Annotated in this window: 81 protein-coding genes (1 of these 81 running past the window's edge); 43 read left to right on the top strand and 38 right to left on the bottom strand. The window is 71.9% G+C overall.

The annotated features are described in order from the left end of the window. The 3 genes in view from zwf to gndA are tightly spaced (at most 20 nt apart) and all read left to right on the top strand, a layout consistent with a single transcriptional unit that may run on beyond the window. On the top strand, window positions 1–40 hold the final stretch of the coding sequence (zwf, locus tag FOF48_RS32000) for a glucose-6-phosphate dehydrogenase (protein ID WP_143907986.1). The gene continues 1502 nt to the left of window position 1, outside the view; only the last 40 of its 1542 coding nucleotides appear in the window; its start codon lies beyond the left edge, outside the window; its stop codon occupies window positions 38–40. Further along, complete coding sequence (gene pgl, locus FOF48_RS31995; protein WP_143907984.1) at window positions 37–702, top strand: 6-phosphogluconolactonase; 666 nt, start codon at window positions 37–39, stop codon at window positions 700–702. Before zwf ends, pgl begins: the two co-directional genes overlap by 4 nt. 20 nt (window positions 703–722) lie before the next feature. Then, window positions 723–2150, top strand: coding sequence for an NADP-dependent phosphogluconate dehydrogenase (gene gndA, locus FOF48_RS31990; RefSeq protein WP_143907982.1), 1428 nt, complete (start codon window positions 723–725; stop codon window positions 2148–2150). Window positions 2151–2168: 18 nt separating this feature from the next. Here gndA and FOF48_RS31985 read toward each other — a convergent pair whose 3' ends face one another. The 4 genes from FOF48_RS31985 to FOF48_RS36655 all read right to left on the bottom strand — a co-directional run bounded on the left by FOF48_RS31985 (window position 2169) and on the right by FOF48_RS36655 (window position 5616). Next, the gene (locus FOF48_RS31985) at window positions 2169–3806 is read right to left on the bottom strand and encodes an acyl-CoA synthetase (protein WP_143907980.1); all 1638 of its coding nucleotides are present in this window, start codon (window positions 3804–3806) and stop codon (window positions 2169–2171) included. A gap of 137 nt (window positions 3807–3943) precedes the next feature. Continuing rightward, window positions 3944–4777, bottom strand: coding sequence for a zf-HC2 domain-containing protein (locus FOF48_RS31980; RefSeq protein WP_143907978.1), 834 nt, complete (start codon window positions 4775–4777; stop codon window positions 3944–3946). Continuing rightward, window positions 4774–5331 (bottom strand): RNA polymerase sigma factor, encoded by a 558-nt coding sequence (locus tag FOF48_RS31975; protein WP_143907976.1) that lies wholly within the window; start codon window positions 5329–5331, stop codon window positions 4774–4776. Before FOF48_RS31975 ends, FOF48_RS31980 begins: the two co-directional genes overlap by 4 nt. A 111-nt stretch (window positions 5332–5442) precedes the next feature. Continuing rightward, complete coding sequence (locus FOF48_RS36655; RefSeq protein ID WP_186002155.1) at window positions 5443–5616, bottom strand: hypothetical protein; 174 nt, start codon at window positions 5614–5616, stop codon at window positions 5443–5445. A 146-nt stretch (window positions 5617–5762) separates the two neighbouring features. On the opposite strand from FOF48_RS36655, the gene FOF48_RS31970 reads away from it, so the two are divergent. Beyond that, complete coding sequence (locus FOF48_RS31970; protein ID WP_143907975.1) at window positions 5763–6770, top strand: cupin-like domain-containing protein; 1008 nt, start codon at window positions 5763–5765, stop codon at window positions 6768–6770. Between the two features lie 13 nt (window positions 6771–6783). On the opposite strand, the gene FOF48_RS31965 is transcribed toward FOF48_RS31970, so the two are convergent. Then, entirely contained in the window at window positions 6784–9534 is a 2751-nt protein-coding gene (locus FOF48_RS31965) for a CHAT domain-containing protein (protein ID WP_143907972.1), read from the bottom strand. 514 nt (window positions 9535–10048) lie between these two features. Between FOF48_RS31965 and FOF48_RS31960 the strand changes: the two genes are divergently transcribed. Both FOF48_RS31960 and FOF48_RS31955 read left to right on the top strand, forming a co-directional pair. Further along, the gene (locus FOF48_RS31960; protein WP_143907970.1) at window positions 10049–11110 is read left to right on the top strand and encodes a polysaccharide lyase; all 1062 of its coding nucleotides are present in this window, start codon (window positions 10049–10051) and stop codon (window positions 11108–11110) included. Between the two features lie 193 nt (window positions 11111–11303). Next, window positions 11304–12836, top strand: a complete 1533-nt coding sequence (locus tag FOF48_RS31955; RefSeq protein WP_143907968.1) for a ricin-type beta-trefoil lectin domain protein — start codon at window positions 11304–11306, stop codon at window positions 12834–12836. An 89-nt stretch (window positions 12837–12925) separates the two neighbouring features. Here the strand turns inward: FOF48_RS31955 and FOF48_RS31950 are convergent, their stop codons facing one another. The 3 genes from FOF48_RS31950 to FOF48_RS31940 are packed head-to-tail and all read right to left on the bottom strand — an operon-like array spanning window position 12926 to window position 16319. Next, a complete protein-coding gene (locus FOF48_RS31950) occupies window positions 12926–14476 on the bottom strand; it encodes a DHA2 family efflux MFS transporter permease subunit (protein ID WP_255442900.1) in 1551 nt (516 codons plus the stop codon). Between the two features lie 6 nt (window positions 14477–14482). Next, the gene (locus FOF48_RS31945; protein WP_143907966.1) at window positions 14483–15766 is read right to left on the bottom strand and encodes an HlyD family secretion protein; all 1284 of its coding nucleotides are present in this window, start codon (window positions 15764–15766) and stop codon (window positions 14483–14485) included. A gap of 46 nt (window positions 15767–15812) precedes the next feature. Continuing rightward, a complete protein-coding gene (locus FOF48_RS31940) occupies window positions 15813–16319 on the bottom strand; it encodes a MarR family winged helix-turn-helix transcriptional regulator (protein ID WP_143907964.1) in 507 nt (168 codons plus the stop codon). Between the two features lie 280 nt (window positions 16320–16599). Here FOF48_RS31940 and FOF48_RS31935 point away from each other — a divergent pair, with 280 nt between their 5' ends. Next, window positions 16600–16953, top strand: coding sequence for a calmodulin (locus tag FOF48_RS31935; RefSeq protein WP_143907962.1), 354 nt, complete (start codon window positions 16600–16602; stop codon window positions 16951–16953). Window positions 16954–16990: 37 nt separating this feature from the next. On the opposite strand, the gene FOF48_RS36650 is transcribed toward FOF48_RS31935, so the two are convergent. Then, the gene (locus FOF48_RS36650; RefSeq protein WP_186002154.1) at window positions 16991–18157 is read right to left on the bottom strand and encodes a glycerophosphodiester phosphodiesterase family protein; all 1167 of its coding nucleotides are present in this window, start codon (window positions 18155–18157) and stop codon (window positions 16991–16993) included. A gap of 59 nt (window positions 18158–18216) precedes the next feature. Here FOF48_RS36650 and FOF48_RS31925 point away from each other — a divergent pair, with 59 nt between their 5' ends. After that, a complete protein-coding gene (locus FOF48_RS31925) occupies window positions 18217–18450 on the top strand; it encodes a hypothetical protein (RefSeq protein WP_143907960.1) in 234 nt (77 codons plus the stop codon). Here FOF48_RS31925 and FOF48_RS31920 read toward each other — a convergent pair whose 3' ends face one another. Together FOF48_RS31920 and FOF48_RS31915 are read right to left on the bottom strand one after the other, a co-directional pair. Then, the gene (locus FOF48_RS31920; RefSeq protein WP_186002153.1) at window positions 18451–18900 is read right to left on the bottom strand and encodes a nuclear transport factor 2 family protein; all 450 of its coding nucleotides are present in this window, start codon (window positions 18898–18900) and stop codon (window positions 18451–18453) included. Then, a complete protein-coding gene (locus tag FOF48_RS31915) occupies window positions 18881–27553 on the bottom strand; it encodes a non-ribosomal peptide synthetase/type I polyketide synthase (protein WP_143907956.1) in 8673 nt (2890 codons plus the stop codon). Before FOF48_RS31915 ends, FOF48_RS31920 begins: the two co-directional genes overlap by 20 nt. Before the next feature lie 85 nt (window positions 27554–27638). Here FOF48_RS31915 and FOF48_RS31910 point away from each other — a divergent pair, with 85 nt between their 5' ends. Next, window positions 27639–28181: a metal-dependent hydrolase gene (locus tag FOF48_RS31910; RefSeq protein WP_143907954.1), complete on the top strand. Its 543-nt coding sequence runs from the start codon at window positions 27639–27641 to the stop codon at window positions 28179–28181. Window positions 28182–28247: 66 nt separating this feature from the next. Beyond that, window positions 28248–29993 (top strand): carboxypeptidase regulatory-like domain-containing protein, encoded by a 1746-nt coding sequence (locus tag FOF48_RS31905; RefSeq protein WP_143907952.1) that lies wholly within the window; start codon window positions 28248–28250, stop codon window positions 29991–29993. Here FOF48_RS31905 and FOF48_RS31900 read toward each other — a convergent pair. Further along, window positions 29981–30808: a glutaminyl-peptide cyclotransferase gene (locus FOF48_RS31900; RefSeq protein WP_143907950.1), complete on the bottom strand. Its 828-nt coding sequence runs from the start codon at window positions 30806–30808 to the stop codon at window positions 29981–29983. The two genes, FOF48_RS31905 and FOF48_RS31900, sit on opposite strands and share 13 nt — an antisense overlap. Window positions 30809–30882: 74 nt before the next feature. Next, entirely contained in the window at window positions 30883–31344 is a 462-nt protein-coding gene (locus tag FOF48_RS31895; protein WP_143907948.1) for a response regulator, read from the bottom strand. 500 nt (window positions 31345–31844) lie between these two features. On the opposite strand from FOF48_RS31895, the gene FOF48_RS31890 reads away from it, so the two are divergent. Both FOF48_RS31890 and FOF48_RS31885 read left to right on the top strand, forming a co-directional pair. Continuing rightward, the gene (locus tag FOF48_RS31890) at window positions 31845–33359 is read left to right on the top strand and encodes a Do family serine endopeptidase (protein WP_143907946.1); all 1515 of its coding nucleotides are present in this window, start codon (window positions 31845–31847) and stop codon (window positions 33357–33359) included. Between the two features lie 549 nt (window positions 33360–33908). Further along, on the top strand, window positions 33909–37826 hold the full coding sequence (locus tag FOF48_RS31885) for a serine/threonine-protein kinase PknK (protein WP_186002152.1): 3918 nt from the start codon (window positions 33909–33911) through the stop codon (window positions 37824–37826). Window positions 37827–37965: 139 nt separating this feature from the next. Here the strand turns inward: FOF48_RS31885 and FOF48_RS31880 are convergent, their stop codons facing one another. Both FOF48_RS31880 and FOF48_RS31875 read right to left on the bottom strand, forming a co-directional pair. After that, window positions 37966–39780, bottom strand: a complete 1815-nt coding sequence (locus FOF48_RS31880; protein ID WP_143907942.1) for an OPT/YSL family transporter — start codon at window positions 39778–39780, stop codon at window positions 37966–37968. Next, window positions 39777–42041, bottom strand: coding sequence for a PAS domain S-box protein (locus FOF48_RS31875; RefSeq protein WP_143908078.1), 2265 nt, complete (start codon window positions 42039–42041; stop codon window positions 39777–39779). Before FOF48_RS31875 ends, FOF48_RS31880 begins: the two co-directional genes overlap by 4 nt. Window positions 42042–42303: 262 nt before the next feature. On the opposite strand from FOF48_RS31875, the gene FOF48_RS31870 reads away from it, so the two are divergent. The 3 genes from FOF48_RS31870 to FOF48_RS31860 all read left to right on the top strand — a co-directional run bounded on the left by FOF48_RS31870 (window position 42304) and on the right by FOF48_RS31860 (window position 46219). After that, complete coding sequence (locus FOF48_RS31870) at window positions 42304–43692, top strand: serine/threonine-protein kinase (protein WP_143907940.1); 1389 nt, start codon at window positions 42304–42306, stop codon at window positions 43690–43692. A 356-nt stretch (window positions 43693–44048) separates the two neighbouring features. Beyond that, window positions 44049–44927 (top strand): hypothetical protein, encoded by an 879-nt coding sequence (locus FOF48_RS31865; protein WP_143907938.1) that lies wholly within the window; start codon window positions 44049–44051, stop codon window positions 44925–44927. A 314-nt stretch (window positions 44928–45241) separates the two neighbouring features. Beyond that, window positions 45242–46219 carry a sensor histidine kinase gene (locus FOF48_RS31860; RefSeq protein WP_143907936.1) on the top strand — a complete coding sequence of 326 codons (978 nt, stop codon included), beginning with the start codon at window positions 45242–45244 and terminating at the stop codon, window positions 46217–46219. Window positions 46220–46230: 11 nt separating this feature from the next. Here the strand turns inward: FOF48_RS31860 and FOF48_RS31855 are convergent, their stop codons facing one another. Continuing rightward, the gene (locus tag FOF48_RS31855) at window positions 46231–46938 is read right to left on the bottom strand and encodes a TetR/AcrR family transcriptional regulator (RefSeq protein WP_143907934.1); all 708 of its coding nucleotides are present in this window, start codon (window positions 46936–46938) and stop codon (window positions 46231–46233) included. A gap of 154 nt (window positions 46939–47092) precedes the next feature. Here FOF48_RS31855 and FOF48_RS31850 point away from each other — a divergent pair, with 154 nt between their 5' ends. The 5 genes from FOF48_RS31850 to FOF48_RS31830 all read left to right on the top strand — a co-directional run bounded on the left by FOF48_RS31850 (window position 47093) and on the right by FOF48_RS31830 (window position 54908). Further along, window positions 47093–47923, top strand: coding sequence for a sterol desaturase family protein (locus FOF48_RS31850; protein ID WP_143907932.1), 831 nt, complete (start codon window positions 47093–47095; stop codon window positions 47921–47923). A gap of 127 nt (window positions 47924–48050) precedes the next feature. Next, complete coding sequence (locus tag FOF48_RS31845; protein ID WP_143907930.1) at window positions 48051–49574, top strand: FAD/NAD(P)-binding protein; 1524 nt, start codon at window positions 48051–48053, stop codon at window positions 49572–49574. Between the two features lie 161 nt (window positions 49575–49735). Continuing rightward, window positions 49736–51022: a hypothetical protein gene (locus FOF48_RS31840; RefSeq protein ID WP_143907928.1), complete on the top strand. Its 1287-nt coding sequence runs from the start codon at window positions 49736–49738 to the stop codon at window positions 51020–51022. A gap of 348 nt (window positions 51023–51370) precedes the next feature. Further along, window positions 51371–53602 carry a hypothetical protein gene (locus FOF48_RS31835; RefSeq protein WP_143907926.1) on the top strand — a complete coding sequence of 744 codons (2232 nt, stop codon included), beginning with the start codon at window positions 51371–51373 and terminating at the stop codon, window positions 53600–53602. Between the two features lie 163 nt (window positions 53603–53765). Next, window positions 53766–54908 (top strand): bestrophin family protein, encoded by a 1143-nt coding sequence (locus tag FOF48_RS31830; protein WP_143907924.1) that lies wholly within the window; start codon window positions 53766–53768, stop codon window positions 54906–54908. A 9-nt stretch (window positions 54909–54917) separates the two neighbouring features. Here FOF48_RS31830 and FOF48_RS31825 read toward each other — a convergent pair whose 3' ends face one another. Beyond that, window positions 54918–55706: a 2-keto-4-pentenoate hydratase gene (locus FOF48_RS31825; protein ID WP_143907922.1), complete on the bottom strand. Its 789-nt coding sequence runs from the start codon at window positions 55704–55706 to the stop codon at window positions 54918–54920. 187 nt (window positions 55707–55893) lie between these two features. Here FOF48_RS31825 and FOF48_RS31820 point away from each other — a divergent pair, with 187 nt between their 5' ends. From FOF48_RS31820 to FOF48_RS31780, 9 genes are read left to right on the top strand one after another with little or no spacing between them, the layout of a single operon-like run. Further along, window positions 55894–57336: an aldehyde dehydrogenase gene (locus tag FOF48_RS31820; RefSeq protein ID WP_143907920.1), complete on the top strand. Its 1443-nt coding sequence runs from the start codon at window positions 55894–55896 to the stop codon at window positions 57334–57336. A gap of 16 nt (window positions 57337–57352) precedes the next feature. Beyond that, window positions 57353–57781 carry a RidA family protein gene (locus FOF48_RS31815; RefSeq protein WP_143907918.1) on the top strand — a complete coding sequence of 143 codons (429 nt, stop codon included), beginning with the start codon at window positions 57353–57355 and terminating at the stop codon, window positions 57779–57781. 1 nt (window position 57782) lies between these two features. Continuing rightward, window positions 57783–58307, top strand: coding sequence for a 3-hydroxyanthranilate 3,4-dioxygenase (nbaC, locus tag FOF48_RS31810; RefSeq protein WP_143907916.1), 525 nt, complete (start codon window positions 57783–57785; stop codon window positions 58305–58307). Further along, window positions 58304–59320, top strand: coding sequence for an amidohydrolase family protein (locus tag FOF48_RS31805; protein WP_143907914.1), 1017 nt, complete (start codon window positions 58304–58306; stop codon window positions 59318–59320). The genes nbaC and FOF48_RS31805 overlap by 4 nt, the downstream gene beginning before the upstream one ends. Further along, window positions 59317–60594, top strand: a complete 1278-nt coding sequence (gene kynU / locus FOF48_RS31800; protein WP_143907912.1) for a kynureninase — start codon at window positions 59317–59319, stop codon at window positions 60592–60594. Before FOF48_RS31805 ends, kynU begins: the two co-directional genes overlap by 4 nt. After that, the gene (locus FOF48_RS31795; RefSeq protein WP_143907910.1) at window positions 60581–61972 is read left to right on the top strand and encodes an NAD(P)/FAD-dependent oxidoreductase; all 1392 of its coding nucleotides are present in this window, start codon (window positions 60581–60583) and stop codon (window positions 61970–61972) included. The genes kynU and FOF48_RS31795 overlap by 14 nt, the downstream gene beginning before the upstream one ends. Further along, window positions 61962–62687 (top strand): SDR family oxidoreductase, encoded by a 726-nt coding sequence (locus FOF48_RS31790; protein WP_235685269.1) that lies wholly within the window; start codon window positions 61962–61964, stop codon window positions 62685–62687. Before FOF48_RS31795 ends, FOF48_RS31790 begins: the two co-directional genes overlap by 11 nt. Window positions 62688–62719: 32 nt before the next feature. Continuing rightward, window positions 62720–63199 carry a hypothetical protein gene (locus tag FOF48_RS31785; protein ID WP_143907906.1) on the top strand — a complete coding sequence of 160 codons (480 nt, stop codon included), beginning with the start codon at window positions 62720–62722 and terminating at the stop codon, window positions 63197–63199. Then, on the top strand, window positions 63196–63777 hold the full coding sequence (locus FOF48_RS31780) for a hypothetical protein (RefSeq protein ID WP_143907904.1): 582 nt from the start codon (window positions 63196–63198) through the stop codon (window positions 63775–63777). Before FOF48_RS31785 ends, FOF48_RS31780 begins: the two co-directional genes overlap by 4 nt. Before the next feature lie 94 nt (window positions 63778–63871). Here the strand turns inward: FOF48_RS31780 and FOF48_RS36645 are convergent, their stop codons facing one another. Then, window positions 63872–64390, bottom strand: a complete 519-nt coding sequence (locus tag FOF48_RS36645; protein ID WP_161663552.1) for a hypothetical protein — start codon at window positions 64388–64390, stop codon at window positions 63872–63874. Window positions 64391–64664: 274 nt separating this feature from the next. Here FOF48_RS36645 and FOF48_RS31765 point away from each other — a divergent pair, with 274 nt between their 5' ends. Then, a complete protein-coding gene (locus tag FOF48_RS31765; RefSeq protein WP_201755794.1) occupies window positions 64665–67829 on the top strand; it encodes a TonB-dependent receptor domain-containing protein in 3165 nt (1054 codons plus the stop codon). A gap of 40 nt (window positions 67830–67869) precedes the next feature. Next, window positions 67870–68622, top strand: a complete 753-nt coding sequence (locus FOF48_RS31760; RefSeq protein ID WP_235685268.1) for a hypothetical protein — start codon at window positions 67870–67872, stop codon at window positions 68620–68622. Here the strand turns inward: FOF48_RS31760 and FOF48_RS31755 are convergent. Beyond that, window positions 68594–69307 carry an HAD family phosphatase gene (locus FOF48_RS31755; protein ID WP_143907894.1) on the bottom strand — a complete coding sequence of 238 codons (714 nt, stop codon included), beginning with the start codon at window positions 69305–69307 and terminating at the stop codon, window positions 68594–68596. The genes FOF48_RS31760 and FOF48_RS31755 overlap by 29 nt on opposite strands. Window positions 69308–69542: 235 nt before the next feature. On the opposite strand from FOF48_RS31755, the gene FOF48_RS31750 reads away from it, so the two are divergent. The 3 genes from FOF48_RS31750 to FOF48_RS31740 all read left to right on the top strand — a co-directional run bounded on the left by FOF48_RS31750 (window position 69543) and on the right by FOF48_RS31740 (window position 72194). Beyond that, the gene (locus FOF48_RS31750) at window positions 69543–71186 is read left to right on the top strand and encodes a sigma 54-interacting transcriptional regulator (RefSeq protein WP_143907892.1); all 1644 of its coding nucleotides are present in this window, start codon (window positions 69543–69545) and stop codon (window positions 71184–71186) included. Between the two features lie 148 nt (window positions 71187–71334). Further along, the gene (locus FOF48_RS31745; protein ID WP_235685267.1) at window positions 71335–71694 is read left to right on the top strand and encodes a hypothetical protein; all 360 of its coding nucleotides are present in this window, start codon (window positions 71335–71337) and stop codon (window positions 71692–71694) included. Between the two features lie 140 nt (window positions 71695–71834). Then, window positions 71835–72194: a hypothetical protein gene (locus FOF48_RS31740; RefSeq protein ID WP_255442898.1), complete on the top strand. Its 360-nt coding sequence runs from the start codon at window positions 71835–71837 to the stop codon at window positions 72192–72194. Between the two features lie 7 nt (window positions 72195–72201). Here the strand turns inward: FOF48_RS31740 and FOF48_RS31735 are convergent, their stop codons facing one another. From FOF48_RS31735 to rnk, 4 genes are all read right to left on the bottom strand, one after another. Then, window positions 72202–75678, bottom strand: a complete 3477-nt coding sequence (locus FOF48_RS31735) for a serine/threonine-protein kinase (RefSeq protein ID WP_255442897.1) — start codon at window positions 75676–75678, stop codon at window positions 72202–72204. 190 nt (window positions 75679–75868) lie between these two features. Continuing rightward, window positions 75869–79738 carry a DUF4215 domain-containing protein gene (locus tag FOF48_RS31730; protein WP_143907883.1) on the bottom strand — a complete coding sequence of 1290 codons (3870 nt, stop codon included), beginning with the start codon at window positions 79736–79738 and terminating at the stop codon, window positions 75869–75871. Between the two features lie 12 nt (window positions 79739–79750). Further along, entirely contained in the window at window positions 79751–81520 is a 1770-nt protein-coding gene (locus FOF48_RS31725) for an OmpA family protein (protein ID WP_143907881.1), read from the bottom strand. 216 nt (window positions 81521–81736) lie between these two features. Further along, on the bottom strand, window positions 81737–82153 hold the full coding sequence (gene rnk, locus FOF48_RS31720) for a nucleoside diphosphate kinase regulator (RefSeq protein ID WP_143908077.1): 417 nt from the start codon (window positions 82151–82153) through the stop codon (window positions 81737–81739). A gap of 455 nt (window positions 82154–82608) precedes the next feature. Here rnk and opgC point away from each other — a divergent pair, with 455 nt between their 5' ends. Beyond that, window positions 82609–83718, top strand: a complete 1110-nt coding sequence (opgC, locus tag FOF48_RS31715; protein ID WP_143907879.1) for an OpgC domain-containing protein — start codon at window positions 82609–82611, stop codon at window positions 83716–83718. Window positions 83719–83728: 10 nt separating this feature from the next. Here the strand turns inward: opgC and FOF48_RS31710 are convergent, their stop codons facing one another. From FOF48_RS31710 to FOF48_RS31695, 4 genes are all read right to left on the bottom strand, one after another. Then, a complete protein-coding gene (locus FOF48_RS31710) occupies window positions 83729–84805 on the bottom strand; it encodes a nitronate monooxygenase family protein (protein WP_143907877.1) in 1077 nt (358 codons plus the stop codon). Window positions 84806–84992: 187 nt separating this feature from the next. Continuing rightward, window positions 84993–85937: a serine hydrolase gene (locus tag FOF48_RS31705; RefSeq protein WP_143907875.1), complete on the bottom strand. Its 945-nt coding sequence runs from the start codon at window positions 85935–85937 to the stop codon at window positions 84993–84995. A 19-nt stretch (window positions 85938–85956) separates the two neighbouring features. After that, window positions 85957–87159 (bottom strand): DUF819 domain-containing protein, encoded by a 1203-nt coding sequence (locus FOF48_RS31700; RefSeq protein ID WP_255442896.1) that lies wholly within the window; start codon window positions 87157–87159, stop codon window positions 85957–85959. Continuing rightward, entirely contained in the window at window positions 87156–88175 is a 1020-nt protein-coding gene (locus FOF48_RS31695; RefSeq protein ID WP_143907873.1) for a dipeptide epimerase, read from the bottom strand. Before FOF48_RS31695 ends, FOF48_RS31700 begins: the two co-directional genes overlap by 4 nt. A gap of 96 nt (window positions 88176–88271) precedes the next feature. On the opposite strand from FOF48_RS31695, the gene FOF48_RS31690 reads away from it, so the two are divergent. After that, the gene (locus FOF48_RS31690; protein WP_143907871.1) at window positions 88272–89666 is read left to right on the top strand and encodes a M20/M25/M40 family metallo-hydrolase; all 1395 of its coding nucleotides are present in this window, start codon (window positions 88272–88274) and stop codon (window positions 89664–89666) included. A gap of 59 nt (window positions 89667–89725) precedes the next feature. Here the strand turns inward: FOF48_RS31690 and FOF48_RS31685 are convergent, their stop codons facing one another. The 6 genes from FOF48_RS31685 to FOF48_RS31660 all read right to left on the bottom strand — a co-directional run bounded on the left by FOF48_RS31685 (window position 89726) and on the right by FOF48_RS31660 (window position 99118). Continuing rightward, the gene (locus FOF48_RS31685; RefSeq protein WP_143907869.1) at window positions 89726–90703 is read right to left on the bottom strand and encodes a serine protease; all 978 of its coding nucleotides are present in this window, start codon (window positions 90701–90703) and stop codon (window positions 89726–89728) included. Between the two features lie 62 nt (window positions 90704–90765). Continuing rightward, window positions 90766–91527, bottom strand: coding sequence for a class I SAM-dependent methyltransferase (locus tag FOF48_RS31680; protein WP_255442895.1), 762 nt, complete (start codon window positions 91525–91527; stop codon window positions 90766–90768). A 122-nt stretch (window positions 91528–91649) separates the two neighbouring features. Beyond that, a complete protein-coding gene (locus FOF48_RS37640; protein WP_143907867.1) occupies window positions 91650–94526 on the bottom strand; it encodes a HEAT repeat domain-containing protein in 2877 nt (958 codons plus the stop codon). Further along, window positions 94519–95733 carry a VWA domain-containing protein gene (locus FOF48_RS31670; RefSeq protein ID WP_143907865.1) on the bottom strand — a complete coding sequence of 405 codons (1215 nt, stop codon included), beginning with the start codon at window positions 95731–95733 and terminating at the stop codon, window positions 94519–94521. The genes FOF48_RS37640 and FOF48_RS31670 overlap by 8 nt, the downstream gene beginning before the upstream one ends. Then, the gene (locus tag FOF48_RS31665; protein ID WP_143907863.1) at window positions 95730–98033 is read right to left on the bottom strand and encodes a DUF5682 family protein; all 2304 of its coding nucleotides are present in this window, start codon (window positions 98031–98033) and stop codon (window positions 95730–95732) included. Before FOF48_RS31665 ends, FOF48_RS31670 begins: the two co-directional genes overlap by 4 nt. After that, window positions 98033–99118, bottom strand: coding sequence for an AAA family ATPase (locus FOF48_RS31660; RefSeq protein WP_143907861.1), 1086 nt, complete (start codon window positions 99116–99118; stop codon window positions 98033–98035). Before FOF48_RS31660 ends, FOF48_RS31665 begins: the two co-directional genes overlap by 1 nt. A 272-nt stretch (window positions 99119–99390) precedes the next feature. Between FOF48_RS31660 and FOF48_RS31655 the strand changes: the two genes are divergently transcribed. The 3 genes from FOF48_RS31655 to FOF48_RS31645 all read left to right on the top strand — a co-directional run bounded on the left by FOF48_RS31655 (window position 99391) and on the right by FOF48_RS31645 (window position 103746). Beyond that, window positions 99391–100704, top strand: coding sequence for a ferritin-like domain-containing protein (locus tag FOF48_RS31655; RefSeq protein WP_143907859.1), 1314 nt, complete (start codon window positions 99391–99393; stop codon window positions 100702–100704). A gap of 105 nt (window positions 100705–100809) precedes the next feature. Continuing rightward, entirely contained in the window at window positions 100810–102069 is a 1260-nt protein-coding gene (locus FOF48_RS31650) for a C39 family peptidase (protein WP_143907857.1), read from the top strand. A gap of 237 nt (window positions 102070–102306) precedes the next feature. Next, window positions 102307–103746: a glutamine synthetase family protein gene (locus tag FOF48_RS31645; protein WP_143907855.1), complete on the top strand. Its 1440-nt coding sequence runs from the start codon at window positions 102307–102309 to the stop codon at window positions 103744–103746. Window positions 103747–103774: 28 nt separating this feature from the next. On the opposite strand, the gene FOF48_RS31640 is transcribed toward FOF48_RS31645, so the two are convergent. Then, window positions 103775–104581: a S9 family peptidase gene (locus FOF48_RS31640; RefSeq protein ID WP_143907853.1), complete on the bottom strand. Its 807-nt coding sequence runs from the start codon at window positions 104579–104581 to the stop codon at window positions 103775–103777. Between the two features lie 131 nt (window positions 104582–104712). On the opposite strand from FOF48_RS31640, the gene FOF48_RS31635 reads away from it, so the two are divergent. Next, the gene (locus tag FOF48_RS31635) at window positions 104713–108357 is read left to right on the top strand and encodes a protein kinase (RefSeq protein ID WP_255442894.1); all 3645 of its coding nucleotides are present in this window, start codon (window positions 104713–104715) and stop codon (window positions 108355–108357) included. Here FOF48_RS31635 and FOF48_RS31630 read toward each other — a convergent pair. Both FOF48_RS31630 and FOF48_RS31625 read right to left on the bottom strand, forming a co-directional pair. Next, on the bottom strand, window positions 108354–108845 hold the full coding sequence (locus FOF48_RS31630; protein WP_143907851.1) for a hypothetical protein: 492 nt from the start codon (window positions 108843–108845) through the stop codon (window positions 108354–108356). The two genes, FOF48_RS31635 and FOF48_RS31630, sit on opposite strands and share 4 nt — an antisense overlap. A gap of 68 nt (window positions 108846–108913) precedes the next feature. Then, window positions 108914–110581, bottom strand: coding sequence for a sigma 54-interacting transcriptional regulator (locus tag FOF48_RS31625; protein WP_143907850.1), 1668 nt, complete (start codon window positions 110579–110581; stop codon window positions 108914–108916). Between the two features lie 203 nt (window positions 110582–110784). On the opposite strand from FOF48_RS31625, the gene FOF48_RS31620 reads away from it, so the two are divergent. Continuing rightward, window positions 110785–111396: a DUF2378 family protein gene (locus tag FOF48_RS31620; RefSeq protein ID WP_143907848.1), complete on the top strand. Its 612-nt coding sequence runs from the start codon at window positions 110785–110787 to the stop codon at window positions 111394–111396. Window positions 111397–111416: 20 nt separating this feature from the next. Next, window positions 111417–111824, top strand: a complete 408-nt coding sequence (locus FOF48_RS31615) for a TonB family protein (protein ID WP_143907846.1) — start codon at window positions 111417–111419, stop codon at window positions 111822–111824. Here the strand turns inward: FOF48_RS31615 and FOF48_RS31610 are convergent. Continuing rightward, window positions 111808–112821: an NAD(P)-dependent alcohol dehydrogenase gene (locus tag FOF48_RS31610; RefSeq protein WP_143907844.1), complete on the bottom strand. Its 1014-nt coding sequence runs from the start codon at window positions 112819–112821 to the stop codon at window positions 111808–111810. The two genes, FOF48_RS31615 and FOF48_RS31610, sit on opposite strands and share 17 nt — an antisense overlap. A gap of 172 nt (window positions 112822–112993) precedes the next feature. Between FOF48_RS31610 and FOF48_RS31605 the strand changes: the two genes are divergently transcribed. Beyond that, on the top strand, window positions 112994–114496 hold the full coding sequence (locus FOF48_RS31605; protein ID WP_161663524.1) for a S28 family serine protease: 1503 nt from the start codon (window positions 112994–112996) through the stop codon (window positions 114494–114496). 45 nt (window positions 114497–114541) lie between these two features. On the opposite strand, the gene FOF48_RS31600 is transcribed toward FOF48_RS31605, so the two are convergent. Further along, window positions 114542–115003, bottom strand: a complete 462-nt coding sequence (locus FOF48_RS31600; protein WP_143907840.1) for a DoxX family protein — start codon at window positions 115001–115003, stop codon at window positions 114542–114544. Window positions 115004–115343: the final 340 nt, after the last annotated feature.

Raw genomic sequence — 115343 nt, 5'->3', positions numbered from 1 at the left:
GCTGCCCGCGAAGAATGGCCGGCGGTGGTCCCCGCTATGAACCCGCCCGTCATCGTCCCTCCGGAGAAGCTGCCCCGGGAGGCCGCGGACTGGCTCGCGCGCGAGCTCACCCAGGCGCTCGCGAGGAAGTCCCGGGTGAGCCTGGCGCTGTCCGGCGGCAACACGCCGAAGGCCGCGTACCGCGCGCTCGCGGAGCACCCGCTCCCGTGGGAGCGGGTGGACGTGTACTTCGTGGACGAGCGCTTCGTGCCGCCCGACCACCCGGACAGCAACTACCAGCTGGTGAAGCAGACGCTGCTCGACCCCCTGAAGCTGCCGGACGCGCAGGTGTTCCGCATGCAGGGCGAGCGCGAGGACCACGACGCCGCCGCGCGCGACTATGAGAAGGCGCTGCCCGCGCGGCTGGACGTGGTGCTCATCGGCCTGGGCGAGGACGGCCACACCGCGAGCCTCTTCCCCGGCCACCCGGCGCTGAAGGAGCACACCCGGCGGGTGCTGGCCGTGGAGCAGGGCTCCAAGCCGCCGCCGTGGCGGATGACGTTGACCTTCCCCGTGCTCCAAGGCGCGGGGGCGGTGCTGGGACTGGTGACGGGCGAGGGCAAGCGGGACGCCATGCGGCGGGTGCTCGCGGGCGATATGTCCCTGCCCGCGTCGCACGTGACGAACACGCAGTGGATGCTGGACCCCGCCGCCGGAGGGTAGGCGGGTCCCCGGAGGGAATGATGAGCACACAGACGAAGCTGGCGCAGTTCGGCGTGGCGGGCATGGGCGTCATGGGAGCGAGCCTCGCCCTCAACATCGCGGACCACGGCTTCCGCGTCGCGGTGTGGGACCGCCACCCGGAGAGCATCCAGAAGGTCCTGGAGGACAACCCGAAGCAGGCCCTGGCGGGCTTCCCGGAGCTGGAGAAGTTCGTCGCCGGCCTGGAGCGCCCGCGCCGCATCCTCTTGATGATCACCGCGGGCGCCCCCGTGGACGAGATGATGGCGCGGCTGTTCCCGCTGCTGTCGCCCGGCGACGTCATCATGGACGCGGGCAACTCCTGGTACCTGGACACGCGGCGCCGCGAAGCCCTCTGCAAGGAGAAGGGCTTCCACTTCCTGGGCATCGGCGTGTCCGGCGGCGAGGAGGGCGCGCGCCACGGCCCGTCCATCATGCCCGGCGGTCCCAAGGACGCGTACGCGCTGGTGCAGCCGGTGCTGGAGGCCATCGCCGCGCGCAGCGAGGAGGGCCTGTGCGTCACCCACGTGGGCCCGGAGGGCGCGGGCCACTTCGTGAAGATGGTGCACAACGGCATCGAGTACGCGGACATGCAGCTGCTCGCGGAGACGTATGACGTGCTGCGCCGAGGCCTGGGCCTGGACACCGCGGTGCTGGCCGACCTGTTCTCCAAGTGGAACGAGGGCATCGCGGAGTCGTTCCTGCTGGAGACCACCATCAAGGTGCTGCGCAAGCGCGACCCGGAGACGGGCAAGCCCCTGGTGGACCTGGTGCTGGACAAGGCCGGCCAGAAGGGCACGGGCAAGTGGACGGTGCAGGTGGCGCTGGACATGGGCGTGCCGGTGCCCTCCATCGCGTCCGCGCTGGACGCGCGCAACCTGTCCGCGCACAAGGAGGAGCGCGTGGCGGCCAGCAAGAAGCTCCACGGCCCCGCAATCTCCCTGTCATCGGAGGAGCAGAAGGACCTGGCCCAGTGGGCGCACGACGCGCTCTACGCGGCGCGCGTGGTGACGTACGCGCAGGGCATGCGGCTCATCCAGGCGGCGTCGGACCAGGACAAGTGGGGCGTGTCGCTGGCGGAGATGGCGCGCATCTGGCGGGGCGGCTGCATCATCCGCGCGAAGCTCCTCACCCCGCTGCGCGAGGCCTTCCAGCGGCAGCCCACGCTGCCCAACCTGATGGTGTCGGAGGCGTTCGCGCCGGTGCTGGAGAAGATGGCCCCGTCGTGGCGCAAGCTGGTGGGCACCGCGACGAAGGTCGGCATCCCCGTGCCGGTGTTCAGCAGCAGCCTGGCGTACATGGACAGCTACCGCAGCCCGGAGCTGCCGCAGAACCTCACCCAGGCCCAGCGCGACGCGTTCGGCGCGCACACGTACCAGCGCCGGGACAAGCCCGACGCCGGCTTCGTGCACTCGGACTGGCTGAAGTAGCCCGCCCCTGCGCGCCGCCTACTTCTTCTGGGTGGCGCGCAGCTCGGCGCGGCGGATCTTCCCGCTCACCGTCTTGGGCAGCTCCGTGACGAACTCGATCTCCCGCGGGTACTTGTAGGGCGCCGTGGTCTTCTTCACGAAGTCCTGCAGCTCCTGCGCGAGCGCGGGCGACGGGGCGTGGCCCGGCGTGAGCAGCACGTACGCCTTGATGCGCTGGCCCAGCTTGTCGTCCGGCACGCCGATGACGGCGGACTCGGCCACCGCGGGGTGCTCAATCAGCGCGGACTCCACCTCGAAGGGGCCCACGCGGTAGCCGGACGTCTTGATGACGTCGTCGGAGCGCCCCACGAACCACAGGTAGCCGTCCGCGTCGCGCACCGCGCGGTCGCCGGTGACGTACCAGTCCCCCCGGCTGCTGGCCGCGTTGGCCGCGTCGTCGTTGAGGTAGCCCTGGAACAGGCCCACCGGCCGCTCCGGCTTCACGCGCACGGCGATGTCGCCCTCCTGCCCGTCCGCGACCTCCTGGCCGTGCTCGTCGATGACGCCCACGGTGAAGCCCGGGGACGGCTTGCCCATGGAGCCCACGCGCGGCGGAAGCGACGGGAACATGCCCACGATGACCACCGTCTCCGTCTGGCCGTAGCCCTCGCGGATGTGCAGCCCGGTGGCCTCCTTCCACGTCTCGATGACCTCCGGGTTGAGCGGCTCGCCCGCGCTCAGCGCGTGGCGCAGCGAGGACAGGTCCACCGCCTTCAGGTCCTGGAGCACCAGCGCCCGCCACGCGGTGGGCGGCGCGCAGAAGGTGGTGACCTTCTCGCGCTCCAACACCTTCAAGAAGGCCGCCGCGTCGAACCGGCCACGGAAGTCATGGACGACGTTGCACGCCCCTTGGCTCCACGGCCCGAAGAGCTTGCCCCACGCGCACTTCGCCCAGCCGGTGTCGCTGAGCGTCAGGTGCCGGTCCTCCGGCTTCAGGTCCAACCAGTAGCGGCCGGTAATCTGGTGCCCCTGGCCGTAGCTGGCCTGCGTGTGCAGCACCATCTTCGGCATGCCGGTGGTGCCGGACGTGAAGTAGATGAGCAGCGGATCCTCCGCGCGCGTCGGAGGGAACGCCGGAGCCTGGGCCTCCGCCAGGGCCTCCGACGCGTAGCGCGCCCAGGGCGAGGGAGGCTCGCCGGTGGACACCCACGTCGTCACGCCGGGGGAGGCGCCCACCACGCCCTCGAAGCGGTCCAGGCAGCTGAAGTCCGTGAGCACCGCCTTCGCGCCGGACGCCTCCAGCCGGTAGCGGATGTCCTTGGCGGTGAGCATGGGCGTGCCGGGCATGAAGACGATGCCGGCGCGGATGCAGCCCAGCACCAGGAACCACCACTCCGGCACGCGCGGCATCAGGATGAAGGCCCGGTCGCCGCGCTTCAGGCCCAGCCCGGTGAGGAAGCGCGCCGCGTGCAGCGAGCGCTCCTTCAGCTCCTGGAAGGTGAAGCACCGCGAGCGCCCGGACTCGTCGGACCACTGGAGCGCGGGGGCCTGGGGCCGCTCGGCCGCGTGCCGGTCGATGACGTCCGTGGCGAAGTTGAAGTGCTCCGGACGCTCCCACCGGAAGTCACGGCGGGCGGACGCGTAGTCGGAGGAAGCGGAGGGAAGCGACTCGGGCATGGGCAGGCTCCTGGAGTGTTCCGTCAACCCCAGCAGCCTGACACGTCATCCCAGCCCCGGAGACGAAAAGCCCGCGCGGGGCGCCCGGTGGTGGACGCTCGCGCGGGCAGGGAAGCTCCGGGGCTGCTCCGGCGCCGTCAGTGGGCGGCGGCGGCGCGCAGCTCGTCGGCCAGCTTGCGGGCCTCGTCGCTCCAGCCCGGCTCACCCAGCGCGGCCACCTGGTCGAAGTCGCGGGCGGCCCGCGCGTCCTGGTGCAGGGAGCGCAGCGCGAGGCCGCGGTTCCACAGGGCCTGCGCGTTGCGCGGATCCGCGCGCACCACGGAGTCCAGCAGCGCCAGCGCGTCCTGGTGACGGCCGTCCTGCAGCGCCACCACCGCCAGGTCGTTGTCGCGCGCCAGCGACGCGGGCTCGCGCGCCAGCACCGCCTGCGCCTGCTGCCACTGACCGTGCAGCACGTAGGCCGCGACGATGCCGCGGAAGTCCTTGCGCTCCTCCATCTCCGCCAGCGGGCGCAGCGGCAGCGGCGCCTGCACCGCCTCCGTGCCCTCCGCGCCGCCCCTCATGGGGCTGTAGCGGCGCCACTGATCCGCGCGAGGATCCGACAAGCGGGCCTCCAGCTCGCGGGTGGACTGGTTCTCCAGGAAGACGACCGCCGGGACCTGCGCGACCGGCATCATCCGCGGCACGACGATGGCGCAGAGGCTGGCGGCCAGGGCCAGCGGCGCCACCACGCGGGCGTTGCGGCGCACCCACGCGCCCAGCGCCACCACGTTGCCCCCGGGGTTGGAGGCGGGCTGCTCCGCCGCGCCCACGCCCAGCGCCCGCGCCGCCAGCAGCTCCAGCTGGAGCAGGTCCCGCAGGCCCCCTTCGCAGGCGGCGCAGCGTGGCAGGTGGTTCCGGAAGCCTTCGGCGTCGGACTCGGACAGCTCGCCGTCCATGAAGAGATGCAACCGGGTGCAATGCGCGTTCATGACTGGACCCCCCGCTCCCGAGCCACCGCGACGCTCGGAAGGAGCAATTCCCTCAGGTCCCTGCGCGCCAGCGTCAGCCAGCTGCCCACGGTTCCCACGGGAACGTTGAAATGTTCGGCGATGGCCTGGTAGCGGCGGCCTTCCGCGTGCAGCTTGTAGGCGTCCCGCAGGTGCGGCTTGAGCTGCTCGATGGCGGCCTGGAAGGCATCGTTGCCCACCAGCTCCCAGTTCTCCCGGTCGCCATCCCCCGTCACCGGCGCGTCCTGCACCAGCGCCAGGTGCGGCAGCCCCCGCGTCTCCGTGCGCTGCCGACGGCAGTGGTCCAGGAACCGGTTGGTCATCGTCGTGCACAGCCACGCCGCGCACGCCGCCTCCGTCCGGTCCTTCAGGTGGCCAAACTCAGGCAACGCCCGCTCGAAGGCCTCTTGGACCAGGTCCTCCGGGTCCAGGATGCCGCGGGCGCACAACCGGCGCGCCACGGCCAGCAAGCTCGGCCGGTGGCGTCGGATGAAGGCCTCGAAGTGGCGCCGTTCCCGGTTGAAGAGGTTGGCCATGACGCTAGGACCCGAAGTGACTGGTGGGCTTCCTGACTAAAGACGCCGAGCGGTTCGTTTCTTGAGAGAAAAATGCCCGGAAGGGCAGACAAGCCCGCCGGGCAGGGGGCCTCAGCGAGCGCCTTCCGCGCCCTCCAGCAAGGGGGGCACCGAGGGCGGCGGCAGCGGGCGGCGGCGACGCGGCGCCTGCTCGCTGCACGTGGGGTACGAGTTCTTCACATGGGGCGCGCTGGTGTCCGGCTCAAAGGCACCGGGGGAAACCGACGACACGTTTCCGGAGGTCATGGGGTCGTTTTCTCCTGCTACGAGGGGAGTCCTGCGTAAACCGAGGCTGGGTGGAATGGGACTGATGCGCCGTCCATAACATGGACTGACGCACTGGCAGCAGGGGCCCCCCCGCCCATGTCTCCAAGGATTTCAAGGAGTTCCGAATGAGCGAAGACAAGTCCCCCCTGCGGCCGGAGTGGCGGCAGTGGCTGGCGGAGAACCTGGCCCTGGGGGTCGCGGAGGAAGACGTACAGCGGGTCCTCGTGTCGTCCGGTGTGGACCCGGCGCTGGCGCAGGCGGAGATGCGGGCGGTGGGTGAGCACCCGTACTTCCGGGCCTGCCGTCAGGTGGCCCGGCACTTCGGCTGGATGGAGTCGCTGATGGACGTCTACAGCGCGCTGCGGGCCCAGGACGGGGGCCGCGCGCTGGAGGTGCGCCAGGGGGTGACGCCCGAGGAGTTCTTCCACCGCTACTACTTCGGCCACCGGCCGGTGGTGCTGCGCGGGATGATGGCGGACTGGCCCGCGATGCGGCGCTGGTCGCTGTCCTACTTCCGCGAGCGGTTGGGCGGCGTGGAGGTGGAGGTGATGGTGGGCCGCGACGCCGATCCGGATCACGCGGCCTTCCAGGACCGCCACCGCGCGCGGATGCCCTTCTCCGACTTCCTCACCTTGCTGGAGAAGGGGGCGGAGACGAACGACTACTACATGGTGCCGCGCAACGAGAACTGGCGGCAGGGCGGCTTGTCGCCGCTGCGCGAGGACCTGCGGGCCCCGGCGGGAATCATCGAACCGGACCTGAGGGAGGACATGCTCACGCTGCTGCTGGGGCCCGCGGGCACCGTCACCCCGCTGCACCACGACAACATGAACATCCTGTTGGGGCAGGTGATGGGCCGCAAGCACGTGCGGCTGGTGCCCTCCTTCGAGCGGCACCGCGTGTACCCGCACCGGGGCACCTTCAGCCACGTGGACGCGGACGCGCCGGACCTGGACGCGCACCCCCTCTTCGCGGAGGCCACGGTGCTGGAGGCGGTGCTGGAGCCCGGGGACATGGTGTTCCTGCCCGTGGGCTGGTGGCACTGGGTGAAGGCGCTGGACGTGAGCGCCAGCGTCACCTTCCACCACTTCCGTGTTCCCGGCGGCAACACGCACCTGGAGCCCCCTGTCTGACCCTTCCGTCACCTCAATCCGCGTTCTCCACCAGCAGCACGAAGCGGGTCCACCCGGCGCGGGTATCGCGGGCCAGCCACGCCTGCCGCTCGTCGCGCAGCGCGACGGCGGCGGGCGTCCCGGCGTGAATGCGCCGGCGCACGCCGTCGAAGAAGCGGCCCGCCGCGTCCGGGATGTCCACGGTGGAGGCCAGCACCGCGCGAGCCCCTGAGTCGATGAAGGCCGCCGGCAGGCTGAAGGGCTCCGTGCTCTGCAGGGCCGTGGTGCGGCCCGCGCTGCACGCGGCCAGGAACACCGTGGGCGCTCCGGTGAGCCGGTGCTCGCGCACGACGTCCGCGGTGAGCGCGTAGCGGCCGTTGACCTCCGGCGACAGCACCACCAGCGAGGCGCCGGAGAGCGTGGGGTCGGTGATGCCGTGCGCGTGGATTTCAATCTCCGTCGCGTCCGCCATGCGCGCCAGCACCCGCGAGGGCGTGGCGTCCGAGCCGGACAGCACGTCCGGCGGCGCGCTTCCCGGCTCCGCGTCCGGCGTCCACGTGGGCAGCCGGGGCAGCTGCAGCAGCGACGGCGTCTCCACGCCGGCCACCACCAGGCGGCGCGTGGCCGCGGGAGGCGGGCGGGGCCCGGTGACGCGGCCCAGTCGGAAGCTCCACGCCAGCTCCGGGGGAAGCAGGTCCGTCCGTCCGAAGACGGGGGCCCACGCGAGCACGTCCACGCGCTCGCAGCTCGCGAGCGTCTGGCGCAGCGCCTCCGGCACCAGCCGGGACGAGTCCGCGTGGAAGAAGGCCTCCTTGCGCGAAGCATCGTAGTGGCCCTTCACCTCGCCCTGGGGGCCCAGCGCCACCAGCACGGTGCGCTCCGCGTGGACGCTGGCGGCCAGCGCGCACCGGGTGGGCACGGGCGTGCCCAGCTGCGCGGCCATCAGCGCCACCACCTTGGAGAACTCTCCGGCGCGGCCCGCGTCCGTCGCCAGCGACGAATAGCCGAGGGCCCAGGCCTCGCGCGCCAGCGCGTCGCCGCGCGGCAGGGCATCCGCCTGCGCGAGGGTGTCGCGCAGCAGCGCCTCGCCCTGGGCCCGGTCCTTCTCCAGGAGGAAGCGGCCCTCCAGGTAGCGGCTGTAGACGTGGTCGCTGCGCCCCAGGGTGGCGCCGGTGCTCATGTTGGAGGAGACGGCCTTCATCCACGCCGCGTCCCGGGGGCCGGAGTTCGTACGCTCCAGCTCCGCGAGCGTCGCGCCGAACATGGGGTCCATCGGGTTGTCGGAGCAGGCGTCGGCGAGGTCCAGCTCTCGCCGGGCCGCGTCGGGCCGCAGGTCCAGGTAGAGCAGGTGCGCCAGCTGCACATGGGGCCAGGAGCAGCTGATGGACGCCCCGCGCGCCATCCACTCCTCCAGGTACGCGCGGGCGCTGCCCAGGTCGTTGCGGGAGCGCGAGGTATGGCTGAGGATCTCCAGCGCGTTGAGCTCCAGGTCCCACTCGCGCAGCTGGCGGGCGCCCGCCCACAGCACGCGCGCATGCTGCTCCGCCTCGGAGACCCGCTGCATGTCGCCGTAGAACATGGCCAGCCGCCGCTCCAGCTCCAGGCAGCGCACGGACAACGTCGTCTCCCGGCAGCGCTGGAGGGCGCCGAAGTAGCGCTGCTCGGCCTTCCACCACGTGCCGTCGTTGATTTCCCTGCGGGCCTGGTCGCGCTCCGCGACGTCCGTGAACCACGGGTCGTTGGCGCGCTGGATGCTGGTGAGCGTGTCCTGGAGGGTGCGCAGGGGGCCGTTGCGGGTGCGCATCAGCGCGCCCAGGTAGATGTCCTCGTCCCCGGTCATGCGCGCCTTGTCCAGGAGCACCTCCGGGACCCCCTGGCCCTCTCGCAGCGACTCCGCGTACTGGCGCGCCAGCGCGCCGCGGCGGGAGAAGTCGCGCTTCACCACGCGCTGCACGTAGTCCGTGAGCACGCTGCCGCCATGGACCCGGTCCAGCTCCTTCGCCAGCGGCAGCAGCGCCACCGCGCGCTCCTTCGACTCCGCGGCGCGGACCACCTCATAGAAGACGCCGCGCACGGTGCCGGGCATCTGGCGGGCCGCGTCCATGGGCAGCGGCGCCTGGGAGTCCCGCACCAGGGCCAGCGTCGCCTCGCGAGCGGCCGTCCACTGACGCTGGCGCTCCAGCGTGGCCTCGCGCAGGGCCAGCGCCTGGGCGTGGGCTTCGCGGCCCCAGCCCTGCTCGCCCAGCTTCGCCACCTGCTCGAAGAGCTCCGAGGCCCGCAGCGTCAGGCCCATCTCCCGGAACACCAGCGCGCGGTTCCACAGGGCCTGCGGCAGGGCCGGCTTCACCGCGAGCACGCCATCCAGCAGGCGCAGCGCCCGCTCGAAGTCGCCCTTGGCCAGCGCCACCGCCGCCAGGTCGCTGTCGCGCTCCGGCGAGGCCGGCGTGCGCTCCAGGAAGGAGGCCGCCTGGTTCCACTCCCCTTCCAGCCCGTACGCCGCCGCGATGCCGCCCCAGTCCTCACGGGCCTCCATGCGGGCGAGCGGGCCCAGGGGCATCGGCTCGGCGGGCACGGGGCAGCCACCCGCGGGCGCGCGGGAGCGGTAGCGATCCGCCTCCGCGTGCGTGAGGCGGGCCTCGATGCGGGCCGCGGCGCGACGCTCCACCCAGAAGGTGTCCGCGACGGCGGGGGCCTGCGCCCGGGGCTTCAGGGCCGCGACACCGGCCGCCATCACGGGGATGGCCAGCGCCAGCGCCCAGAGCTTCTTCTTCGCCGGCTTCACCATGCGGTCCCCTCGGGCGCCTCCCCCCTGCCGCCCCTGCTTCTCGTTCTACACCAACACCCGACGAACGCCGACCCGGCCTCGCCCCCACCCTCCAGGCGTCCCATGACGCGCTGGGCAGCAGGGTGGTGAGAAAACAGGCGCATCGGATGTTTTTGGCTCCACACGCACCAATAGACGGCCATACCCGCCGTTCTTGAAAAAAGGCCCCACTTCCCAGGTCTGGCGCGAGGCAGAGACGGGACGCCGGGCCGTCAGGCTGTTGAGGGGATGACGCTCGGGGGCTCGCCTGCACGTCTGCCTTCACCCGATGGTTTGAGCGCCCGCATCCCTCCGGAATCACGCACTTCGGCATGCCTGGGGAAGTGACGGGCGGCAGGGCCCTGTCCCCCTCTTGCCCCGACGAGCGTCCCGTCGAGCGTGCGAGCGACAGGGGGTTGGCAGGCAGGAGCGCACGGGAAGGCTTTTTCCGCGTCAGGTGTCCCCTGGGCCCAACCCGGACCGAAAGGACCCCTGTTTGAAGCGACTCCTTCAGCTCGTTGCCGCGGCCTCCATGATGCCGGCCATTGCCTCCGCCAGCATCCTCTGGAAGGGCGACTTCGAGACCGGCAACACGTCCCAGTGGACGCGGCAGCAGAGTGTCGCCAACAGCCGCCTGCAGATCGTGACGGACGTGGTGCGCGACGGCCGCTATGCGCTCAAGGCCACGGTGCGGCAGGGCGATGATCCCATTGGCGCCAGCGGCAACCGCAACGAACTGCTGTACGTGACCCATGAGACGCAGGGGAAGGAGTACTACTACAAGTGGAGCACGCTCTTCCCTTCCAGCTACCCCGTCCATGACTCGTGGCAGGTCATCACCCAGTGGCACCAGGAGAGCTGCTGTGGCTCACCGCCCCTGGAGTTCTTCGTGCGAGGAGATCAGATCCACCTGCGCGTGGGCGGCGACACCGCCCCGGTGCTCTGGCAGACCTCCATCGACAAGGGCAACTGGCACGACTTCGTGCTGCATGTGAAGTGGTCGTCCGACAAGAAGGCCGGCTTCGTGGAGCTGTGGCACAACGGCAAGCACGTGCTGCCGAAGACCTACGGGGCCAACCAGTTCGGCAAGGAGCTGAACTACCTGAAGATGGGCCTGTACCGCGACGACGCCATCAAGCCCGAAGCGAGCATCTTCCACGACGGCTTCATCATGGCGACGTCGCTCGAGGACGTGATGCCCCCGGCCCCCAAGCCCGTGGAGGAGCCCACGACCCCGCCAGCCGAAACGCCGACGACGGGCGGCTCGACGGGCGACACCACCCCCTCCCCCCCGGTGGTGGAGACCCCGGCGACGACCACGCCCGACCTCCCCAGCATCCCGCTGCCCACCCCGAGCGGCCAGACGCCCACCGGCACCACCACGCCCATCTCCAACAACCCCAACGGCCTGCCGGAAGCCTCCGACGGCGCGTCCGGCGGATGCAGCGCGTCCGGGGCGTCCGGCACCCTGCCCTTCGCCGCCGCCGCGCTGCTGCTGGGCGCCGTGGCGCTGCGCCGCCGCCGGGCCCCCGCCCCGGTCCCGCTCGTGAAGCGCTGACTTCCGTCCGTCACCGAAACAAGTCTCGTGGCCCGGTGCGCCCTTGTGACGCACCGGGCCTTCTTGTTTCCCGGGACTTTCTTCGACCACACAAATATGTCGGAGATTTTAAGCATTTCTTGAATTGATTGACCTTCCGGGCTCTGTCGGGCTTCGCTCCGGGCTTCCCCCGCAGCAAGAAAGGCAGGACCCGATGAAGCGGAGCTTCGGTCTGTTCTCCACCGCGACGGCGCTGTTCGCTGGTGCCTCGCTGGGCGTCGTTCCTTCCGTGGCGCTCGCGGCCCCCTCCCAGGCGGAGGCGGCGCTCGCGCACGACGTCTCGCCGGACATCCTCTTCGCGATGCAGCGGGACCTGGGCCTGACCGCGGACGGCGCGAAGCGGCGGCTGGCGGCGGAGGCGGCGGCGGTGCGGGTGGAGGGCGCGCTGCGCGCGGAGCTGGGCGAGCGCATGGGCGGCGCGTGGATGAACGCGGACGGCAGCGCGCTGGTGGTGGGCGTCACCACGGACGCGGACGCGGACGCGGTGCGCCGCGCGGGGGCGGTGCCCCAGAAGGTGAAGTACACGCAGGCGGCGCTGGACGCGGTGAAGGCGCGGCTGGACCTGCATGGCGAGTCCGCGGGCCGCACCGTGCACGCCTGGTACGTGGACGTGATGACCAACAGCGTGGTGGTGCTGGCGCAGGACTCCGCGCTGACGGGCGGCACGGACTTCCTGGCGAAGGCGGGCGTGAAGCACGACGCGGTGCGGGTGGTGCCGTCGCGCGAGGAGTTCAAGCCGCTGTACGACCTGCGCGGCGGTGACGCGTACTACCCGGGCAACGCGCGCTGCTCCATCGGCTTCCCGGTGGCGGGCGGCTTCGTGACGGCGGGCCACTGCGGTGGCGCGGGCACGGGCACCAGCGGCAGCGGCGTGGCGCAGGGCACGGTGGTGGCGTCCACCTTCCCCGGCAACGACTTCGCGTGGGTGCGCACCAACGGCTCCTGGGTGTCGCAGCCGTGGGTGAACAACTACGCGGGCGGCAACGTGCTGGTGTACGGCTCACAGGAGGCGGGCATCAACGCGTCCATCTGTCGCTCGGGCTCCACCACCGGCTGGCGCTGTGGCGTCATCCAGCAGAAGAACGTCACGGTGAGCTACTCGGCGGGGCTGGTGTACGGCCTCACGCAGACGAACGCGTGCGCGGAGGGCGGTGACTCCGGCGGCTCGTGGATGTCCGGCAACCAGGCGCAGGGCGTGACGTCCGGCGGCTCCGGCAACTGCTCCACCGGCGGCAACACCTTCTTCCAGCCGCTCAACCCCATCCTGGGCGCCTACGGCCTGTCGCTCACCACGTCCGGCAGCGGCGGCACGGGCGGCCCCATCATCGGCCTGGCCAACAAGTGCATCGACGTGCCGAACTCCAACAGCACCGACGGCACCCGCCTGCAGCTCTGGGACTGCAACGGCACCAACGCGCAGAACTGGACCTTCATGTCGGACGGCACCGTGCGCGCCTTCGGCAAGTGCATGGACGTGGCCTGGGGCTCGCGCGACAACGGCGCGGCCATCCAGCTCGTCACCTGCTCCGGCAACCCGGCGCAGCAGTTCATCCTCTCCGGCGCCGGGGACCTGGTGAACCCCCAGGCCAACAAGTGCGTGGACGTGCAGAACGGCAACCCCGCCAGCGGCACGGTCCTGCAGCTCTGGGAGTGCAACGGCACCAGCGCGCAGAAGTGGCGCCGGTAGCCGTCCCCCTCCCCTCCTGAAGTGAAGAAGCGCGGGCCCCCACGCCGGGGACCCGCGCTTCGTCATCTCCAGCGGCGGCGGGGCGCCTGCTAGTGCGCGCCCTCCACCTTCACGGTCGGATCCGCCCGCTGGAGCATGGCCACCAGCACCAGGGCGCAGACGAAGATCGCGGCGAGGATGAGGAAGTTCGTGTTGAAGGCCCGCACCAGGGCCTGCGCGTTGATGCGCTGACCCAGCAGGCCGTAGGCGGCGCCCGTCGGATCCAACACGCCCCGCGCGGCCATGGCGGCCTTCAGCTGGGCGAACTGCTCCTGCGCCACCTGCCCGTAGACGTCCACGTGCGAGGTGAGGGCGGTGGCGTTGGCCTGGGTGGAGCGGCTGAGCGCGCTGCTCATCCACGCGGTGCCAATGGAGCCGCCCAGCTCGCGGGTGAGGTTGAAGAGGCCCGCCGCGTTGCCTCGCTGCTCCGGGCGCAGGTTGCTGAGCGCCATCACCGACAGCGGCACGAAGATGAAGCCCAGCGAGCAGGCGCGGATGAACACCGGGGTGATGAGCGTGATTTCATCCACCCGGGTGGCCAGGTGCCCGTTGGTCCACAGCGACAGGCTCATCCCCAGCACGCCGAAGCCGATGAGGTAGCGGCCGTCCACCTTGCCGCCGAACTTCCCGATGAGCGGCATCAGGAGGATCTGGATGGCGCTGCCCTTCAGGAAGATGAGCCCGATGTCCAACGCCTCGTAGCGCATCACGGAGCCGCAGAAGAGGCTGAAGAGGAACGAGCCGGAGAACAGCGCCGTGCCCACGAGGAAGTTCACCCCCGTGGCCGCGGAGTAGGAGCGGTTGGCGAACACCCGCAGGTCCACCACGGGACTGGGTGTCTCCAGCTCATGGACGACGAAGGTGATGAGCGCGATGGCCGCCACCACCGCCAGCAAGGTGATGAGCCGGCTGTCGAACCAGTCCTCGCGGTTGCCCTCCTCCAGCACGTACTGGAGGCACGCCATGCCCACGGCCAGGAGCGCGATGCCGTTGCGGTCCACCTTCTCCGTGGAGGGCTCGAAGTGGGGCTGCTCGATGTAGCGCCACGCCATGTACGCGGCGAAGAGACCCACCGGCACGTTGATGAGGAAGATCCAGTGCCAGCTCGCCGCCTCGATGAGGAGCCCGCCCACGGTGGGCCCCAGCAGCGGCCCGGTGACGGCGCCCAGACCGAAGAGGGCGCCCGCCATGCCGTGCTCCTCGCGCGGGTAGCGGGCGAAGAGGATGGCCTGGGAGGTGGGGATGATGGCGCCGCCGCCCATGCCCTGGAGGATGCGGAAGGCCACCAGCGAGGGCAGGTTCCACGACAGGCCGCACAGCACGCTGGCCAGCGTGAAGAGCAGCACGGAGAAGGTGAAGTACTTCCGGTAGCCAAAGCGGCGCTGGAGCCAGCCCGTCATCGGGATGACCACCACGTTGGCCATCATGTAGCCCGTGGACACCCAGGCGATTTGATCCAACGGCGTGCCGAAGCTCGCGCGGATGTCGCTCAGGGCCACGTTGACGATGGAGATGTCCAGCACGGACATCAGCGCCGCGGCCATGGCCGCGATGGTGATGCCCGTCTTGGAACCTTGGATGACGTCGCGGCGTGCGTCCACGGGGGGCTACTCCGCCTTCCGGACGTCCACCGCGGCGGTCTTCTGCGGCGCGGCCTTCGCGCCGGTGTCCACGGTGACGTAGACGCTCATGCCCGGCTTGATGGGCAGCTCCTTCAGGTCCCCGTCGAAGCGGATGAGGACCGGGATGCGCTGCACCACCTTCACGAAGTTGCCGGACGCGTTGTCGGGGGGCAGCAGGGCGAAGCGCGCGCCGCTGGCGCCCGCGAGGCTGTCCACGTGGCCGCGGAAGGTGTGGCCGCCGAAGGCGTCCACCTTCACGTCCACCGGCTGGCCCGCGCGCATCTCACCGACCTGGTCCTCCTTGAAGTTGGCCACCACCCAGATGTCGTCCTGCGGAACGACGGCCATCAGCGGGCGCTCCGGGCCCACCATCTGCCCCACCTCCACCGTGCGGCGGCTCACCACGCCGGACACCGGGGCGCGCACCTGGGCGTAGGACACACTCAGCTCCGCGAGCGTCAGCGCGGCGCGCGTCTGCTTGAGGCGGGCCTCCGCCAGCTTCAGCGCGGCCTGCGCGGACTGCACCTGCACGGGGCCCGTCTCCGCGGCGGAGAGCTTGCCCTGCGCGGCCTCCAGGCCACCGGACGAGCTCTGGATGCCCGCCTCGGTGGAGGTCAGCCGGGCGCGGGACTGGTCCAGCGCGGCCTTGGCCTGGTCATACGCGGCCTGCCGGCTGTCCAGGTCCGCCTGCGACAGCGCGCCCTGCTCGCGAAGCTGCTTCACGCGGCCCAGGTCCGTCTCCGCCAGCTTGAAGCGCGCCTCGGAGGCGGCCACGTCCGCGCGGGACTGGTCCAGGGCGGCCTTGGAGGAGCTGATGCCGCTGGAGGCCTGGGTGACGCCCGCGCGGGCCTGCCGCAGGTTGGCGCCCGCGTTGGCCTCCGTGAGGGTGAGCTGGGCCTGGGCGTTGGACAGCTGGGCCTCCGCGCTCATCACGTCGGCGCGGGCCACCTCCAGCCGGGCGTCCAGGTCCGAGTGGTCCAGCTCCACCACCACGTCACCGGCCTTCACCGCCTGGTTGTCGTGCACCAGCACGCGGGCCACCTGCCCCGCCACGCGCGGCGACACGTTGGCGATGCGGCCTTCGACCTGGGCGTCGTCGGTGGACTCGTGGCCGTGGGTGAGGAAGAAGCGCACGCCCGCGCCCAACACCGCCACGCCCACCAGGACGGGGAGCACCTGCTTGGCGCGGGAGCGCTTCGCGGGCTTCGCGGCGGCGGGGGTATCGGTCGAGGGAGCGGCTTCCAGGGAGGGGGCTGTGCGGGTCGTCATGGTTGTTGCTCGCAACGGTGATGGAAGAAGGGAAGTGGGATGCGGATCAGGGGTCCCGCAGGGCGGGGATGCCGGAGGACACCTTGGCCAACAGGGCACGCAGGGTGTCGCGTTCGGCATGGCTCAAGGGCGCCATGAGCGAGGCGATGCGGCGGTAATGGTCGGGCAGGATGCCCTGGATGATTTCGCGGCCCCGCGCGGTGAGGTGCACGGAGTACATGCGCCGGTCCTCGGGGTGGTCCACGCGGGACACGAGGCCGTCCTTCTCCAGCGTGTCCAGGAGGCCCGTCACGGTGGCGCGGGTGCACCGGGACAGCTCGGCGAGCTCCCCGGGCCGCAGGGTCTCTCCCGCGTCCTCCGCCATGAGCAGCTGGACGAGCACCACGAAGCGCCCGTGCGACAGCCCGTGCCGCGCGAAGTGGGCTTCGTAGGCGCCGGTCAGCTCGTTGGACAGGTGCAGCATCGTGATGCACGTCTCGATGGCGCTCGGGTCCAGCTCCGGGAAGCGCAGGGACAGCTGCTGCAGCCGCTCGTACCGGGGCACGAGCTTCACCAACGTGGCGTTTCTGGCGCGCGGAGGAACCAAGGCGGGCGTCTAGTAAGGCCCCTAACGATTTTGCGCAAGTCGATTCGTCGACCGACTAAAACCTCGGAATCTGGAGGGTTGCCCGGCTCCTCGCCTGGGCTTCGAAGGACCACGCGGTCCGCCGGACCGTCCGGGGGGCGGAGGCAGCGGTTGTCGGGTCCGCCACACCCAACCCAGACGTCGATTCAATTGTGGGTAGAAGCCAATCAACTAGACAGGCGCCTCCACCCAGGAAGGAGCCTTACCCATGGCAAACCCTGTCCGCTTCGCCTTCACGCAGCCCAGCTCACGTGGAGCCGAGTTCATCATCGAGCTGACCGACGAGGCGAAGATCGCCCACGCGCGCCGCATTCTCTCCGGCGAGGAGAAGAACGAGATCCACATCCATGGGCGCATCATCAAGAGGACCGTCCCCTACAACCCGAAGTTCTCGTTCCACATCGACCCGGCGACCATCAACTTCTTCCAGATGGCCATCGAGGTGTGCGACGCCGACATGACCTATGTCGAGGAGAACCTGGACGAGGCGGGCGGCGCCTTCCTCCCGGGCAACCATTGGTGCCCGTGGTCTTCGACGCTGACGCGCGAGGTGAAGGCGTAGCGCGAGGAAAGCAGGCTTGAGGCCCAAGCGGATGGGCTCACGGTCCTCCACCACCTGAGCCCCTTCCACCTTCCTCCTGGGCGGGCCCACGCCCCGACTCCAGGAGGAAGACGGTCCGCAGGTCCGGATGCCTGTCCTGGACCGAGCGCAGGGCCCGCGAGTCGAAGGACTGCACGTCCACGCGGTCGACGAGCCCGGCCTCGCGAATGACCGCGGCGACCGCATCTCCATGGGCCGGTTCGATGTCTGTCCTGGCGGACACCCGCTTGAGTTCGACATTGAAGCGGACGCGCCGGGCATTCCGGGCGCGGAGCGGGTCGCGGGCCTGATGTTCGGCGTCCGCCTGACTTCGCGCGAAGGCAAACACCTGGCGCAACGTGGGGAGGGTGTAGGGGTCCGGGAGGCCCTCGCGGGCAGCGAACGCGACGGCTTCCGGCGAGCGGGCGCGCTCCCTCGTCTGTTCCGGACGGTCCGCGAGGAGCTGGTCGCAGACGAAGGTGGCCTGGAGCCGGGCGGCGGTGAGGGACGCGAGGGGGATGGGCTCCGGGAGAGGGCTTCCATCCAAGTGGCGGCACTTCGCGGGTGAGAGGTCCGGGTCGTGGGAGAGCACCGGGACACCGTCGGCGGTGAGCACGGTGTCCAGCTCCAGGGTGGTCATCTGGAAGTCCAGCGCGGCCTCGAACGCGGGCAGCGTGTTCTCCGGACGCAGGCCCCGCGCGCCCCGGTGGCCCTGCGCATCGAAGCGCTTGAGGTTGATGAGCCCATCCGCGTCCAGCAGGTCTCCGGGGATGCCGTCCGCGTCGGCGTCGAAGTCACGCACCGCTCGCGCGAGGAGGTCCGGCCGGTCGCTGATGATGCCGTCCACGCCTCGCCGGAGCAGGGCCTGCATCGTGGGCAGGTCGTTCACGGTCCAGACGACCACCGGGTGGCCCGCGGCGTGAAGCCGCTCCAGGTCGACGCCACCTCCTGGCCGAAGCAACGCGACATCCGGAGAGCAGACGGGGGCCTGGGTGGATCCGCGGGAGATGGCGTGCGCTCGCGCGGCGTCCATCAGGCGCACCGTGGGGTCGGTTGCTCGCGCGCGGGTGGCGGGCCCCGCGCACGCGCAGCCAAGGACCGCCAGCAGCCACACGCGGGCCCTCCAGGCGGCGGCCCCGGCTTGCGTGCTGGATGCGAACGGGCGGGTCGGGGACTCGGGGCGCACGAGGCTTCCTTGCTGGAGCTGGGCGGCGTGGGAGGGGCCGGGTTAGGAAGTCAGAAGCGATGGACGTGAAGGATGCCACCGTGCAGGCGGCGCTGCTCCAGGCTTGCGATGAAGCGGGACTGCCCCAGTCCCTGCGGGGCTGCGTGTATCCGCTCCTGCGCGACCCGGAAGGGGACTGGCCTCCGTGCTGCGGCGGAGGCTGCATGCCCTGCACGTCCACGCTGGCGGACGTGGCGATGCGCACGCTGGAGCTGCTGGGCACGCCTCGGCGCTCGCCGTTGCCTCCGGGGTGATCACCGGTACTTGTGGTCGACCAGCACCTCCGTGCGCGGGAGCGACCAGTGCAGTTGGACCATCCGCCACTCGGCGCCCCGGCGCTCGAACGCGCACGTCACGCGAATCCCCTCGAAGGTGACGGGCCTTCCGCCCGCGACCAGGGCGATGTCCATCGCGGGCACCGTGAGGCACGCCATCGTGGAGGGCGGGGCTCCGCCGTGCCAGAGCTGTTCGGAGCGCAGCGTCACGCGGATGTCGCGCAGGCTGCCGAACTGGGTGCGGAAGGAGTGCTCCACCTGCTCCCAACCCCTGAAGTGCAGGTTGGAGTGGGTGCCCACGACCACGATGTCGTCGTCGTGCCAGAACAGCTCGCTCATGGCCTCCAGGCTCCCGCGCTCATAGGCCTCCACGAACGCGGTGAAGCGGCGTGACAGCGCGGCCTTCCACTCATCCTGCGTCGGCGTCATCGTCCCCGGCACCCTTCTCCCCGGACAGACAGTCCCGGAGGATCCGCGCCACCTCCGCCACGAAGGGCTCCTCCATGACGGTGAAGTGATTGCCCCGCACCTCATGGGCGCGGAACGAAGCGGTCGTCAACGCCTTCCACCATGCCTCCGCGTGGCCGTCCAGGACCGCGTCCCGCTCCGTGGCCCGCAGGTACACGAGGGGGACCGCGTGACGACCGGGCGAGTACGCGGCGATGGCTTCGTTGGTGGCGAGCACCACGTCCCGCAGCCGTGTGTCGACCTCCATCGCGGCCCGCAGTCCCTCCGCCGCGCGCGGGGAGATCTCCCGGAACGCGTCGATGAGCTGGAGCACGTCCCCCACGCTCCGGATCCCCAGCCTGCGCGAGTCATCCACCGTCACCGTGTCGATCTGGATGACGCCCGCCACGGCATGGCCGCGCTCCAGCAGGATGCCCGCCATCTCATATGCGATGACGCCTCCGGAGGAATGGCCTCCCAGCCAGAAGGGCCCCTGGGGTTGGAACTCCAGCAACTCGTCCACGTACTGGCGCGCCATCTCGGGCACGTCCCGGTAGAGCCTCTCACCGGGCTCCAGCCCCGATGCGCGGAACGCATGCACGGGCCTGTCGGCCCCCAACCGCCGGGTCAGCGGCAGGTACGTGTAGACCGTGCCACCAATGGGCTGCACCAGGAACAGCGGCGTCCGCTCCGGCCGTCCCTCCTGGAGCCGGATCCGCAGCGAAGGTGCCTTGCGGAGCGGCCTCCCCGCCCGCTCCAACGCCTCCTGGACCGCTTGCACCCATGCGCCCAGCGTCGGGTGCTCCAGCACCGCGTGCAGCGACAGGCTGATCGACAGGCGCGACTTGAGCTCGTGGTTGAGCTGCACGACCAGGAGCGAGGTTCCCCCCAGCTCGAAGAAGTGGCTGTCGGGGGTCAGCGACTCCACGCCGAGCAGTTCCTTCCAGAGGGCCTCCATGGCCGCCCACACCTCGTCGCGGTCCAGGGCCCGGTGCGAAGGGGGTGGCGTCGGAGAGGGCCGAGGCTCCGGGCGCCCCAACGCGTACGGCTTCCGCTCGAAGGGATACGTTGGCAGCGCGCCGCGCGCGCGCGGCGCGGCTCCTCGCGGCCCGCTCCAGTCCACGGGGACGCCCGCGGACCAGAGCTGCCCCACGGCGTCGAGCAGGGCCTTCTCATCGCTCTCCCGAGGCTGACGTCTCCCGGCGGGCACTCCGAGCGTAGGCACCACCAGCCGCTCCCGGCCCGCGCCCGGGTGCAGCGACGCCAGCGTGGAGAGCGTTCGTCCCGGCCCCACCTCCACGAGGATCCGCTCCCGGTCCTCCAGCAGCAGCTCCAGTCCATCGGCGAAACGCACCGTGCGCCGAAGATGCCGGGCCCAGTAGGAGGCATCGCGCGCGTCGTCCTCGGTCAGCCAGCGTCCCGAGACGTTGGAGACCATGGGGATCGCCGGGGCGTTGGGAGTCATCGACCGGGCCAGGGCGGTCAGGGGCTCCATCACGGGTTCGACGAGGACGGAGTGGAACCCACTGGAGCGTGGCAGCCGCTTCGACCGCACGCCCTTCTCCTGCAATCGCGCCGCGAAGTCCTCCAGCGCCTCCAGCGCGCCCGACACCACGCACTGACCGGGCCCGTTGACCGCGGCCAGGGACAGTCCGACGGGAAGCGCCTGTGTCAGTTCATCCTCCGGCAGCGGCACGGCCAGCATGCCGGAGGGCGGCAGCGCATCGCAGAGCCGGCCTCGCAGCGACACCAGCGCCACGGCCTGCTCCAATGACAGGACTCCCGCGAGGCAGGCGGCGGCGTATTCGCCCAGGCTGTGCCCCATGAGGCTCGACGGGCGGACGCCCCAGACACCCAACAGCCGCGACAGCGCGTACTCCGTCGTGAAGATCGCGGCCATGCCCAGCGAGGGTGCGCGAAGCATCTCCTCCGCGCGGCCTCCGTGCTCGTCCGCGAGCAGTGCGCTCCGCAGCTCCCGCTCCACGTCGCGGCCGAAGGCGCTGACGCATGCATCGAAAGCTTCGCGATACGCGGGGGCACGCCGGTACCACGCCGCGCCCATGCCGGCCTCCTGCGTGCCCGTCCCGGGAAACAGGAAGGCCACCTCCGGAGGCTCGGGCGAGGCGCGCCGCGCGGGCCCCTCCCGCCGGAGCTTCGCGATGGCCTCCTCGGGAGTCTCGCAGGTGACCGCGCGCCGGTGCGCGAAGACGGTGCGGCCCTCCTGCAACGTGTACGCGGCCTCCGCCAGTGAGCGCGCGCGCGTACGCTCCAGGTGCTCCGCGAGCCGCAGGGATGCCGCGCCTAGCGCCTCCGCGCTCCGGGCGGAGAGCACCAGGACCGATGCCTCCTCGTTCATGGGGGAGAGGGCGGGAACAGGCGGGGCTTCTTCCAGGACCACGTGGGCATTGGTTCCGCCAATGCCAAACGCGCTCACCCCGGCCAGACGCGGCAGCGCACCAGGAGCATCCCACGGTCGCCCTTCCCGGCTCACCACGAAGGGCGAATGCTCCAGGCCCGACTCCGGATGGGGATGTTCGAAGTGGACGGTCCCGGGAAGGAAGTGGCGCTCCAGGGCCAGCGTCGCCTTGATCAACCCCGCCACACCGGCCGCCGAGTCCAGGTGCCCCACGTTGCTCTTGAGCGCCCCCAGCACACAGGGCGGGTCCGAAGGCGCTCGGTCACCAAAGGCCAGCCGCAGCGCCTGGACTTCGAGCGGATCCCCCAGCGGTGTCGCCGTGCCGTGGGCCTCGACGTAGGTGATGTGGCGCGGCGACACCCCCGCCGCGGCGTGTGCTCGCGCGATGACGTCGCGCTGGCCCTGCACGCTCGGGGCGGTGAAGCCAACCTTGTCGGCGCCGTCGTTGTTGATGGCCGAGCCCCGGATGACCGCGTGGATGGAGTCCCCATCCCGCAGCGCGTCCTCCAGGCGCTTGAGCACCACGAGCGCCACGCCGCTGGAGGGCACCGTGCCCTGCCCCTTCGCGTCGAAGGGGCGGCAGTGACCATCCGGCGACGTGATGCCCCCTTCCTCATGGAGGTAGCCGGAGGGACCCGACGCGAAGAGGGACACGCCCCCCGCCAGCGCCATGTCGCACTCCCCTGTCCGCAGGCTCTGGCAGGCCAGGTGCACGGCCACGAGCGACGTGGAGCACGCGGTCTGCACCGTGAGCGCGGGACCGCGCAGCCCCAGCTTGTACGCGGTCGTCGTGGCGAGGAACTGCCACGGATTGCCCAGGATGGAGCGATACATGTCGGAGGCCACGGACAAGGAGCGGAAGCGCGGCACGACGTGGTCCAGCCAGTAGCGCGGGACTCCCGAACCCGCGAACAGGCCCGCCCTTCCCGACAGCCGCTTCGGGTCGTAGCCGGCGGCCTCGAGCGCCTCCCAGGCACACTCCAGGAACACGCGCTGCTGGGGATCCATCAGCCGCGCGTCCTGTGGGCTGTAGCCGAAGAAGGCGGCGTCGAAGGCTTCGACGTCGTCCAAGAGGCCCGACACCCGGACATAGGCAGGGTCATCCAGGAGTCGCGGCTCCTCGCCCGCCGCCAGCAGCGTCTCCCGATCGAAGCGGGAGAGCCCTTCACGTCCTTCCACCAGCAGCCGCCACAGTGACTCGATGTCGGGTGCTCCCGGGAACCGGCCCGCCATGCCGATGATGGCGATGCGGTCCGAGCGCTCCGAACTCCGGACAGGCTTCGACGGCACCGGGACGGACGGAGCCTCGGTGGTTTCATCCAGGTGCCGCGCCAGCGACTCCAGGGTCGGAAACTGGAACAGCGTGGCCATGCTCAACGAGAGGCCCAGCTCCGAAGCCAGCGCGGACTGGACCCGCGCGAGCAGCAATGAGTTGCCTCCCGCGTCGAAGAAGCCCTCTCGCCGGCCCACGCGCTCCACGCCGAGGATCCGGCACCAGATGCGCTCCAGCGCCTTCTCGCGCTCCGTGGACGCGGGAGCTTCAGGAGGCAGGGCGCGGGACGGAGGCAGCGGAAGCGCGCTCCGGTCGAGCTTCCCGGTGGCGCCCAACGGGAACGCCTCCAGCACCACCAGCTCGCGCGGCACCATGTGCGGGGGAAGGGACTCACCCAGCCCGTCCCTGAATCCTGGCGTCAGGAGTCGCGTCGCCGCGTCCGCGTCCCGGGGAATGACATAGCCCACGAGGTGCGGCTCGCCCGCGAGCCATCGGGGTTCGACGACCGCCTCCCGGACCTCCGGGTGCTTCAGCAGCGCGGCTTCGATTTCGCCCAGCTCGATGCGGAAGCCCCGCAGCTTGAGCTGTCGATCCGACCGGCCGTGGAACACCAGGACGCCATCCGGGCGACGGCTGGCGATGTCGCCGCTCTTGTAGAGCCGCGCTCCCGGCTCCGCGCTGAACGGATGCGGAATGAACCGCTCCGCGTCGAGCTCGGGATGGTGCAGGTAGCCGTGCGCCAGCCCCACGCCGCCGATGTAGAGCGCGCCTCGCACGCCCACGGGGACGGGCGCCAGGGCGTCATCCAACAGGTGGACCTCGTAGCCCGGAAGCGGCGTCCCCAGGGTGGGGGTGCCCGCTCCCGCCACGCAGTCCGCGCTCGTCGCGAAGACCGTGGTCTCGGTGGGGCCATAGCCGTTGATGAGCCGCTGGCCAGGAGCCCAGCGGTCCACGAGCCGCGCGGGGAGCTCCTCGCCTCCGAGCACGACGGTCTTCAGGTCAGGAAGCGCCCGCCACGCCATGGAGCCCAGCGCCGAGGGCGTGAGCATCGCGGTGTGGATGCGCCGTGACTCCAGGAAGTCAGCCAGCTCCTCACCGGGCAGCACCTCCTCCTGGGCCAGCAGATACAGCGTGGCGCCTGAGGACAGCGTCGGGAAGATCTCCGCGACGGAGAAGTCGAAGCCGAAGCGGGAGAACTGCGACACGCGCTGGCCCGGCGCGAAGCCGAAGCGGGAGGCCACCGTCTCGCAGAGGTGTACCGCGCTCCGGTGGCCAATGCGCACGCCCTTGGGCTGGCCCGTCGAACCCGAGGTGTAGATGACATACGCGAGGTGACTTCCCGTGACGGACACCCGGGGGTTGGACTCGGAGCCGCCGCGCACCTGCTCCAACGGGACCTCCGGGATGCCCGCGCCGTCCACGAGCCCGCGCGTCGCGTCCTGCGTGAGGATCCACTTCAGTCCCGCATCTCGCGCCATGAACTCCAGCCGTGCCTTCGGGTAGGAGGGGTCCAACGGGACGTAGGCCGCGCCCGCCTTCAGCGTCGCCAGCACGGCGATGATCAGCTCGAAGGAGCGCTGGAGGCACAGGCCCACCAGGTCCCCGGGGCCGACTCCCAGCGACAGGAGGTGATGGGCCAGCCGGTTCGCCTCCGCGTTCAGCGTCTGGTAGCGCAGGGTCCGCCCCTGGAAGACCAGGGCCGGCGCATCCGGCGTGCGTTCGGCCTGCGCCTCGAACGGATGATGCAGACACTCCGCGAAGGTCCTGTCCTCCGCGGGTCCCTGGGCCCAGGTCAGCAGCCGCGTCTGCTCCGCTTCCGACAGCAGCGGCAGCGCCGCGACCGGCTGCTCCGGATCCCGCACGGCTTCGCGGAGCAGCGTCACGAAGTGTTCTCCCAGTTGGGAGATCATCCACGGCTCGAAGAGGTCCAGCGCGTACTCCCACCGCACGGACATGCCGTCCGGCCGCTCATCCATTTCGATGGAGAGGTCCAGCTTCGAGGTGCCCGTGTCGACGTCGTGGGGCTCCACACGCCAGCTCGACTCCGGCACCGCGATGCGCGGCTCCAGCGTGCACGACACCTGGAGGAGCGGATTGGCCCCGGGGATGCGCGCCGGGTTCACCGCCTCCACGATGCGTAGGAGCGGCGCGTCCTGGTGTTCCAGCGCCTCCAGGCAGACCCGGCGAACGTGCGCCAGCACCCTCCGGAAGCTCCATCCGGGGGAGAACCGCAGCCGCAGGGGCAGCAGGTTCACGAAGTGCCCGGAGATGGCGAGGGACTCCTCGCGGCTCCGCCCGGAGAAGGCGCCACCGATGACCAGGTCCTGCGCGCCGGAGTAGCGATGCAGCAGCGCGCCGAACGCCGAGATCAGCGTCATGAAGAGCGTGGCGTCCTCGGCGCGCCCCAGCGCCCTCACCGTGTCCAGGAGGTCCCGGGGGATTCGCACGACGTGCTTGGCCCCCCGGAAGCTCGGGACCGGAGGACGGGCATGCTGCATGGGCAGCTCCAGGTGCGGAGCCCCCGCGAGCGCCTGCTTCCACCAGTCGAGGTGTGGCGCAATGGCTTCCTGGTAACGAGGCCCCTCCTGCCAGGCGGAGGCATCGCCATACTGGAGCGGCAGCGGCGTGAGCGCGGGCGGCTCGCCCTGGAGGTCCGCCATGTAGAACCGGTTCACCTCCTGGAGGAACGCCGCCATCGTGAAGCCATCCACGATGAGGTGGTGCATCACCAGGGCGAGGCGGCTCTCCTCTTCGCTCAGCCGCATCCACGTCGCGCGCAACAGCGGCCCCCGCGCCAGGTCGAAGGGCTCGCGCGCCTCCTGCGTAGCCACCTGCAACGCCTTCGCGCTCCGGAGGCCCTGGGGCACAGGACGCAGGTCCACGCTTCGCAGGTGGAACGGCATCGCGGATTCCACCCGTTGGCGAGGCCCCTCCGGAGTGGAGACGAAGGTCGTCCGAAGCACTTCATGCCGGGCGATGAGCGACTGGAACGCCCGCTCCAGCGCTTCGGGCTGGAGGTCTCCCGGCAGGTACAGCGTGAAGGGCTCGTTGTAGACAGCACGGCCAGGGGCCACCTGCTCCAGCAGCCAGAGCTGCTGCTGGGCATCCGACAGCGGCAGGAGCCGGCTCCGATCCACGGGGACGATGGGAGGCAGGGCGGGGCTCCGGACCGCCCCCCTCGCGGCTTCCACGCGCCGCGCCAGCTCCTCGATGTTCGGACTGTCGAAGAGCGCCCCCACGGGCAGACGGACTGACAGCGCCTGCTCCAGCCGTTCGATGAAGCGGATCGCGAGCAGCGAGTCCCCGCCCGATTCCATGAACCGGTCCTGTGTCCCCGCCTGCTCCGTCCCCAGCACCTCCGACCAGACGCGCGCGACCGCCTGCTCCAGCGGCGTGCGTGGCGCATCCCCCTCTCCTGAACCCAGTCGCGGCGGCGGCAGCTTCTGGAGCTCCACCTTCCCGCTGGGATTGAGCGGCAGTTGGTCCAGCACCATCACGGCGTGAGGCACCATGAAGGCCGGCAGCTTCGAGCGCAGGTGCGCGCGCAGCATCGCGCCGTCCGGCGCCGCGCCGTCGCGACGCGAGACATAGGCGACCAGCCGCTTGTCCCCGGGAGACACCTCGTGCACCCGCACCACCGCGTCAGCGACCTGTCCGTGGGCGCGCAGGACGCTCTCAATCTCCGCCAGCTCGACCCGGGCGCCACGGATCTTCACCTGATGGTCCACCCGCCCCAGGAACTCCAGGTCGCCGTCCTCGAGCCGTCGCACCCGATCTCCCGTTCGATACATCCGGGCGCCGGGCGCGGCGCTGAAGGGATCCGGGACGAACCGCTCACCGGTCAGGCCGGGCCGGTTCAGGTAGCCGCGCGCGAGCCCCACGCCGCCCAGGTACAGCTCCCCCGCTTCGCCCGCGGGCGTTGGCGTCAGCGCGTCATCCAGCACATGCAGCTGGAGGTTCGCGAGCGCCCCGCCGATGGGAATGGACCGCTCCAGGGACGGGGGCGCGCGGATTTCATACGCCGTCGCGGAGGTGGTGCACTCCGTGGGCCCATAGCTGTTGAGCAGCCGCACTGGCTTCCCGTGCGCGATGACCTCCGACACCCACTTGGGGTCCAGCACGTCACCGCCCACCATCAGCACCCGGAGCCCTCCGAATGCGTCCGGGATGGCCGCGGCCAGTTGATGGAACAGCGACGTGCTCAGCACCGCGACGGACACCGCGTCGCGCCTCAGCTTCGCCGCGAGGAGCGGCGGCGACAGCAACGTCTCCCGCGAGGTGAGGCACAACGCCGCTCCGTTCAGGAGCGCGCCCCAGACCTCCAGCGTCGACGCATCGAACGCGAACGACGCGGCCTGGAGGACGCGGTCTTCGCGCCGGAAGCCCATGAAGCCTTCATCCAGCACCAGCCGGGCCACGCCCCGGTGCGGGATGCACACCCCCTTGGGTCTGCCGGTGGAGCCGGACGTGTAGAGCACATAGGCCAGGGAGTCAGGGCCCGCGCCGCCCTTCACGTTCACGGCGTCGCGCTCCTCCGGGGGTTCATCCGGCGCGGGAGGCTCCACGATGGAGCCCTGGAAGCGCAGGCCCTGGGCCGCGTCCCTCCGGCCCACCAGGACCTGTATCCCGGAGTCTTCGATCATCCCGGCGAGCCGCTCTGGAGGATGGCTCGGGTCCAATGGCAGATAGGCGCCGCCTGCCTTCAGGATGCCCAGCAGCCCCACCAGGGTCTCCGGAGTGCGGTCGACGTGGATGCCCACGGGTTGATCCAGCCCGACCCCCAGGGCCTGGAGCCGCCGTGCCAGCCGGTTCGCGCGGCGGTTGAGTGTGTCGTACGCCAGCACGCCACCCTCGAAATGCACCGCCACCGCATCCGGTGTTTCACGTGCATGCGCTTCAAACAGCGTGGCGATATCCGGGCCAGGGTGCGCGGAGAAGAAAGTCATGACGAATCATTGCCCCCATCTCCTCAACGCGCAGTGCCAGAAACCTTCGCACCCGCCCTGGCATGCCGTACGCTAGTGCACACCCATGAACCCCATTGTCCACGCCGAACTGTCCTGGCTCATCTCGCAGGGGCTGAGGGAGCGCAGGGACCGCGTCCTGGTGGTCTGCGCGGGGCTCGCGCCGGATCTGGATGGATTGTCATTGCTGGCGGGTGAAGAGTTCTATTCGCGTTATCACCATGTGATTTTTCACGGCTACGTGGGGGCGCTGGTCACGATGGCGGTCTGCGCCACGCTGGCACGGCGGCGCGTGGCCGTGGCGCTCCTGTCGGTGGCTGCGTTCCACGGTCATCTGCTGTGCGACCTCGCGGGCAGCGGACCGGACTGGCCCATCCACTACCTGTGGCCTCAGAGCCTGGAGGCGTGGTCCTGGTCCGGCCAGTGGAACCTGGGCTCATGGCAGAACACGCTCATCGGGCTGGCGGCGACGCTGGCGTGTCTGGCGTGCGCCCTGCCCTTCCGGCGGACCTTCGTGGAGGTGCTGTCGCCGCGCTGGGACGCGGAGGTGACCCGCACCGTGCGGCGGCGCTTTTCCAGGCAGCCCGAATCCCAATCGCCCTCAAACTGAAAGCATCTCCTGGCGGCCAGGAGCCCAGGGTGACAGCCCTGGCGAGGACCTGCGCAGAATGCAGACATGGTCTTGATGGGTCTGGGATTGTTCCTCGCGGGAACGCTGGCCGTGGCGATAGAGGTCCCGGACACCACGGTCACGCTCTACAAGGACAAGACGCTGGTCGTGCGGACGGCCACGGTGAAGGTCGCGGGCACGGAGCAGGTGCAGTGGCCACTCTTGACGGGGCAGGTGGACCCGGCATCCATCCAAGTGGAGGCCGAGGGCGCCGAGGTCCAGCGCGTCGAGGTGCGGCCCACCTATGTGCCTGCCTTCACCGCTGAAGAGGTCCATTCGGCACTGCAGCGCCTGGGCCCTCCCAGACCCCCAAGCGAATCCCTGTCGTACTCTCGCAGCCAGTCGGACGCCTTCACGGAGCTCTCCATCATGGCGGAGCGAGGCTCACCTCCTGCGGTGGATGTCATGGCCACCTTGAAGGGCGAAGGCCTCGCGAAGGTGGTGCTGCGCTACGTGCTGTCCGGCGCGCGCGGGCGCTACCGGGTCGAGCTTACCGTGCGGAGTCAGCCACCCCAGGTGGAGGCGACTTTCCTTGGGCACATCCTTCAGCGGACAGGCGTCGACTGGAAGGACGTCATTCTCCACTTCGATCTGTCTCGGAAGATGCCCCCCTTCGAGGCAACGGGTCCCCTCCCGGAGCGGATCAACCGGCCCGACATGCTGGAGGAAGAGACGGCCCTGCGCCGCCTGATCTTCAACAACATCGGGCAGCCCACCACGGCGAACTGGAATGCCCGGGCCTCCCGCCAGAGGGACATCCCCGTCGTCCTCATTGGAACGGTCGTGGACGTGAACACGGGAGCGCCGCTGAAGGACGCGGTGGTCACCGTCGCCACCAACCGGCTCCAATCCCGGGTGTACGCATTCACGAATGCGCACGGCGAGTACCGCATCACCGACCTGCCACCCGACCCCGCTGGCTACCGACTGGTCTTCGAGCACCCGAGAGCCAGGACGCGGGTCCACGAAGCGGTTCCAGCCCCTAACGGCGGGTCCCTGCGTTTCGATGAACGGCTTTGGACCGGGGCCGGGCCGGATCCAGACCCGCCCGAACCTCCCGTGGAAGGCGGCTGCTACCTCGGGGGCTCAGTCGACCCCGTGATCATCGACTACCTCGTGGCGGGACTCGGTCCCCGCGAGTCCGAACTCATCGCTCCGCCCCAGGACTTCGCGCGCCCTGCCGGCCCTCCGCACGGCGTCTGGAAGAGTCCGGACAGGCGCTTCACCGCACCCGGGCGGCACATCGTGCTCGACAATACCGCGCCCCGGATCCCCCTCCTCACCGAGACCTGGCCCGTGACCCTCCACCGCCAGGTCTTCCTCGAGAAGGACGCGGCCACGTATCTCGTCGGAGAGGTGCACCCATCCGCTGAGGTTGCGCTTCTGATGCACCACTGGATCCAGCCCGTCGTGGACGGCAAACAGCAAAAATTTCTGAAGCTGTGGCCCCGCCCTCCGGACAACACCTTCACGCTTCCCCTGGGCACCGACCCCAAGGTCCGGGCCGTGCGGCGCGTGCAGCGCGGCCCGGTGGAATGGAATGCCCGTGAGGTCCAGGACGTGACCGTGCGGGTGCCCAACCCCTACGCCGAACCCATGCGCGTACGCGTGGTGGACACCTTGCCGCGCGGGGCCCGGCTCATTCGCATCACTCCCGGAGCCCACCGCGACGACGAAACGGCGACGCTCACCTGGGACCTGCTGGTGCCCCCGGCGAGCACCGGCGCGGTGTCCTTCCGCTACTCGCGCTGACGCGACTCCTGCGAGGTCGCGGGCTCCAGCGCCACCTCGAAGAGGTCGGGCCACAGCTTGCCGGTGAAGAACAGCCGGCCGGTGCCGGGCTCCAGCGCGATGCCGTTGAGCACCGCCTCGTAGCTGTGCACCCGCCCACGCACCGCTCGCACCAGGGCCGACGCGTCGATGATCGCCAGCACACGGCCCGTGGCGTAATCAATCTTCAACACGTGGTCGGTGTGCCAGACGTTGGCGTAGACGCCGTCCTCCGCGCACTCCAGCTCGTTGAGCATGTCCTGCGGGACGCCCTGTGACGTCACCTGCACCTGGGACTTCACGTGGAAGTCCTTTGGATCGTGAAAGCGCAACGTGGACGTGCCGTCGCTGCGCACCAATTGCCCTCGCCAGTAGCACAGGCCCCAGCCCTCGCCCGTGTAGGCCACCTGCTTCTCCTGCGCGGGGGGATGGCCACTCTGGCCATTCCACACGTAGAGCGTCTCGTCCTTCCAGGTGAGCTGGTACAGGCGCTCGCCGTCGCTCGCGAGCCCTTCCGGGAACACGTCCGGCAGGTCCTGCGTCCACAGGGGCGACGCCTGCTCCAGGGAGATGCGGCGCAGGTCGCCGTCCTCCCCCGTGCTCTCGTAGAGCTGGCCCTGGTGGAACTGGAGCCCCTGCGTGAAGGCCGTGGGGTCGTGCGGATACGTGTGGACGATGCGCGCCACCAGCTTGCGCGGCGTGCTGTCGGTGACGCCCGCGTCCGGCGTCTGTCGCTGCGTGGGCGCACACCCCAGGCACAGCAGGGACCACGGCAGGAACCAGGGGATGCGGCGCATGGGCTTCCTTGCAAGCAGGCGACTTCGTCGCGAGCGGCGGCCACCTTACCGCGCCCACGCCCCGCGCGGGCCTTTCAGCCGCGCGTCATCGTGAGCGCCACCTCCACCGCGCCTCGCAGCTCGTCCATGTCGAACGGCTTGTTGAGCACGCAGGTGGCCCCCAGGCGCAACGCCTCGCGGTGCAGCTGCGCGTCGCCGAAGGCGGTGATGAGGATGACGGGCGTGGTCCACTGCTCGCGCCGCAGGCGGGCGAGCACCTCCAGGCCGGTGAAGCCCGGCATGCGCACATCCGTGATGATGAGGTCGGGCGCGCGCGACTCATCCGCGGTCAGCCCCTCGATGAGGACGCGCACCAGGTCCGGCCCGTCCGACGCCTCCACCACCTCATAGCCGCGCCGCATGAGCATCTTGCGGATGAGCGTGCGCATCTCCGACTGATCATCCGCGACCAGGATGCGCGGGACCCTCGCGGGCTCCGAGGTGGGGTCTTCCCAGGCCGCGCCGCGCGCGACCCCTTCCGTCTGCTCGTGCACCATGGGGGAGTGGGCTCCTGGAGGGTTGAAGGTGCGCCTGACGCCTCGCACGGAGGACCCCGCGCGACGCGAGGGCCTTCCCCGACACGGCGGTGTCGCGGCGGTGGGACAGGCCGCTGCAAGAGCATCCGCCGTGCCATGCACGCGGCCCGGGGGGTCCCGGGGAGCCAGGGGGATGGGGCGTGGGGCAGCCTGTCCCCGGGCGAAATGCCCCGGTTGGGGCACTTTGCCCCGCCTCCCGGGGGCGTTTGGGACACGACTCCCCTCTGGAACGGGGTGATGGGGGACTTGGCCCACGGACTGCATTGAGGTCCCGGCGTCGGACCGGATGCGGGGCTTCCTCTTCAGAGCTCCCTTCAGGCAGCTGGGCCACTGGTGGCTCCCGGTGTCGCTGGTGGAACGGGACCGCTGCCTCCTTCCCAGGGTGCCCACCGCATCCGGTTCGACTCTTTCCCCTCCGCCCGGAAGGTCGCTTCCGGCCGCCACCTCAAGGAGAACGCACGATGGTCCGCACCCTTCCGTCCCGCCGCCGCCTTGCCCGCGCACTGATGCTCACGCCCCTGGTCGCGCTGGGAGCGTGCAAGCCGTCGCCGGACGTGGCCCCTCCAGACCGTCCCACGCTGTCGCTGAAGACGGCCACCACGCCCTCGGGCGCGAAGGTGGAGCCCGCGGTCTATTCGCCCGCGCTCTCCGCACCCGGCGCGCTCACATCCCTGGCACCGCTCGTGGACACCGTGAAGGGCGCGGTGGTGAACGTGGAGGTGCAGGCCCGCGCACGGCCCGCGATGGGCGGGATGATGCAAGGCCTTCCTCCCGGGCTCGCCGAGCGCTTCGGCATGCAGGGCGGACAGAACCCCTTCGGCGAGGGCGGCGCGCCCGCGAAGCAGGGCCTGGGGTCGGGCTTCGTCATTGATCCCGCCGGACTGGTGCTCACCAACAACCACGTGGTGGAGGGCGCGGACAGCGTGCGGGTGAAGTTGGAGGACGGGCGTTCGTTCGACGCGGAGGTGCTGGGCCGCGACGCGCTCACGGACGTGGCGCTGATCCAGCTGAAGGGCGTGTCCGGCAAGCTGCCCTTCGTGAAGCTGGGGGACTCCGACGGCCTGCGCGTGGGCGACCCGGTGATGGCCATTGGCAATCCGTTCGGGCTCGCGTCGAGCGTGAGCGCGGGCATCCTGTCCGCCAGGGCGCGCGACATCCACGCGGGCCCCTATGACGACTTCCTGCAGACGGACGCGGCCATCAACCCGGGCAACTCCGGCGGCCCGCTCTTCAACATGAAGGGCGAGGTGGTGGGCATGAACACGGCCATCATCGGCGGCGCGACGGGCATTGGCTTCGCGGTGCCGGCGAACCTCATCCAGGCGCTCCTGCCGCAGTTGCAGGAGACAGGCGTGGTGCGCCGGGGCTGGGTGGGGTTGGCGGTGCAGGACCTCACGCCCGAGCTGGCGCGCGCGCTGCGCGTGGATGCGGCGAGGGGCGCGGTGGTGGCCGGCGTGAGCGCGGGCGGTCCGGGCGCCAAGGCGGGCCTGCGCGAGGAGGACGTCATCACGTCGGTGGGCGAGCGCGCGGTGGACTCCGCCGGCTCGCTGACCCGCGCGGTGGCGCTGCTCAAGCCGGGCAGCGAGGTGAAGGTGAGCCTCGTGCGCGGCGGCAAGGCGATGGAGGTGCCGGTGAAGCTGGGCACCCGGCCGACGCAGCGGGGTGAGGAGGAGATGACGCCTCGGGACGCGACGCCCGCGCCCCTGTCGAAGCGGCTGGGCCTGCGGCTGTCGGAGGCGCAGGACGGCAACGCGGGCGCGCAGGTGGTCGCGGTGGAGTCCGGCAGCCCCGCCGAGCGCGCGGGACTGGCGCCCGGGATGGTGCTGACGCAGGTGGGCGACCAGAAGGTGTCCGGCGTCTCCGAGGCCGCGCGGGCGCTGACGGCCGCGGAGCCAGGGGCCGCGCTGCTGCTGCGCGCGCGGGTGCCCGGTCAGGACGGCTCACTGCTGCGAGCGATTGAAGTGCCCCAGCGGTAGCGGTCCTCCGTGCGCGCTCCGCCGGGAGGCTCCGGTGGAGCGCGCACAACCCTGAGGCCCCACCGGCAACGCTCCCGCACGCCCTCCCGCGCAGCCCATGCGCCCCACGACGAGCACCAGACCCGGCCACGCCTGCCGTGGCCGCTCCCAGCCACGTGGAGCCTGAACTCCTTCCATGCCCGCTCCTCCAGTCGAACTGGACTAACAGGCAATCCTGACATGGAGAGGAAAGGCGCAACGCGGTGCGAAATGACGCGGACGGTGCGCGGGCGACCCGCTGCTTTTCTGGCCGCTTGGGGTGTCCGGTGTCGCGCGTTTTCCCAGGCGCGGCGCCTGGACGCCCTCCGGGCACGGGAGGGCTTCTGACGAATGCTTCACGCGTCCGCCACTTGAGTGCCGCCAGGGGTTCGGAAATCGACGGGACGCTGGCATAGAGTGGCACCCGTGCCGCGCTGCCTCACATGCGGGCGACGTTGGGAAGGCTCTCACGCGCCGTGCCCGCCCGGCGCCTCGCCTCCCATCGCCTCGCCGTCCGAAGCTTCACTCCTCGTGCCCGACGTGCCGGGCTACCGCTGTGAGAAGGTCATCGCGCGCGGTGGCTTCGGCGTCCTGCTGGCCGCGCACAAGCGCTCCGCGGACGGCGGCGAAGGGGAGCGCATCGCCCTGAAGCTGGCCCGCCCTGGCATCGCGCTCGCGGAGGCGCAGCTCGCCCGCGAAGCGGTGGCCCTGCGGACCATCGGGCCGCCCACCGTGCCCGCCCTTTATGACACGGGCACGCTGCCCGGCGGCCAGCGCTTCGTCGCGATGGAGTTCGTCCCGCTGCCGACGCTGGCGGACTGGCTCGCCCAGGTGTCCGGGCCCCTGTCGCCGCAGGAGTTCGGGCCGCGCGCCAGCGCGCTCCTGGAGGCGGTGGCCCACGTGCACGCGCACGGGCTGGTGCACTGCGACCTCAAGCCCGAGCACGTCTTCCTGGACGACGCCCACGGCCGCGCCCGCGTCTTCGACTTCGGCCTGGTGCAGCGCCCCGCCCCCGGCGCGCCCGCCGAGGACGGCACGCCCGGCGACACCTCCTCCTTCGCTGGCACCGCCGAATACATGGCGCCCGAGCAGTGCGCCGGCCACGCCGCCCTGGACGCGCGCACGGACGTGTACGCGCTGGGCATCATCCTCTACGAGCTCATCACCGGCCGGCCGCCCTTCTTCGGCTCGCTCACGGAGGTGCTCCAGGCGCACCTGTCACTGCGGCCGCCGCCCCCGTCGGAGTACGCGCCCGTCGCGCCGCCGGTGGAGGAGGTCGTGCTGCGCTGTCTGGCCAAGGAGCCCGCGCGCCGTCCCCGCGACGCGTCCGCCGTGGCCCAGGCGCTGCGCGCGGCGCTGGAGCACGCGGGCCAGGCCGCGGTGCCGCCCGCGCCCCGCCTCACCCTGCTGCCCGAAGTGCGGCCCGCCCAGACGCGCCGGTCCGTGTCGGTGCTGTTCATCTCCTCCCGCGCCAACCCCGTCGCCGTGCAGAAGGCGCTGGCCGCCTACGGAGGCCACATGGCCTTCACCGACGGCGTGCGCTTCGCGGGCGTCTTCGACCCCGACGTGGGAGAGAACCCCGTGCGCCGCGCCCTGCGCGCCGCGGAAGGACTGGCCGAAAGAGGGCTCGCGCCCGCCGCGCTCGTGGACGTGGCCACCGTCACGGTGCAGCGCCGCCGCGATGGCGCGCCCCGCTACCTGGGCGCCATCTTCGCTCGCGAGGACCGCTACCCCGGCGTGCCGGACGTGCGCGGCCCCCTGATGTCACCCGCCGCCGCGGAGGCCGTGCCGGAGGTGCCGTGCCTGCCCGTGCCGGGACGCCCCGGGTTGATGCGTCCCGCGCCGTCGGGCGCCGCGCCCAGGCCCGACGTCACCGTGCTGCAGCTGGGCAGCGAGATGCTGGTGGGCCGCGACGTGGAGCTGGAGCAGCTGCTGGAGAGCGCCCGGTCCGCGGTGTCCGAAGCGGCGCCCACCATCGTCACCGTGCGCGGGGACCGGGGCCACGGCAAGAGCCACCTGGCCTCCACCCTGGGCCTGCGCCTGAGGGCCGCGCTGCCGCACGCGCGCGTCTACTCCATGCGCTCCCGCGAGCCCGTGCAGGGCGACCCGGAAGGAACGCTGCGCACGCTCCTGCGCCTCGCGCTGCACGGCTTCGACCGCGACGACACCGACACGCAGGAGGACGGCCGCACCGCCATCCTCGACCGGCTGGGGCCCCGGCTGGGCATGGAGCTGTGGCCGGGCGTGGCCGCGACGCTCGGGTGGTACGCGCCCGGTGGGCCGGAGCTGCACAGCTGGGCCGCGGCGCCGGGCGCGCTGCGCTCCCTGGCCCTGCGCGCCACGGGTGAGCTGCTGGCGGCGAGCGCCCGCGAGCGTCCGCTGTGCCTCATCGTGGACGACGCGCACTTCGCCGAGGAGACGGCGCTGGACGCGCTGGAGTACGCGGCGCTCGCGGAGACGCGCGTCCCCTTGTGGGTCTGCGTGCTGGTGCGCCCGGGCTTCGAGCAGAGCCGCCCGTCCTGGGGCGCCCGCGCCGCGCGCCAGCTGGACCTGCCCCTGTCCGGCCTGTCTCCCGGGGATGCGCAGGCGCTGTGCCGCGCGCTGCTCAAGCCGGTGGAGAACGTGCCGGCGCAGGCGGTGGAGCGCATCGTCGAGCGCGCGCAGCGCGTGCCCCTGTTCCTGGTGGAGCTGGTGCGGGGACTGAAGCGGCAGGGGCTCGTGCGGCAGCGCTCGCCGGGCGGCAACTGGTACCTCGTCACGGACGAGCTGGACCGCGTCCCCGAGCTGCGGCTGGTGGAGTGGCTGGCGGACCGCGAGCTGGGCGCGCTGCCTCCGGCGCTCGCCGCGCATGCCCGCCTGTGCGCGCTGCTGGGCGCGGCCTTCACCGCCACGGCCGCGGACGGCGTGGTGCGGGAGCTGGAGCGGGATGGCGCGGCGGCGCAGTTCCCGCTGGATGTGGGCCATGCGACGCGGCGGCTCCTGGATTCGGGGCTGCTGGTGGAGCACCGGCTGGAGGGCTTGAGCTTCCGCAACGAGCTGGTGCGCGAGGCCGTGGTCGCGGGCCTCCCCGCGGAGGAGAAGGCGCGCATCCACCGCGCCGCGTACCGCCACTACCTGAGCCCCGCGGGGACGCAGGAGCGCCAGCGGCTGGCCCGGCTCGCGATCCACGCGGCGGCGGCGGGGCTGCGCGACGAGGCGGCGGCGCTGACCATCGACCTGGCGGAGTCCGCGCGCGGCCGTCACGCGTTCCTGGACGCGGAGGCCATGTACACGCGCGCCCTGGAGCTGCTGGAGCCCGAGGACGAGCTGCGCGGCCTCACGGCGCTGCGGGGCCGGGGCCTGATGCGCTACCGCATTGGCCGGTACGAGGACTCGCTCACGGACTTCGCCATCGCGCGGGAGCGGGCGCGGGGGTTGGGGGATTCGCGCGCGGAGGTGGAGCTGCTGCTCGACGAGGCGATGGCGCTCGACTGGGTGAACGACTACGCGCGCAGCGAGGTGCGGGCCCAGGAGGCGCAGCACCTGGCGGAGACGGTGTCCTCGCCCTACGTGCAGGCGCGGCTGCTGCTGGCGCTGGGCCGCGCGCAGTTCCGCAAGGGCGAGTGGCTGGACGCGCTCATGCCCTTGGAGGCCGCGGCGGAGCGGGCCCGGAAGCTGGGCGACGCGGGCTACGAGACGCTGGTGGTGGCGCTGCTGCTGATGGCGGTCATCCTCCCGAACCTGGGCGACATCGACGGCGCGGAGCGCGTGATGGACGAGGTCATCAGCGCGTGCACGGAGCGTGGCGACCGCTTCCATCTGGGCTCGGCCATCAACAACCGCCGCAACCTGTGGGTGGCGCGGAGGGATTTGACGCACGCGCTGAAGGACCAGGAGCGCTTCATGCAGCTGGGGCGCGAGCTGGGCGTGGTGGGCTGGGAGTACTTCGCCGAGCACAACATGGGCGAGCTGTACTACCAGGCCGGCGACGTGGAGGCGGCGGCGCCGCACATCGCGCGCGCCATCGTGCTGGAGCGCCGCCATCCGGAGGTGGCGCACCGCCCGTGGGCGCTGTTGCTCCAGGCGCGCGCCATGGCCTGGACGGGCCGGAGCGACCGGGCGCGAGACCTGCTGGAGCAGGTGCGGCAGACGATGGCGAACAACCGGCACGGCGTGAACCTGAGCCCGTCGGAGGAGGTGCTCTTCTCCATGGTGGAGCTGTCCGCGCGCGACGCGACGGCGGAGGAGTGGCACGCGCTGCGCGAGCGCTCCGCCCAGGCGTCCGTGGAGCAGGAGCCGCTGGAGGTGCTGGAGATGATGGGCCTCGCGGCGTGGCGCCGGGGCGACTTCGCGGAGGCGATGCTCGCGCTCGGCGAGGCGCTGGCCCGGGCGGCGCACGTGCCGAACCTGATGGAGGACCGCATCCGCCGCTCCCTGGAGCGCGTGAGGGACCTCACGCCCGCGGCATAGCGCCGACGCGACACCCACCACGGTGCCATCGTGGCGGAGCGGCATCGTCCCGCCAGCATGTCCGAACCGCTCGCGACACCCACCACGGTGCCATCGTGGCGGAGCAGCGTGGTCCCGCCGACCCACGCCCAGCCGCGCGCTATGCCGAGCGCTGAAGCGCCGTCGTGGCGGCGATGATGAGCCCCATCAGCGACTCGCCCACCAGCGCGCCTGAACCCAGCGCGGGCACGTGCGCATCCATCGCCTTCGGCGACCACCGCCGCGCGAGCGCCACCAGCCCCGCGCCCAGGCACAGCGTCACCGCGAAGAAGGCGGGCGTGATGAAGCCGATGCCCATCGCCACCGGCGACGGCATCCACCGCGCGGCCCGCCCCTTCGCGGCCAGCGTCAGCAACGCACCCACCCCGCACCCCACCAGCGCGCCCCACGCCGCGTACGGCGGCAGGCCCGCCAGGCCGCGCACGGACACCTCCGCCACCGCGCGGAACTGCGCCGCCGCGGGCACCGGCAGCGCCGCCGTCCCCAGCCCGTACACCTCCACCAGCGACAGGTAGGCCGGAACCGCCACCACCGCGCCCACCACCACGCCCACCAATTGCGCGCCCAGCTGCCGCGGCGCCGAGGCGCCCAGCAGGTACCCCGCCTTCAGCGACCACAAGCTCACGCCCGTCTGCGCCGCCGCGCCCGCCACCACCGAACCCGCCGCCACGTTGGGCGAGAGCTCCCCCGGCCGCACCACGCCAAAGACGACCTGCGTGAGGTTCCCCATCTGGCTCACCGGCGACACGTCCGTCTGTCCCGCGCCACGCGCGCACACCGCGCACAGCGGCACCAGCAGCGCGAGCGCCAGCAACATCGACGGCACCCCCAGGCCGAACAAAACCCCGCCCAGCACCACCGTCAGCCCGCACGCGACCGCCGCCACCCACAGGCTCCACCGGGGCAGGCTCCCCCCGCTCGCGCCCACCGAGCGCAGGTCCTTCGCCGCGCCCAGGAAGTCCCGCGCCTGCGCGCCCAGCGACACCACCGCCGCCCCCACCATCAACCCCACGCCGGGCCACATCAGCCACGCGGACAGCGACTCGTACCCCGCCCCCGTCACCACGCCCTTCCCCAGCAGCCCCGGCGCCAGCACGCCCCACGCCAGCCCCGAGCCCAACAACATGCTCAGCGCCAGCTGCAGGCCCGTCATCATCCCCACCGCCAGCAGCATGGGGCTCATCCCCACGCCCCACGTCAGCGACTCCAGCGGGACACCGCCCACGCGGCCCGGCAGCGCCACCATCGCCGGCAGCCACCCGCGCGCGTCGCGGAGCCAGGTCAGCCCCATCGCCACGAGCCCGGCCCCCACCAGCGTCCGGCCCCGCCCCGCGGGCGCGTCCCGCGCGGGCGTGGCCGCGTGCAGCGTGGAGATGAGCTCCGCGGTGGCGATGCCCGTGGGGAACGGCAGCGCCTCCTGCTCCAGCAGCCGCCGCCGCAACAGCCCCGCCACCAGCACGCCCACCGCGCCCAGCGCGATGCCCCACGCCGCGATGCCCCAGCCCGGCACGCCCGTGCCCCACAGGGCCAGCGCCGGCAGCGCGCCCAGCAGCCCCGCCGACGCGGGCATCGCGCCCACCGCCGACGCGGCCGTCTGCGTGAGGTTGTTCTCCAGCGGCGTGTACGGCACGCCCCGCCTGCGCCCGTAGGCCGCGAGCCCGCTGAACCCCAGCACCGTCGCGGTGATGGAGCCGCTGTCCCAGAAGCCCGTCTTCATCCCCATGTAGAGGTTGGTGACGGCCAGGAGCGCGCCGATCAGCAGCCCCATCCCCAGCGACCGGGCCGTCCACTCGCGGCCCTGGGACGCGAGCGCGGCCACCATCACCGGGCCCGGCGCGTCCACCGCGGGCCGAGGGGCCTCCGGTCCCGCCGCGACCTCGGGAGGAGCCGCGGGGTGACCGGAGGCGGCGCTCATCGAGACGCCTCCGCCGAGCGGCCCACCAGCTCCCGCAGCTGCGCCAGGTCCAACGGCTTGCTCAACTTGAGGTTCGGCACGTCGCGCAGGAACGACGTCGTGCGCGGCGTGAAGGCCCCACCCGTCATGAACACCATGCGCCCCGCCTGCTCCGGCGCCGAGCGCCCCAGCTCGAAGTACAGGTCCATGCCCGTCATCCCCGGCATCATCACGTCGCAGAGGATGAGGTCGAAGCGTCCGCCCTCGTTCACCAGCCGCAGCGCCGCCTGCGCGCTGTTCGCCGTGGCCACCTCGTGCTCCGTCGCCAGCGAGCGCTGCAGCGCCACCGTCACGTTGGGCTCGTCATCCACCACCAGGATGCGCGCCCGCGCCCCCGCCTGCGCCGTCGCCGACAGGCGCGGGTAGAGGTCCGGTTCATGCGCCGCCGAGCGCAGGACGACGCGGAAGGTGCTGCCCTGCCCCGGCGTGCTCTCCGCGTGAATGGAGCCGCCCATGGACTCCACGATGCCGTGGCAGATGGACAGCCCCAGCCCCGTGCCCACGCCCACCGCCTTGGTGGTGAAGAACGGGTCGAAGATGCGCCCCAGCACCTCCGGCGTCATCCCCACGCCGGTGTCGCGCACCTCCACCACCACCTTGCCCGGCTCGCCCGGCCGGATGATGGCGCGAATCTCATGCTCCGTGACGGACGACGGGGCCTCCGGAATCGCCTGCGCCGCGTTGAGCAGCAGGTTGAGGAACACCTGGCACAGCCGCGCCTCGCTCGCCTCCACCGCGGGCACCGGCTCGAACTCCGTGACCAGCCGCGCGCGGTGGCGGATGACGTTGTCCGCCATCTTGCACGCCAGCTCCACCGAGCGGCGCACGTCCACCGGCATCGGCCGCGACTCCTGCTCGCCGCGCGCGAACACCTTCAGGTCCCGCACGATGGTCGCGATGCGCTCCGCGCCCTCCGTCGTCTCGCGCACCAGCTGCTGGATGGAGGCCACCGGCTGCGACGGCGCGCCCTGCGCCTCCAGCTTGTCCAGCCCCTCGCGGATGAGGTGCAGGTTCACCAGCATGTACGCCAGCGGGTTGTTGATTTCATGCGCCACGCCCGCGCCCAGCGTGCCCACGCTGGCCAGCCGGTCCGCCACCACCAGCCGCGCCTGCAGCTGCCGGCGCTCGCTCAGGTCGCGGTGCACCATGATGTTCGCGATGATGCGCCCCTCCGCGTCGCGCAGCGGCACCACCACGGACTCGCAGACGCACGCCATGCCGTCCGCGCGCCGGAACTCCAGCTCGCCGCTCCAGCGCCCGTGCACCTCCAGCGCGGTGAGGATGGCGCCCGTCAGCCGGTCCTGCTCGCCCGGGTGCAGCACGCTGAAGAGCGTCTGCCCCATGGCCTCCTTGCGGCTGCGGCCGAACATCCGCTCCGCGCTGGTGTTCCAGTCGATGACCCCGCCCGCCAGGTCCGTGATGACGACGCCGTCGGAGATGCTCTCGAAGATGAGCGCCTGACGGTGCAGCTCCTGCTCCGCCTGCTTGCGCGCGGTGATGTCCATCACCGTGCCCGTCACCCGCGCGGGCTGCCCCGCCGCGTCGCAGAGCACGTCGCCCTTGCACGAAATCCAGCGGTAGCCGCTGCCCGCGGGCTCGATGCGGTACTCCACGTCCACCTGCGACTTCTGCTGGAGCGCCGTGGCCAGCCCCGCGCGCAGCCGGGGCAGGTCCGCCGGGTGCACCACCTCCTCCAGGTCCATGGCGCGGCCGGACAGCTTGCCCACCGCCAGCCCCAGGAGCCGGTCCACGTGCTCGCTCCACGTCACCTGCCCGCTCTTCGCGTTCCAGTCCCAGATGCCCACGCGCGCGGCGGACAGCGCCTGCCGCAGCTGCTCCTCGCGCTGCTCCAGCACCTCGCGCTTGGAGAAGCGGAACACCGTGACGGTGCCCACCTGGAGCCGGTCGCCCTCCTGCAGCTCCGCCGTGGACACCGGCAGGCCGTTGAGGAACGTGCCATTCGTGGATTCCAGGTCGGTGACGTGGCAGGTGCCATCCCCGGCGCGCAGGATGCGCGCGTGCTTGCGCGACACCCCGTGGTCGTCGATGCGCACCTCCGCCTCCGAGCCCCGTCCGATGACGTGCTCGCCCTGCTCCAGCCGGTACGCCTTGCCAATGGCGGCCGGCGTCGTGGTGCTGATGAGGATGAGGCACGCCCCGGTCGAGGACGGGGCCGTCACCGACTGGCCCGCGCAGGTCGTGAGCTCGTCCAACAACGTCATCATGTATGCCAGCCCCCTGGCGTTCCCCTGCGCTCGGGACGGCAGTCTGCTCGCCGCCTGTCGTGCATGACGCCGCGCTCCGTGATGGCCAGAAGCCTTGGCCCGGACCGCAACCATACCCCAACGGCCTCCAATGAACGTCCCCTCCCCCCATGGGACAGGGAGGCTGACTGCTGGTGAACGGGCAGACAGGCAGGCAGGGAGGCCCCGCCGGGCACGGGCACACGCGACCCACCCGCGGGTGGTAGGGTGCGAAGTATTCATGGCGGCGGACTCCGAGAGCACCTTCCGCATCCAGGCGCGCGCGGCCGCGAACGCCACGGACAAGGGGCACGACACACCCACCCGTGCTGAACGGGGACCGGGCACGCTGGCGGGCGAGTACGTCCTCAAGGCGATGCTGGCCGCCGGCGGCCACGGCAGCGTCTACGAGGCGGAGCACCGCATCCTGGGGCGGCACGCCGCGGTGAAGGTGCTGCACGCGCACCTGGCGGACCAGGGGGAGATGCTCCAGCGCTTCGTGCGCGAGGCGCGCGTCGTCAATCAAATCCACCACCCGAACATCGTGGACGTCTACGACTTCGGGCTGATGCCGGACGGCAGCCCCTACTACGTGATGGAGCTGCTGTCGGGGCGCACCCTGAGCCAGGTGGTGCAGGAGCGCGGGCGGCTGTCCGCGTCGCGCGCGCTGGCGTACCTGGAGCCCATCTGCGGCGCGCTGGAGGCGGCGCACCGCGCGGGCGTCGTCCACCGCGACCTGAAGTCCAGCAACATCCTGGTCGTGGAGGAGGGGGAGAAGCCCCGGCTGAAGCTGCTCGACTTCGGCATCGCCAAGCTGATTCAGCAGGAGCCCGGCCAGGAGGGGCTCACCACCGCGGGCCAGCGCCTGGGCACCGCGCACGCGATGGCGCCCGAGCAGTTCCGGGGCGGCCGCATCGGTCCGCCCACGGACGTGTACGCGCTGGGCGTGCTCCTCTACCAGTTGCTCACCGGCCGCTACCCCTTCCAATCCGACGACCGGCTGGAGCTGGAGCGCATGCACCTGGAGGCCCCGCCGCCGCGCCCCAGCGTGAGGGCCCCGGTGTCGCCCGCCATGGACGCGGTGGTGCTCCGGTGCCTGGACAAGGACTCCACCCGCCGCTACCCCAGCGTGAACGCCTTCCTCACCGCCCTGCGCGAGGCCGCCGAGGAGCCCGGCCAGGTGGAGGGCCAGACGCGCATGGTGCTCGCGGTGAACGCGGAGGTGCTGTTGCCCACCGCCGAACAGGACGACGACACCGTCTACGCCGCGCTCGCGGGCGTGCTGGACACGCTGGAGCAGGGATTGCGCGCCCAGGGCTTCCTCCTGGCGCTGCAGACCGGCACCACGCTGCTGGGCGTGCGGCCCGTCTCCTCCGCCGCCGACGCCGCGCACGCGCTCCACGCCTTGAGGGAACTTCACTCGGAGGCGCAGCGGCTGGCGGACTCCGCGCAGGCCCGCGTCCACCTCTGTCTCCACCATGGCGAGGCGGAGACCCGCGGCGAGGCCGGTGAGGCCGAGGTGGTAGGCGGCCCCGTCACGCATGTGGCAACCTGGAACGTAAGGGAGCCGGGTGGTTTCGCCATCACCCGTCCCGCGTCCCAGTTCCTCGAGAGTCCTCCCCCGCAGTGAGCCGTCCCCGCCGCCCCCCAGCCTCCCGCCCGCCCCCCTGCGACACCCGCATGCGCTGTGGCTCCATGCCGTTCACCGGCCTACCTCTGGCTCCGTGAGAATTGGACCCACACCATAATTTTTTGACTAAGCCGTATTTCTTTCCGATCCTGAATCCGTCACGATTCCCCTGTCTGACAGTTTCAGCACCTTTCTGGCTGAAAGCCTGGACTGCCTGACATTCTGGAAGTCGGACCTCCGACTTCCCTCGAGCGGGAGCCCCCTACATGCGCCTCACCCCTGCTTTTCGGCCTGGAAGTGGATGCAGTGAGTGGTGGAACCGAAGTGCCTCACGCCAACCCCTGAAGGCGGTGTTGATGACGGGGGCGCTGCTCGCCCTCGTGGGTTGCGGCGCGCTGCCCGAGGACGCCGTCCCGGACGCGGCGTGGGCTTCGGTGGATCAGGCCCAGGCGGGGGACAACGGACTGTCGACCAACGGACTGTCCACGAATGGCCTGTCCACGAACGGCCTGTCGACCAACGGCCTGTCCACGAACGGCCTGTCCACGAACGGGTTCAACGACTGGTTCAACCAGAACGCTTCCTCCGCGCCGACGCTGATGGCGTACATCGTGAAGTGCGCGGTGCCGGCGGGGCAGACGCGCACGTTCCAGGCCACGTCCACGGGCGTGAAGTACACGTGGCAGGGGAGCCTGGGGCTCGCGCCGGGCTGGGCCGGGGGCAAGGCCGCGACGGTGCTGGAGCAGCAGGCGGTGAGCGCGTGCCTGGCCGCGCACGCGAACAAGTACGGCCTGCACATCGCGCTGTCCGTGCTGGGCCGCGCCGCGGACGGCGTGGAGGTCCCCTACTCCGCCGAGGAGCTGACCCAGTTCAACACGAAGGAGGCCTGCTTCTTTGGCAACCTGTTCACCAACGAGGGCGTGTTCGCGGCGCGCGATCGCGACTTCAGCACGGCGGAGAGCTCCACCCGGGCGTGTGGCCTCACCCTGAAGGCGGATAACTGCGCGCCCATCACCAACGTGGGCAGCTGCGCGCAGTTCTGCACGCGCGGCGACGCGAGCCAGCCCTACTACACGCAGTGCACGTACAACGGGAAGACGTACCCGGCCATCACCACGCGCGTGCAGCCCGCGGAGCTCTACCGCTGCGGCGACGGCGTCTGTCAGTTCACCGAGCACTGTGGCAACGGCACCACGGCGGACAGCTGCCGCGCCGACTGTGGCACCTGTTCCTGATCGCACCCGGGGTGGAGCTGACGATGACGCACCGGGCATGAGAGGCCTCCCCCAGGGGCCCCTGCCCGAGCCTCCGGGCGAGCGGTGTGAGCCTTCCGCGCGCCCGAGTCCTGAAATGGAAAGAAGGGCGGAGCACGAGCCGGGCGGTGTCGCCTGACGGTGTCGCATACCCGCGCGCACCTTGCCGGGCACGGGGCGTCGGTGTTGGATGGCCCTCCGCAGGCCGGCCCGACAGCAGGGACCACCGCCATGGGGACCACCGCCACGAGGTGCGGTGACGGCCGCGGATGGAAGTTGGGTTGGAGCGGGCCGCGATGACGTTACGAGCGAAGGTGGGGCGGTTGGAGGCGATGACGCGGCGGCGGGGCTCGCTGCGACAGGCCTTCGAGCGCCTGGGCTCCGGCCCCCGGGCCTCCCAGGACGCCTCGCGCGCGGACAACCACCTGCTGGAGGAGACGGTGCGCGAGCGCACCGCCGCGCTGGAGGCCGCCAACGCGAAGCTGTCCAGCAGCCTGGAGCAGCTGCACGCGACCCAGGCCCAGCTGCTCTTCGCGGACCGGCTCATCGCGCTGGGGCGCATCGCGGCGGGCGTGGGCCATGAAATCAACAACCCGCTGGCCTTCATCCTGAGCAACCTGGAGTACATCCACCAGGAGCTCCAGCAGAAGGAGCGCCTGTCGGAGCAGGACCGGCAGGAGATATTGGAGGCGCTGGCGGAGACGCGCGACGGCGCGGAGCGCATCCGGCTCATCGTGAGGGACCTGCAGACGCTGTCGCGCGCGGAGGACGTGGGCAGCGGGCCCGCGGAGCTGGCCGCGGTGGTGCGCACGGCGGCGAAGATGGCCATGCACGAGCTGCGGCACCGCGCGCGGCTGGTCGTGGAGTGCGACGGCGTGCCGCCGGTGCAGGGCAACGGCTCCCGGCTGGGCCAGGTGTTCCTCAACCTGCTGCTCAACGCGGCGCAGGCCATCTCCCCGGGCAACGCGGAGGCCAACGAGGTGCGCGTGGTGGCCCGCCCCGGCGGCCCCGGCCAGGTGCTGGTGGAGGTGCGCGACACCGGCTGCGGCATCGCGCCCGAGCACCGCGAGCGCATCTTCGACCCCTTCTTCACCACCAAGCCCCTGGGCGTGGGCACGGGCCTGGGGCTCGCGGTGTGCCATGGCATCGTCACCTCGCTGGGGGGGACCCTGACCATGGAGAGCACCCCTGGCCGGGGCACCATCTTCCGCGTGTCCCTGCCGGTGGCGGGCGCCTTCGTGCAGACGCCTCGCTCGCAGGCCGACTGGACCTGAGGCCCGCCCCTTCAGCCTCCGCCGGGCGGCGTCACGCCCAGCGCCCCCTGGAGCATCCCGCCCAGCACCTCGCGGAAGCGCGCATCCGAGGCCGCGTCCACGGGGCGGCCCAGCACGGGCAGCAGCACCTCGCGCGCGAGCACGAACCACTGCGACGCGCACAGCGCCACGAGCAGCGTCATGTCCACCACGTCGCGCGACGGCGGCGGCGCGCCCTGGGCGACAGCCACGCGGCCCGCCTGGAGCTCCAGCGCATCCGCCAGCAGCCTCAGCCCCTGCGCGCGCGCCAGCGGCATGTGCTCCGCGCGGCCGGTGAGCAGCGCCCACGCCATCAAGCGGCCATGCTTCTCCTGCTGGAGCACGGAGAAGAAGCGCTCCAGCAGCTCCCCCGCGCCCGGAGGCGTCCGCGCCGCGAGCAGGTGCTGGCGGAAGGACTCCGCCAGCAGCTCGTTGCGCCGCACCAGCACCTCGCGCACCAGCGCCTCGTAGGTGCCGAAGTAGTGCGTGACGAGCGCGTGGCTCACCCCCGCCGCCTTCGCCACCGCCTGGAGCCCCACCCGGTCCGGCCCCTGCTCCACGAGCAACGGCTCCGCCGCCTGGAGGATGGCCTCCCTCGCCTCCTCCGGGGTGCGCCGCCTGCGGGGCGAAGAGGGCTTCGCGGAACGACGGGGAGCGGTGCGCCGGACCGGAGCCCGGCCCGTGGGACGCCTGGGTGCCATCGCGGCCATCCTACCCACCGCGCGCGGCCATTCAACGCGCCGCTTCCGGCCCCGCCCCGGCTATTGTCAAACTTGACAACAAATCCCGACGGTCACTATCCATGGACCACCGGGCGCGCGTGCCCGGGGTGTGCTGGCCCTTGCGAGGTCCGTGATGCTGCCGCTTCATCCGTCCCTGCCGGTGTTGTTCGTGCTGGTGCTGGTCATCTCGGGGAGCATCAAGCTGCTGACGGTGACGACCGGGTGGCTGGTGTGGCGCACGCGGCTGGCGGAGCGCATCCGGGTGTACCGGCGGGAGCTGGCGAAGGGGCAGCTGCGCAGCGAGGCGGTGGCGGCGGTGGGCGTGGTGCTGACGGACGCGGTGCTCATCGCCACCTTCCGCTATTTCGCCGAACCGATGATGGGGCCCTTCCGCCTGTCCACGGCGCTCTGGTCCTACGCGTGGATGTTCGTGGGCTTCGAGGTGTGGTTCTACGTGACGCACCGGCTGCTGCACCTGCCGCGCTTCTACCGCTTCCACGCGCAGCACCACGTGGCGCAGGTGACGGAGCCGCTCACCGCGCTGTCGTTCTCCGTGGTGGAGCGGCTGGTGCTGATGAGCGGCGGGCTGGGCATCCACTTCCTGGCCCTCCAGCTGAAGCCCGGGACGCAGGTCGGAATCCTGGCCTACATGCTGACCAACTACGCCCTCAACGCCTTCGGGCACGGCAATTCGGAGTGGCTGCCCAAGCGCTTCGTGACGTCCTGGGTGGGCCGCGTCTTCTTCACGCCCACGTTCCACGCGCTGCATCACGCGCGCTACCAGGGACATTACGGCCTCTACACCGTGGTGCTGGACCGGTGGCTGGGCACCGCGTTCGACGACTACCCGCTCGTGCACGCCCGCGCCCGTGACGGTGCGGGCCTCACGCGCATCGGAGAGCGGCTGCCCGTCCCGCCGTCCGCGGAGGTCCCGGCCGTGCCCGAGGCGCGGCAGGCGCTCTGAGGTCCACCGGGCCCCGACGTCCCACGGTGGGCCGGGCCCCGCGCGGGCGTGGGCCGACGGACACTGGGCGCGGGTGGCGCGGCCCGGGAGGGATGGCATCCGGTGGGGCCGGACCTAGAATCGAGCGGTGCACTCCCAGCAGGACGTGATCATCATCGGCGCGGGGGCCAGCGGTACGCTGCTGGCGGCCTGTCTCTTGCGAGGGGCCCGTTCGCCCCTGCGCGTGGCCCTCGTGGAGAAGGCGGAGCGGGTCGGGCGGGGGGTCGCGTACTCCACCACCAGCGCGCGTCACCTGCTCAACGTCCCGGCCGGCCGCATGAGCGCCTGGGTGGAGGACCCGGAGCACTTCCTGCGCTGGCTGCGCGTGGACGCCCCGGACACGCTCCCGTCCGTGTTCGCCGAGCGCCGCCGCTATGGCCAGTACCTGGAGGCGGTGCTGAAGGAGGCGGCCGCGCGCGCCGCGCCGGGCGTCCAGTTGGAGACGCTGCGCGACGAAGTGACCGCGGTGGTGGACACGGCCAGCGGCGTCACGGTGTCGCTCGCGAGCGGCGCCCGTCTGGAGGCGCGCGGCGCGGTGCTGGCGCTGGGCAACGCGCTGCCCGCGGACCTGCGCGTGCCGGACGGCGGGCTGTACTCGAGCCCGCGCTACCACCGCTCGCCGTGGGCAGCCGGGGCGCTCGAGGGCATCCAGCCCGAGGAGCCGGTGCTGCTCATCGGCTCGGGCCTCACCATGGTGGACACGGTGCTGTCGCTGGGCGAGCGCGGCCACGTGGGGACGGTGCACGCGCTGTCCCGGCACGGCCTGCTGCCACACGCGCACCGCCCGGCCGGAGCGAAGGTGCCCGCCGCCGCGGAGCCCCTGCGGATCCGCGAGCTGCTGCGCTCGGTGCGCCGGGAGATGGACCGCTGTCGCGACGCGGAGGCGGCGGCGCACGCGGCCTCGCCCTCCGCGCCGGGCACGCCCCCCTTCAGCACGCTGCGCATCCGCGACGTGCTCCGCTCGGTGCGCCTGGAGGTCGACGCGCAGGTGGCCGCGGGCGCGGACTGGCGCGCGGCGGTGGACGCGCTGCGCCCGGTGACCACGCCCCTGTGGCAGCGGCTGACGGACGCGGAGCGACAGCGCTTCCTGCGCCACCTGCGCGCGCACTGGGAGGTGCACCGCCACCGCATGGCGCCGGAGATCAACGCCGCGCTGGAGGCGTGGCGACGGGATGGGCGGCTGGTGCTCCACGCGGGCCGCGTGCTCGACTTCCAGCTGGAGCCGGACGCGGTGGCGGTCCGCCTGCGCCCCCGCGGCGAGCGCGAGGCCCGGGTGTTGCGCGTGGGCCACGTCATCAACTGCACCGGCCCCGAGTCGAGCCTGTCCTCGCGCAGCCAGCCGCTGCTGCGCGGCCTGCTGGAAGCGGGGCAGGCTCGCGCGGATTCCCTGGGCATGGGGCTGGCCACGGCGCCGGACGGCGCGGTGCTGGATGCGCTCGGCCGGCCCTCGGCCCACCTCTTCACGCTGGGGCCACCGCGCCGGGGCGACCTCTGGGAGACCACCGCCGTGCCGGAGATCCGCGCCCAGGCCCGGGAGCTGGCGGACCACCTGCTGCGCGGCCCCGGCATGTCCCGGACCGCCTCCGACCCGGCCCCCGCCGCGCCCCATTGAGCGGGGCCGCACGCCTGCCTGCCCGGTAGAGGACCTGACAGGCGCCATGACCTGGAGACCGGGCCCTGCCGACAGGCAGGCAACGGTTCACCCCAGCGGAAGGGTGTGGGGGGCGGGGATTCATGCGACATTCCGGGTCCCCCTCCTGGAGTGCCTCCCCCATGCCCCTGAAGCGCCCCCTCCCCGCACTCATGGGAGGCGTGTCCCTGTCCGTCCTCGCGAGCCTCGGGGCGGTGGCGTACCAACACCTGCGCACGGACGCGCTCGAAGCACGGCTGCTGCGCGAGGTGAACACGTTGATCCACGCGGAGCATCCGCGTCCGTCCCACGTCATCCCTTCGCGGCCTGGCACGTTCGGTGACGCCCTGTCGCCGCTGCTGCCCACGCTGCTCCGCCAGACCCACGACACGCCGGCCCCCACCGCGCAGGAGGCGGCGCTCCGCGAGGCGGTGACCGAGGGCCGCGCGCCGGTGACGGACCTCCCCGCCACGTGCCGCGAGGCGCTGGAGCAGGGCCGCCCGCTGATGCGGCAGGTGCTCGCCGCCACCCACGCGGAAGGGGGCGGCCTTCCGGAGGACCTGCGTCCCCTGTCCGGACCGGACATGTCCCGGCGCGACGCGCTGACCCAGGCCCTGCGGCAGGTGATGGAGCAGGCGGCGCTGGAGACGCGGCTCCAGGTGGCCCGGGGCGAGGCGGACGGCGCGGTGGACACGTGCGTGGACGCGCTCGCGCTGGGCCGGGAGCTGGCCCTGGGCGGTGGGCTGGTGGGACAGCGGCTGTCCGCCCAGGGTTACGCGCGCACCTGGAGGGCCTGCGCGGACGCGCTCGACGCGGCCTCCCTGGTCCGCAAGCGCCGGGCGATCTCCCAGCTCACCCGGCTGCATGAAGGGTTCCCGCCGGTGTCGCTGACCCTGCACGAGGAGGCCGTCGCCTCGCAGCTCGTGGCCTTCCGCGACCTGCTGTCCGACGACGCCCGCAGCCAGCTTCCGCCCACGTGGTTCGACGCGCCCCCGCTGCCGGGCGCCCTGTCGCGCCGCCACCAGTGGCGGCAGTGGGTGGAGGACGCGGACCGGCTGCGCGCCGTGGTGGATCAACCCTCCGAGGAGCGCCGCCGCGCGCTGGAGTCCCTGGACGCCCAGAAGGCCACGGAGCGCTTCCGCCACGCGGAGGCCCCCGCGGTGCGCCTGTCCCCCGAGGACGCCGAGGCGCTGGACCTGCGCGCGCTGCGCTCCGAGGCGCTCATCGCCCTGGCGGAGGTCGACGCGGCCCGGGCGGAGAAGGGCCAGTGGCCCCGCGCGCTGATGACCCGGACGACGTCGCTGGTGCTGGAGCCCGTGGACGACGCCCAGGTCGTCATCCGCTCGTGCGTGCGGGGCCTGACGCCCGAGGCGCTGCTCGTGACCGCGGACCGCCCGGCCGCGCTCCAGCAGGTCCGCGACCAGCCCTGACGCTCCGCACCGTTGGCGCCGCGCTCCGCCGACGCCGCGCTGCGCCGACTCCGCGCTCCGCCGACGCCGCGCTCCACCGACGCCGCGCCCGACTGGCGCCCCACCCGCCGACGCCGCGCTCCGCCGACTCCGCGCTCCACCGACACCGCGCTCCGCCGACTCCGCGCTCCGCCGACGCCGCGCTGCGCCGACACCGCGCTCCGCCGACGCCGCGCTCCACCGACTCCGCGCCCGACTGGCGCCCCACCCGCCGCCCTCCGCGGCCTCGTCTGGCGCGGCATCCCCCGTCGAGGGGGACGGGCGTTGTACGATGCCGCCTTTCCATGGACGTCGTGGGAGGGAGCCGTCATGTCGTGGAAGCTGGTGCTGCTGGACGAAGTGTCGAAGGTGCTACCGGACGCGCCCTTGCAGGGCTCCGACATCCGCGTGGAATTGCCGACCGCCAGCTACGCGCTGCCCGCCGGAGAGAAGCTGGGCGCCCTGACGTTCGCGTTCGACGTGTCGGCGCGAGGCTTCGTCGAAGGCTATGACGCCCCGGCGGACGTGGACGCGGCGGGCGTGGTGGGCGAGGCCCCGAGCGACCCGACGGCGCAGCTGGCCCCGCCGCTCGTCTACGGCGGGGACGCGGCGTGGCTCAAGTACGCGGTGGAGACGCGCGTGAAGGCGGACGTCGGCGTCCCCCTGCCCTACGTGGCGCTCTCGGCCAACGGCGACGTGCGCGTGCTGCTGGCGGACTACCATCGGCACCCCCAGCGGATGAACGCGCGCGCCGCGCTGAAAGAGGACGCCCCTTCGCTCCGGCTGCCCCTGCTCACGTCGTCGCTGGACGCGCTGGGCGTGGGCGACGCCATCGCCTTCCAGGCGCGCGGCGAGCTGTCCGTCACCGCGACGCTGGACTGGACGGACGTCTACACGTCCAACCTCCAGACGCTGACGAAGCTGCTGTCCGCCAGCACCCTGCTCTCCTTCGAGGCCAAGGCGGGCGCCACCGTGTCCGCGAAGGTGAAGGTGACGGACGACTACGCCGTCATCTTCTCCCGTCCCGAAGCGGGCCGCGTGCGCGTGCAGGTGAAGAAGGCCGTGGCGCGCGAGGCGGGCGTGACGGCCGCCCTGCACGTGGAGGCCCGCCTCACCGACCCGGCCGCCCTCGTCACCCAGGTGGAGCGCGTCCTGGAAGGGCTCCTGTCGGTGCCGCTGGGCACCTTCGAGTCCCTGCTGACGAAGCTGGAGGCGCATGCCCTGTCGGAGAACGAGACGAAGGTGCTGCGCATCATCCTGGACCGGCTGGGCTTCCAGGAGCTGGAGGTCAACCTCACCGCGCTGCGCGCGCGCTGGGACAAGCTGCGAGCGGACACGCGCGCGCGCATCCAGGCCCTGGCCGAGTCGAAGTTCGAGGCGGGCTTCCGCTACGAATACCTGCGCCTGAAGGAGCAGACCGCGCTCCTGTCCGCCGTGTGCACCGACGCCCAGGCGAGAGCCCTGCACCCGCTGCTGGTGACGGGGCGGATGGACAGCGCGACGCAGCGGATGCAGGCGGACGGCCTGACGCTGGAGCAGTGCCTGCTCAAGGAGGTCAACAAGGAGTCCAACGCGTGGGGCTTCTCCTTGAAGCTGGGGACGTGGGCGCTGGGCGGCAGTGACACGCGCGAGCTCACCCAGGTGGTGCAGCGCAACAGCCTGGAGAAGGAGGCGCCCCAGCGCATCTCGTTCCTGGGCGTGCGCTCCTACACCGGCGCGCTGCTCACGCCGTACTCGCACTGGACGGCGGACTTCAAGGCGGACATGGCGGAGCACCGCAAGTCGCCCACCGTGGCGGACTTCGACCTGGGCCTGTACCTGCTCCTGCGCCACGACGCGCGCAAGCAGGGAGACGACGATCTGCGGCAGGCCGTGGACGAGGCCATCATCTGGGGCGCGCTGGATGACGCGGAGGAGGAGGAGGTCCTCAAGCGCATCCGCGCCGCCGCCGCGGGACAGGCGTTCGAGACGCGCGTGGAGCTGAAGCTGGACAACCGGACGCTGCGCGACGTCATCACCCACGCGGCGGATCCCGACGCGCCCTCCGCCTTCGCCCGCGCGCTGGGACGGGCGCTGCCCTGGTACGCCGTGCCGTGCCGCGACCGCCCCGCCGTGCGCGAGTCGATCTACGCGCCCCTCTGGAAGTCCTACCTGGAGCAGAACTGGTCCGCGGCCGACGCGGCCAGGACGGCCGCCGCGTCCCTCAAGAACAACCCCCTCGTCGGACGCTTCGCCCACACCGAAGGGCAGCTGGGCGACGGGATGCTGACGTTCGCGGAGGTCATCCAGAAGAACCCCGGCACGGTGTCCAAGTGGCGCGACCTGCGCGCGGGACTCCTGGACCTGCGCAACAACGAGCAGCGCTCGCCCGCGGTCTTCAACGGCGCGTTCAAGGCCCTGTCCCAGTCGTGGGCCCAGTCCTTCCATCTCAAGGCGACCGGCGCGTTCTTCCTGGAGCTGGCGGCGCGCGGGGGCAACGGCCTGGCGACGGTGGAGCGCACCTTCACCGTGACGGTGCCGGGGGCGGGCACGAACCTCGTGTTCTCCAAGTCACGGGCCTGACGCCGGCGCGGGCGGTCCGTCGGGTTCCGCACGCTCGCCGGGCGTGCGGACGAAGCGTGGAGGAGCTGGTGGACGCGCACGAAAGGCGCCGCGTTGCCGCGCCCCGGGGGCATCACTAGATCCGAAGCCGCACGCAGCACGCCCCGGCAAGGAACCCCGCGCGATGATCGTCGGTCGGATGTTGTCCTGGCGGATCATCCTCCGCTACACGGGACGCCCCGTCGTCACCCACGTCATCGTCGCGCTGGCCATCGCCCTGGGCTACGAGGTGCTGGGCGCCAAGTGGCTGTCGGTCCCCGCGCTGCCGGTGTCGCTGCTCGCCGCGGCGCTGGGCGTGCTGCTCGCCTTCCGCAACAACTCCGCCTACGAGCGCTGGTGGGAGGCGCGCACCCTCTGGGGAGGGCTGGTGAACTCCTCGCGCACGCTCGCCCGGCAGGTCCTGACCTTCCTGCCCGCGCCCCGGGCCCAGCGCAGCGACGGCACCCCGGAGACGCCCTCCACCGCGTCGCGGCTGGTCCGGACGGCCGTGCAGCCAGACGGGCCCGCCCTGGCCCCCGCCTGGGCCAAGGTGGGTGACGGCGCCGTGCGCGACCACTCCGGCCGCGCGCGCGACCTGCGCGACCCGGACGCCCCCCGCCCGCATCTGGCCTCGTTCATCCACCCACCGTCGGAGTGGAACGCGCCCCGGGGCATCATCACCGGCATCACCGAGGACGCCCGCGAGCTGGTCTACGCGCAGATGGGCTTCGTGAACGCGCTGCGCTGCCACCTGCGGCGGCAGGACCCCTTCCCGGAGATCACGCCGTTCTTCCGCCCGTCCGTGCTGGAGGCGCTGCGCGGCGAGCAGAACGTGCCCGCCTCCATCCTGCTGTGGATGGGCACGCGCCTGCGCCGCATCTACAGCGACGTCCAGCACCCGGAGAAGGTCTACATGCGCGTGGCGATGGACAAGACGCTCTCGGACCTGACCGACCAGCTGGGCGCGTGCGAGCGCATCAAGAACACGCCCCTCCCCCGCCAGTACGACATCCTCCCGCGCGCCATGGTGCGCGCCTACCTCACCCTGCTGCCCCTGGGCGTCGTCGCGGACCTGGGCGTGCTCACGCCGCTCGTCACCGCCATCATCGCGTTCCTCTTCATCGCCCTGGACGCGGTGGGACGCGACGTGGAGGACCCCTTCGAGGATGGCGTCAGCGACACGCCCATGACGGCGCTGTGCCGCACCATCGAGATCAACCTGCGCCAGATGCTGGGCGAGTCAGCGCTGCCCCCGCCCCTCCAGCCGCGGAACGGCCTGCTGTATTGAAGGGCCGCCCTACTCCACCGCGGACACCTCCACCGTGCCCAGCCCGTCCACGGTGAGCCGCACCTGGTCGCCGGGCTTCATCAGGTAGGCGGCGGTGGCCGCGCCCGACAGCACCAGGCTCCCCGCGGGCAGCACCTGACCGCGCTCCGCCAGCAGCGCGCACAGCTGGATGAGGGACACCACCGGGTCTCCGGAGATGGCGTCCGAGCGCGCCTCGCCCTCCACCTTCCCGTTCACCTCCATGCGCATCTGGAGCCGCGTGAGGTCCAGGTCGCGCGGGCCGCGCTCCAGGGTGCCGGGCACGAACAGCGACGACGACGCGTTGTCCGCCACCACGTCCGGCAGGCTGAAGTACTTGAAGCCCACGAAGCGCGAGTCCAGCACCTCCATCGCCGCGAAGACGGCGTCGCACGCGTCCAGCACCTCGTCGCGCGTCACGGCCCCCTTCAGCTCGCGCGACGTGCGGAAGGCGATCTCCGGCTCGATGCGCGGGTGGATGCCCGCGCCCACGCTCACCGTCCCCCCCGCCCGCACGCGCATCCGGTCCGTGAGCACGCCGAAGATGGGCGAGCCCAGGTTCATCTGCTGGCGCTTCGCCTCCGACGTGAAGCCCATCTTCAGGCCCACCACCCGCTCGCCCTGGGCCTCGCGCAGCCGGATGCCCTCCGCCTGCACCGCGTAGCCGTCCGGCACGGACAGCTGGGGGTGCGCATGCGTCAAGGGAGGCACCTCCCGCCGCTCGCGCCGCGCCGCGTCCAGAATCCGAGCCAGGGCCACCACGTCCGCTGTCGAGGTCATGACGCGGAACATTTCCATGCCCGGCCCGCAATTCCACCAAGGATTCACCGGTGGAGCGGGTCCCGGAGTCGCTGGGAGGCGAACGACCGCGCAAGCGAGCGCCACCCGACGTCCAGCGCTCGGAATCCTGGAGGCGGTGGACGGGCGCGACATACATTGCCGCGCGTCTGCCCAGGAGGGAGCTGCCTTGGAAAAGGTCCTCAACTACATCGGTGGCGAGCTGGTGCCCGCGGCGGGCGGCCAGTGGCTGGACAAGCCGGAGCCAGCGACGGGCCGGCTGTACGCGTATGTGCCGGACTCGCGCGAGGCGGACGTGCAGTCCGCCGTGGAGGCCGCGGGCCGGGCCTTCCCCGCGTGGTCCGCGCTGCCCGCGGTGGAGCGCTCGCGGATGCTCCGCCGCGTCGCGGGCCTCATCCACGAGCGCCTGGACGCGTTCGCTCGGGCGGAGTCCATCGACACGGGCAAGCCGCTGGCGGTGGCGCGCACGGTGGACATCCCGCGCAGCGTGCTCAACTTCGAGTTCTTCGCGGACGCGGCGACGCAGTTCGCCAGCGAAGCGCACCCGATGGACGGCGTCGCGCTCAACTACACGCTGCGCTCGCCGCTGGGCGTGGTGGGCTGCATCTCGCCGTGGAACCTGCCGCTGTACCTGCTCACGTGGAAGATCGCCCCCGCGCTGGCGGCGGGCAACTGCGTGGTGGCGAAGCCGTCGGAGGTGACGCCGATGACGGCCTTCCTCCTGTCCCAGGTATGCCGCGACGCGGGCCTGCCGCCGGGCGTGCTCAACCTGGTGCACGGCCTGGGTCCCCACGTGGGCGGCCCGCTCACGCGCCACCCGGACGTCAGCGCCATCTCCTTCACCGGCAGCACCCGCACCGGCGCGGAGATCGCCCGCGTCGCGGCGCCCGCGTTCAAGAAGCTCTCGCTGGAGATGGGCGGGAAGAACCCCAACGTCATCTTCGCGGACTGCGACTTCGACGAGGCGCTGGCCACCACGCTGCGCTCCTCGTTCGCGAACCAGGGGCAGATCTGCCTGTGCGGCCCGCGCATCTTCGTGCAGCGCCCCCTCTACGCGCGCTTCCAGGAGGCGCTGGTCGCGCGCACGCGGGCCCTCAAGGTGGGCGACCCGCTGGAGGCGGGCACGAACCAGGGCGCCCTGGTGTCGCGCGAGCACTTCGACAAGGTGATGGGCTACATCGCGCTCGCGAAGCAGGAGGGCGGCAGCATCCTCACCGGCGGCAAGCGCGCCAGCGTCCCCGGCCGCTGCGAGAACGGCTGGTTCGTGGAGCCCACGCTGGTGGAGGGCCTGACACCCACCTGCCGCACGAACCAGGAGGAGATCTTCGGCCCGGTGGCCACGCTCATGCCCTTCGACGACGAGGAGGAGGTGCTGTCGTGGGCCAACTCCACGCGCTATGGGCTGGCGGGCAGCGTGTGGACGAAGGACCTGGCGCGCGCGCACCGGTTCGCCTCGCGGCTGCACAGCGGCATCGTCTGGGTGAACACCTGGATGCTGCGGGACCTGCGCACGCCGTTCGGCGGGGTGAAGGAGTCGGGCGTGGGCCGCGAGGGCGGCTGGGACGCGCTGCGCTTCTTCACCGAGCCCAAGAACGTCTGCATCAAGCTTTGACCCCAGGAGCGACACAGTGAGCGCTGGCGAGCGGATTGATTCGAAGAAGGCCCCGGAGCCCGTGGGGCTCTACCCGCACGCGCGCCGCGTGGGGAACCTCCTGTTCCTCTCCGGCGTGGGCCCGCGGGAGCGCGGCAGCAAGGCCATCCCCGGCGTGGAGCTGGACGCGCGGGGCGACGTCGTCTCCTACGACATCGAGACGCAGTGCCACTCCGTGTTCCGCAACGTGCGCTACATCCTGGAGGACGCGGGCTCGTCGTGGGAGCGGCTGGTGGACGTGACCGTGTACCTCACGGACATGAAGCGGGACTTCCCCACGTACAACCGGCTGTGGGCCGAGTACTTCAAGAACGACCCGCCGTGCCGCACCACGCTGGAGATCAACCGGCTGCCCACGCCCATCGCCATTGAACTCAAGTGCATCGCCACCATTGGAGACGAATGACATGGGCCGACTGACCCCCATCAACTTCAAGAAGTGGATCGACGAGCACCGCCCGCTGCTCAAGCCCCCGGTGGGCAACCAGCAGGTGTGGGCGGACCGGGACTTCATGGTCACGGTGGTGGGCGGCCCCAACTCGCGCACGGACTTCCACGTCAACGAGGGCGAGGAGTTCTTCTACCAGCTGGAGGGGGACATCACCCTGCGCGTCATCGACGAGGGGCAGGTGCAGGACATCCCCATCCGCGAGGGGGAGATCTTCCTGTTGCCCCCCAAGGTGCCGCACTCGCCGCAGCGGCCCGCGGGCACGGTGGGCCTGGTGCTGGAGCGCCGCCGCCAGCCGCGGGAGCTGGACTCGTTCCTGTGGCTGTGCCCGAAGTGCGGCGACAAGCTGTACGAGGAGTCCCTGCACGTCACCAACCTGGTGACGCAGCTGCCGCCGGTGTTCGAACACTTCTACGGCAACCCCGAGCACTGCACCTGCAAGCGGTGCGGCACGCAGGTGACGCGGGGTGGTGCGCCCCAGTGAAGGTCGACATCCACACGCACCTCCTGCCCCCGGAGCTGCCCCGCTTCGCCGAGCGCTTCGGCTACGGCGGCTTCATCACGCTGGACCACCACGCGCCGTGCCGCGCGCGGATGCTGCGGGATGACGGGAAGTTCTTCCGCGAGATCGAAAGCAACTGCTGGGACCCGAAGCAGCGCGTCGTGGAGTGCGACGCGCACGGCGTCCAGGTGCAGGTGCTGTCCACGGTGCCGGTGCTCTTCAGCTACTGGGCGAAGCCGCAGGACGGCCTGGAGGTGGCGCGCTTCCTCAACGACCACCTGGCCTCCGCGGTCGCCGCGGCGCCCAGGCGCTTCGTGGGCCTGGGCACGGTGCCGCTCCAATCCACCGACCTGGCGGTCAAGGAATTGGAGCGCTGCGTGCGCACGCTGGGCTTCGCGGGCGTGCAGATTGGCAGCCACGTCAACGACCTGAACCTCTCCGACCCGACCCTCTTCCCCTTCTTCCAGGCGGCGAGCGACCTGGGCGCCGCCGTCTTCGTGCACCCGTGGGACATGATGGGTGAGGCGAAGATGGCGAAGTACTGGCTGCCGTGGCTGGTGGGGATGCCGGCGGAGGTGTCGCTGGCCATCTGCTCGCTCATCTTCGGCGGGGTGATGGAGCGGCTGCCGAAGCTGCGGCTCGCGTTCGCGCACGGCGGCGGCGCGTTCCCCGGCACGCTGGGCCGCATCCAGCACGGCTTCGAGGTGCGCCCGGACCTGGTCGCGGTGGACAACCCGGTGGCGCCGCGCGACTACCTGGGGCGCTTCTGGGTGGACTCGCTGGTGCACGACGCGGAGACCCTGCGCGCCATCGTGAAGCTGTTCGGCGCGGACAAGGTGGCGCTGGGCAGTGACTACCCCTTCCCGCTGGGCGAGGAGCGGCCCGGCACGCTCATCGAATCGCTGACGGACCTCTCCCCCCCGGTCCGTGAGCGGCTGCTCTATCGTAACGCCCTGGAGTGGCTGGGGCGCTCGCACGAGGACTTCGCACCATGACGGCCCCTGTCTACGAAAGCTCCGACGCGTTCGCGCACCGGCTGGACGCCGAGGATCCGCTGCGGCCGTTCCGCGACGAGTTCCTCCACCTGGCCGCCCCCTCCGGCGCGCCGGCCATCTACCTGGCGGGCAACTCCCTGGGGTTGCAGCCGCGCAAGGCGCGCAAGTACGTGCAGATGGAGATGGAGGACTGGGAGCGGCTGGGCGTGGAGGGCCACGTGCACGGCCGCCACCCCTGGCTCCCCTACCACGAGCTGCTGACCGAACAGGTGGCGCGGCTGGTCGGCGCGCAGCCCCTGGAAGTCGTGGTGATGAACACCCTGTCGGTGAACCTGCACCTGATGATGGTGTCGTTCTACCGGCCCACGCGCGAGCGCTACAAGATCCTGGTGGAGGGGGGCGCCTTCCCGTCGGACCAGTACGCGGTGGCGTCGCAGGCGCGCTTCCACGGCTACGACCCGAAGGACGCCATCATCCGGCTGATGCCGCGCGCGGGCGAGGACACGCTGCGCCCCGAGGACGTCCTGGAGGCGGTGGAGCGGCACGGGAAGGAGGTCGCGCTGGTGATGCTGGGCAGCGTGAACTACCTCACCGGGCAGGCGTTCGACCTGAAGGCCATCACCCGCGTGGCGCACGCGCAGGGCTGCAAGGTGGGCTTCGACCTGGCGCACGGCGCGGGCAACCTGAAGCTGTCCCTGCACGACGACGGGCCGGACTTCGCGGTGTGGTGTTCATACAAGTACCTCAACGGCGGGCCGGGCAGCCTGGGCGGCGTGTTCGTGCACGAGCGGCACGCGCACTCGCCACAGCTGCCGCGCTTCGAGGGCTGGTGGGGGCACAACAAGGCCACGCGCTTCGAGATGGGCCCCACGTTCGACCCGCTGCCGGGCGCGGAGGGGTGGCAGCTGTCCAACCCGCCCATCTTCCAGCTGGCGGCGCTGCGCTCGTCGCTGGAGCTGTTCGACAAGGCGACGATGGAGGCCCTTCACGCCAAGAGCGTGAAGCTGACCGGCTTCCTGGAGTTCCTGCTGGACCGGTTGCCCGCGGGGTTCGTCACCATCACCACGCCGCGCGATCCGAAGCAGCGCGGAGCGCAGCTGTCGCTGCGCTTCCGGGGCGAGCCCAAGCGGCTGCTCCAGCGGCTGGCCGCGGCCGGCATCCTCTGCGACTTCCGCGAGCCGGACATCATCCGCGCCGCGCCCGCGCCGCTCTACAACACGTACCTGGACGTCTTCCGCTTCGTGCGGACGCTGGAGGCCCATGCCCTCGAATGAGTCCAAGCTGACGGTGGTGGGGGCGGGGCTCGTGGGGTCGCTCCTGTCGCTGTACCTGGCCCGCCGCGGACACACGGTGGAGGTGCTGGAGCGCCGCCCGGACATGCGCCGCGAGACGCTGGACGCGGGGCGCTCCATCAACCTGGCCATCTCCACGCGCGGCCTGCACGCGCTGCGGCAGGTGGGGCTGGAGGAGGAGGCGCTGAAGCACGCCATCCCCATGCGCGGGCGGGTCATCCATCCGGTGCGCGGCGAGCTGGCGTACCAGCCCTATGGGAAGGACGACTCGCAGCACATCAACTCGCTGTCGCGCGGGTGGCTGAACCGGTTCCTGATGACGCGCGCGGAGGAGACGGGCCGGGTGCACCTGCGCTTCCGCCAGCGGGTGACGCACGCCGACCCGGCTGCGGGGAACCTGACGGTGCAGGACGAGGCCACGGGCGAGACGCGCGAGGTGCGGGACGCGGTGGTGTTCGGCACGGACGGCTCCGGCTCCGCGGTGCGGCAGGCCCTTCAGCCCCAGCCGGGCTTCCACGCGTCCCAGGAGACGCTGGGGCATGGCTACAAGGAGCTGACGATTCCGCCGGGCGAGGGCGGGCGCTTCCAGATGGAGAAGCACGCGCTGCACATCTGGCCGCGCGGTTCGTACATGCTCATCGCGCTGCCCAACGAGGACGGCAGCTTCACCTGCACGCTGTTCCTGCCGTGGCAGGGGCCCATGAGCTTCGCGGCGCTCCAGACGCCCGAGTCGCTGGAGGCGTTCTTCCAGGAGCAGTTCCCGGACGTGAAGGCGCTGATCCCCGGGCTGGTGGAGGAGTTCTTCTCCCGGCCCACGGGGCAGATGGTGACGGTGAAGTGCGCGCCGTGGCGCGTGGGCGGGCGCACGCTGCTGTTGGGCGACGCGGCGCACGCGATGGTCCCCTTCTACGGGCAGGGGATGAACTGCGGCTTCGAGGACTGCGTGGTGCTGGACTCGCTCCTGGAGGCGCGGCCGGACTGGGAGCAGGCGTTCCGCGCGTTCGAGGCGCTGCGCAAGACGAACGCGGATGCCATCGCGGACATGGCGGTGGAGAACTTCATCGAGATGCGCGACAGCACCGGGGATCCGCGCTTCCTGTTGGAGAAGGGCGTGGAGAAGGTGTTGCTCAACGCCTTCCCGGGGGAGTTCGTCAATCGCTACACGCTGGTGAGCTTCAGCCGCGCGCCCTACCGGTTGGCGTACGAGGTGGGCACCATCGCGGGCGGCATCGTGGCGGAGCTGTCGCGGGCGCTGAAGCGCCCCGAGGACGTGGACCTGGACGCGGCGGCGAAGCTGATCCGCGGCCGGCTGACCCCTTTCATGAAGGAGCACGCGGATGGATTTCGGCTTGAAGGGTAGGCGGGCGTTGGTGACGGGCGCGTCGTCCGGGTTGGGGCGCGCCATCGCGCAGACGCTGGTGCAGGAGCGGGCGACGGTGGCGGTGTCGTCGCGCGGTGGGGAGAAGCTCCAGAAGGCGGCGAAGGAGCTGGGCGCGGCGCTGGCGGTGCCGTGTGACTTGACGCAAGCCGGGACGGCGCGCGAGCTGGTGCGCGAGGTGACGGAGAAGCTGGGCGGGCTGGACGTGCTGGTGGTGAACACGGGCGGGCCGCCGTCCGGTGGCTTCGAGGCCATCACGGGCGAGCAATGGCAGGCGTCCTTCCAGAGCCTGTGGCTGTCCACGGTGGAGGCGATTCAGGCGGCGCTGCCGGGCATGAAGGCGCAGGGCTGGGGCCGCATCGTGCTGGTGACGTCCACGGCGGCGCGTGAGGCGATGAACAACCTGACGGTGTCCAATGGCTTGCGCGCGGGCCTGCTGGGGCTGGTGAAGAGCCTGAGCAACGAGGTGGCGCCGTATGGCATCACGGTGAACGCGGCGCTGCCGGGCTACCACGCGACGGACCGGATGAAGGACCTGGGCCTGTCCGACGAGAAGGTGGCGCCGAACATCCCCGCGCGCCGGCTGGGGAGGCCCGAGGAGTTCGCGGCGCTGGTGACGTTCCTGGCGTCGGAGCCGGCCGCGTATATCAGCGGACAGTCCATCGCCTGCGACGGTGGAGCGCTGAAGGGCTTCTGAGGTGACGTCCGTGTCCTTCCGGGGGGAAGGACATGGACGCGACGTCGCGGGCGGTGTGCCTGGGACTGGGATGGCTGCTCACGGGGTGCGCGACCCGTTCGGGTACCGTGGTGGAGGGAAGCCTCCAACCGCGTCACTTCCGGTTCGTCACGGTCGTGAGCAAGACGGAGCCCGAGGAAGGAGGCTGGCGCGAGGCCTGCCTCCAGGTCCCCCTCCGGCGCGACACGGGAGAGGTCTTCCTGTGCACGCTGGGCATCGGCATGCCCCTGCAAACAACGAGAATGGGACTCATCCCCACCCGACTGGCGCAGCGCATCTCCGCGGACTGCGCGAACCTGGCGGCCCAAGCGGTGTTCAGCTCGACCACCCCCGTCACGGCGCTCGGCCTTGCCTGCACGGAGTTCAGGAGCACCTTCGGCATCGCGCTCTCCGGAGCCGTCATCGGCTCACGGGTTGGACAGCGGTGCCACGAACAAACCACGCCTGTCCTGCCCGGGTTCCAGGAGCCATGAGACCCTCCGCCAAAGAGCTGCTGGAGATCGCGCGTCGCTATTGGCGTGACGACGACCTCTATTCCGTCCGGCCAGAGCCCAGCCCGGAGTCCCTCCGGTACGAAGCGCTCTGGGATGAGAAGAACAAGGACGGGCCTCGTTGGGGGGCCCTGCTCAAGGCACTGAGGAAGTCCCTCCCTGACTGCGACGTCTGGGATTACACACCGCCCACGGCGAACCCCAGCTTCGGTGCGCTTGTCTATCCGCCGCGGGACGTGATTGCGCACCGCCCCCAGACTGCCTGGACGGTCGCCGGCTATCTCAGCATCCTCGCCCCGGTCTACACCGTGCACTCCATCCGCCGGGTGTTCCTGGGGAAGCAGCTCATGGACTCCAAGGTGTTCCTGGGCCCCATCCCCCTGGAGCTGCGTAGCATCGCGGACACCGTCGCCCAACGCATCGAAGCGGACTACGGCGCGACCCCGCTGCCCCTCGACGTCGCTCAGGCGCCCGTTCCCCTCTACGTCAACTTCATGAAGCCGCCGCGGACGACGCTCTTCCACGCCCTCTTCACCTCGGAGCCCTGGAACATCCCCTGAGCGCCGTGTGCCGCGCGGTCAGCCAGGAAGGGGCGCGGAAGAACAGTTCCGCGCCCCACGGTGTGCCCCCTGCTGAAGGGCCAGCCGTCCCGCGCTAGAGCCCCAGCACGGTCAGCGTCCCGGGCCCCGCCGCGGCCGTGAAGCCCAGGGGGCTCAGGCACTTCGTCAGGTCCAGCTGCGCCAGCGCCACCGTGTGCTCGATGAAGGCACCCACGAACCGGGTGCCGCTCGTGACCGTCCCGGACACCGAGGATACGGACGCGCCCGCCCGCGCCGTGATGACGGTGGCCTGGTCCACCGTGCTCGTGCTGCCGTCACTCCAGGTCACCGTGAAGCGGCCCGCGCTCCCATTCGACAGACACGAGACCAGGCCCGTCCCCTGGAAGTCGAAGCTCGCGTAGACCAGGTCCACCGGGAGCCCCACGCACGGCCCGAAGAGCGCCTTCTCCTCCGACGCCGTCTGACGCGGCGTCAGCGTCACCCCCGGCGTGAACTTCGAGACCGAGGTCCCCACCGGACACGTCAACAGCACCGTCTCCGCCTGCGCCCCCGTCGCCATCACCACCGCCAACACCACGCCCATCATCACCTGCCGCACCCCATCCAATCGCATCGCCGTTCTCCTCGTTCCCACATCGAAGCGCCGCGACTCCCATCGCGGCCCCGGATGGATGCGACCTCGCCACTCCCGCCGCCATCACCCCGCGGACACGGCCCGCTGCCCTCCAGTGCCTGACGCACCCGGCCAGGACTTCGCGGCCCTGACAGCAAAATCCAGTTCTTTAGGTCTGGTGGATTTCTCACGTTTTGCGACAGAGTGCGCCGCCTTCGCCGGGAGGGGCCTCAACGTGTCCAGTCGTGTCCGTGTCATCCGTGGGCTGTGGCTCATGGTCCTGCTGTGGGGAACCGGGGCGTTCGCCCAGGGCAACTCGGTCATCACCGGGACCCTGGTGAACACGCTCGACAAGCAGCCGCTGGCGGACGTCGTCGTCACCGCCACCTCGCCGCAGTTGCAGGGCGAGCGCACGGTGCTCAGCGACAAGACCGGCCTCTACCGCCTCCCGCAGCTGCCCTCGGGCACGTACACGCTGCGCTTCGAAGGCCAGGGCTTCCAGCCCTATGCGCGCACGGGAATCCTGCTGCGCATCGACCGGACCATCCGCTTCAACGCGGAGCTGGTCCCGGACACGCTGAGCCTGGACGTCGAGGTGGTGGGCTCGCCGCCCACGCTGGACGTGGGCTCCAGCGCCGCGGGCATCACCGTGGACCAGGAGTTCATCCGCAACATCGCCGTCATCCGGCCCGGCACCAAGGGCGCCGCGTCCCGCTCCTTCGAGAGCCTGGCGGAGCTGGCCCCCGGCGCCACCGAGGACCGCTACGGCGTGAGCATCAGCGGCAGCTCCTCACCGGAGAGCCAGTACGTCGTGGACGGCCTGTCCGTGAACGACCCCGGCGTGGGGACGCTGGGCACGCCCCTGTCCGTGCAGTTCGTGAAGGAGGCCAACATCATCACCAGCGGCTACATGCCGGAGTACGGCCGCTCCACCGGCGGCGTGCTCAACGTCACCACCAAGTCCGGCTCCAATGAGTTCCACGGCTCCGTCTTCGCCAACATGGCGCCCGGCGGCCTCCAAGCGCCCGGAAGGGAGATCCTGCGGGAGGGCAGCGTCATCTCCGCGCAGGGCAGCGCCCACAACCTGGGAGACTTCGGCTTCGACCTGGGCGGCCCGCTGCTCAAGGACAAGCTCTGGTTCTACGTGGGCGTCGCGCCGTCCTTCAATCGCATCCAGGTGGACCGGCAGCTGAGCAGCTATGAGGTGTGCACGGAGGTGGACCCCGCCCAGGGCTGCTCCGCCGTGGGCGCGCGCCGCAAGGACCCCACCACCGGCTTCTCGCGGGTGACACCCATCGACGGCAGCCGCGTCAGCCGCTTCGCGGACGAGCGCAGCATCCAGTACCTGGGCAAGCTCACCTACAACTTCAACCCGGACCACAGCCTCGCCGTCTCCATCTTCGGCACGCCGCGCACGTCCGGCGGCAGCGGCAAGTACTCCTTCAGCGACGACGGCGAGCCCGAGGTGTGCTTGAGCCTGTCATGCACCGCCTTCGTGCAGGGCGCCTATGAAGCCATCGCCACCCGGCGCAGCAACAGCACGCTGGACCTGGTGGCGAAGCAGACGTCGGCCTTCTTCGACAAGAAGCTGCTCGTGGACGCGACGCTCGGCTGGCACCACCAGGCGGACTCCATCCTCCCGTCGGACGGCTCCGGCCTGGGCTCCGGCGAGGGCCTGTCCGCGAAGTCCAACATCGCGTGGCGCCGCACCCGCAACCCCGGCTTCCACACCATCAACGAGTTCGAGACGCTGCCCGACCCCGACGCCTGCGGCACCACGCCCGCCGAACAGGCCGTGCGCTGTCCCGTCGCCGCCTACTCCACCGGCGGCCCCGGCACCATCAGCATCCAGCGGCTGGACCGCGTGCAGGGCAAGGTGCTGGGCACCTACCTGGTGGAGGCCCTGGGCCACCACATCCTCAAGGCCGGCGCGGACCTCGAGCGCATGAGCTTCTACAACAACCGCGCGCGCACCGGCCTCACGCCCTGGCAGGAGTGCACCGGCGGCGACTGCTTCTTCAGCCTCAACCAGTACGGCTACCTGGAGGGCCCGGACCAGCCCGTGTTCCTGGCCAGCAAGGAGGGCACCTCCACGTCCACCACCGTGGGCGGCTTCCTCCAGGACAGCTGGTCCATCCTGGACAAGGTCACCGTCAACGTGGGCGTGCGCTACGACGTGCAGACCATCTACGGCCTGGATGGACAGGTGGGCCTGCACCTGCCCAACCAGTGGTCCCCGCGCCTGGGCGTCATCTACGACCCGACGCAGAAGGGCCGCGCCAAGCTCTTCGCCAACTACGCGCGCTTCTTCGAGAACGTCCCCCTGGACATGGCGGACCTGTCCTTCCCCCAGCAGCAGCTGCTGTCCGCCACCTACGCGGCCCCTCCGTGCAACCCGTCCCGCGAGGGGTCGCTGCTCGTGGACTGCACCCTGGACGCCAACCGCCAGCCCATTGGCAACCGCGAGAGCCCCAACCAGCTCTGGGACGCGCAGGGCGGCGACCGCGTGCCGGTGGATCCGAAGATCCGCGCCCAGTCCGCGGACGAGTTCGTGCTGGGCGGTGAGTACGAGCTGCTGGCCGCCAGCCGCCTGGGCACCACGTACACCCGGCGCTACCTCAACGACGTCATCGAGGACATGAGCCGCGACGACGGCAGCACCTTCTTCCTGGGCAACCCGGGCAAGGGCTACTCCACGGACTTCCCGCTGGCGAAGCGCAAGTACGACGCCGTCAACGTCTACTTCCAGCGCAACTTCACGGATGGATGGCTCGCCCAGGCCAGCTACACATGGTCCACCCTGCGCGGGAACTACTCGGGGCTGTTCCGCGCGGACACCGGCCAGCTGTCCCCCAACCTCACGCGCGACTTCGACCTGGTGTCGCTCACCATCAACCGCGAGGGCCCGCTGCCCGGCGACCGCACCCACGCGTTCAAGCTGTACGCCGCCAAGGAGCTGATCCTCACGTCGAAGACCCGGTTCGTGGTGGGCGGCAACTACCGGGCGCGCTCCGGCACGCCGCTCAACTACCTGGGCGCGCACCCGCGCCGCAGCGGTTCGGAGACGTTCATCCTGCCGCGCGGCAGCGCGGGCCGGCTGCCCTGGGTGCACGGCGTGGACGGCCACGTGGGCCTCGTGCAGGGGCTGTCCAAGGGCTACGCCCTCACGGTGTCCCTGGACGTGTTCAACCTCTTCAACTTCCAGCAGTACACGGACGTGGACCAGACCTTCACCTTCACGCGGGTGTACGCCATCGAGCAGGGCGGCACGCCGGATGACCTCACCGCCTGCCTCAGCGCGAAGAACCCCCACTGCAAGGTCATCTCCACCGCCACGGGCCTGCCCATCGGCGTGCAGGACATCAACCCCAACTTCAAGCGGCCCACCGCCTACCAGGCCCCGCGCTCCATCCGCCTGGGCGCGGAGCTGAGCTTCTAGGCCACCGCCCATGAGGACCCCCGCGATGAAGCTTCGATGGATGGCAATCAGTGCAGGGCTCGCGGCCGCCGCTGTCGCCGTGGGCGCGTGCGGCAGCGAACCGGAGCCCGAGTGCGTGGTGGCGCGCGCCGTGTCGGACGGCTCCACCGGCTCGTTCGCCGCGACGTACCAGCTCAAGGCCGGGCAGAACCCGGACCTGGTCTGCTCGCGGCTCAAGCCGGAGCCGCTGGGCCTGCAGAAGTTCTTCAGCCCCGCGCCGGAGGCCCCCGACACGGTGGGCGTGCGCAGCGCGCGGCTGGGCAAGCTGCTGGAGGACTTCGCGTCCCGGTTGTCGGCGGACTCCACCGCCTCCGCCACGGCGGTGGGCGCCTTCGCGTCCCCGACGCCCGGGGCGGACCACTTCTGCTCGGTGCCGGAGCTGACGCCCACGCGGCTGGAGGTGGCCGCGGCCCAGGCGTCCGACGGCGGCGTGCTGCCCGCGCAGGAGTACGGCTACGCGTGGAGCCACCTGCGCATCTACAACACGCCGGAGATTCCGGGCACGCAGTTCACCGCGGAGCTTGTCTACACGGAGAACGGCTGCACCGCCGCCTACGACGTGAAGGGCATCTGGCCCGTGGTGAAGTGCCAGAACAGCAAGACGAAGCTGCCGGACGACACGCTGTGCGACCCGTACGCGGACTACGACGCGGGCCGGCTGCGCGGCTCCGGCATCAACCCGCTCTTCCCCGTGAAGTGCGACCCGGACGCGTTCATCTGCGTGCTCACGGGTGAGGTCCCGTCGGCGCCATGAGGCCCTGACCTCCGGGGCGCAGCGCCGCGGGCAGGTCCCGGAAGTCCTTCACCAGCCAGTCCGGCTTCTCCCGCGCCAGGACGTGGCGCGGGAACGAGGTGGCCACGGCGACGCACGCCGCGCCCGCGGCCCGCGCGGCCCTGAGGCCCGCCACCGCGTCCTCGAACACCACGCACGCCTCGGGGGCGACGCCCAGCGCGGAGGCCGCCTTGAGGTACACCTCCGGATGCGGCTTGCCCCAGGTGACGTCCCGGGAGGTCACGCGCACGGGGAACAGGTCCTCCAGCCCCACGCGCTCCAGGGCCAGCTCCGCGTTCTCCGCCAGGGCGCTGGTGCCCAGGGCCCAGGGCACTCCGGCCTGACGCAGGGAGCGCAGATAGGCCTCCACCCCGGGGACCGCGACCACCGGCTCGTGGGCGAGCAGGCGGTGGAAGGCCCGCTCCCGGTCGTTCGTGAGCGCCTCCACCTCCTCGTCGCTCAGCTCCGTGCCGAACCACGCGCGCAGCGTCTCGCCCGCCCGCCGCCCGTTGGTGGCGAGCAGCTCCTCCCGCGTGGGCGCGTAGCCCCGGTCCCGGGAGAACTCCTCCCAGACGCGGTAGTGCAGCTCGGTCGTGTCGATGACGACGCCGTCCAGGTCGAACAGGACGGCATCGAAGAGGGCGCTGTTCGAGGTCGATGGGGACATGGAGTTCGGGCTCTCTCGAAGATCCACACGGCGGACGGTTCAACACTATTCACGGGGTGGGGCGCGGGCGCGCTCCTCGCCCCCACGGGCCTGGGCCCACCGGACGGGCAGCCATGGGGAAGCCCCCTGGCCGGTCCCACCGGAAAGGACCATCCCCAATGAAGCAGAAGGAGGGAGGCAACCCGCCTGGTGGGCCCAGGTGCAGCCAGCCCGTTGTAGGCTTCCCCGGAGGTCCATGCCGCCCAAGAATCCCGCCGAATTCTCGACGACCGCCGTCCGCACGCACGGAACGCCCTCGCAGACCGCCCAGGCGGTGCCCGCGTTGACGCTCATTGGCCATGCCCAGCCCCAGCGCGTGGGGGAACGGCTGCTGCTGGAGGGGCTGCTGTCGGGGGAGCGCGCGGTGGAGCTGTCGCGCAACGCCCCGGACTTCAGCCGCCCGGGTGGCGTGCTGTCGCTGCCCCTGGGGGACCCGTTCCTGAGCCGCACGCCGGTGCGCTTCGAGGCGGGGACGCGTGGCGGGGTGCGGCTGCTCGTGCCGCAGGATGGGACGCCCGTGCTGGTGGGCGGAGAGCCGGTGCGCGGCGGGCGGGAGTTCCCGGCCGAGGCGCTGGTCGCGGGCGTGCCGCTGGTGCTGGCCGGGCGCGTGGCCCTGCTGCTGCATCAGGCCCGCGCGCGCGGCCCCAGCACCCAGAGCGCGGCGGAGCTGGCGGCGCTGGGCATGGTGGGCGACAGCGAGGGCATCGTCCGCGTGCGCGAGGACGTGCTGCGCGTGGCGGACCTCCAGGTCCCCGTGCTGGTGCGGGGTGAGACGGGCACGGGCAAGGAGCTGGTGGCGCGCGCGCTCCATGCGCACAGCCCCCGCCGCGCCGGCCCCTTCGTCAGCGTCAACCTGGGCGCCCTGTCCCGGGACCTCATCGCCGCGGAGCTGTTCGGCGCGCTCCGGGGGGCCTTCACCGGCGCCACGCGCGACCGCGACGGCTTCTTCCGCGCGGCCCACGGCGGCACCCTCTTCCTGGACGAGGTGGCCGAGGCGCCCCCGGAGGTCCAGGCCGCGCTCCTGCGCGTGCTGGAGACGGGCGAGGTGCACCCCGTGGGCGGACACGCCCCCGTGCGCGTCGACGTGCGGCTGGTCACCGCCACGGACGCGGACCTGGAGGCGCGCATCCAGGACGGCCGCTTCAAGGCGCCGCTGTTGCACCGGCTGGCGGGCTTTGAAATCGTCGTGCCCCCGCTGCGCGAGCGCCGCGCGGACATCGCTTCGCTGTTCCTCCACTTCGCGCGCCAGGAGCTGGAGTCCACCGGCGAGGCGGAGCGCCTGACGTCCGCGGACGCACGGGCCGAACCGTGGCTGCCCGCGTCCCTCGCCGTGCGGCTGGTGCGCTCCGCGTGGCCCGGCAACGTGCGCCAGCTCCGCAACGTCGCGCGGCAGCTCGTCATCGGCAGCCGGGGCCTGCCCGGGCTGCGCGTGGACGCCCGGCTGGAGCAGGCGCTGGACGCGGACGCCCTCCCCATCCCGGGGCAGGTCCTGCCCGTGGACGGGGGCGCTCCGGCGGCGGAGAACACCCCGGCGGGGGTCCGCACGCCCGCGCGGCGCAAGCCCGCGGACGTGAGCGAACAGGAGGTGCTGGAGGCCCTGCGCGCCTGCGCGTGGGACCTGAAGGCCACCGCGGACTGGCTGGGCATCCCGCGCTCCTCCGTGTACGTGCTCATCGACAAGAGCTCGCTGCTGCGCACCGCGCGCGACCTGAGCCCGGAGGAGATCACCCGCTGCTTCCACGAATGCGAAGGCGACCTGGACCGCATGGTGCAGAAGCTGGAGGTCTCCCGCCGCGCGCTCCAGCGGCGCGTGCGCGAGCTGGGCCTGGAGGGCACCTGATCCGACGCGTCAGCCCTGGTCGGTGACGTGTCACTGACACGTCAGTGGACATGTATCACCTGTCTCATGCGTGTCTCACGCATGAAACACGCAGGGGCGCCGTAAAAGCATGCGCTCTGGTACGGGCGCTGCAATGCTCGGGGGCACCATGGCAAACATCACCATTGATATCTCCACGACCCCCGTCACCTATCTCCCCGGCCCGGAGGTGAAGCACGGCGACACGGTGGTCTTCACCCTGGGCACCGCCACCCTCCTCAGCGCCACGGTGACGTTCCCCCGCGGCAACTGCCTCACCACGCCCGGCCCGTACGACCTGGGGGGCGCCACCCTGGCGACGTCGCCGTTGACCGTCTCCGCCACGGCGCCGCGAGGCACCTACGACTTCGACGTGGTCTCCAACGATGACCGGGAGCTGAACACCCGGGCGAACCACCGCCATGAGTGGGACCGGAAGAACGGCGGCATCGAAGTGACCAGTGACCCGCCGACGGAGTTCCTCCGCTAGGCGGGCCCGACACGTCAGCCCCGGACCGTGACGTGCCATTGACGCGTCCGGGCGCCCGTGTCACCTGCCGCACCTTTGAAGCACCCGGCGCCCGTACTGGCATCCTCGCTGGTACGGGCGCTGCAATGCTCGGGTGCACCATGGCAACCATCACCATCGATGTATCGGCGACCCCCATCACCTACGACCCGGGCCGGGAAGTGAAGCATGGCGACGAGGTCATCTTCGAGCTGGGCGCCGGCCCCACCGCCAGCGCCACCATCACGTTCCCGATCGGCTCGTGCTTCACCACGACGGGCCCGTACAGCCTGGGCGGCCACACCCTGCGGACGGACCCGCTGACCGTCTCCCCCACCGCGCGCCGGGGCCCCTACCTCTTCGACGTGGAGACCCGCGATGGCGCGAAGGAGGACGCCGCGCGCGCCCACCCCCACGAGCGGGACCGGAAGAACGGCGGCATCGAGGTGACCAGCGATCCGCCGGAGGAGTTCCTCCGGTAGGCCGTGCTCAAGGCTCCCGGGCGTCCGCCGCGCGCTCCCGCACCGGGGCGCGCCCGCCGTCGCGGAGCTTCAGCAGACCGTCCCTCACCTCGCGAGCCCGGACCCACCGGGGACGGGCCGCCACCACCGCTTCAGCCAGCTCCAGCCCCCGCGCCACCCCGGCGGTCGCGTCCCGCCCCTCGCCCAGGCGCCACCGGGCCCACGCGCCGTGGAGGTCCGCCGCCGCCAGCCGGTACTCCAGCCGGGGGTCGCGCTTCAGGGCCTCCTCGAAGGACTGGGCCGCGCGCGCGAAGTCCCCCTCCGCCTCGCCGTGGCCACGCGCCGTCCAGCGCGCCCGGAGGCTGTCGGCCTCCGCCAGGTAGCGCCACGCATTGCCCAGCCGGGGGTTGAGTTCGCGCGCCCGGCTCAGCGCCGTGTCCGCCTTCGTGAGGTCCGCCGCGGGGTCGCGCCCCTGGAGCAGCGCCCACTGCGCCTGACGCACCCACGCCTTGCCCAGGTTCGCCAGCAGGTCCGCGTCGTCTGGCAGCCGCTTCAGCGCCTCCGAGTAGTCGTCCACCGCGGCGCGCAGCGCGGTCCCCGGGTCCGCGCCCTTCTCCAGCAGCAGCTCCGCGCGGAAGACCTCCCACTCCCCCAGGTTGTTGAAGGCGAAGCCCTGCGTGGGCGCCAGGGCGCGGGCCCGCTCGAAGGACGCCCTCGCCTCGTCGAGCAGGGCCTTCGTGTCCCCGCCCTCCTCCGCGCGCAGCTCCGCCTGCCAGAACACCGCGGAGCCCAGGGCGTTGTGGAGCGCGGGCTGCTTCGCGTTGAGCGCCAGCCCCTGCCGGTACAGCGACAGGGCGCGCTCCAGGTCCACGCCCACGTCCTCGCCCTTCAGGTAGCGGGCGCGCGCGAGCTGCTCGGCCACCTCCGCGCCGTTGAAGCAGGCCCCGAAGTTGTCCGGGTTGAGGGACAGGGCCCGGGTCAGCGCGCTGTTCGCGCGGCGCAGGTCCCCCGCCGCGTCGGGGGCGTCCGGCGCGTCGGCCCGCTTGCGGTACGCGACCCCCAGGTTGATCCACGTGTAGGGCTGCTGCTCGCTCAGCTTGAGGGCCGCCTGGTACGCGTCGATGGCCTTGTCCAGCAGGGGCAGCACGTCCCCGCCGCGCGCGGCCTCCGCGTCCGCCTGCCCCTGCCACGTGAGGCCCAGGTTGGCGTGGTAGGCGTAGTCGCGCTCCTCGGGGCGCAGCTGTTCGAAGGCGGCGACGGCGAGCCGGAACTGCTCGCGCGGATCCTGTCCGTGCATCAGCTGGTGGCGCGCCCACAGCCGGTACGTGAGGGCCCGCTCCAGCGGGACGCGGTCGCTCGTCGTGGCCACGGCCTCCGCGGCGCCGAGCGCGGCCAGGGCCTTCTCCAGGAGCGCCTCCACGCCCTCCCCGCCCTGGATGATGCGCTGCTCCGCGAGCCGGCGGTGGAAGCGCGCCACCAGCACCAGCGAGCGCGCGTGGTCCGGCGCGGCGGCGAGCGCGCGCGACAGCGCCTCCAGGCCGCGCTCGTAGTGCGGCAGGACATGGCCCTCGCCGTACAGCTCCATCACCAGCGCGGCCAGCTCCAGCCGGCCCAGCACCGAGTGCACGACGGGCTGGCTCTCCGCGGTGGCGACCGCGGCGGAGTACGCCTCGCGGCTCAGCGCCAGGTCCGCCTGCGAGCCCGCGCGGTCGCCGCCATTCCACCGGCGCATGGCTCGCGCGAGCAGGATGTCGCCGCGCAAGAGCGGCGCTTCGTAGAACCACGGCGCCTGCGTTCCGGGCGCGTCCAGCAGGGCCAGCGCCTCCTCCGGGCGGTCCTCGTAGAAGGCGAACAGGGCCTGCACGAACGAGGGCGGCGCCGGCACGTCCGGCCCCTCCGCCTGACGCAGGTACGCGAGCGCGGGGTCGCGGTAGCGTCCGTTCAGCTCCTTCAGGCGGGCCTCGCGCTGCTCGGGGGCCCGGCGCTCCACGTCCAGCAGCAGCTGTTCGCGGTAGAGGTGGCCCAGCACCTGCGCCAGCGCCCACGCCACGCGGGGCTCGCGGTAGCCCAGCGCCCACGCGGACTCCAGCCGGGTCCGGGCGCCGTCCAGGTCATCCAGCGCGAAGAGGGCGCGACCCAGCGCGTACTGCCCGGGCCCCTCCGCCTGCACGCCCGCGCGGCGGATCTCCTCCTCCAGCGAGGCCATGCTCGCGCGCAGGGCCTTCCGGTCCTCGCGCGTGTCGTGCAGGCGCGACAGGGCGGAGTAGCGCGCGGAGGACTCGATGCGCTCCACGCGCTCGGTGAACGCCCGGGCCAGCCGCTCGCGCTCCGCCACCTCGGCGCGCGCCAGCTCCGCCTGCGTGAGCGCTCCGGCCACCACCGCGACCACCACGCCGCCCAGCGCCAGCAGCGCGCGGTGCTTGCGGACCTTCTTGCGCAGCCAGTAGCGCGCCCCGTGGCGCGCGCGCACGGGCTCGCCCGACAGGAAGCGCTCCAGGTCCTCGGTGAAGGAGCGCACGGAGTCGTAGCGGAGGGCCCGCTCCTTCTCCAGGCACTTGAGGACGATGGCCTCCAGGTCCTCCGGGATGTTCGGCTCCAGGGCGCACGGGCGCAGCGGCGCTTCGGATTGGAGCCGCGCGAGGACCTGCTTCTCCGTGTCGCCGGTGAAGGGCGGCTGCCCGGTGAGCAGCGCGTACAGGGTCGCGCCCAGCGCGTAGACGTCCGCGCGGCGGTCCAGCCGGTGACCCTCGCCCCGGGCCTGCTCCGGCGGCATGTAGTGCGGCGTGCCCAGGATGGCGTTCGGGTTGGCGCCCTGTTCGCGCCAGTCCCGCGCGAGTCCGAAGTCCATCACGAACGGCAGGAAGCCGCCGTCCTCCGTGCGCTCCACCAGGATGTTGCCGGGCTTCAGGTCGCGGTGGACCAGCCCCACGCGGTGCGCCGCGTGCACGCCCTCCGCGGCCTGGCACAGCACCCACACCCGCTGCTCCAGCGTGAGCGTGTTGGAGAGGTGCCCCAGCGACGGGCCCTCCACGTAGCGCATGGCGATGAAGGCCTGCCCACGCACCTCGCCCACTTCGTAGACCTCGCACACGCGCTCGTGGCGCACGCGGGCCTGGGCCCGGGCCTCCGACAGGAAGCGGCGGGCCAGCTCCGGGTCCCCGTCGCGCACGAACTTGAGGGCCACGTTGCGGCGCAGCAGCGGGTCATAGGCCAGGAACACCTGCCCCATGCCGCCCTGCCCCAGGAAGCGCACCGGCTCGTAGCGGTCCCAGCCGGGCACCGGGAAGGAGGGCACCGCCTCCGCGGCCAGCGCCGACGGGGGCGAGGACGACAGCGTCGGAGCCTCGATGGCGCCCCCCCGGTCCGTGCGACCCCGGCCCAGGTCCTGCCGCAAGAGGTCCAGGGTGTGCTCCGTCAGCCGGCCTCGCTCCTTCAGGAGCTCCAAGGGCCCGCGGTGAAGGCGGAGGGCTTCCTCGCGCAGGGCCGCCGCCTCATCGGAGGACAAGAGCCCTTCGTCCAGCGCGAGGAGGACCTCCTCCTCATACGACTCCTGATGGCCTGCCCCGTGCACGGACGGAGCATACGGGGAAGGCCGGGGAACGCGGGAGCACCGCCGGAAGGGTGCCCATGGAAGGGGGCGAGGGGGCGCCCCCAGGGGGGACTCGGGCAGCCCCTCCGGCGGTCTCCGCGAGACGCTATGCGACGTGTCGCCGACGGCGGCGCAGCCCCGGCACCCCCAGGAGGCCCAGGAGGGCCAGCCAGGAGGCATCCGGCGCGGCGCTGCACCCGCCACCCGCGAGGGCGCGCGTGTTCGTCACCGTCCACGTGTGCTCCGCGGGCGAGGTATCCGTGTTGCCTACCCCGTCCACCGCGCGCACGCGCAGGGTGTGCTCCCCTGGCGCCACGGTGTAGCGGTCCTGGCACGGGACCCAGGGGCCCCCATCCAGGCTGCACTGGAACGTCGCGTCCGCGTCGGAGGAGCCGTACTCGAACTCCGCCGTGCGGCTGGAGGTGGTGGGCGCCGGGCCCTTCACGATGAAGGTCTCGGGGGCCTGGGTGTCCACGATGAACGGCAGGGTATTGGACACGGGGCTGGTCCCACCGAACGGGGTCTCCGCCGTCGCCGTCACGGCGTGCGGGCCCTGCGCCAGCGGCGCCGTGGGCACGCAGCTCCAGGCGCCCGCCGCGTCGACGGTGGCGGTGCAGAGGACCGTGGTGCCTTCGCGCACCGTCACCTGGCTGCCGGGCTGGCCGGTGCCGGAGATGGCGGGCGTGGCGGTGTTCACGGTGCTGTTCGCCGTGGGGCCCGCGATGACCGGGGCCTGGGGCGCGGGCTCCTGGCCGAGCACGAAGTCCACCGGCGTCCCGTGCTCCGTGGCGCCCAGCACCGTGGAGGTGACGGTGGCCGAGTGGTCGCCATCCGCCACACCGGAGAGCGTGCACGTCCACTGGCCGCGGTCGTCCGCGATGGCGGTGCACGCGGGCGTCGGGGAGCCATCCACGTAGACGGACACGGACGCGCCCGGGGACGCGGTGCCGCCGATGTCCGGCCCCGTGCCGCCGCCCTGCGTCGGGTGGGTGATGGCGGGCAGCCGCTGGCAGATGGACAGCGCGTCCACGCGGTAGATGACCTCCGTGTCGGAGTTGTTCCCGTTCGCGCAGTCGACGTCGATGAGCGCCACGCGCACGTCACCCGAGGCCGCGTCGAAGTCCCGGCGCTTGCCGAAGCCCTGCGCCACGGCCTCCTGGAAGGAGGCGTACGCGGGCTGGCTGTAGCCCAGCGAGAAGCCCTGCACGCCCGTGCCGGGGTTGGACTGCGCCCCGAGGATGCCGGGGTGCCAGGACGCGCCGCCGGAGTACTGCACCGCGCCGGAGACATAGGCCATGCGGTAGCGGCCCGGCACGGTCAGCTCCGGCCGCGCCGCGCCCGGCGGGAGGACGGGCATGTTGATGTTGGACACGTTGGTGCAGTCCGTGCGCCCCAGCCGCGAGTAGAAGACGTGCACGTCGCGGTTCTTGCAGCCGGACCCCGCCTCCACGGTGCACGTGGCCGAGCAGCCATCACCATTCGCGGTGTTGCCGTCGTCGCACGCCTCGGCGCCCGCGCGGACGCCGTCGCCGCACGTCACCGCGCACGCGGACGGGTTGCTGCCCGCGCAGCTGTAACCCGCCTCGATGCCACAGGCCGCGTCGCAGCCGTCGCCGTTCGTGGTGTTGGCGTCGTCGCACTGCTCGCCCTCGTCGAGGAAGCCGTTGCCGCACACGTCCGCCGCCACGCACAGCTGGGTGTTGGGGTTGCAGGCCCCCTCGCAGACGTTGGACGCGGTGCACGCCTGGCCCACCTCCAGCAAGCAGCGCGGCGAGCAGGTGTCGCCGCCCACCAGGTTGCCGTCGTCGCAGACCTCCGCGCCCGCGCGGATGCCGTCGCCGCACGTCGTGCCGCAGAGGCTGGGCGCGCCGCTGCACGTGTAGCCGCTCTCCACCGTGCAGGCGCTGGTGCAGCCGTCGCCGTTGACGGCGTTGCCGTCGTCACACGTCTCGCCGGGGTCCACCACGCCGTTGCCGCAGGTGTTGAAGCACGCGGTGCCGGGCGCGGGGCAGCTCCAGCCCGGCTCCACCGCGCACGCGGTCGAGCAGCCGTCGCCATTGACGGCGTTGCCGTCGTCGCACGCCTCGGCGCCCGCGCGGATGCCGTCGCCGCAGAGGGTGACGCAGGTGCTGGGCATCCCCGAGCAGCTCCAGCCCGGCTCGACGCGGCAGCCGTTGGAGCAGCCGTCGCCGGACTGCGTGGCGGCGTCGTCGCAGGTCTCGCCCGTCTCCAGGGTGCCGTTGCCGCACGTCTGGGCGCACACGGAGGGTCCCGCCGCGGGCGCGGTGCAGGCGTAGCCCGTCTCCACGCGGCACTCGGTGGCGCAGCCGTCGCCCGACACGAGGTTGCCGTCGTCGCACTGCTCACCGGGGTCCACGTTGCCGTTGCCGCAGGTCTTCGCGCAGGGCTGGCCCGGCGCGGCGCAGGCGTAGCCCGCCTCCAGGGTGCAGGCGTTGGAGCAGCCGTCGCCCAGGGTGGTGTTGCCGTCGTCGCACAGCTCGCCCGGGTCCAGCACGCCGTTGCCGCACAGCGGGGCGCAGGTGGACGGGGCGCCGGTGCAGGCGTAGCCGGACTCGATGCGGCACGACGCCGAGCAGCCGTCGGAGTCGTACGTGTTGCCGTCGTCGCACTGCTCCCCGGCGTTGATGACGCCGTCGCCGCAGGTCTTCACGCAGGCCTGCCCCGGCGTGGGGCAGGCGTAGCCGGCCTCCACGCGGCAGCTCGCGTTGCAGCCGTCGTTGGCCTGGGTGTTGCCGTCGTCGCACTGCTCGCCCGGGTTCAGGTTGCCGTTGCCGCACGTCTTCGCGCAGGCGCTGGGCTGGCCCGCGCAGCCATAGCCGGGCTCGATGCCGCAGGTGGCGCTGCACCCGTCGCCGTTGGCGCTGTTGCCGTCGTCGCACTCCTCGCGCGGGGAGATGACGCCGTCGCCGCAGTGGTCGTCGAACGCGTCCACGAAGAGGTAGCGGAAGGCGTTCGGGGGCGAGGCCGCGTTCTCGTTGCACAGCTCGATGCGGTTGATGCCCGCGTGCCAGGGGGCGCTGGTGCCGAACTCGCGGAAGATGTTCTTCTGCCAGGGCTGGCCCGGAGGCTCGCTCACGGTGACGGGGGTCACGGACACGCCGTTCACCTTCGCGCTGTCGAACGCGTTGTCATTGAAGGTCGCCAGGCGCAGGCGGAACTGGGAGATGGTCGTCGTCGAGGGGACGAGGAAGTCCTGGTAGACGCACGTCTGCGCGCCCTTGGGCGACATGAAGCGCGCGGTCTGCATCTCCAGCGGCCAGTCGTTGGCGTTGCGCACGCCGGTGTCCGCGCCGGTGGAGGTGCCCGCGTAGAACCAGTGCGAGTCCACCCCGCCCGTGGGCAGGCGGCGGTTGTGCGCGTCCACGCCGGTGTTGAACACCGCCACGCCCGCCCTCACGCAGCGGCTGGGGCTGCCCGCGCAGGCGAAGCCGGGCTCCACCTCGCACTGCCGGCTGCACCCGTCGCCCTCGAAGCGGTTGCCGTCGTCGCAGACCTCCTGCGCGAAGGACGGGTACTGGCGGTTGTCGAACGTGCCGTTGCCACACAGGGACAGGTCGCACGTGGCCGAACAGCCGTTGCCGTTGTCCACCGTGTTGCCGTCGTCACACAGCTCGCCGGAGTCGGTGACGTTGTTGCCGCACAGGCTGGCCAGCGAGCACGGGTTGCCGGGCACGTTGCACAGGTAGCCCGGCTCCACGGTGCCGGTGGACGAACAGCCGTCCCCGCTCACCGTGTTGCCGTCGTCGCACTGCTCGCCGGGCTGGAGCCGGCCGTCGCCCATGAGCGCCGACGACTGGCGCGCGAGGACGGGCTCGGGCGTGGAGGGGTGCGAGGGGTTCGACTCGCACCCGCTGAGGAGGAACAGCGAACACAGGGCCGCGGCGCTGAAGCCCGCGCGCAAGGCCATGCGTGCCGTCTGTCCCCGGAAGAGGGAATCCATCACGGTCATGAACATGAAGGGTCTGCCTTACTTCTGAAGGGTTTCCGGGGAAGCGGAGGAGGCCGGCGCCGTCTGGACGCCTTCGGCCTCTCCGATGATCTTGAACTCGACGCGGCGGTTCTTCGCGCGTCCGTCCGCCTTGGCGTTGTCCGCGATGGGCTGCGTGGGCCCGAAGCCCTTCGCCTCCAACCGCTCGCGCTGTACGCCCTTGCCTACGAGGTAGTCCACCACCGCCTCGGAGCGCCGCTGGGACAGGTCCAGGTTGTACTGGGCCTTGCCGGTGTTGTCGGTGTGGCCCTCGACGCGCACCTTCGCGATGTCCGGATGGGACACGAGGATGGCCGCGACCTTGTCCAGCACGGCGTTGCTGCGCTTCTGGATGACGGCCTGGTTGTTCTCGAAGAAGACGGCCTCCAGGATGCGGATGCTCCCCGAGTCGATGCGCGCGAGCGGCGCCTGCTTGCAGCCGCCGTTGGCCTCGGTGCCGGGCTCGTCCGGGCAGTTGTCCAGCCGGTCGACGATGCCGTCACCGTCGCGGTCGGGCTCCACGTCCGGGCAGCCGTCGTCGTCCTTGTAGCGGTTGAAGGTCTCCGGCTCGTGCGGGCACTGGTCCTTGGAGTCGACGATGCCGTCCCCGTCGGAGTCAGGGTCGTCCGGGCAGCCGTCCTCGTCCTCGAAGCCGTTCTTGTTCTCCGGCTGGGTGGGGCACTTGTCCGCCAGGTTGGGGATGCCGTCGTGGTCGTCGTCCTGGTCCGGGCAGCCCTGGAGCTGCGCGACGCCCGCGGTCGTGGGGCACTGGTCCACGCCGTTGCGCACGCCATCGCCGTCGGCGTCCAGGTCGGGACAGTCGGCCATCACGTACGGCTTGCCCTCGACACAGACGGGGGCCGGGGACGCGGGGGGCGTGCCGAAGGACACCCCCGCGAGCACGCGGAAGCGCGGCGTGCCCGGCGTCCGGCCAAAGCCGGGACCGCCCATGACGTACACCTCGGTGCCGTCGGCGGTGGGGGCGCGCAGGCCCGCTAGGACCTCCATCGAGCTGGGCGAGTCCTGCGTGGGCACGGTGCCGCGCACGATGACTTCCTCGCGCAGGCCCCAGAGGGCGGCGGACAGGTTGACGCCGCCGTTGAGCTCCACGCCCATCTCATCGAGATAGGGCCGCGTCTGCGGCGTCAGCGCGTACGTCTTGGTGCGCACGAGCGCGCCCACGTCGGCGCCCACGCGGAAGGTGCCGCCCAGCTGCTTCCCGGCGCCCAGGCGCGGGGAGAAGGTGAAGCCCTCGTCGCGGGTGAGGGCGGCCTTGCTGCCCAGGGGCAGGGCCGCGCCCAGGTGCAGCCCCAGGTCCAGCGGTCCGCCCCGGTTCTCGGCGAGGAAGCCCAGGCGGGCCTGGAGCCACGGCGTGCCCAGCGCGCTGGTGGTGGGACGGGTCAGGCCCAGTCCGGCGGTCTCCGGGCCCCACTGCGCCACGATGGGCACCTGCGCGCCCACCTCCAACCAGTTCGTGAGCGCGTACGCGGCGCTCACGTGCGCCGTCACGCGGTTGGAGATGACGTCGCCCTGCCGCTGGTCGTCCTCCACGACGACCAGGGGGCGGTTCTCGTAGTGCGCGGTGAGCCCGACGCGGAACTGGCCCGCGGAGAGCAGGTCCCCGGTGGACAGCACCAGGCTGTCGCGCATGCCGGGGTTGAGCTGCAGGCGCTCCAGTTCGATGCCCGGAATGGTGCTCTGGGCCTGGGCGCTGAAGGCGCAGAGGACGGCCAGTCCTCCGAGCCCAAGGTGATGCCTTCGTGCGAACAAGCGTTCCTCCACATCCACACGCGGGCGTAGGAATGCCCGCGATGGTGCGCGGGCGGTTGCACGCCAGGGGCCAGGGGATGTTGGGAGGAAGACAGTGAGGAAATGCGCGGGGATGCGGCGGCGAAGGGGCCGCGGCCCCGGGCGGCTGACACGTCAGGAATGGGGCGCTGACACACGGCCCCTTCCCGCTGACGCGTCAGCGACGCACAGGGTAGGTCACAGGTCGAAGTGGCCGGCGGCTTCGGGCTGGTAGGGCACGGCGACGATGCGCAGGCGCCGGGTGCGGCCGTTGGGCAGGGGCCACTCCACGGTCTGGCCCACGGACAGGCCAATCAGCGCGCTGCCCACGGGCGCCAGGATGGAGATGCGGCCCGCGTCGCTGTTGGCGTCCTTGGGATAGACGAGCGTCACCTCGCGCGTCTCGCCGGCCTCTTCGTCCTCGAAGACGACGGTGCTGTTCATGGTGACGACATCCCGGGGGATGGCGGCGGAGGACGTGACGACGGCGCGGGCCAGCTCGGACTCCAGCTGCTCCACGACGTCGGCGTTGCGAGCGTTGCCGTACTGTTCGACGACGCGCTCCAGGCGCTGGAGGTCGGTGTCGGTGACAAGGAGGGGATGGTCGTGGGTCATGGTCATGGGCTGCCTCCAGCGTGGGAAAGGAATGGCGGCGAAACGCATTCCCGGAAGGACGGGAGCGCGTGGCGCGGGTTCAGCGGGGAGAAGCGGAACGCCGTCCGTCGAGAACTACGCGAGACGGGCGGCGTGGGTGACAAGCCAGGCGGTGGCTCGGCCGTGCGCGGGCAGCGTCCGGCGGACAGAAGTCCGGCGCGGAGCACGCTGCATGCAGGCTGTGAGCGAAACCGTCATCTGACGAGGGACCCGGGGGAACGCGAACGCGTGAAGCCCTGAATGTAGCCGCGCCGTCCCTGAATGCAACCGACCCTGGGAAAACGAGCGGCCTGGCGAGCAGCCGCCGTGACGGCCGGAGGCGCGAAATCAGCGGAAATACGACAGCGGCTCCGGGGGGCGGTGAGGTTTACCCGGCGCGTGGGGATGTGGCATGGGTGGAAAACTCCTGGCCCGCCATGAAACGCCGCCCCGAATTCGACAGCCTGCGCGGAGTGCTCCTCGTCCTGATGACGCTGACGCACCTGCCCACCCGGTTGAGCGTCCTGGGCAACCAGCCCTTCGGCTTCGTGTCCGCCGCGGAGGGCTTCGTGTTCCTCTCCGCGTTCCTCGTCGGCGTGGTGCACGCGAAGAAGCTGGGCACGTCCAGCCCCGTGGCGATGGTGAGGAGCCTCTGGGCGCGGGCCCTCAAGGTGTACGGCTACCACGTCGCCCTGCTCGGCTTCGCGTTCACCATCATCGCGGCGCTCGGCGTCGCCGCGCGCAGGCCGGCCATCCACAACCTGCTCGGGTTCTTCCATCAGGATCCGTTCACCGCCCTGTGGAGCAGCCTCTTCCTCCTCTACTGCCCCCCGCTGCTGGACATCCTCCCGCTCTACGTCGTGCTGCTCCTGCTCACGCCCGCGGTGCTGCTGGGCGCGCGCAAGGAGGGCTGGTCCCGGGTGCTGGGCCTGAGCGCGCTCATCTGGGTCTGGGCGCAGGTGGGCCTCAAGCGCGCCCTCTACGACCTGCTCGTCGCCATCCCCGTGCTGCCGTGGCCGCCCCTGAGCATCGACCTGTCGGGCGCGTTCGACCTGTTCGCGTGGCAGTTCCTCTGGGTGCTGGGCGTCTGGCTGGGCGTCGCCCGCGCCACCGCGCCGGAGCAGCGCGAGCCCGTGTCCCGCAGGCTGCTGACGGGGGCGCTCGTCGTCAGCGCCGGGTTCTTCGTCGTGCGCCACCTGGACGTGGACCTGGGCGCCGCGTCGGTGTTGTTCGACAAGTGGTCGCTCGCGCCGCTGCGCCTCGTGAACTTCCTGGCCGTGGCCCTGCTCGCGAGCTGGCTCATGCCCCGGGTGTTCCTCTGGCTGCGCCCCAGGGTGCTGGAGGCGCTGGGACAGGCGTCGCTGCCCGTGTTCGCCGTCCACGTCGTGCTGTGCCTGCTCAGCCTGTCCCTGCTCGACGAGAACGAGGACCCGCTGGACTACTGGGATGAGATCGCCGTCCTCGTGGCGACCTTCTGCAGCATGTACTTCGTGGCGCTGCGGCAGCGGCTGTCGGGCCGGAGCATGGGCCCGCCCTCGCCGTCGTAGGCCCGGAGCGTCAGCCGCGCACGGCCGCCAGCGCGGCCTCCGTCTCCGCCACCAGGGTCCGCACCAGCTCCGCCGCCGGCCCCTCCCGCGACAGCCCCACGCCCTGCCCCGCCCACAAGGCCATGAAGCGCGTGTCGTTCTGCTTCGACGCCGCGGCCCGCAGCGCGCGCGTGGCCCCGTGCTGCTGGGGGAACGGCAGGATGACGCCGGCCTCCTCCAGCGTGGTCGTGAGCTCGTTCGGGATCGCGCGGGCGGGCCGTCCGGAGAAGGCGCGCGTGATGCGCGACGACTCGTCCCGCGCGTCCCGCAGCAGCGCCTTGTGCGCCGCCGCAGCGCTGGACTCCTGGCACCGCAGGAACGCCGTGCCCAGCTGCACCCCCACCGCGCCCAGCATCCGCGCCGCCGCGATGCCGCGCCCATCCATGATGCCGCCGCTGGCGATGACCGGCACCCGCACCGCGTCGACCAGCTGCGGCACCAGCGCCATCGTCCCCACCATGCCCGCCTCGAAGGAGCCACCGAAGGAGCCGCGGTGCCCTCCGGCCTCCGAGCCCTGCGCGACCACCGCGTCCACGCCCGCGGCCTCCAGCGCCAATCCCTCACGCACGTTCGTCGCCGTGCCCACGATGAGGATGCCGCGTGACCGGAACGCCTCCAGCACCGGCGCGGGCGGGATGCCGAACGTGAAGCTGAACACGGTGGGCGCCGCTTCGAGCACCGCCTCCACCTGCTTCGCGAAGTCCGGCATCACCACCGCGGGGACCTGAGGAGCGGGCAGACCCAGCGCCGCGTGGAAGCGCTCGAGGACCGCCAGCGCGCGTCCCGGGTCCTCGGGCGCGACGGCGGGCACCGGCGCGAAGAGGTTGATGGCGTACGGCCGCGACGTCCGCGCACGCACCGCCCGGGCCTGCTGGACGATGTCCTCCGGTGACACGTAGGCGGCGCCCAATGAGCCCAGCCCGCCGGCCTCCGCCACCGCCGCGACCAGTTCCGGCGGGGTCAGCCCGCCCGCCATCGGTGCCTGGATGAGCGGGTGCTCCACGCCGAGCCGCTCCGCGAACCCGCGCCAGGTCTGGGGATTCCTCATCGCGACACCTCCCGTGTCCCTGTCCGCCGTAACGGTCTGGCGCCACGGGGGCACCCCGTTCGCGTCGGGAGCATCAGTCTCGCTTCCGCGAGCCATGATCCACCGCGCGCCACGGGATGGCGATGGCTCCCGCGCGCTTCGTCCGGGGTCGCGGGCAGGTCCGTTCAGCGCCGTGCACTTCCCTGCGTCATTCGCAGTCGTAGTCCGGCACGGGCGCCCCTGGTTCCAGCACCACCGGCGCGGGGCCTCCCGCCTTCGCCAACGCGTCCCCACAGTCCAGCGCCGGCTGCTTCGACAGGTGCCGGTAGAGGACGCACGACGCGCGCTCCACGACGAACGCCTGCTTCGGCCAGTCCGGCCCGCGCGAGGCCAGGATGGCCACCGCGTACCGGCCGCCGTCCGGCAGCGTCACCAGCCCCACCGCATTGAGCACGTTGTAGCGCGCGTCATCCGAGCAGCACCCCGGCGGCAGCCACCCGCCCTTGTGCTGGAGCGACGCGCGGGCGCTCGCGGGCAGGCGCGTTCCCAGCCAGCCGCCGCAGCCCTCGCGGGGTGTCAGCTCCATCCAGCCCAGCAGCCGCGCCGTGGGCTCCGGCGTCAACAGCTCCCGCCGGTCCAGCCGCGCGAGGAACGACACCATGTCCTCCGCGCAGAAGTAGTTGTCGTTCTGCATCACGCGCGGGGAGTTCGTCGCCCACCGGGGCTTGCCGTAGTTCCACTTCGTCAGCGCCGTGTTCCGAAGCCCCAGGCCCTGGAGATAGACATTGATGGCATCCGGCCCGCCCACCCGGTCGATGACCTCTCCGGACGCCTCGTTGTCCGACGTCCGGAACACCTTCTCCGCGAGCGGCGCGACCGTCTCCACGTCATGCTGCCTCAGGGCCGCCGCCACCCAGAACACCTTCGCGGAGCTGGCGGAGATGTGGGGCGTGGCGCCCGCGAAGCTCGCGGACTCCCCCGTGCGCAGGTCCGTCACCGCCAGCGCCAGGTCCGTCCCGGGCGACAGCCGCGCGGCCTCCTGCCCCAGCGACTCCACCACCGTCCGCAGGGTCTCCCGAGGCGCTCCCGCCTCCGGCGCCGTCGCGCAACCGCCCATCGCCAGCAGCCCCGCCGCGAGCAGCACCTTCCGCATCAACGACTCCTCGCCCACGTCAGTGGATCCACCGGTACACCTGCTCCAGCATCAGGGCCGTCACCAGCCCGCAGTAGGTCCCCAGCACGTACCCCAGCACCGCCAGCAGCACGCCCACCGGGGCGAGCGCGGGGTGGAAGGCCGCCGCCACCACCGACGCGGAGGCGGTGCCGCCCACGTTCGCCTGCGAGCCCACCGCCGCGAAGAACACCGGCGCCCTCAGCCACCGCCGCGCGCCCATCGTCACCGCCGCGTGGATGCACATCCACACCGCGCCCACCGCCACCAGCGCGGGCGCGTCCCACAGCCGCCGGAACTCCGCTTGCGCGCCAATCGTCGCCACCAGCAGGTACAGGAACAGCGAGCCCATGCGGCTGGCCCCCGCGCCCTCCAGCCGACGCACGGGCGTGAACGACAGCACCACGCCCACCGTCGTCACCAGCAGCACCACCCAGGTGAAGCCCGTCACCACGCTGCCCAGGTCCGGCAGCCGCTTCGCCAGCGCCGTGCACGCCACCGTCACGCCAAAGGCCACCGCCAGCATCGACAGCAGGTCCGACAGGCTCGCGGGCCGGGCGGTGGCCGCCTGGATCCGCGCGGACTCCTCCCGCACCCGGTCCAGCGCCGTCCGGTCCGCGCCGATGCTCGCATCCATCGCCTTCTCCCTCCCGGCGAAGGACAGCAGCACCGCCGTCCACACGTTGGACACGCCCACGTCCACCACCACCAGCATGCTCAACGTGCTGTCCAGCGCCCCCACGCTCTGGCCAATGGCCACGAAGTTCGCGCTGCCGCCAATCCACGACCCGCTGAGGGCCGCCAATCCCTTCCACGCCTGCTCTCCCAGCTCCGCCGGCACCAGCCACCCCAACGCCAGATACGCCAGCGGCCCGCCCACCATGATGCCCACGGAGCCCGCCAGGAACACCCCCAGCGCGTCGCGCCCCAACCGGGCGATGGCGGGCAGGTCCACCGACAGCACCAGCAACACCAGGCTCGCCGGCAGGAGGTACACGCGCGTGAAGCGGTACAGCTCCGACTCCGTGGGGATGACGCCCGTGTTCGACAGCAGCGTCGGCACGAAATACGCGAACACCAGCAGCGGCACGACGTTGAAGAACCGCTCCACCGCCGGGAGGCGCTGCAAGGCATACAGCCCCGCCAGCACCGCGAGCAGCACGGCGAGGACCGCCATCGGGTCCTGGATGAGCGGCGGCGTCACCGGAGCTCCACGCCCAGGCCCGCGCCGTCCCCCAGCTGGATGCGGCCCGCCACCACCGGGTGCGCGCGGTACGGGTCATCCGCGAGCAGCAGGTTTCCGTCCAGGTCCACCCAGTCCACCAGCGGCGCCAGCTGCGCGCCCGCCGCGATGCCCAGGCCCGTCTCCACCATGCAGCCCAGCATCACCTTCAAGCCGCACGCGCGCGCCGTCTCGATGATGCGCAGCGCCTCGCGGATGCCGCCGCTCTTCTGGAGCTTCACGTTGATGCCGTGAAAGCCCTCCGCCAGCTTCGGCACGTCCGACGCCTTCGTCAGCGACTCGTCCGCCACCAGCGGCAGCGGCGAGCGCGCGCGCAGCCACTTCGCCCCGTCCACGTCCGCCGCCGGCAGCGGCTGCTCCACCAGCTCCACGCCCTGCGTGGACAGCCACTGGATGTGCGCCAGCGCCGCGTCCGGCGTCCACGCCTCGTTCGCGTCCACGCGGATCGCCTGCGCCGTCAGCGCGCGCACCGTGCCGAACACCTCCCGCACGCGGTCCGAGCCCAGCTTCACCTTGAGCACGGGAAAGTCCGCCGCCTCGCGCACCTTCACCGCCAGCGTCTCCGGCGCGTCGATGCCAATGGACATGCTCGTCACCGGCTGCCGGCGGGGATCGACGCCCAGCATCCGGTACAGCGGCACGCCCAGCACCTTGCCCGCCAGGTCATGCAGCGCCAGGTCCACCGCCGCCTTCGCCGCGGGGTTGTCCGGCAGCGCCGCGTCCAGCGCCTCGGACACGTCGCGGAAGGCGCGCAGGTCGCGGCCCTCCAGCACCGGCGCCAGCTGGTGGAGCGCCGCCTCCACCGTCTCCCACGACTCGCCATAGCGCACGTTGGGCGCGGCCTCGCCGTGGCCCACGTGTCCCTCCGCGCGCAGCTCCACGAACACGTTGCGCTTCACCGTGCTCGTGCCTCGGGAGATGGTCCAGGCGTGGCGCAGCGGCAGTTCCACGGTGCGAAAGCTCAACGGCGAGGCCATGGGCGGACTCCCTCCAGGGCCGCACCCTTAACATGGCACTCCCGGTAAACGCCGCTTCCGTTGCCTTCCAGGTCCCGAGGCGCGAGCCTCCCGCGCATGCGTCTCCTGCCCCTCGTCGCCGTCCTGCTCGCGCTGGGTCCAAGCCACGCCGCGTCATCCCGCCCGGCGCCGAAGGACGCGCTGCGGACCCTGCTCGCGGAGCTGGTCGCCGCGGACACGTCCAACCCGCCCGGCAACGAGACGGCCGCGGCCCAGGTGGCGGCGCGCTGGCTGCGCGACGCGGGCATCGAGTCGGAGCTCATCGAGCCCTCGCCCGGACGCGGCAACCTGCTGGTGCGCCTGAAGGGGAATGGACAGGGCAGGCCGGTCCTCGTGCTCGCGCACCTGGACACGGTGCCCGCCGTGCCCGCCGAGTGGGCCACCGACCCATGGAAGCTCACGGAGAAGGACGGCCTGCTCCACGGGCGCGGCGTGCAGGACAACAAGGGCATGGCGGCGGCGAGCATCCTCGCGCTGCGCCGCCTGAAGCAGGAGGGCGGCCCGCGCTCGCGCGACATCCTCCTGTACCTGGGCGCGGACGAGGAGGTGGGTTCGGGGCAGGGACTGGACTGGATGATGGAGCACCGCCCGGAGCTGAAGGAGGCGGAGTTCGCGCTCAACGAAGGCGGCCTCACGGAGCTGTCCCCGGACCGCGGGGCGGTGCGCTTCGTGGCGCTCCAGGCCGCGGAGCGCGTGTCCCGCAACGTGACGCTCAAGGCCACGGGACCTGGAGGTCACTCCTCCGCGCCGCCCGTGGACGCGGGGCCGCTGGTGCGCGTGGCCGCGGCGGTGGCGCGCGTGGGGGCCCTCACCTTCCCCGCCCACCTCACGCCCGCCGCGCGGCTCCACGTGCAGGGCCGAGCGCCTTCGACGCCGGGGGAGCTGGGAGAGGCCCTGCGCCGCATCGCGGCCGCGCCGGACGCACCGCCGGAGGAGGCGGTGGCCACGGTGGCGAGGCTGGAGCCCGCGCTGGGGGCCGTGCTGCGCACCACCTGCGTGCCCACCGTGTTCAAGGCGGGCACGCGCGCCAACGTCATCCCCGCCACCGCCGAGGCCACCGTCAACTGCCGCCTCCTGCCGGACGCGGACGCGCAGGCCGTGCGCGAGCGCATCGTCGGCGCGGTGAACGACCCGGACATCCAGGTGGAGATGGACGTGTCGCCGCCGGACTCGCCCATGTCGCCCGTGGGTGACAACGCGATGTTCCGCGCGGTGAAGGCCGCCGCGGCGCAGGTGTGGCCGAAGGCGCCGGTGCTGCCGCGCATGTCCACCGGCACCACCGAATCCGCCACGCTGCGCCGCGCGGGCATCCACGCCTATGGCATCGACCTGTTCGCCCTCACGCCCGAGGACGCGCGCACCGCCCACGCCCCCAACGAGCGCGTCCCCGTGGCGTCGCTCCAGCCCGGCGCGGAGTTCGTCTACCTCACGCTGAAGCACCTGACGCGCTGAGGGGGCGGAAGCCGTGCGGCCCTGGGACTCGGGCCACACGGACTCCACCTCCCGTCGGTCTACATGTCCTTCACGGTGTCGAAGAGGCTGCCGGCCGTGTCGTAGCTGAAGTACGGGCCCTGCCACTTGTAGACGTGGCTGGGGTCCGGGTTCCAGAACAGCCAGCTGTTGACCGAATACAGATACGCCCAGAACGTCTGCCCATAGCTCTCCAGCCACGGACCGCCGCTGGCGCCGCCCGTCATGGTGCAGCTGATGGTGGGGAAGCCCCCTTCGTTCCAGGTGCTGCCATTGCAGTAATAGAGCTGCGAGCCGTCATAGGGCGGGTTCGACGGGTAGCCGAACTGGTAGATGTATTGCCCGTAGCCGATGCCCCACTTGATGCCCTGGCCGCCCACCGCGTCCACGATGCGCACGCCGTTGCGCGGGTTCATCACCACCGCCGCCACGTCGTAGGCGCGGTCCCCGTTGTTGATCCACCCGTTCTTCGCCCACAGCTGGTACGACGTCCAGACGCCGTACGGCGACCCCGCGTGGTACGCCGGCACGAAGACCCAGTTGGTGTGCCAGCCCCGCCCCGCCCCGCCGCCGTGCACGCAGTGGCCCGCGGTGAAGACCACCCGCTTGCCATTGCTGTTCACCGTGCTGCCCGAACAGGAATAGTTCCCGCCCTGGTCGCCCGTGTAGAAGATGCGGCCGCTCATCGAGTGGATGTCCGCCGCCCCCATGGGCACGCCACCGCGAGGCTCCGCGCCGTCCACGACCCCCACCGCCTTGTCCTCCGGCGTCCGCCGCAGGCTGATGGGCGCCGTCCCCGACGTGGCCGGCACGTCCGCGGGGATGGCGGCGGCCATCCGCTCCGGCGTCCAGTACGCGAGCACCGCGGCGATCTCCGACTGCGCCGCGAACGTGCGCGAACCCGCGTTGTCCGAGGGGTCCGCCGAAGCCCCCGGCGCCGCGTGGGCCGCGCCCCCCGCCACTCCCAGCACGAACACCGCGGCGGTGAAGGCGGTACGGCATTTCGACAAGAGGTGCATGACTGCCTGCCTTTCCTGCGACTTCGAGTGAAGGGCGGCAGACTATAAGTAACGTCTGACAATCACTGTCGCGGCGCTGTGATTGCGTCCGGGCGGTATTCTTGAAGCCAGACTTTCTCGAAGCCCCAGGTGAAGAGCATCCAGTGGTGAACCTGTCTGGTGAAGCCTTCCGCCAGGATGGGGCGCGTGACCGTGATGATGCGGGTTCCGGGTGAGCAGGTGCGAAGGTGGGAGACGAGGCGAGCCTTCGTCTCCGGGCTGAACGCCACCCAGTTGCAGAAGACATGGGTCGCATCCGTGAGCGGTTCGCGGGTCATGTCGCCCACGGTCAGGGTGATGCCCGCGGGCCTCAGCCAGGGCTCCACGCGCGCCACGTGGTCCGCGAGCAGCTCCACGCCATGCGCCCCGGCGCCCAGCCAGCGCGCGGCGAGCAGCACCCGCCCTCGCCCCGCGCCCAGGTCCACCACCCGGCTGCCAGGACCCACGCCCGCCTGCTTCAAGAAGCGCAGCGCCGTCACGAGCGGCGTCTCGCCGTACATCAGCTCGCGGAACGACTGGCCCGACGCCTGGAGCACGCGGGCCATCTCGAAGGTGCGCCGCGCGCGGTAGGGCGTGCGCAGGATGCGCTGCCACCACAGCCCCAGGTACGGCCGCAGGAGCCGGGGTCGAAAGTGGAGCAGCAGCAGGTCGGTGACCCGCAGCACGACGGCGATGACGACGCCCTGGAGCTGGAGCGAGAGCCGCTCCAGGAACGGCAGGTCGTACGCGTCCAGCGCGTCGTCGTGACGCGGGCCGGGTACAGGGGGAGGGGCGTTGTCCGTCATGCGCCGCGGAGGCTGGCGGGATTCGGGAGCCCATGCAATGCCCCGCGCTCAGCTCCCAGCGGAACACCTGCGCGCGGGTGGAGCCCGCCGCCGCGGGCAGGGCGGCGGCGGACTCGAACGCCTCAGAGCAGCTTCTTCGCCAGCTTGGACAGGGCCTTGTCGTCCGCCACGGCGGGCAGGGCCAGGAGGCGCGCGGCCACCTGCTTTCCCACCGCCGCGTTCTGGGCCGCGACCTTCAGGTACACCGCCGCGCGGTCGACGAGGTCCGTGCTTTCGCGCGACGCCTCCACGCGCGCGAGCAGCTCCTTCGCCAGGGCGGCCGTGTTGAACTTCTCGAAGAGGCCGCGCAGCGCCTGCCGCTCCAGCACCTCCGGGCGCGTCTCCGCCAGGTTCAGCGCGGGCTGGAGGAGGGCCAGCCCCAGCGTGCGCATGGCCTCCGCGACCACGCCGGGCTTCCACCCGTCCGCGAACGCCACCAGCAGGGCCTCCGCGCCACGCACATCGCCCAGCATGCCCAGCGCGTACACCGCGTGCTTGGCCTCGGTGTCGTCGTGGCTCCGGCCCTGCACCAGTTGGACGAACCGGTCGATGACCTCCGCGTCCCCCATCCGGGCCAGCGCCTCCGCCGCCTCGCGCCGCACCTCGCGCGAAGGGTCTCCATGCAGCACCTGGCGCAGCGCGGGCATCGCCGCCGAGCCCAGCTCCGCCAGCCGCCCCACCGCCGCGCCCCGCTCCTCCTTCGTCGTCTCGGAGAGCGCGGCCTGCACCAGCGGCACCGCCCGCTCCCGGCGGCGCTTCAAGAGCTCCGCCACCGCCGCCTCGCCGGTCTCCCGGGCGTGCACGTCCTCCAGCGTCTCCTTCGCGAACAGGCGCAGGCCCGCGTCATGCCCCTTGCGCGTCATCGCGTCCAGCTCGCGCCGCGCCTGGACTCCGCCCATCGCGCCCAGCACGCGGATGGCGGTGCGGCGCACCATCCGGCTGTGGTGCTCCGCCAGCGCGTCCCGCACGGCGTCCAGCGCCGCCTCGCCCCGCGCCGCCACCGTCCGCGCCACGAAGGCGCTCGCCGCGCCGTCGCTCCAGGCGGGGTAGTAGTCCCGCGTGAGGGCGTCCGCGCCCAGGCGGGCGTAGTAGCGCGCCGCGTGCGCCGCCGACTCGTAGCGCGTCAGCTCCCCGCGCGCCCGGCGCACCATGGCCTCGCCCGGCGACAGCACCTCCTCCGACCGGTGCACGCGGATGCTCGGGTGCGTGGGCACGGACTCCAGCGCGGACGTCTCCACCTGCACCGCGCCCGACAGCCGCACCAGCGCGATGCCCAGCACCTGGTACACCTTGATGAAGTCGTCCAGCCGCTCCACCGGGTCCGGCCGCCGCGCCAGCGCGTCCAGCAGCGCCCCCGGCTTCTCCAACCCCAGCTCCTGGAGTCGGGCCACCAGCGGCTCCACCGCGCGGGGCCCCACCGCGGACAGGCCGCTCGCGAACGCATCCGCCAGCTCGTCGCGAACCTCCGCCAGCGCGATGGCCGCCCGCGACGCGCCCGCCGCTCGCGCCGCCTCCGCCCACCCGCTGCGGGGCAGCGCGTTCGGCGTGGCGGGCGCGCGGACACGGCCTCGACGCCGGGGCGACACGGGCGCGTCCTCGGAGCGGCCCAGCGGGCGCAGGTCCAGGCCCTCCGGCGTCCGCACCACCAGGGCGGTGGGGAACAGCGTGGGGAGCGCCGCCTCCAGGCCCACGTCCCCCAGCACCGCCAGCAGCTTCGCGTCCTCCAGGGCCCCGGCCAGCGGCTCCTCCAGCGAGGCATCCACGGGCAGGAAGAGCCCCCGCCCCGCGCCGTCCACGAACTGGGAGCGGGCCCCGCTGGCCAGCAGCGTCTCCACCCGCACCGCCACCGGCAGCAGGTCCGGCGCGAACACGTCCTTGCGGTGCTCCTGGAAGGCCGCCATCACCGCGCCTACGTCCGGGAGCGCGACCTCCACCAGCCGCTCCAGCGACGCGCGGTCCACCGGCGTCCCGCCTGTCCACGACTCCAGGTCCAGCCGGTGCGGCGCGAAGCCCGGGTACTGCCCGCCCACCGCGCCCTGGAGCACGAAGCCCGCGCGGCTCTTCTTGGGCTCCACCGTCTTGAGGGACGCGGGGAGGATCTGCTTCTCGCTGTAGTGGCCGCCCGACACCAGGTCCACGAAGCGGCTCTCCCGGACGAGGAACCTGTCCGGCGTGACGCGCGAGGAGAACGCGTACTCCACCAGCGTCAGCCCGGTGACGGGCGTCCGGTCCTTCTTCGTCCACGTCCTTCCAATCAGCTCCTCCACGTGGCGGGGCTCCAGCGCGTCGCCGCCCAGGTGCTTCTCCACCTTGCGCGCCGTGAGCAGCATGTCCGCCACCAGGTCCGTGTACACCGGCGCCTCGAACGTCCCCGTGCGGGCCGCCGCCGCGTCCAGCAGGCCCGCCAGCTCCACCGCCCGCGCCGACAGCCGCCGCAGGCCGTTGGCCCGCAGCGCCTCGCCCAGGGCCCGCACCTGCTCGGGACGCTCCGCGCCCAGCGACGCCACGCCCGACAGGCCCAGCTCGCGCACCAGCGTGGACACCTGCGCCACGCCCGCCTTCATCAGCTCGCCCGTCTCCGCCTTGCCCTTCTTCACGCTCTTCTTCGCGCCGCCCGTCCCCGCCGGCGCGACCGGGGCGGCCTCCGCGGTGACGAAGGCCTGCGGCGCCCGCGCCCACGCCACCAGCAGCGCCGCCGCGTGCTTGCAGAAGGGACGCGAGCGCGCCGCCATGCACGAGCACCGCCCCTTCACGTCCGAGCGCGCCTCGCCGAAGACAAGCGAGACCTTGTACGGCGTCGCCCCTGAACCCGCCGCGTCCGCGAACAGCCGGTTCTCATACCGGGACAGGTGGGTGAGCTGCTTGCCGTCGAACAGCGCCGCGCCCTTCGCCAGCTCCGTCTTGTCGCTGATGATCTCACTCAGCGCGCCCATGCCAATGATTGGCCGCACGTCAGCCATGGCGGTCCCCCTTCTCCGCTGACGCGATGAGCGGCGTCAGGTCCTGGTTGCGCATCACCCGCTCCACCACGTCCACCAGCTTCCGGGGCGTGCACCCGAAGCACGGAATCCCGAGCGCCGTCAGCTGCTCCGCCATCGCGTGGTCGTAGGAGGGCCGCCCGCTGTCCGACAGCGCCAGCAGGCACAGCACCTTGGAGCGCGAGTCCACCAGCTGCCGCAGCCGCGCCACCAACGCCTCCGCGTCGCCGCCCTCGTACAGGTCGGTGATGAGGATGAAGAGCGTCTTCTCCGGCCGGCGCACGTAGTGCTCCTGCGCATAGGCCACCGCCCGGTTGATGTCCGTGCCTCCGCCCAGCTGCGCGGAGAAGAGCACCTCCACCGGGTCCGCCAGCACGGGCGTCATGTCGACGATCTCCGTGTCGAACAGCACCAGGCTCGTGCGCAGCACGTCCAGCGACGCGAAGATGGCCGCCATCACGGAGCTGTACACCACGCTCTCCGCCATGGAGCCGGACTGGTCCACCACCAGCGTCACGTCCCACTCGTGGTGACGGCGCTGGTTGGGCCAGAAGTAGAAGCGCTCCGGGATGAGCCGCTTGCGCTCCGCGTCCCAGCCCTTGAGGTTGGAGCGGATGGTCCGCCGCCAGTCGATGTTGCGCGCGATGGGGATGGGGCTCGTCCTGTCCCTGCGCAGCGCCCCCAGCACCGCCGTGCGCAGCGGGGACTCCAGCTTCTTGCGCAGGTCCTCCACCACCTCCCGGATGATGCCGCGCGCCGCGTCCTTGGCCTGCTCCGGGATGAGCCCGCGCGCGCTCACCAGCGTCGTCACCAGCTCCAGGTTCTTGTCCAGGAAGGGCAGCGTCTCCGGCTCGAAGAGCAGCTGGGTCAGCCCCTTGCGCTCGATGGCGTCCTTCTGCACCAGCGCGATGACGTCCTCCTGGAAGAAGTCACGCAGCGCGCCCAGCCACTTGGGCAGGTAGGGCCGGGAGCCGCCGCGGCCCGCCGAGCGCTCGCCGTAGACGAAGGAGAGCGCGTCATCCAGGTCCTCCAGGCTGTCGCCCTTCAGGTCCACCGTGCCCGCCCCGGCGCCCAGCGCGCTCAGGGACGGACAGGCACCGGTCTTCTCCGCCTCCGGGCCCAGCGCCAGCCGCCAGCGCAGCAGCGCGTCGCGGTCCTTCGGGTCCAGGTCCTTGGGGTCCACGCTCATAGCAGGTCGTCCAGGTCGTCGAGCGCCTTGCTCAGGTCCGCGCTCATGTCCTTCAGCGTCGCCTTGTCCTTCTCCTCCAGCACCGCCTTCACCGCGTGGCCCTTGTCCTTCAGCTGCCGCACGCCCATCACGTTCTCCATCAGGTAGCGCCGCTCCGTGGCGCCCAGCGTGCCCAGCGCCCGGCGGAGCACGGGCAGCGTCTGCCGGAAGCGCTCCGGCTCCACGTTGACCAGGAAGTCGTCCAGCGCCTTCACCACGTCGCGGCTCTTGACCAGCACCAGCGCGTTCACCTGGAGGAAGCCCTCCAGGTACGCCGCCGCGTCCGCCGGCTCCACCGCCAGGGACAGCCGCCGCCCCACCTCCAGCGCCACGTCCGCCTCGGGCAGCTCTCGCGCCAGGTACAGGAGGCCCGTCGCCAGCCCCGACGTCGCCGGGTGCACCGCGTGGCTCTCCATCAACCCGCGCGCCTCCGCGAGCCAGCCCTCCTTGTCCGCGCGCGGCTGGGACAGCGCCACCTCATGCAGCGTGCGCAGCGCCTCCAGCACCTTCGCCACCGCGTCCGGCGCGCACGCGCTGGCCTCGCGCACGCGCAGCAGCGCCCGGCCGAAGGTCTTCTCTCCCAGCGCCGCCACGGCGTCGTCCCCCACCTCCGAGTGCGCCCGCGACGTGCCATAGGCCATCAGCCCCGACAGCGCCCGCGCCGCCGAGGCCAGCGACGGCAGGTCCGCGTCCGTGGCCGCGTGCGCGTCACACGCCTGGAGCGCCGTGGCCACCGTCTGGGGGCACCCGGTGATGACGGACTCCAGCAGCACGTCCGCGGCGTCGGCCGTCGACTTCGCCTGCGCCAGCCGCTCCTGGAGCACGCGCGTCGTCACGCCCTCCAGCGAGTCGCCCAGGACGATCTTCTCCACCAGCGCCACGTCCGTGGACGGCGTCCACTGCGCCTGCCAGGACTCGCGCACCCGCGTCAGCGCCGCGTAGCCGCCCGCATCGGACTCCGCCGCCTGCTTGCGCGAGGAGCCCGTGCCCGACAGCGACGCGTATGGGATGCCGGCGACGCGCAGCCGGTGGAGGAACACGGAGGAGCCCACCTCCACCGGGTTGTTGAGCCGGAGCGCGAACGTCTCCGGGCTGTCGGTGCGCGGCAGCCGCCGCTCGCCCACCTCGCGCCAGAACTCCGCCTGGAGCGAGTTCTGCCCGATGCGGCTCGCCACCTGCCCCACCTCGTGGCCGATGACGCTCTTCCACAGGAAGCTGTCCACGTGCGTCGCGTCGCCCCGACACAGCGTGGCCACCGTCGCCTCGCGCAGCTCATCCAGCCCCGGGGCGCTCTTCTCGCGCAGGTCCGACAGCGTCACCGCCAGCCGGTACGCCTCCAGCACGTCCGACAGCGACGCGGAGAAGCCCCGCATCCGCAGGTGACTGGCGAAGTCCAGCAGCACCTCCAGCGTGGCGCGCCGGAAGTCGCAGTGGGCCTCATGGGCCTTCTGGTAGAAGTGCGGCGCCCGGTTGCCCGCGCCGTATCCCAGCTGCTCCGCCAGGCGCGGGAAGCTGAAGGGAATCACCGTCACCGCGCAGGGCACGCCCGCCGGCAGCCGCGCCTCCAGCGCGGGCTCCACGTCGTTCGCCAGGAACGCCGCGGTGTGCGCCGCGCCCGCCACCACCGCCACCTTCTCCGGCGCCACCCCGCCCGCCACCACCTCCAGCACCTTGCGCGCCATGAAGGCGTCGCGCTGGCGGTGGTAGCCCGGCCGGGGGCCCGCGTTGACGACCTCCGCCCACGCGATCAGCATCGGGCGGAACTGCTCGGGGCTCCAGTCCGGCGCCTCGAAGGCCGCCTCCCAGAACTCCTCGAAGGAGCGGTAGCCCCGCGAGCGCGCGAAGGCATCCGTCAGCGGCACCGCGTCGTCGGGGACGGGCGCGCCTGCCTCCGCCTCCTGCTCCGCGCCGGGCGCCTGACGGTCCACCGCGAGGCTGACCCCCACCGGGATGTCGATGAACTCCACGCGCACGCCCTTCGCGCGGGCCCACTTCAGCGCCTGATACTCCGGCGAATAGGCCGCGAAGGGCCACAGGGAGGACGCCGGGGTGCCGTCCGTGCGGTAGCCCAGGATGGCCACGGGGGGCCGCGTCTGCGCGTCGCACAGCACGTCCACCATCCCCGTGGCGTCGCAGGGCCCCTCCACGAGGACGACCTCTGGCCGCACCCGCTCCAGCCACTGCTGGAGGACGGCGGTGGTGCGCGGCGAGTGGTGACGCACCGGGAAGTGCAGCACCCGGGAGAGCAGGGCGAAGTCCATCAGCCCCTCAGCAGCTTCTTGCTCGCGGAGTACAGGTCCTTCCAGGGACCGGTGCGGCTCTTGGCCACCGTCTCCATGTATTCGCGCAGCGCCTTCACGTCGTCCTCCTGCTCCTTCACCACCGCCCCCACCAGCGAGGCCGCCAGCTCCTGCGGCGTCACCGTCCCGGTGCCGAACTGCTGCGCGAGGATGGAGCTGTTGAACAGCACGCTGATGGCCTCCGCCGTGGACAGCACCGCGCCCGGGGTCCGCACCTTCGTCTTCCCGTCCTTCGTCACGCCCTTGCGCAGCTCATGGAAGAGCGTCAGCAGCACCCGCGACAGCTCCTCCGGCGGCGGCACGCCCACCTGGTAGTCCGTGCGCAGCTCCGCCTCGCGCTTGGTGACGATTTGGATCTCCTGCTCCAGGTCCTCCACCACCGGCACGGTGACGAAGTTGAAGCGGCGCTTGAGCGCGGCGCTCATCTCATTGACGCCGCGGTCGCGCGTGTTCGCGGTGGCGATGAGGTTGAAGCCCCGCTGCGCGCTCGTCACCTCCCCCAGCTCCGGCACCGACACCTGCTTCTCCGACAGGATGGAGATGAGCGAGTCCTGGATCTCCGGCGACGTGCGGGTGACCTCCTCGAAGCGGGCGAACTTGCCCGTGCGCATGGCGCGGAGGATGGGCGAGGGCACCAGCGCCTCCGGCGTGGGCCCCTGCGCGAGCAGCAGCGCGTAGTTCCAGGAGTACTTGATGTGGTCCTCGCTGGTCCCCGCGGTGCCCTGCACGACGAGCCCGGAGGTGCCGCTGACGGCCGCGGAGAGGTGCTCCGACAGCCAGCTCTTCGCGGTGCCCGGCTCGCCCACGAGCATCAACGCGCGGTCCGAGGCGAGCGTCGCGATGCAGACCTGCACGATGCCCCGGTCCCCCACGTACTTCGGCGTGATGGCCACCCCACCCACGGGCTTGGGGCTGCCCAGGATGTAGGTCTCCACCGCGCGAGGCGACAGCGCCCAACCCGGTGGGCGGGCCTTGTCATCATGCGCGGCGAGGGCGTCCAGTTCGTTCTTGTACTTCGCTTCGGCAGGCAGGCGGATGTCCGGCATGAGTCGCACGCTATCCAGGCCATCTGACATCCGGCAAACGCGCTGACTGCCTTCACGGGTCCGGCCAGGACGTGACGGTTTCCTACCCACGAACCGCGGGTACACACCCCCGCGAGCGTCCGGGCAGGAGCGTCAGGAAGTCAGCCGTCCCCCTCAGGTTTCTGACCCTCCCCCGCCCTCCGGGCGCCCCGCTCCGAGGGAGCCGACGGTGAAGGGCTCCTGGCATCCGCATTGCTCCAGGCCCCGGGCACCCTTCCGCCTGGGAGTCATCCTTGAACGTCCACCGGCTGCGGCACCTCTTCTCACGGGCGCTGCGCACGACCCTCGCCACGCCGCTGGTGCTGGCGGGCTGTGGCGGCGCGGACCTGGAGGGCTACTCGCGGATCGAGTGCGACCAGGGCCACCCCGCGCTCGGGGACCTGCGGATCTCCCCCGCGCCGGACTTCGTCCAGCTCCGCTCTCTCAATCCCTATCAAGGAGCCGCCGGGTCCAATCCCGCCTCCACCTCCGGCCGGGCCTGCGCGACAGCCATCGACGTCCCCGCCTGCGAGGCAGCCCTGGAACAGGCGAACGTGGCCTCGGGCTTCCACAGGGACTGCATCGATTCCTGCACCGAATACTTCCTGGTCACGACGTCCGGTGACGCGGTGAAGACCTACGCGACGCAGGACGCCCTCCAAGGCCTGCTGGGGACCCTCGACACCGAACAGGAGGCCGTGCTCCGGACCTTCGCGGCGGGCTACGCGCTGAGCTGCTCCACGCTGGAGCAGGGCGCGGTGAAGAAGAACGCGGATGGCAGCTTCAACGTCATCGGGAACAAGGGCTATGCCTGCGGAGCCGGCACGGCGCTGACGCAGCACGTGGTGCGGGTGTCCGCGTCGGGCGAGGTCCGGGAGCTGGAGGAGCATGTCCTGGAGAAGGGCAGTCCCAACTGCAACATCGGCCGGCGGCCCGTGGGGCTCCAGGTCGCGGACGCGTGCGGGGGCGAGGACGCGCTGGGCCGCTACTTCGCGAACGCGGCGCACCTGGAGGCGGCGTCCGTGCATGCGTTCCTGCGGCTGCGCGACGAGCTGGCCCTGCACGGCGCGGACATGGGCCTCCAGGACGCGGCGCACCGGAGCGCCATGGAGGAGGTCCAGCACGCCCAGGTCACGGACCGGCTCGCGCGGCGCTTCGGTGCCACGCCCCCGCGCCCGGTGGTGACGGAGCTGCCTCCGCGCTCCCTCGTCGACGTGGCCCTGGAGAACGCCGTGGAGGGCTGCGTGCGCGAGACGTACGGCGCGCTGCTCGCCCACCACCAGGCCCTGCACGCGCGCGACCTGGAGGTGCGCGAGGCCATGGCCCGCATCGCGGAGGACGAGACGCGGCACGCGGCCCTGTCCTGGGACATCCATCAGTGGGCCCAGCCACGCCTCTCCGACAAGGACCGCGAGGGCCTGCGCGAGGCCCAGCGGCGCGCGGTGGGGGTGTTGCGCGAGGAGGTCGCCGTGCCGCTCGACGCGAGCATCGTCACCGAGGCGGGCATGCCCACCCCCGAGGCCGCCCTGGCCCTGCTGGACACCCTGGAGCAGGAGCTCTGGGCCTGAGCGACGTCCCTCGACAGCCCTCGGAAAGCAACCCCTGTCGTCCAACCGGACTTTCAAGGAATCCAATCTTGTAGGCCCCTGCGAGCGTTTGAGAGAATCGGGCGCGTGAACGCCCGCGCCCGCGTCCTCTCCGCTGTCCTGCTCGCCTCGTGCGTCTGGGCGTGCGCCTCCTCGCCCCCGTCGCCTCCCGTGGACACACCCACGGAGGCGGGCTCCCCGGCGCGGCTCTGGCAACGGACCGCGATGACCGGCGACCTCGCGCGCTTCACCCGCGACGGCACCCGCGTCTCCGCCGACGGCGCGCTGGAGCTGGACCCCGGCACCGCGAAGCGGGGCACGGATCCGTTCCCCGCCGGCGGCTGGACGGACGGCGGCAGCTTCTACAACGGCGGCGCGTTCCACGTCGGCACCGCGACCTCGGAGCTCCAGTCCGTCCCCGGCGGCTTCGACAGCGTGGTGCCCTCGTTCGACGCCCAGACGCCTCCCGGCACCTGGGTGAAGCTCACCGTCGCCGCCCGCATCGAGGGCACCTGGACGAAGGACTACGAGCTGGGCATCTGGGCCTTCGACACCGCCACCGTCGCGCGCCACAGCGTGGACGGCCAGGGCGACGGCGACGGCAACGTCCTCACCGACACGCTCAACCTGAAGCGCCGCGCGGACGCCCTGCGCGTCACCGTGTCCCTCTTCTCCGAGCGCCCCGGCGTGAGCCCCCGCGTCCGCGCGCTCGCCGCCGCCCTCACCGACACGCGCCTGACGCCCCAGGACGCCACCGCGGACCGCACCGCGTGGGGCACCGTGCTGGACGTGCCCGGTTACTCGCAGATGGTCTACCCCGACGGCGGCGAGGTCTGGTGCTCCCCCACGTCCACCACCATGCTGCTCGGGTACTGGGGCCGGAAGCTCCACCGCGCGGACCTGGAACACCCCGTCCCCACCGCCGCCGCCCACACCTATGACTGGGTCTACAAGGGCACCGGCAACTGGAGCTTCAACACCGCCTACGCCGCCCACATGGCGGACGGCGCGCTGCACGGGCTCGTCGCCCGCTTCGACTCCTTCGCCCCCGTGGAGCGCCTCATCGCCGCCGGCATCCCCGTCAGCATCAGCATCGCCTACGAACCCGGGGAGCTCCCCGGCGGCGCCGCCCGCCGCACCGACGGCCACCTCATCGTCGTGAAGGGCTTCACCGCCACCGGCGACGTCGTCGTCAATGATCCTGCTTTCTCCTCCAACGAAACCACCGGCGCCACGTACCCGCGCGCCGAGCTGTGGCGCGCATGGCAGCACTCCCGAGGGGCCGCCTACGTGCTCTGGCCCGCCGGCACCGCCCTCCCCGCCCAGGGGCTCACGCCGCTGCCCTAGCTCCGTCCAGAGGCGGACATGCGGACGACGCAACGCGGCGCGGAGTGTCCACTGGCCCGGACCTCGGGCGCCCCGTCCCTTGACGTGGGGCCGTCCGTGGGCGACCCGACAAGGCCTTTAGCCTTCAGTTCACCGAAATTAGGCTTGATTTCAACGCGCGGAATGTAAATACCTGCGCGCATGGATTTCGTTGTCCCCACCGGGCTTCCGGCAGGGGACACGCCTGGAGGCAGGACCATGGAGCAGAAGCCGCTGCGGGACTTCCTGGAGATTCCCTACGACGAGTTGGAGGAGCTCAACCTCAAGGTGAAGGAGCAGCGCCTGCGGCGCGAGTCTCCGGACAAGATTCGCGAGGAGCGGATCAAGTACCTGACGGACGAGAAGCGCATCAAGGCCATCACCGTGTGCTTCACCGACCTGGAAGGTCGGCTGCACATGCTGGACTACGACAAGAAGTTCCTGCTCAAGAGCGCGGACAACCTCACGTTCGACGGCTCCTCCATCCGCGGCTTCTCCGCGCAGGCGGAGAGCGACCTGCGCCTGAACGTGGACTGGAGCGCGTTCTACTGGCTGCCCTCCGACATCTTTGGCCCCGGCAAGGTGCTGGCCTTCTGTGAGGTGCTGGAGCGCGACGGCACGCCGTACCACTCGGACATGCGCGGCCAGCTCAAGCGGGCCACCGAGGCGCTGTTCCAGAAGGACGGCACCGTGTTCCACGCGGCGCCCGAAATCGAGGGCTTCCTCTTCAAGAGCCGTGACGCCGAGCGCCACTACCACGAAGAGGGCAAGTTCGAGTTCATCTCCATCGGCGGCTACTACCACGCGCTGCCGGGCGACGGGCTGCGCACCTTCATCGACAAGGCCGCGGAAGCGCAGCGCGCCATGGGCTTCCAGAACGAGAAGGACCACCCGGAGGTCGCGCCCTCCCAGTTCGAGATGAACTTCTCGTACAGCGAGGCGCTCATCGCCGCGGATCAGATCCAGCTCTACAAGCTGCTCTGCCGCCAGGTGGCCGCGCAGCAGGGGCTGACGGCCAGCTTCCTGCCCAAGCCCGTCACGGGCGTGAATGGCAATGGCATGCACATCAACATGTCGCTGTCGAAGAACAACAAGAACCTGTTCTACGACAAGGGCGGGCAGGACAACCTGTCGGGGATGGGCTGGGAGTTCATCGACCGCCTCCTGAACAACGCCAACGACATCTGCCTGGTCCTCAACTCCAGCGTGAACTCCTACCGCCGGTTGGATCCGCACTACGAGGCGCCCAATCAGATCAAGGCCTCCGCGAACAACCGCGGCGCCATGGTGCGCATCCCGTTTGGCAACGAGCGCAGCGCGCGCATCGAGTGCCGTTCGGTGGCCCCGGACGCGAACCCTTACATGGTGCTCTTCACGCTCCTGAAGACCGGCCTGGAGGGCCCCGCGCCGCAGGAGGACGCGGAGACCAAGCGCAGCCGCACCCGCTTCCTGCCGGACAACATCTACGACGCGATCCGCTTCTTCAAGGGCAGCCAGTTCATCGCCCAGACGCTGGGTGAGCAGGTGCAGGGCAAGTACGCGGAGCTGAAGGTGGGCTCCGCGGACCGGTGCCCCAAGCAGCTGGGCACGCGCGTGAAGGAGGCGGAGATCCAGTTCCACCATGAGGTGACGAACCAGTACCTCTGGAACCTCTTCTAGAGCACCCGCGGCGCCGCGGGCCCCGCGCTCAGCGCAGGGTCCGCACCGCCTGCACCACGCGGGGCCACTCCTTCGAGCGCGGGTCGATGAGCTCGTAGTGGCCCGCGCCCTTCAGCGGCACGAGGTGCACGGGGTCCTTCTGCTGGAGCCCGCGGGCGTGGAAGGCCTCGCTGATCTGAAGGGGCACGGTGTCGTCCTCGGTGCCGTGCACCAGGACCTGGGGCAGCTTCAGCGGTTGGAGCGCGGAGGGCGACGCGACGGCGTAGCGCTCCGGCACCTGCTCCGGCGTGCCCCCCATGAAGGTCTTCACGATGCCCTGGCCCAGGTCCAGCGCCGCGCCCCGCGCCAGGTCCAGCACCCCGGCCAGGGACACCACGCCCTTCAGCTTCAGGGGCGCGTCGCGGTAGAGGGGCTGCCTCGCCGTCAGCTGGTGCCGCGCGGCCAGCCACATCGCCAGGTGCCCGCCCGCGGAGTGGCCCATCGCCACCACGCGCGTCAGGTCCAGCCCCAGCGACGGCGCGGCGTCCATCAGGTGATCCGCCGCGGAGGCGACATCCTCCAGCGTGCCGGGAAAGCCGCCGCCGTCATGGCCCACGCGCCGGTACTCCACGCTCCACGTCGCGAAGCCGCGCTTCGTCAGGTCCGCGCACAGGTGGCCCGCGTGCTCCAGGCCGTACTCCGCGCGCCAGAAGCCGCCGTGGACGAAGAGCACCACCGGGTGCGGGCCCTTGCCCTTCGGCCGGCGCAGCTCCGTGAACTGCTGCGGCGCTTCGCCATAGGCGATGCGCGCATCGGGCGGCGGCGGCGGCGTTTCCAGGACCCACGTGGAGCTCATGCGCGCATCTTGGGAACAGGCGGCGGGGCGCCGCAAGCCGCGCCGCGACGGACGCAGGGGGACCCGCCGTTGGCGTGAGTGCGTGGCGGGCGGAGCCTCCGCTACGCTGCCCGCGATGGGAGCATCCCTGCGTGCTTGAGTCGAACGAAGCGGAGCTGCGGCTGGCCCTGGCCGAGGGCCTGCTCTCCCGCGAAGAGGTGGACGCCCTGCGTGAGGAGGCCGCGCGGCACGGCGCCTCTCCGCTCGAGCTGCTCGTGAAGCGGGGGCGGCTCACGCCCGGCTCGCTCACGTCGCTGCGCAAGGAGCTGGAAGCAGGGACCGAGACGCCGCCTCCCGCGAGCCCTCCCTTCAACGGTGAACGCCCGCACGACGGCTCGCGGCCCTCACTCCCCCCGGACAGCGGCGAAGGCCCGCACGACCGGGCCCAGCCCGCCACTCCCGGCGCCGCACCCTCTCCAGGCGAGGCTGGACCTCCACACGACAACGCGCCACGGCCCGCCACTTCGGAGGACACGCTCCCTCCGGGCGGTGCGCCTCCCCCGGGTGGAGACGGGCCCGCGTTCCCGCTGCCACACTGGGAGCGCTACCAGCCCCTGCGCTTCCTCGGGCAGGGCGGCATGGGCCGCGTCTTCCTGGCGCGAGACCCGCGGCTGCACCGCGACGTGGCGCTGAAGTTCGTGCGTGACGAGGACCCGGAGCTGTCGCGCCGCTTCATCTCCGAGGCCCGCGCCCAGGCCCGCGTCGACCACGCGCGCGTCTGCCGCGTGTACGAGGTCGGCGAGGTCCAGGGGCGCGCGTACATCGCCATGCAATACGTCGCGGGAGCGCCGCTGCACACCCTGGCCGGCGCCCTGTCCGTGGAGCAGAAGGCGCTCGTGCTGCGCGACGCCACGCTGGGCGTGCACGCCGCCCACCTCGCGGGACTCATTCACCGGGACCTCAAGCCCTCCAACATCCTGGTCGAACGCGCCGAGGACGGCGCCCTCCACCCATACGTGATGGACTTCGGCCTCGCTCGCGACTGGACCGGCGGCGATGGCGCCACCGCCACCGGAACCGTGCTGGGCACGCCCCAGTACATGGCGCCGGAGCAGGCCCGGGGCGAGGTCGCCCGCCTGGACCGCCGCGCGGACGTCTACAGCCTGGGCGCCACCCTCTATCACCTGCTCACCGGCCAACCTCCTGTCACTGGCGCCAATGGATTGGAGTTGCTCGGCCGCATCTCCACCCAGGAGCCCCGCCGTCCTCGCGACCTGGACCCGACCCTCCCCGCGGACCTGGAGGCCATCGTCCTCAAGTGCCTGGAGAAGGACCGCTCGCGGCGCTACGGGTCCGCGCGGGCGCTGGCGGACGACCTCACGCGCTTCCTCGACGGCGGCCGGGTCCTCGCGCGCACCGGCCCGGCGTACCGCGTCCGCAAGTGGGTGACCCGCCACCGGGTCGCCGTCCTGGTCGCGGGCGTCGCCGGACTCGCGGTGGCGGGCACGGTGGGCCAGGGCGTGATGGCGCGGCGGGAGGTCTCGCGCCGCGAGGCCCTGACCCGGCGCTTCACCGAAGGCGTGGAGCGCATCGAGGCCCAGGCCCGCTACTCCGGTCAGGCCCCCCTGCACGACACGCGGAGGGACCGCGAGGCGATGCGCGCCCGCATGCGCGACATCGAAGCCTCCATGCGCGAAGCGGGCCCCGTGGCGGCGGGCCCGGGCCACTACGCCCTGGGCCGCGGGTTCCTGGCCCTGGGTGACGCGGAGGCCGCGCGCACGCACCTGGAGGCGGCCTGGGCCACCGGGTTCCACGAACCTCGCGTGGCGTATGCGCTCGCGCGGGTGTTGGGCCGCCGCTACCAGCACGAGCGCCTGGAGGCGGACCGGATCCCGGATGCCACCCAGCGCGCGGCGAAACAGAGAGAGGCCCAGGTCCACTCTCGCGACCCGGCGCTGGACTTCCTGAAGCGGAGCCAGGGCGCGGAGCTGCCCGCGCCCGAGTACGCCGAAGCCCTGCGCGCCTTCCACGAGGACCGCTTCGAGGAGGCGCTGAAGGCGCTGGACGCGCTGGGCTCGCGGCTGCCGTGGTTCCACGAAGCGCCCCAGCTCCGGGGCGACATCCTGCTCGCCCGCGCCGTGCGCCACGCCCTGGCGAGCGAGCGCGACGCGGCCCGGGACGACCTGGAGGCCGGGCGCCGGGCCTACGACGCGGCGGCGAACATCGGCCGCAGCGTGTCCGCCGTCCACCGGGCCCGCGCGGAGCTGGAGCAAGAGGCCCTGCTGCTGGAGGTGTCCGGACAGGGCGACGTGCTGCCCGCGTACACGCGGGGCATGGAGGCCGTGGAGCGCGCGCGGACGGCGGCCCCCGACGAGGCAGACACCTGGGTGCTGGAGGCCCGGCTCCACCGGCGCCTCGCCCAGGTGCGCGTCAGCGGCGGTGGCGAGGTGGAGCCCCTGCTGCTGCGCACGCTCGACGCGGCGAAGGAGGCGCTGAGGCTCGCGCCGGACAGCGTGGACGCACGCCACGCGCTGGCCATGGGCTGGTGGCAGTGGGCCCGCTACCGGCAGGACCGGAACGAGGACGCACGCGAACAGCTCCAGGCCGCCGTGGCCGGCTTCGAGTCCATCCCAGAGTCCGCGCGCGACTACGACTTCCACCTGGACCTGGGCCTCGTCTTCAAGGTGTGGGCGGACTCCGAGGACGGACGCGGCGGGGACTCGCTGCCCTTCCGAGCGAAGGCCATCGAGGCCTACCAGCGGGCGCTGGCCCTGGAGTCGAAGCGGCCGGACGCGTGGATCAACCTGGGCACCGCGTACGTGAACCGCGCCAACCACCCGAAGGCCCCGTCCCCGGACCGCGACCTGGAAGAGGCACGAACAGCCCTGGAGCGCGCCAGCGCCCTGGACCCGGGCCACGTCGTGCCGTGGTTCTACCTGGGCGAGGTCCACCGCACGCTCGCCCTGCGCCAGCGCGACCACGGCGGCGACGCGGGGCCGGGGCTCGCCCGCGCGCTGGAGTGCTATCGCCAGGGCGTCGCCATCAACCCGCGCCTGCCTCCGCTCTTGAATGGCGTGGGCACCGTGCTGCTCGACCAGGCGCGCGAGGCGTGGGACCGGGGCGACGCGCCAACGCCCCTGCTGGACGAGGCGGAGCGCGCCTTCACGCAGGCCATCGCCGCGGCCCCCTCCGTGGGCTTCGCGCACAACAACCTGGGCGAGGTGCGCATGTGGCGCGCGACCTGGACGCTGCTGAGCGGCCAGGACCCCACCGCGAGCGCGACGCAGGCCCAGGCCGCGCTCCAGCAGGCCACGGCCCTGCTGCCCGGGCTCGCGCAGCCGTGGGCCAACCTGGGACAGGTGCACCAGACGGTGGCCGCCTTCGCGCTGAAGCAGGGGAGAGATCCACGGGCCGCGCTCGCCCAGGCCACGCAGGCGCTGGAGCGCGGGCTGAAGCTCAACCCGTCGCTCGCGCAGGCGTGGCGATGGAAGGCGGAGACCCAGGCGCTGGAGGCACGCGGGAGGGCCCTGCATGGCGAGGCGCCCGACGACGCCTCCTTCGAGGCCGCCGCCCGGAGCTTCCAACAGGCCGTGGACCTGGAGCCCGCGAACCTGGACTCGCGGCTGGCCTACGGCGCCTTCCTGCGCGAGTGGGGCGCGAGGAAGGCCTCGCGCGCCCACCTCCAGCGGGGCCTGACGCTGACCGAGGCCGTGCTCACCGCGCGGCCGGGATGGAAGGACGCGAACCGCCTGCGAGACGACCTGCGCCAGGCCCTCGCCCGGATGCCGTCGGACTAGTCCTCGCCGCGGCCCGTGACCTCGAGCGTGCCGTTGATGGTCTCGGTGATGCCCTGGGGCTGGGTGCACTTCGAGCAGTCGCTCGTCGCGCACGACCACAGCGAGTGCTGCCCTTGCGCGTCCTTGTTGCGCAGCGTCCACGAGGCGCTCTGGCAGGCGGGCACCGGCAACGGATTCACCGCGCCTTCCTTGAAGAGCGACGCGTCCGACACACCGATGCAGCGGTCCTGCTGCACCTGGGACACGAACACCACCGTCTGGCCGGGCTCCACCTTCACCGTCTTGGAGCTGAAGTGCACCTTGCCGTCGGAGTCCGCGGTGATGTCCACCACCACATCGGCCGTGCCCGCGTCCGGGCTCGACGCGCAGGGCTGCACCGGCTCGGCCTCGCTCCGCGCGGTGTCGGACGAGGAACGGGACACGGACGCACAGGCCCCGAGCAGGGCTCCAGCCAGGCACAGCGAGAAGAGGACGCGGTTACGCGACATGAGACGTCTCCAGGAAGAGTTGAACCACCGCCTAAGCAGGCAGCGTGCCACGCGTCACGCGCGTCCGCTCAAGGTCCCTTCGCGCTCAGCCCCAGCTCCTTCAGCCTCCGCCCCAGCGCGCGCTTCGACACCTCCAGCGTGCGCACCATCGCGTCCAGGTCGCCGCCACACGCCTCGAAGCAGCGGGCAATCTCCTCCGCGTCCAGGTCGCCCGCGGTGCGCAGGTTCGGGCTCTTGTCGATGAGGTCGTAGACCGACGGCCGCGGAATCCCCAGCGCGTCCGCCGCCGCCTTCAGGTCCCACGCGCTCGCCCTCAGCGCGGCCAGCAGCTCCGCCTCTGTCACCTGCGAGGGCTTGCGACGGGGCACGCCCGGCTCACGGGCCTCGGGAGCCTTCGCGGCATCGCCGGGCATCCCCCGCGCGTCCGGCGCCGGCCCGGTGGTGGCCTCCCCCCGCGCGCCCGGGGTCGTCGGCACGGGCACGTCCGGTCCCCCGAGCGCTTCATCCAGCTGCGGGTCCGCCTGCAACAGCGCCTGCCCCCGACCGCCGATGACCAGCTGGCGCGTCAGGTTCCGAAGCTGCCGGATGTTGCCCGGCCACGCCGCCCGCACCAGCCGCGACGCCAGCGGCGCGGGCAGCCAGGGCTCCGCGTGCGGATCCTCCGTGTCCAGCCGGCCCACGTCCCCCAGCGCCGCCAGCTCCTCGCGCGCGAAGTGGAAGAACAACCGGCCCAGGTCCTCGCGCCGCTCGCGCAGGGAGGGCACGCGCAGCTCGTAGCCCGCGAGCCGATGGAGCAGCGGCGCCTTGAAGCGCCCATCGCGGATCTGCGCCTCCAGGTGCGCGTCCGTGGCGGCGATGAGCCGCACATCCACCGCCACCGGCTGGCTGGCGCCCACGGGGTACAGCTCCCCCGTCTCCAACACGCGCAGGAGCATCACCTGCACCTCGGCGGGAGCCTCGCCCACCTCATCCAGGAACAAGGTGCCGCCGTGCGCGGCGCGGAAGAAGCCCTCGCGGTCCCGCGTCGCCCCCGAGTACGCCCCCTTGTGCGAACCGAACAGCTCCGCCGCCGCCAGCTCCTTGGGGATGGCCCCCAGGTTGACGCTGACGAAGCGCCCGGCCCGGCGCGACCCGAGCCGGTGGATGGCCTGCGCGACCAGCTCCTTGCCCGTGCCCGTCTCGCCCCGGATGAGCACGGACACGTCCAGGTCCGCCACCCGCTCGATGTGCCGGCGCAGCCGCCGCAGGCCCGCGCTCTCCCCCACCATGCCCAGCGTGTCCCCAACGCCCTCGCCGTCCAGCTCCACCTGATGCAACAGCAGCACCACGCGCCCCGCCAGCTCCAGCGCCACGCCTTCCGCCACCTCAGCGGGCCCGAAGTCCCGCGTCCCCTGAAGCAGCGCGCCCGCGACGACCACGTGCGTGCCGTCCTCCGGCACCCGCAGCCGCACGCCTCCATCAGGCAAGGCGGAGAGCTCCAGCGGCTTGCGGCTCACGAAGGGGTCCGCCAGCGGCAGCCCCAACGCGCTGCCCGGCTTCGCGAAGTCCGGTCCGTTGCGAGACAGGGCCACCGTGCGCCCCGCCGCCACCGCGTCGAGCACGCTCCGCTCTCCCACGCGCCGGGGCACCGGATGGGACACCACCGTCAGCGCGGGGATGGCACGGGGAGCGCTCCGGGGACCTCCGCGCTCCTGCATCGCGGCCGTGGAGACATCGGCGAAAGGGTCGTGCGGCATGCGACCGCCACCCTACCGCCAAGCCCTCGCCACACGGGTGCGCCGCGCCCCCGCGGCTCCCATCCCCGCACCCCTTCGACACGTCGACCGACCCGTCGAACCTCCTGCCGCACCGCGTTTTCAAACAATCCCCGTAAAGTTCTCGAATTCTGGGAACCTACCGGGTTGAGACAGCCCCGCTCACACGGGTAGCGTGGGAAGGCATGCCGACTCTCGAACGCCTTGTCTTCCAGCAGAGCTTCGAAGGGCTGATTCGGGCCCTGGGTGACCGCCTGGACGAACCGTGCGCGCGGCAGCTGCGCGAGGCAGGCATCGACCCGCGCGGGAAGCTGGCGGTCGCCTATCCCCTGGAGGTCTGGGTGGAGTCGCTGAAGCTGGCGGCGTCGGTGCTGGCACCGACGGCCTCGCTGGACGACGGCGCGGAGGTGGTGGGTCGGCGCTTCCTGGAGGGCTACGGGGCCACGCTGATTGGCAGCGCGCTGCTGGCGGGCGTGCGGCTGTTGGGCCCGCACCGGATGCTGGAGCGGATGACGCGCAACCTGCGCACGGGCACCAACTACCTGGAGGCGCGGCTGGAGCAGACGGGGCCCACGCGCTACGTGCTCACGTGCCGGCCGGTGGTCATCTCGGGCTTCTACCGGGGCCTGTTCGCCGCGGGCCTGGAGATGAGCGGCGCGCGCGGCGCGTCCGTCGTGCTGATGCGCAGCGCGGGCGACGCGGCGGTGTATGACCTGTCCTGGCTCCCGGAGCGCGCCGCCGGAAAGCCCCCGGAGACGAAGGCGGCCGCGCCCAAGGGCCCCGAGCCGCGGACCTGAGCGGGCCCTATATTCGGCCCATGCTCCGCATCCCGACCCCCGCCGCGGTGGTGCTCACGCTCGCCCTGGCCTCCGGGGCGCTGGCCGCCGCGAACGGCAGCCCCCAGCTCCAGACCTACTTCCAGGGCTCGCTGGACAGCCCCACCTACCAGCAGCAGACCTTCCAGCGCGTCGCGAAGGCCTGGAAGCAGCCGGGCCCCAAGGGGACCCCGGCGCTGGGGAAGAAGACCATCGTCCAGGCCATCCTCGACAAGGACGGCAAGCTGCTCTCCACCGCCATCCTCACGGAGTCCGGCTCCAAGGCGTGGGACGCCGCCGCGCTCGCGGCGGTGAAGAAGGCGGCGCCGTTCCCTCCGCTGCCGAAGAGCGCCACGGCGCCCACGATGGAGGCGCACTTCCACTTCGCGTGGGTCAGCCCACCCGGATGACAATCTTTCCGAAGTGCGCGCCCTGCTTCATGTGTTCAAAGGCGGCGCGCGCCTCCGCGAAGGGAAACACGCGGTCCACGACCGGGTGGATGTCATTGAGCGCGAACGCGCGGGTCAGGGCCTCGAAGGACTCGCGGTGGCCCACGAGGACGCCCTGCACGCGCAGGTTCTGCATCAGGATGGGGATGAGTGACACCGTGCCCGCGCCGCCGGAGAGCACGCCGATGACGGACACGGTGCCGCCCACGCGCACCGCCTTGAGCGAGCGCTCGAAGGTGCCCGCGCCGCCCACCTCCACCACGTGGTCCACGCCCACGCCCCCGGTCAGCGTGCGCACCGCCTTCTCCCAGTCCGGCGTGGTGCGGTAGTTGATGCCCTCCTGCGCGCCCAGCTTCAAGGCGCGCTCCAGCTTGTCGTCGCGGCTGGAGGTGACGATGACGCGCGCGCCGAACAGCCGGGCGATCTGCAGCGCGAAGATGGACACGCCGCCCGTGCCCTGGACCAGCACCGTGTCGCCCGCCTTGAGCCCGCCCTGCGTGACGAGCGCGCTCCACGCCGTCACCGCCGCGCAGGGGAGCGTGGCCGCCTCTTCGTCGGACAGGTACGCGGGCGTGGGCACCACGCCGTCCTCGTGCAGCAGCACCGTGTCCGCGAGCGCGCCATCCAGCGGGCCGCCCAGCGTCGTCCCCACGATGGCCTTCGTCGGCTCGCCGGCCTGCCACGCCTGCGCGAACAGCGTCATCACCCGGTCGCCGGGCTTCACCCGGGTGACGCCCGGGCCCACCGCGTCCACCACGCCCGCCCCGTCCGAGTTGGGCACGAGCGGCAGCTTCTGGCGCGGGTTGTAGCGGCCCTCCACCATCATCAGGTCGCGCGAGTTGAGGCTCGTGGCCTTCACCCGCACGCGCACCTGGAAGGGGCCGGGCGTGGGGTCCGGCCGCTCCGCGCGCGTGAGGTTCTCCAGGCCGAAGGCACCGCGAATCTCATAGACGTTCATGGCCCGCGACCTTAAGGCCGCGCCGGTGCCCGGAACAGAGGCTCCGCGTGGCGCCCCCCAACAATACACGCCACGGCGCAAGGAGTGTCTGCGATCACCTGCCAAGTCCTTTCATGGGAAACGCGGACCCGGCATCTTCGCCTGGCCACTCCACCCGGGAGGACCCACACAGATGAAACGATTCCCGCGACGTCCCTCGCTGCTCGCCCTCGCGCTCGCCCTGGGACTCCAGGCCTGCGGCGGCCCCGAGGCCGCCCCCGAAGCCGCCGTCCCGAACGCCGTGGAAGAATCCCAGACACGGGTGCGCGCGCAGGACGCGGCGCCGGACATCCTGACGCAATTGCAAGCCATCCCGGGCCTCGCGGTGCTGGAGGCCGCGTCTCCGGCGCCGGGCGTTCGCTTCTTCCTGATGAGCTATGACCAGCCAGCGGACCACTGGCATCCCAACGGCGCGCGCTTCCTGCAGCGGATGACGCTCCTCTACCGGAGCGCGGAAGCGCCCATGGTCCTGGCCAGCACGGGCTACGGCATCAGCCCGTTCTTCTCCCAGTACGAGCCCACCCGGCTGCTCGGGGGCAACCAGCTGCTGATGGGGCACCGCTTCTTCGAGCCCTCGGGTCCGACCCCCGCGGACTGGAAGCTGCTCTCCATCGAGCAGGCCGCGGCGGACCATCACCGCGTCGTCCAGGCGTTCAAGCCCCTCTTTCCCGGTAAGTGGATCAGCACCGGCGGCAGCAAGGGTGGCATGGCGTCCGTGTATCACCGGGCGTTCTACCCGAACGACGTGGACGCCACGGTGGCCTACGTGGCGCCGAACAGCTACGGCACGAAGGACCCGCGCTACGTGCGGTTCCTCGCGAAGCTGGGCACCCCGGAGTGCCGGGAGAAGATTCGCGTCTTCCAGCGCGAGACGCTGGAGCGGCGCGCGGAGGTGGAGCCCCGCTTCGTGGAGACCACCCAGGCGCAGGGGCTGACGTACAACATGCTCGGCGTGGACAAGGCGCTGGAGTTCACCGTCCTCGAGTTCGCCTTCGCGTTCTGGCAGTACGGCGACGCCTCGCTGTGCGATGCCATCCCCGCGCGGGGCGGCCCCGCCCAGGACATCGTGGACTTCCTGGACTGGGTGGTGGGCCTCTCGTACATGAGCGACTCCGACTCGGAGTACTACGCGCCCTATGCCTTCCAGGCGGCCACGCAGTTGGGCAGTTATGACTCCGAGGAGCGCCACCTGCGCGGCGTGCAGCGCTACCCGGGCCAGTACGTCCCGTCCGCGCTCGTGCCGTTCGACATGACGCCGTACCGGTTCAACCCCTTCGCCATGCCCCTCATCGAAGGCTGGGTGAAGGCGTTCGGACAGCGCATGCTGTTCATCTACGGGGAGAACGACCCCTGGTCCACGGGCGCCTTCTCCGTGCGCGCCAGCAATGACTCGTACCGGTTCTACGTGCCGGGCGGGAATCACGGCTCGGGCATCAGCCAGCTTCCCAGCGCGGAGCGCGCCGTGGCGTTGGCGCGGCTGCGCGACTGGGCGGGCCTGCCCCCCGCGAGCGCCGCCGCGATGGAGCAGCGGTCGCTGGCGGTGAGCTCCGGCGAGGAGCTCGTCACCACGGGCGCGGTGGATCGCCGCCGCGGCCCGCCCGCGACTGACGTATCAGGCGCGTTCGGTCGTCCATGAAGCCGGCGGCGAGGGGCGGCGACAGGTCGCCCTTCGCCATCGGCCTCACGCGCCGGGGCTGACCCGCATGGCGAGCATCGGGCGGTACACCGCCCGGTAGGACCAGGCCAGGAAGAGCTCGCTCGCCAGGAGGACCACCGCCAGGCCCAGGCCCGCCGGCGCCAGGAACGCGTGGGTCAGGAAGATGTTCACGATGACGGGCGCGATGAGCGCCAGCGCCAGCGGGACGAAGCGGTTGGTCAGGAGCAGCGCGCCCACCACCGTCTCCGTGCCCTTCACCAGCCAGAACAGGAAGCCCGTCGCCTTCATCGCGATGCCGAAGGCCACCGCCGGATCCGCCGGATCCATGGGCGGCTGCGGGATGAACTCCAGGAAGCCGTTCAGGCCGAAGACGAAGAAGATGAGCCCCATGAAGACGCGGGCCACCGTCGGCAGGTGGCGGGTCAGCGACTTCTTCTTCGGGGAAGCCTCCGTCGCGGAGGAGGAGGCAGGAAGGGGGGTGTCCATGGGATGCTCCAGGAAGGGGGCGTGCTGCGTTCGGAGGAAGTGCGCGGGCTTCTATCCCCACGTCGAATGAGAAGCACCCCAATCGACACCCTCCTCGCGTTTCCCCTCCAGGCATATCCACACAGGGTCCCACATGGGCCTCACGCCTGGAGGTGCGACCGCGCCCGCGCCTCCGCCCGCAGCCGCACCAATCACCCGATACGCGGCGCCGCGGAAGAACAGCCCCAACAAGCCCGCGAGGACACCGCTCCCCCCTCGTCGATGGCGACCGCGAGCCCGTCCTACAGCGAGCGGGTCTCGTAGCTGGAGGGGGCATCGATGTGGAAGGCGAGGTCCACGT

It is taken from the genome of Corallococcus sp. Z5C101001 (genome assembly GCF_007352635.1).
GTDB lineage: Bacteria > Myxococcota > Myxococcia > Myxococcales > Myxococcaceae > Corallococcus > Corallococcus silvisoli.
Note: the sequence above shows the minus strand (reverse complement) of the source record. Positions and strands in the feature narration are given on the sequence as shown.

Excerpts from the sequence above, each read along its gene's own strand:
- FOF48_RS31850 (WP_143907932.1), top strand. The coding sequence starts at position 47,093 with ATGCTGCCGCTTCATCCGTCCCTGCCGGTGTTGTTCGTGCTGGTGCTG.
- opgC (WP_143907879.1), top strand. The coding sequence starts at position 82,609 with ATGAAACGCCGCCCCGAATTCGACAGCCTGCGCGGAGTGCTCCTCGTC.
- FOF48_RS31600 (WP_143907840.1), bottom strand. The coding sequence starts at position 115,003 with ATGGACACCCCCCTTCCTGCCTCCTCCTCCGCGACGGAGGCTTCCCCG.
- rnk (WP_143908077.1), bottom strand. The coding sequence starts at position 82,153 with ATGACCCACGACCATCCCCTCCTTGTCACCGACACCGACCTCCAGCGC.
- nbaC (WP_143907916.1), top strand. The coding sequence starts at position 57,783 with ATGGGCCGACTGACCCCCATCAACTTCAAGAAGTGGATCGACGAGCAC.
- pgl (WP_143907984.1), top strand. The coding sequence starts at position 37 with ATGAACCCGCCCGTCATCGTCCCTCCGGAGAAGCTGCCCCGGGAGGCC.
- FOF48_RS31645 (WP_143907855.1), top strand. The coding sequence starts at position 102,307 with ATGGAGCAGAAGCCGCTGCGGGACTTCCTGGAGATTCCCTACGACGAG.
- FOF48_RS31710 (WP_143907877.1), bottom strand. The coding sequence starts at position 84,805 with ATGAGGAATCCCCAGACCTGGCGCGGGTTCGCGGAGCGGCTCGGCGTG.
- FOF48_RS31620 (WP_143907848.1), top strand. The coding sequence starts at position 110,785 with ATGCCGACTCTCGAACGCCTTGTCTTCCAGCAGAGCTTCGAAGGGCTG.
- kynU (WP_143907912.1), top strand. The coding sequence starts at position 59,317 with ATGACGGCCCCTGTCTACGAAAGCTCCGACGCGTTCGCGCACCGGCTG.
- FOF48_RS36655 (WP_186002155.1), bottom strand. The coding sequence starts at position 5,616 with ATGACCTCCGGAAACGTGTCGTCGGTTTCCCCCGGTGCCTTTGAGCCG.
- gndA (WP_143907982.1), top strand. The coding sequence starts at position 723 with ATGAGCACACAGACGAAGCTGGCGCAGTTCGGCGTGGCGGGCATGGGC.
- FOF48_RS31865 (WP_143907938.1), top strand. The coding sequence starts at position 44,049 with ATGACGGGGGCGCTGCTCGCCCTCGTGGGTTGCGGCGCGCTGCCCGAG.
- FOF48_RS31920 (WP_186002153.1), bottom strand. The coding sequence starts at position 18,900 with ATGACGCCGACGCAGGATGAGTGGAAGGCCGCGCTGTCACGCCGCTTC.
- FOF48_RS31740 (WP_255442898.1), top strand. The coding sequence starts at position 71,835 with ATGGCAACCATCACCATCGATGTATCGGCGACCCCCATCACCTACGAC.
- FOF48_RS31780 (WP_143907904.1), top strand. The coding sequence starts at position 63,196 with ATGAGACCCTCCGCCAAAGAGCTGCTGGAGATCGCGCGTCGCTATTGG.
- FOF48_RS31605 (WP_161663524.1), top strand. The coding sequence starts at position 112,994 with ATGAAACGATTCCCGCGACGTCCCTCGCTGCTCGCCCTCGCGCTCGCC.
- FOF48_RS31900 (WP_143907950.1), bottom strand. The coding sequence starts at position 30,808 with ATGCGCCGCATCCCCTGGTTCCTGCCGTGGTCCCTGCTGTGCCTGGGG.
- FOF48_RS31935 (WP_143907962.1), top strand. The coding sequence starts at position 16,600 with ATGGCAAACCCTGTCCGCTTCGCCTTCACGCAGCCCAGCTCACGTGGA.
- FOF48_RS31795 (WP_143907910.1), top strand. The coding sequence starts at position 60,581 with ATGCCCTCGAATGAGTCCAAGCTGACGGTGGTGGGGGCGGGGCTCGTG.
- FOF48_RS31875 (WP_143908078.1), bottom strand. The coding sequence starts at position 42,041 with ATGACGTTGTTGGACGAGCTCACGACCTGCGCGGGCCAGTCGGTGACG.
- FOF48_RS31880 (WP_143907942.1), bottom strand. The coding sequence starts at position 39,780 with ATGAGCGCCGCCTCCGGTCACCCCGCGGCTCCTCCCGAGGTCGCGGCG.
- FOF48_RS31835 (WP_143907926.1), top strand. The coding sequence starts at position 51,371 with ATGTCGTGGAAGCTGGTGCTGCTGGACGAAGTGTCGAAGGTGCTACCG.
- FOF48_RS31915 (WP_143907956.1), bottom strand. The coding sequence starts at position 27,553 with ATGACTTTCTTCTCCGCGCACCCTGGCCCGGATATCGCCACGCTGTTT.
- FOF48_RS31965 (WP_143907972.1), bottom strand. The coding sequence starts at position 9,534 with ATGGTGAAGCCGGCGAAGAAGAAGCTCTGGGCGCTGGCGCTGGCCATC.
- FOF48_RS31955 (WP_143907968.1), top strand. The coding sequence starts at position 11,304 with ATGAAGCGGAGCTTCGGTCTGTTCTCCACCGCGACGGCGCTGTTCGCT.
- FOF48_RS31985 (WP_143907980.1), bottom strand. The coding sequence starts at position 3,806 with ATGCCCGAGTCGCTTCCCTCCGCTTCCTCCGACTACGCGTCCGCCCGC.
- FOF48_RS31750 (WP_143907892.1), top strand. The coding sequence starts at position 69,543 with ATGCCGCCCAAGAATCCCGCCGAATTCTCGACGACCGCCGTCCGCACG.
- FOF48_RS31785 (WP_143907906.1), top strand. The coding sequence starts at position 62,720 with ATGGACGCGACGTCGCGGGCGGTGTGCCTGGGACTGGGATGGCTGCTC.
- FOF48_RS31970 (WP_143907975.1), top strand. The coding sequence starts at position 5,763 with ATGAGCGAAGACAAGTCCCCCCTGCGGCCGGAGTGGCGGCAGTGGCTG.
- FOF48_RS31625 (WP_143907850.1), bottom strand. The coding sequence starts at position 110,581 with ATGCCGCACGACCCTTTCGCCGATGTCTCCACGGCCGCGATGCAGGAG.
- FOF48_RS31980 (WP_143907978.1), bottom strand. The coding sequence starts at position 4,777 with ATGAACGCGCATTGCACCCGGTTGCATCTCTTCATGGACGGCGAGCTG.
- FOF48_RS31830 (WP_143907924.1), top strand. The coding sequence starts at position 53,766 with ATGATCGTCGGTCGGATGTTGTCCTGGCGGATCATCCTCCGCTACACG.
- FOF48_RS31610 (WP_143907844.1), bottom strand. The coding sequence starts at position 112,821 with ATGAACGTCTATGAGATTCGCGGTGCCTTCGGCCTGGAGAACCTCACG.
- FOF48_RS31910 (WP_143907954.1), top strand. The coding sequence starts at position 27,639 with ATGAACCCCATTGTCCACGCCGAACTGTCCTGGCTCATCTCGCAGGGG.
- FOF48_RS31870 (WP_143907940.1), top strand. The coding sequence starts at position 42,304 with ATGGCGGCGGACTCCGAGAGCACCTTCCGCATCCAGGCGCGCGCGGCC.
- FOF48_RS37640 (WP_143907867.1), bottom strand. The coding sequence starts at position 94,526 with ATGGCTGACGTGCGGCCAATCATTGGCATGGGCGCGCTGAGTGAGATC.
- FOF48_RS31760 (WP_235685268.1), top strand. The coding sequence starts at position 67,870 with ATGGCAATCAGTGCAGGGCTCGCGGCCGCCGCTGTCGCCGTGGGCGCG.
- FOF48_RS31840 (WP_143907928.1), top strand. The coding sequence starts at position 49,736 with ATGCCCCTGAAGCGCCCCCTCCCCGCACTCATGGGAGGCGTGTCCCTG.
- FOF48_RS31680 (WP_255442895.1), bottom strand. The coding sequence starts at position 91,527 with ATGACGGACAACGCCCCTCCCCCTGTACCCGGCCCGCGTCACGACGAC.
- FOF48_RS36645 (WP_161663552.1), bottom strand. The coding sequence starts at position 64,390 with ATGCGATTGGATGGGGTGCGGCAGGTGATGATGGGCGTGGTGTTGGCG.
- FOF48_RS31630 (WP_143907851.1), bottom strand. The coding sequence starts at position 108,845 with ATGTCGCGTAACCGCGTCCTCTTCTCGCTGTGCCTGGCTGGAGCCCTG.
- FOF48_RS31945 (WP_143907966.1), bottom strand. The coding sequence starts at position 15,766 with ATGACGACCCGCACAGCCCCCTCCCTGGAAGCCGCTCCCTCGACCGAT.
- FOF48_RS31695 (WP_143907873.1), bottom strand. The coding sequence starts at position 88,175 with ATGGCCTCGCCGTTGAGCTTTCGCACCGTGGAACTGCCGCTGCGCCAC.
- FOF48_RS31860 (WP_143907936.1), top strand. The coding sequence starts at position 45,242 with ATGACGTTACGAGCGAAGGTGGGGCGGTTGGAGGCGATGACGCGGCGG.
- FOF48_RS31690 (WP_143907871.1), top strand. The coding sequence starts at position 88,272 with ATGCGTCTCCTGCCCCTCGTCGCCGTCCTGCTCGCGCTGGGTCCAAGC.
- FOF48_RS31925 (WP_143907960.1), top strand. The coding sequence starts at position 18,217 with ATGGACGTGAAGGATGCCACCGTGCAGGCGGCGCTGCTCCAGGCTTGC.
- FOF48_RS31895 (WP_143907948.1), bottom strand. The coding sequence starts at position 31,344 with ATGGTGCACGAGCAGACGGAAGGGGTCGCGCGCGGCGCGGCCTGGGAA.
- FOF48_RS31665 (WP_143907863.1), bottom strand. The coding sequence starts at position 98,033 with ATGGACTTCGCCCTGCTCTCCCGGGTGCTGCACTTCCCGGTGCGTCAC.
- FOF48_RS31660 (WP_143907861.1), bottom strand. The coding sequence starts at position 99,118 with ATGCCGGACATCCGCCTGCCTGCCGAAGCGAAGTACAAGAACGAACTG.
- FOF48_RS31730 (WP_143907883.1), bottom strand. The coding sequence starts at position 79,738 with ATGTTCATGACCGTGATGGATTCCCTCTTCCGGGGACAGACGGCACGC.
- FOF48_RS31670 (WP_143907865.1), bottom strand. The coding sequence starts at position 95,733 with ATGAGCGTGGACCCCAAGGACCTGGACCCGAAGGACCGCGACGCGCTG.
- FOF48_RS31755 (WP_143907894.1), bottom strand. The coding sequence starts at position 69,307 with ATGTCCCCATCGACCTCGAACAGCGCCCTCTTCGATGCCGTCCTGTTC.
- FOF48_RS31615 (WP_143907846.1), top strand. The coding sequence starts at position 111,417 with ATGCTCCGCATCCCGACCCCCGCCGCGGTGGTGCTCACGCTCGCCCTG.
- FOF48_RS31640 (WP_143907853.1), bottom strand. The coding sequence starts at position 104,581 with ATGAGCTCCACGTGGGTCCTGGAAACGCCGCCGCCGCCGCCCGATGCG.
- FOF48_RS31855 (WP_143907934.1), bottom strand. The coding sequence starts at position 46,938 with ATGGCACCCAGGCGTCCCACGGGCCGGGCTCCGGTCCGGCGCACCGCT.
- FOF48_RS31905 (WP_143907952.1), top strand. The coding sequence starts at position 28,248 with ATGGTCTTGATGGGTCTGGGATTGTTCCTCGCGGGAACGCTGGCCGTG.
- FOF48_RS31685 (WP_143907869.1), bottom strand. The coding sequence starts at position 90,703 with ATGCACCTCTTGTCGAAATGCCGTACCGCCTTCACCGCCGCGGTGTTC.
- FOF48_RS31745 (WP_235685267.1), top strand. The coding sequence starts at position 71,335 with ATGGCAAACATCACCATTGATATCTCCACGACCCCCGTCACCTATCTC.
- FOF48_RS31765 (WP_201755794.1), top strand. The coding sequence starts at position 64,665 with ATGGTCCTGCTGTGGGGAACCGGGGCGTTCGCCCAGGGCAACTCGGTC.
- FOF48_RS31705 (WP_143907875.1), bottom strand. The coding sequence starts at position 85,937 with ATGCGGAAGGTGCTGCTCGCGGCGGGGCTGCTGGCGATGGGCGGTTGC.
- FOF48_RS31975 (WP_143907976.1), bottom strand. The coding sequence starts at position 5,331 with ATGGCCAACCTCTTCAACCGGGAACGGCGCCACTTCGAGGCCTTCATC.
- FOF48_RS31890 (WP_143907946.1), top strand. The coding sequence starts at position 31,845 with ATGGTCCGCACCCTTCCGTCCCGCCGCCGCCTTGCCCGCGCACTGATG.
- FOF48_RS31825 (WP_143907922.1), bottom strand. The coding sequence starts at position 55,706 with ATGACCTCGACAGCGGACGTGGTGGCCCTGGCTCGGATTCTGGACGCG.